This is a genomic window from Ruegeria sp. AN6 (genome assembly GCF_056540425.1).
In genome coordinates this window covers 1-111,448 of record NZ_JBQFWR010000004.1, presented here as the reverse complement: position 1 = coordinate 111,448, position 111,448 = coordinate 1, and the positions used below count along the sequence as shown (strand labels likewise).

The 111,448-nt window shown below is 57.0% G+C and carries 120 protein-coding genes, 2 tRNA genes and 1 pseudogene (1 of these 123 cut by a window edge); 59 read left to right on the top strand and 64 right to left on the bottom strand.

Annotation, left to right across the window (positions count from 1 at the left end; translation table 11 throughout):
• The 3 genes from ACR0MQ_RS09040 to argH form a co-directional block, all read right to left on the bottom strand.
• Window positions 1-149: the 5' portion of a hypothetical protein gene (locus ACR0MQ_RS09040; RefSeq protein ID WP_010443671.1), read on the bottom strand. It extends 1 nt beyond the left edge of the window; the window shows 149 of its 150 coding nt (coding positions 1-149); it begins with the start codon at window positions 147-149; the stop codon is cut by the window's left edge — 2 of its three bases fall inside, at window positions 1-2.
• 81 nt (window positions 150-230) lie between these two features.
• Window positions 231-413 (bottom strand): argininosuccinate lyase, encoded by a 183-nt coding sequence (locus ACR0MQ_RS09035; RefSeq protein WP_170771968.1) that lies wholly within the window; start codon window positions 411-413, stop codon window positions 231-233.
• Window positions 413-1,801, bottom strand: coding sequence for an argininosuccinate lyase (gene argH, locus ACR0MQ_RS09030; protein ID WP_170771970.1), 1,389 nt, complete (start codon window positions 1,799-1,801; stop codon window positions 413-415). The genes ACR0MQ_RS09035 and argH overlap by 1 nt, the downstream gene beginning before the upstream one ends.
• Window positions 1,802-1,822: 21 nt before the next feature.
• On the opposite strand from argH, the gene ACR0MQ_RS09025 reads away from it, so the two are divergent.
• From ACR0MQ_RS09025 to yddG, 10 genes are all read left to right on the top strand, one after another.
• The gene (locus tag ACR0MQ_RS09025) at window positions 1,823-2,389 is read left to right on the top strand and encodes a TlpA disulfide reductase family protein (protein WP_480607471.1); all 567 of its coding nucleotides are present in this window, start codon (window positions 1,823-1,825) and stop codon (window positions 2,387-2,389) included.
• A gap of 82 nt (window positions 2,390-2,471) precedes the next feature.
• Complete coding sequence (locus ACR0MQ_RS09020) at window positions 2,472-2,801, top strand: hypothetical protein (RefSeq protein WP_170474183.1); 330 nt, start codon at window positions 2,472-2,474, stop codon at window positions 2,799-2,801.
• A 59-nt stretch (window positions 2,802-2,860) separates the two neighbouring features.
• Window positions 2,861-3,247 carry a hypothetical protein gene (locus ACR0MQ_RS09015; RefSeq protein WP_170771972.1) on the top strand — a complete coding sequence of 129 codons (387 nt, stop codon included), beginning with the start codon at window positions 2,861-2,863 and terminating at the stop codon, window positions 3,245-3,247.
• Window positions 3,244-4,215, top strand: coding sequence for a sterol desaturase family protein (locus tag ACR0MQ_RS09010; RefSeq protein ID WP_480607467.1), 972 nt, complete (start codon window positions 3,244-3,246; stop codon window positions 4,213-4,215). The genes ACR0MQ_RS09015 and ACR0MQ_RS09010 overlap by 4 nt, the downstream gene beginning before the upstream one ends.
• A 90-nt stretch (window positions 4,216-4,305) precedes the next feature.
• Window positions 4,306-4,494, top strand: a complete 189-nt coding sequence (locus tag ACR0MQ_RS09005) for a hypothetical protein (RefSeq protein ID WP_319546126.1) — start codon at window positions 4,306-4,308, stop codon at window positions 4,492-4,494.
• Between the two features lie 112 nt (window positions 4,495-4,606).
• Window positions 4,607-5,440: an EAL domain-containing protein gene (locus ACR0MQ_RS09000; RefSeq protein WP_480607464.1), complete on the top strand. Its 834-nt coding sequence runs from the start codon at window positions 4,607-4,609 to the stop codon at window positions 5,438-5,440.
• 193 nt (window positions 5,441-5,633) lie between these two features.
• Complete coding sequence (locus ACR0MQ_RS08995; RefSeq protein WP_170771978.1) at window positions 5,634-6,809, top strand: acetyl-CoA C-acetyltransferase; 1,176 nt, start codon at window positions 5,634-5,636, stop codon at window positions 6,807-6,809.
• Between the two features lie 187 nt (window positions 6,810-6,996).
• Window positions 6,997-7,719, top strand: a complete 723-nt coding sequence (phbB, locus tag ACR0MQ_RS08990) for an acetoacetyl-CoA reductase (protein WP_010443651.1) — start codon at window positions 6,997-6,999, stop codon at window positions 7,717-7,719.
• Window positions 7,720-8,022: 303 nt separating this feature from the next.
• Entirely contained in the window at window positions 8,023-8,970 is a 948-nt protein-coding gene (locus ACR0MQ_RS08985; RefSeq protein WP_480607460.1) for a transcriptional regulator GcvA, read from the top strand.
• Entirely contained in the window at window positions 8,967-9,833 is an 867-nt protein-coding gene (yddG, locus tag ACR0MQ_RS08980) for an aromatic amino acid exporter YddG (RefSeq protein ID WP_260024016.1), read from the top strand. The genes ACR0MQ_RS08985 and yddG overlap by 4 nt, the downstream gene beginning before the upstream one ends.
• Here the strand turns inward: yddG and ACR0MQ_RS08975 are convergent.
• The 3 genes from ACR0MQ_RS08975 to ACR0MQ_RS08965 all read right to left on the bottom strand — a co-directional run bounded on the left by ACR0MQ_RS08975 (window position 9,830) and on the right by ACR0MQ_RS08965 (window position 11,101).
• A complete protein-coding gene (locus ACR0MQ_RS08975; protein WP_010443648.1) occupies window positions 9,830-9,994 on the bottom strand; it encodes a YdcH family protein in 165 nt (54 codons plus the stop codon). The genes yddG and ACR0MQ_RS08975 overlap by 4 nt on opposite strands.
• Before the next feature lie 115 nt (window positions 9,995-10,109).
• Entirely contained in the window at window positions 10,110-10,889 is a 780-nt protein-coding gene (locus ACR0MQ_RS08970; RefSeq protein WP_480607457.1) for a tRNA1(Val) (adenine(37)-N6)-methyltransferase, read from the bottom strand.
• Window positions 10,886-11,101 (bottom strand): putative signal transducing protein, encoded by a 216-nt coding sequence (locus ACR0MQ_RS08965; RefSeq protein WP_008755664.1) that lies wholly within the window; start codon window positions 11,099-11,101, stop codon window positions 10,886-10,888. Before ACR0MQ_RS08965 ends, ACR0MQ_RS08970 begins: the two co-directional genes overlap by 4 nt.
• Window positions 11,102-11,157: 56 nt before the next feature.
• Here ACR0MQ_RS08965 and ACR0MQ_RS08960 point away from each other — a divergent pair, with 56 nt between their 5' ends.
• Window positions 11,158-12,156: a polyprenyl synthetase family protein gene (locus ACR0MQ_RS08960; RefSeq protein WP_170781257.1), complete on the top strand. Its 999-nt coding sequence runs from the start codon at window positions 11,158-11,160 to the stop codon at window positions 12,154-12,156.
• Here ACR0MQ_RS08960 and ACR0MQ_RS08955 read toward each other — a convergent pair.
• The 4 genes from ACR0MQ_RS08955 to soxR all read right to left on the bottom strand — a co-directional run bounded on the left by ACR0MQ_RS08955 (window position 12,149) and on the right by soxR (window position 17,015).
• Window positions 12,149-12,970: a 4-(cytidine 5'-diphospho)-2-C-methyl-D-erythritol kinase gene (locus ACR0MQ_RS08955; RefSeq protein WP_480607454.1), complete on the bottom strand. Its 822-nt coding sequence runs from the start codon at window positions 12,968-12,970 to the stop codon at window positions 12,149-12,151. The two genes, ACR0MQ_RS08960 and ACR0MQ_RS08955, sit on opposite strands and share 8 nt — an antisense overlap.
• Window positions 12,960-14,672 carry a tetratricopeptide repeat protein gene (locus ACR0MQ_RS08950; RefSeq protein WP_480607452.1) on the bottom strand — a complete coding sequence of 571 codons (1,713 nt, stop codon included), beginning with the start codon at window positions 14,670-14,672 and terminating at the stop codon, window positions 12,960-12,962. Before ACR0MQ_RS08950 ends, ACR0MQ_RS08955 begins: the two co-directional genes overlap by 11 nt.
• Before the next feature lie 104 nt (window positions 14,673-14,776).
• Window positions 14,777-16,423 carry an electron transfer flavoprotein-ubiquinone oxidoreductase gene (locus ACR0MQ_RS08945; protein ID WP_480607449.1) on the bottom strand — a complete coding sequence of 549 codons (1,647 nt, stop codon included), beginning with the start codon at window positions 16,421-16,423 and terminating at the stop codon, window positions 14,777-14,779.
• Between the two features lie 136 nt (window positions 16,424-16,559).
• Complete coding sequence (soxR, locus tag ACR0MQ_RS08940) at window positions 16,560-17,015, bottom strand: redox-sensitive transcriptional activator SoxR (RefSeq protein ID WP_010443641.1); 456 nt, start codon at window positions 17,013-17,015, stop codon at window positions 16,560-16,562.
• A gap of 87 nt (window positions 17,016-17,102) precedes the next feature.
• Between soxR and ACR0MQ_RS08935 the strand changes: the two genes are divergently transcribed.
• The 3 genes from ACR0MQ_RS08935 (at window position 17,103) to ACR0MQ_RS08925 (ending at window position 19,194) form a co-directional block, all read left to right on the top strand.
• Window positions 17,103-17,483, top strand: coding sequence for a VOC family protein (locus ACR0MQ_RS08935; RefSeq protein WP_170474136.1), 381 nt, complete (start codon window positions 17,103-17,105; stop codon window positions 17,481-17,483).
• A 233-nt stretch (window positions 17,484-17,716) separates the two neighbouring features.
• On the top strand, window positions 17,717-18,187 hold the full coding sequence (greA, locus tag ACR0MQ_RS08930) for a transcription elongation factor GreA (RefSeq protein WP_039540543.1): 471 nt from the start codon (window positions 17,717-17,719) through the stop codon (window positions 18,185-18,187).
• A 14-nt stretch (window positions 18,188-18,201) separates the two neighbouring features.
• Entirely contained in the window at window positions 18,202-19,194 is a 993-nt protein-coding gene (locus tag ACR0MQ_RS08925) for a hypothetical protein (RefSeq protein ID WP_170771998.1), read from the top strand.
• On the opposite strand, the gene ACR0MQ_RS08920 is transcribed toward ACR0MQ_RS08925, so the two are convergent.
• The 4 genes from ACR0MQ_RS08920 to ACR0MQ_RS08905 are packed head-to-tail and all read right to left on the bottom strand — an operon-like array spanning window position 19,195 to window position 22,535.
• Window positions 19,195-20,460, bottom strand: a complete 1,266-nt coding sequence (locus ACR0MQ_RS08920; RefSeq protein WP_170772001.1) for a molybdopterin-binding protein — start codon at window positions 20,458-20,460, stop codon at window positions 19,195-19,197.
• Window positions 20,457-20,948 carry a molybdopterin-guanine dinucleotide biosynthesis protein B gene (gene mobB / locus ACR0MQ_RS08915; RefSeq protein WP_170772003.1) on the bottom strand — a complete coding sequence of 164 codons (492 nt, stop codon included), beginning with the start codon at window positions 20,946-20,948 and terminating at the stop codon, window positions 20,457-20,459. The genes ACR0MQ_RS08920 and mobB overlap by 4 nt, the downstream gene beginning before the upstream one ends.
• On the bottom strand, window positions 20,945-21,601 hold the full coding sequence (gene mobA, locus ACR0MQ_RS08910; RefSeq protein ID WP_480607442.1) for a molybdenum cofactor guanylyltransferase MobA: 657 nt from the start codon (window positions 21,599-21,601) through the stop codon (window positions 20,945-20,947). Before mobA ends, mobB begins: the two co-directional genes overlap by 4 nt.
• Window positions 21,594-22,535: a formate dehydrogenase accessory sulfurtransferase FdhD gene (locus ACR0MQ_RS08905; protein ID WP_480607439.1), complete on the bottom strand. Its 942-nt coding sequence runs from the start codon at window positions 22,533-22,535 to the stop codon at window positions 21,594-21,596. Before ACR0MQ_RS08905 ends, mobA begins: the two co-directional genes overlap by 8 nt.
• Between ACR0MQ_RS08905 and ACR0MQ_RS08900 the strand changes: the two genes are divergently transcribed.
• Entirely contained in the window at window positions 22,534-23,244 is a 711-nt protein-coding gene (locus ACR0MQ_RS08900; protein WP_480607436.1) for an AzlC family ABC transporter permease, read from the top strand. The two genes, ACR0MQ_RS08905 and ACR0MQ_RS08900, sit on opposite strands and share 2 nt — an antisense overlap.
• Entirely contained in the window at window positions 23,241-23,573 is a 333-nt protein-coding gene (locus tag ACR0MQ_RS08895) for an AzlD domain-containing protein (protein ID WP_480607433.1), read from the top strand. The genes ACR0MQ_RS08900 and ACR0MQ_RS08895 overlap by 4 nt, the downstream gene beginning before the upstream one ends.
• On the opposite strand, the gene ACR0MQ_RS08890 is transcribed toward ACR0MQ_RS08895, so the two are convergent.
• The 7 genes from ACR0MQ_RS08890 to ACR0MQ_RS08860 all read right to left on the bottom strand — a co-directional run bounded on the left by ACR0MQ_RS08890 (window position 23,562) and on the right by ACR0MQ_RS08860 (window position 30,068).
• Window positions 23,562-24,194 (bottom strand): hypothetical protein, encoded by a 633-nt coding sequence (locus ACR0MQ_RS08890; RefSeq protein WP_010443631.1) that lies wholly within the window; start codon window positions 24,192-24,194, stop codon window positions 23,562-23,564. The genes ACR0MQ_RS08895 and ACR0MQ_RS08890 overlap by 12 nt on opposite strands.
• A gap of 23 nt (window positions 24,195-24,217) precedes the next feature.
• Window positions 24,218-24,352 (bottom strand): aa3-type cytochrome c oxidase subunit IV, encoded by a 135-nt coding sequence (locus ACR0MQ_RS08885; protein ID WP_010443630.1) that lies wholly within the window; start codon window positions 24,350-24,352, stop codon window positions 24,218-24,220.
• Between the two features lie 68 nt (window positions 24,353-24,420).
• Entirely contained in the window at window positions 24,421-24,975 is a 555-nt protein-coding gene (locus tag ACR0MQ_RS08880; RefSeq protein WP_319546112.1) for a hypothetical protein, read from the bottom strand.
• Complete coding sequence (locus tag ACR0MQ_RS08875; RefSeq protein WP_480607429.1) at window positions 24,962-26,800, bottom strand: glycerophosphodiester phosphodiesterase; 1,839 nt, start codon at window positions 26,798-26,800, stop codon at window positions 24,962-24,964. The genes ACR0MQ_RS08880 and ACR0MQ_RS08875 overlap by 14 nt, the downstream gene beginning before the upstream one ends.
• Window positions 26,801-26,864: 64 nt before the next feature.
• Window positions 26,865-27,314: a DUF6173 family protein gene (locus tag ACR0MQ_RS08870; RefSeq protein ID WP_480607426.1), complete on the bottom strand. Its 450-nt coding sequence runs from the start codon at window positions 27,312-27,314 to the stop codon at window positions 26,865-26,867.
• Between the two features lie 4 nt (window positions 27,315-27,318).
• The gene (locus tag ACR0MQ_RS08865) at window positions 27,319-28,365 is read right to left on the bottom strand and encodes an MBL fold metallo-hydrolase (protein WP_170772017.1); all 1,047 of its coding nucleotides are present in this window, start codon (window positions 28,363-28,365) and stop codon (window positions 27,319-27,321) included.
• The gene (locus tag ACR0MQ_RS08860; RefSeq protein WP_480607423.1) at window positions 28,365-30,068 is read right to left on the bottom strand and encodes an acyl-CoA dehydrogenase family protein; all 1,704 of its coding nucleotides are present in this window, start codon (window positions 30,066-30,068) and stop codon (window positions 28,365-28,367) included. Before ACR0MQ_RS08860 ends, ACR0MQ_RS08865 begins: the two co-directional genes overlap by 1 nt.
• 132 nt (window positions 30,069-30,200) lie before the next feature.
• On the opposite strand from ACR0MQ_RS08860, the gene ACR0MQ_RS08855 reads away from it, so the two are divergent.
• Window positions 30,201-31,148, top strand: a complete 948-nt coding sequence (locus tag ACR0MQ_RS08855; protein ID WP_170772021.1) for an L-threonylcarbamoyladenylate synthase — start codon at window positions 30,201-30,203, stop codon at window positions 31,146-31,148.
• Here ACR0MQ_RS08855 and ACR0MQ_RS08850 read toward each other — a convergent pair.
• Complete coding sequence (locus ACR0MQ_RS08850) at window positions 31,145-31,699, bottom strand: YqgE/AlgH family protein (protein ID WP_170474645.1); 555 nt, start codon at window positions 31,697-31,699, stop codon at window positions 31,145-31,147. The two genes, ACR0MQ_RS08855 and ACR0MQ_RS08850, sit on opposite strands and share 4 nt — an antisense overlap.
• Window positions 31,700-31,847: 148 nt before the next feature.
• Between ACR0MQ_RS08850 and ACR0MQ_RS08845 the strand changes: the two genes are divergently transcribed.
• Together ACR0MQ_RS08845 and ACR0MQ_RS08840 are read left to right on the top strand one after the other, a co-directional pair.
• A complete protein-coding gene (locus ACR0MQ_RS08845; RefSeq protein WP_170772023.1) occupies window positions 31,848-32,660 on the top strand; it encodes a protein-disulfide reductase DsbD domain-containing protein in 813 nt (270 codons plus the stop codon).
• Between the two features lie 4 nt (window positions 32,661-32,664).
• Window positions 32,665-33,099 carry an NUDIX hydrolase gene (locus ACR0MQ_RS08840; RefSeq protein ID WP_170772025.1) on the top strand — a complete coding sequence of 145 codons (435 nt, stop codon included), beginning with the start codon at window positions 32,665-32,667 and terminating at the stop codon, window positions 33,097-33,099.
• On the opposite strand, the gene ACR0MQ_RS08835 is transcribed toward ACR0MQ_RS08840, so the two are convergent.
• From ACR0MQ_RS08835 to ACR0MQ_RS08810, 6 genes are all read right to left on the bottom strand, one after another.
• A complete protein-coding gene (locus ACR0MQ_RS08835) occupies window positions 33,079-36,480 on the bottom strand; it encodes an efflux RND transporter permease subunit (RefSeq protein ID WP_170772027.1) in 3,402 nt (1,133 codons plus the stop codon). The two genes, ACR0MQ_RS08840 and ACR0MQ_RS08835, sit on opposite strands and share 21 nt — an antisense overlap.
• A 5-nt stretch (window positions 36,481-36,485) precedes the next feature.
• Window positions 36,486-37,943 carry an efflux RND transporter periplasmic adaptor subunit gene (locus ACR0MQ_RS08830; protein WP_480607417.1) on the bottom strand — a complete coding sequence of 486 codons (1,458 nt, stop codon included), beginning with the start codon at window positions 37,941-37,943 and terminating at the stop codon, window positions 36,486-36,488.
• A 105-nt stretch (window positions 37,944-38,048) separates the two neighbouring features.
• Window positions 38,049-38,591 (bottom strand): molybdenum cofactor biosynthesis protein B, encoded by a 543-nt coding sequence (gene moaB / locus ACR0MQ_RS08825; protein WP_010443618.1) that lies wholly within the window; start codon window positions 38,589-38,591, stop codon window positions 38,049-38,051.
• A gap of 6 nt (window positions 38,592-38,597) precedes the next feature.
• Complete coding sequence (locus ACR0MQ_RS08820) at window positions 38,598-39,218, bottom strand: LysE family translocator (RefSeq protein WP_170781276.1); 621 nt, start codon at window positions 39,216-39,218, stop codon at window positions 38,598-38,600.
• Complete coding sequence (locus ACR0MQ_RS08815) at window positions 39,215-39,814, bottom strand: metallophosphoesterase family protein (RefSeq protein WP_480607414.1); 600 nt, start codon at window positions 39,812-39,814, stop codon at window positions 39,215-39,217. The genes ACR0MQ_RS08820 and ACR0MQ_RS08815 overlap by 4 nt, the downstream gene beginning before the upstream one ends.
• Window positions 39,811-40,575, bottom strand: a complete 765-nt coding sequence (locus ACR0MQ_RS08810; protein WP_480607744.1) for a uracil-DNA glycosylase — start codon at window positions 40,573-40,575, stop codon at window positions 39,811-39,813. Before ACR0MQ_RS08810 ends, ACR0MQ_RS08815 begins: the two co-directional genes overlap by 4 nt.
• 758 nt (window positions 40,576-41,333) lie before the next feature.
• On the opposite strand from ACR0MQ_RS08810, the gene ACR0MQ_RS08805 reads away from it, so the two are divergent.
• The 8 genes from ACR0MQ_RS08805 to ACR0MQ_RS08770 all read left to right on the top strand — a co-directional run bounded on the left by ACR0MQ_RS08805 (window position 41,334) and on the right by ACR0MQ_RS08770 (window position 46,752).
• Window positions 41,334-42,269, top strand: a complete 936-nt coding sequence (locus ACR0MQ_RS08805; protein ID WP_170772037.1) for an aspartate carbamoyltransferase catalytic subunit — start codon at window positions 41,334-41,336, stop codon at window positions 42,267-42,269.
• Window positions 42,266-42,784, top strand: coding sequence for a hypothetical protein (locus tag ACR0MQ_RS08800; RefSeq protein WP_480607411.1), 519 nt, complete (start codon window positions 42,266-42,268; stop codon window positions 42,782-42,784). Before ACR0MQ_RS08805 ends, ACR0MQ_RS08800 begins: the two co-directional genes overlap by 4 nt.
• A complete protein-coding gene (locus tag ACR0MQ_RS08795) occupies window positions 42,769-43,155 on the top strand; it encodes a hypothetical protein (RefSeq protein ID WP_480607408.1) in 387 nt (128 codons plus the stop codon). Before ACR0MQ_RS08800 ends, ACR0MQ_RS08795 begins: the two co-directional genes overlap by 16 nt.
• On the top strand, window positions 43,152-44,432 hold the full coding sequence (gene pyrC, locus ACR0MQ_RS08790; protein ID WP_170772041.1) for a dihydroorotase: 1,281 nt from the start codon (window positions 43,152-43,154) through the stop codon (window positions 44,430-44,432). The genes ACR0MQ_RS08795 and pyrC overlap by 4 nt, the downstream gene beginning before the upstream one ends.
• Entirely contained in the window at window positions 44,432-45,037 is a 606-nt protein-coding gene (plsY, locus tag ACR0MQ_RS08785) for a glycerol-3-phosphate 1-O-acyltransferase PlsY (RefSeq protein WP_170772043.1), read from the top strand. The genes pyrC and plsY overlap by 1 nt, the downstream gene beginning before the upstream one ends.
• Complete coding sequence (locus ACR0MQ_RS08780) at window positions 45,034-45,309, top strand: hypothetical protein (RefSeq protein WP_170544754.1); 276 nt, start codon at window positions 45,034-45,036, stop codon at window positions 45,307-45,309. Before plsY ends, ACR0MQ_RS08780 begins: the two co-directional genes overlap by 4 nt.
• A 172-nt stretch (window positions 45,310-45,481) precedes the next feature.
• Window positions 45,482-45,955: a YHS domain-containing (seleno)protein gene (locus ACR0MQ_RS08775; RefSeq protein WP_010443607.1), complete on the top strand. Its 474-nt coding sequence runs from the start codon at window positions 45,482-45,484 to the stop codon at window positions 45,953-45,955.
• A gap of 263 nt (window positions 45,956-46,218) precedes the next feature.
• On the top strand, window positions 46,219-46,752 hold the full coding sequence (locus ACR0MQ_RS08770; protein WP_170772044.1) for a porin family protein: 534 nt from the start codon (window positions 46,219-46,221) through the stop codon (window positions 46,750-46,752).
• A gap of 42 nt (window positions 46,753-46,794) precedes the next feature.
• Here the strand turns inward: ACR0MQ_RS08770 and ACR0MQ_RS08765 are convergent, their stop codons facing one another.
• Entirely contained in the window at window positions 46,795-47,778 is a 984-nt protein-coding gene (locus tag ACR0MQ_RS08765) for a quinone oxidoreductase family protein (RefSeq protein WP_170772046.1), read from the bottom strand.
• A 215-nt stretch (window positions 47,779-47,993) separates the two neighbouring features.
• Here ACR0MQ_RS08765 and ACR0MQ_RS08760 point away from each other — a divergent pair, with 215 nt between their 5' ends.
• Window positions 47,994-48,851 carry a DUF2189 domain-containing protein gene (locus tag ACR0MQ_RS08760; protein ID WP_170772274.1) on the top strand — a complete coding sequence of 286 codons (858 nt, stop codon included), beginning with the start codon at window positions 47,994-47,996 and terminating at the stop codon, window positions 48,849-48,851.
• 14 nt (window positions 48,852-48,865) lie between these two features.
• On the opposite strand, the gene ACR0MQ_RS08755 is transcribed toward ACR0MQ_RS08760, so the two are convergent.
• Both ACR0MQ_RS08755 and ACR0MQ_RS08750 read right to left on the bottom strand, forming a co-directional pair.
• Window positions 48,866-49,852 carry an NAD(P)H-quinone oxidoreductase gene (locus tag ACR0MQ_RS08755; RefSeq protein ID WP_170772048.1) on the bottom strand — a complete coding sequence of 329 codons (987 nt, stop codon included), beginning with the start codon at window positions 49,850-49,852 and terminating at the stop codon, window positions 48,866-48,868.
• A 72-nt stretch (window positions 49,853-49,924) separates the two neighbouring features.
• The gene (locus tag ACR0MQ_RS08750; RefSeq protein WP_170772056.1) at window positions 49,925-50,617 is read right to left on the bottom strand and encodes a COQ9 family protein; all 693 of its coding nucleotides are present in this window, start codon (window positions 50,615-50,617) and stop codon (window positions 49,925-49,927) included.
• A 112-nt stretch (window positions 50,618-50,729) separates the two neighbouring features.
• Here ACR0MQ_RS08750 and rpsU point away from each other — a divergent pair, with 112 nt between their 5' ends.
• Together rpsU and ACR0MQ_RS08740 are read left to right on the top strand one after the other, a co-directional pair.
• On the top strand, window positions 50,730-50,936 hold the full coding sequence (gene rpsU / locus ACR0MQ_RS08745; protein WP_005614280.1) for a 30S ribosomal protein S21: 207 nt from the start codon (window positions 50,730-50,732) through the stop codon (window positions 50,934-50,936).
• Between the two features lie 297 nt (window positions 50,937-51,233).
• On the top strand, window positions 51,234-52,421 hold the full coding sequence (locus tag ACR0MQ_RS08740) for a CAP domain-containing protein (RefSeq protein ID WP_480607400.1): 1,188 nt from the start codon (window positions 51,234-51,236) through the stop codon (window positions 52,419-52,421).
• A 52-nt stretch (window positions 52,422-52,473) separates the two neighbouring features.
• On the opposite strand, the gene ppk2 is transcribed toward ACR0MQ_RS08740, so the two are convergent.
• Entirely contained in the window at window positions 52,474-53,391 is a 918-nt protein-coding gene (gene ppk2 / locus ACR0MQ_RS08735; RefSeq protein ID WP_029622264.1) for a polyphosphate kinase 2, read from the bottom strand.
• A 170-nt stretch (window positions 53,392-53,561) separates the two neighbouring features.
• Window positions 53,562-54,020, bottom strand: coding sequence for an Lrp/AsnC family transcriptional regulator (locus ACR0MQ_RS08730; protein WP_170772060.1), 459 nt, complete (start codon window positions 54,018-54,020; stop codon window positions 53,562-53,564).
• Window positions 54,021-54,155: 135 nt separating this feature from the next.
• Here ACR0MQ_RS08730 and ald point away from each other — a divergent pair, with 135 nt between their 5' ends.
• Window positions 54,156-55,271: an alanine dehydrogenase gene (gene ald, locus ACR0MQ_RS08725; protein ID WP_170772062.1), complete on the top strand. Its 1,116-nt coding sequence runs from the start codon at window positions 54,156-54,158 to the stop codon at window positions 55,269-55,271.
• Window positions 55,272-55,460: 189 nt separating this feature from the next.
• Here ald and ACR0MQ_RS08720 read toward each other — a convergent pair whose 3' ends face one another.
• Window positions 55,461-56,267, bottom strand: coding sequence for a mechanosensitive ion channel domain-containing protein (locus ACR0MQ_RS08720; RefSeq protein WP_170772064.1), 807 nt, complete (start codon window positions 56,265-56,267; stop codon window positions 55,461-55,463).
• A 215-nt stretch (window positions 56,268-56,482) separates the two neighbouring features.
• Between ACR0MQ_RS08720 and ACR0MQ_RS08715 the strand changes: the two genes are divergently transcribed.
• Window positions 56,483-57,181 carry a glutathione S-transferase N-terminal domain-containing protein gene (locus tag ACR0MQ_RS08715; RefSeq protein WP_170772066.1) on the top strand — a complete coding sequence of 233 codons (699 nt, stop codon included), beginning with the start codon at window positions 56,483-56,485 and terminating at the stop codon, window positions 57,179-57,181.
• Window positions 57,182-57,230: 49 nt separating this feature from the next.
• Here the strand turns inward: ACR0MQ_RS08715 and ACR0MQ_RS08710 are convergent, their stop codons facing one another.
• From ACR0MQ_RS08710 to ACR0MQ_RS08665, 10 genes are all read right to left on the bottom strand, one after another.
• Window positions 57,231-57,677 (bottom strand): YtoQ family protein, encoded by a 447-nt coding sequence (locus tag ACR0MQ_RS08710; RefSeq protein WP_170544783.1) that lies wholly within the window; start codon window positions 57,675-57,677, stop codon window positions 57,231-57,233.
• A gap of 79 nt (window positions 57,678-57,756) precedes the next feature.
• Entirely contained in the window at window positions 57,757-60,153 is a 2,397-nt protein-coding gene (gene pheT / locus ACR0MQ_RS08705) for a phenylalanine--tRNA ligase subunit beta (RefSeq protein WP_170772068.1), read from the bottom strand.
• Between the two features lie 77 nt (window positions 60,154-60,230).
• Entirely contained in the window at window positions 60,231-60,638 is a 408-nt protein-coding gene (locus ACR0MQ_RS08700; RefSeq protein WP_480607395.1) for a cupin domain-containing protein, read from the bottom strand.
• A gap of 60 nt (window positions 60,639-60,698) precedes the next feature.
• On the bottom strand, window positions 60,699-61,502 hold the full coding sequence (locus ACR0MQ_RS08695; protein WP_170772070.1) for a prolyl oligopeptidase family serine peptidase: 804 nt from the start codon (window positions 61,500-61,502) through the stop codon (window positions 60,699-60,701).
• Window positions 61,503-61,785: 283 nt separating this feature from the next.
• On the bottom strand, window positions 61,786-62,325 hold the full coding sequence (locus ACR0MQ_RS08690) for a hypothetical protein (protein ID WP_480607392.1): 540 nt from the start codon (window positions 62,323-62,325) through the stop codon (window positions 61,786-61,788).
• A 53-nt stretch (window positions 62,326-62,378) separates the two neighbouring features.
• Window positions 62,379-63,452 (bottom strand): phenylalanine--tRNA ligase subunit alpha, encoded by a 1,074-nt coding sequence (gene pheS, locus ACR0MQ_RS08685; RefSeq protein WP_480607389.1) that lies wholly within the window; start codon window positions 63,450-63,452, stop codon window positions 62,379-62,381.
• A gap of 70 nt (window positions 63,453-63,522) precedes the next feature.
• A complete protein-coding gene (locus ACR0MQ_RS08680; RefSeq protein WP_480607386.1) occupies window positions 63,523-64,893 on the bottom strand; it encodes a glutamate--cysteine ligase in 1,371 nt (456 codons plus the stop codon).
• Between the two features lie 67 nt (window positions 64,894-64,960).
• A complete protein-coding gene (locus ACR0MQ_RS08675) occupies window positions 64,961-65,488 on the bottom strand; it encodes a hypothetical protein (RefSeq protein ID WP_480607383.1) in 528 nt (175 codons plus the stop codon).
• Entirely contained in the window at window positions 65,485-66,330 is an 846-nt protein-coding gene (locus ACR0MQ_RS08670) for a GNAT family N-acetyltransferase (protein ID WP_480607380.1), read from the bottom strand. Before ACR0MQ_RS08670 ends, ACR0MQ_RS08675 begins: the two co-directional genes overlap by 4 nt.
• Window positions 66,330-67,055, bottom strand: coding sequence for a 16S rRNA (uracil(1498)-N(3))-methyltransferase (locus tag ACR0MQ_RS08665; protein ID WP_170772079.1), 726 nt, complete (start codon window positions 67,053-67,055; stop codon window positions 66,330-66,332). The genes ACR0MQ_RS08670 and ACR0MQ_RS08665 overlap by 1 nt, the downstream gene beginning before the upstream one ends.
• 12 nt (window positions 67,056-67,067) lie before the next feature.
• Here ACR0MQ_RS08665 and ubiA point away from each other — a divergent pair, with 12 nt between their 5' ends.
• From ubiA to ACR0MQ_RS08645, 4 genes are all read left to right on the top strand, one after another.
• The gene (gene ubiA / locus ACR0MQ_RS08660; protein ID WP_170474024.1) at window positions 67,068-68,030 is read left to right on the top strand and encodes a 4-hydroxybenzoate octaprenyltransferase; all 963 of its coding nucleotides are present in this window, start codon (window positions 67,068-67,070) and stop codon (window positions 68,028-68,030) included.
• A 66-nt stretch (window positions 68,031-68,096) separates the two neighbouring features.
• Complete coding sequence (locus ACR0MQ_RS08655; RefSeq protein WP_480607740.1) at window positions 68,097-69,995, top strand: OmpA family protein; 1,899 nt, start codon at window positions 68,097-68,099, stop codon at window positions 69,993-69,995.
• Between the two features lies 1 nt (window position 69,996).
• Entirely contained in the window at window positions 69,997-70,317 is a 321-nt protein-coding gene (locus tag ACR0MQ_RS08650; protein WP_170544813.1) for a hypothetical protein, read from the top strand.
• A gap of 163 nt (window positions 70,318-70,480) precedes the next feature.
• Window positions 70,481-71,011: a hypothetical protein gene (locus ACR0MQ_RS08645; protein WP_170544816.1), complete on the top strand. Its 531-nt coding sequence runs from the start codon at window positions 70,481-70,483 to the stop codon at window positions 71,009-71,011.
• Between the two features lie 49 nt (window positions 71,012-71,060).
• Here the strand turns inward: ACR0MQ_RS08645 and ACR0MQ_RS08640 are convergent, their stop codons facing one another.
• Genes ACR0MQ_RS08640 through pgsA form a run of 3 tightly spaced genes read right to left on the bottom strand, consistent with a single transcriptional unit; the run spans window position 71,061 to window position 72,423 of the window.
• Window positions 71,061-71,504 (bottom strand): molybdopterin synthase catalytic subunit, encoded by a 444-nt coding sequence (locus ACR0MQ_RS08640; RefSeq protein ID WP_170544819.1) that lies wholly within the window; start codon window positions 71,502-71,504, stop codon window positions 71,061-71,063.
• 1 nt (window position 71,505) lies between these two features.
• On the bottom strand, window positions 71,506-71,751 hold the full coding sequence (moaD, locus tag ACR0MQ_RS08635) for a molybdopterin converting factor subunit 1 (RefSeq protein WP_010443581.1): 246 nt from the start codon (window positions 71,749-71,751) through the stop codon (window positions 71,506-71,508).
• A gap of 3 nt (window positions 71,752-71,754) precedes the next feature.
• The gene (gene pgsA, locus ACR0MQ_RS08630) at window positions 71,755-72,423 is read right to left on the bottom strand and encodes a CDP-diacylglycerol--glycerol-3-phosphate 3-phosphatidyltransferase (protein WP_010443580.1); all 669 of its coding nucleotides are present in this window, start codon (window positions 72,421-72,423) and stop codon (window positions 71,755-71,757) included.
• 190 nt (window positions 72,424-72,613) lie between these two features.
• Between pgsA and ACR0MQ_RS08625 the strand changes: the two genes are divergently transcribed.
• The gene (locus ACR0MQ_RS08625; RefSeq protein WP_480607376.1) at window positions 72,614-73,498 is read left to right on the top strand and encodes a DMT family transporter; all 885 of its coding nucleotides are present in this window, start codon (window positions 72,614-72,616) and stop codon (window positions 73,496-73,498) included.
• Here the strand turns inward: ACR0MQ_RS08625 and uvrC are convergent.
• The 7 genes from uvrC to ACR0MQ_RS08590 form a co-directional block, all read right to left on the bottom strand.
• Window positions 73,495-75,369, bottom strand: a complete 1,875-nt coding sequence (gene uvrC / locus ACR0MQ_RS08620) for an excinuclease ABC subunit UvrC (protein ID WP_480607737.1) — start codon at window positions 75,367-75,369, stop codon at window positions 73,495-73,497. The genes ACR0MQ_RS08625 and uvrC overlap by 4 nt on opposite strands.
• A 290-nt stretch (window positions 75,370-75,659) precedes the next feature.
• On the bottom strand, window positions 75,660-76,439 hold the full coding sequence (locus tag ACR0MQ_RS08615; RefSeq protein ID WP_170772087.1) for an SDR family oxidoreductase: 780 nt from the start codon (window positions 76,437-76,439) through the stop codon (window positions 75,660-75,662).
• Between the two features lie 21 nt (window positions 76,440-76,460).
• Window positions 76,461-77,423: a calcium/sodium antiporter gene (locus ACR0MQ_RS08610; protein ID WP_170772089.1), complete on the bottom strand. Its 963-nt coding sequence runs from the start codon at window positions 77,421-77,423 to the stop codon at window positions 76,461-76,463.
• Between the two features lie 168 nt (window positions 77,424-77,591).
• The gene (locus tag ACR0MQ_RS08605; protein ID WP_170772091.1) at window positions 77,592-78,389 is read right to left on the bottom strand and encodes a S49 family peptidase; all 798 of its coding nucleotides are present in this window, start codon (window positions 78,387-78,389) and stop codon (window positions 77,592-77,594) included.
• 104 nt (window positions 78,390-78,493) lie between these two features.
• Window positions 78,494-79,255: an ABC transporter permease gene (locus tag ACR0MQ_RS08600; RefSeq protein ID WP_010443573.1), complete on the bottom strand. Its 762-nt coding sequence runs from the start codon at window positions 79,253-79,255 to the stop codon at window positions 78,494-78,496.
• Window positions 79,252-80,181 carry an ABC transporter ATP-binding protein gene (locus ACR0MQ_RS08595; protein ID WP_480607372.1) on the bottom strand — a complete coding sequence of 310 codons (930 nt, stop codon included), beginning with the start codon at window positions 80,179-80,181 and terminating at the stop codon, window positions 79,252-79,254. Before ACR0MQ_RS08595 ends, ACR0MQ_RS08600 begins: the two co-directional genes overlap by 4 nt.
• 93 nt (window positions 80,182-80,274) lie before the next feature.
• Window positions 80,275-80,790, bottom strand: coding sequence for an SRPBCC family protein (locus ACR0MQ_RS08590; RefSeq protein WP_170772095.1), 516 nt, complete (start codon window positions 80,788-80,790; stop codon window positions 80,275-80,277).
• Window positions 80,791-80,934: 144 nt separating this feature from the next.
• On the opposite strand from ACR0MQ_RS08590, the gene ACR0MQ_RS08585 reads away from it, so the two are divergent.
• Window positions 80,935-82,029: a CaiB/BaiF CoA transferase family protein gene (locus tag ACR0MQ_RS08585; protein ID WP_480607369.1), complete on the top strand. Its 1,095-nt coding sequence runs from the start codon at window positions 80,935-80,937 to the stop codon at window positions 82,027-82,029.
• Between the two features lie 58 nt (window positions 82,030-82,087).
• Here ACR0MQ_RS08585 and hemE read toward each other — a convergent pair whose 3' ends face one another.
• Window positions 82,088-83,122: a uroporphyrinogen decarboxylase gene (hemE, locus tag ACR0MQ_RS08580; protein ID WP_170772098.1), complete on the bottom strand. Its 1,035-nt coding sequence runs from the start codon at window positions 83,120-83,122 to the stop codon at window positions 82,088-82,090.
• 107 nt (window positions 83,123-83,229) lie between these two features.
• Between hemE and hemC the strand changes: the two genes are divergently transcribed.
• A complete protein-coding gene (hemC, locus tag ACR0MQ_RS08575) occupies window positions 83,230-84,186 on the top strand; it encodes a hydroxymethylbilane synthase (RefSeq protein WP_480607366.1) in 957 nt (318 codons plus the stop codon).
• Window positions 84,187-84,422: 236 nt separating this feature from the next.
• Here hemC and ACR0MQ_RS08570 read toward each other — a convergent pair whose 3' ends face one another.
• From ACR0MQ_RS08570 to ACR0MQ_RS08550, 5 genes are all read right to left on the bottom strand, one after another.
• Entirely contained in the window at window positions 84,423-86,657 is a 2,235-nt protein-coding gene (locus ACR0MQ_RS08570; protein WP_480607363.1) for a CHASE2 domain-containing protein, read from the bottom strand.
• A gap of 48 nt (window positions 86,658-86,705) precedes the next feature.
• Window positions 86,706-87,710: a FecR family protein gene (locus ACR0MQ_RS08565; protein WP_480422540.1), complete on the bottom strand. Its 1,005-nt coding sequence runs from the start codon at window positions 87,708-87,710 to the stop codon at window positions 86,706-86,708.
• A 271-nt stretch (window positions 87,711-87,981) separates the two neighbouring features.
• A complete protein-coding gene (locus ACR0MQ_RS08560) occupies window positions 87,982-88,164 on the bottom strand; it encodes a hypothetical protein (protein ID WP_480607360.1) in 183 nt (60 codons plus the stop codon).
• Window positions 88,165-88,360: 196 nt separating this feature from the next.
• Entirely contained in the window at window positions 88,361-88,519 is a 159-nt protein-coding gene (locus tag ACR0MQ_RS08555; RefSeq protein ID WP_480607357.1) for a hypothetical protein, read from the bottom strand.
• Between the two features lie 372 nt (window positions 88,520-88,891).
• Window positions 88,892-89,572, bottom strand: coding sequence for a GntR family transcriptional regulator (locus tag ACR0MQ_RS08550; RefSeq protein ID WP_170772106.1), 681 nt, complete (start codon window positions 89,570-89,572; stop codon window positions 88,892-88,894).
• Between the two features lie 78 nt (window positions 89,573-89,650).
• Between ACR0MQ_RS08550 and ACR0MQ_RS08545 the strand changes: the two genes are divergently transcribed.
• Window positions 89,651-90,715: an AbrB family transcriptional regulator gene (locus tag ACR0MQ_RS08545; protein WP_170772109.1), complete on the top strand. Its 1,065-nt coding sequence runs from the start codon at window positions 89,651-89,653 to the stop codon at window positions 90,713-90,715.
• Here ACR0MQ_RS08545 and ACR0MQ_RS08540 read toward each other — a convergent pair.
• Window positions 90,684-90,809, bottom strand: a pseudogene (locus ACR0MQ_RS08540) (D-2-hydroxyacid dehydrogenase family protein); the annotation flags it as partial. The gene ACR0MQ_RS08545 and the pseudogene ACR0MQ_RS08540 overlap by 32 nt on opposite strands.
• 664 nt (window positions 90,810-91,473) lie before the next feature.
• Here ACR0MQ_RS08540 and ACR0MQ_RS08535 point away from each other — a divergent pair.
• The 4 genes from ACR0MQ_RS08535 to ACR0MQ_RS08520 all read left to right on the top strand — a co-directional run bounded on the left by ACR0MQ_RS08535 (window position 91,474) and on the right by ACR0MQ_RS08520 (window position 94,099).
• Window positions 91,474-91,563 (top strand) — tRNA-Ser (locus tag ACR0MQ_RS08535).
• 445 nt (window positions 91,564-92,008) lie between these two features.
• Window positions 92,009-93,088, top strand: a complete 1,080-nt coding sequence (locus ACR0MQ_RS08530; RefSeq protein WP_480607355.1) for an MBL fold metallo-hydrolase — start codon at window positions 92,009-92,011, stop codon at window positions 93,086-93,088.
• Window positions 93,089-93,092: 4 nt separating this feature from the next.
• On the top strand, window positions 93,093-93,818 hold the full coding sequence (locus ACR0MQ_RS08525; RefSeq protein WP_480607352.1) for a hypothetical protein: 726 nt from the start codon (window positions 93,093-93,095) through the stop codon (window positions 93,816-93,818).
• Between the two features lie 179 nt (window positions 93,819-93,997).
• Window positions 93,998-94,099 (top strand) — tRNA-Ser (locus tag ACR0MQ_RS08520).
• Window positions 94,100-94,357: 258 nt separating this feature from the next.
• Here the strand turns inward: ACR0MQ_RS08520 and ACR0MQ_RS08515 are convergent.
• The 3 genes from ACR0MQ_RS08515 to ACR0MQ_RS08505 are packed head-to-tail and all read right to left on the bottom strand — an operon-like array spanning window position 94,358 to window position 96,719.
• A complete protein-coding gene (locus ACR0MQ_RS08515; RefSeq protein ID WP_170772111.1) occupies window positions 94,358-94,831 on the bottom strand; it encodes a thioesterase family protein in 474 nt (157 codons plus the stop codon).
• Window positions 94,831-95,721: an amidohydrolase family protein gene (locus ACR0MQ_RS08510; RefSeq protein WP_480607349.1), complete on the bottom strand. Its 891-nt coding sequence runs from the start codon at window positions 95,719-95,721 to the stop codon at window positions 94,831-94,833. Before ACR0MQ_RS08510 ends, ACR0MQ_RS08515 begins: the two co-directional genes overlap by 1 nt.
• Window positions 95,718-96,719, bottom strand: coding sequence for an ester cyclase (locus tag ACR0MQ_RS08505; RefSeq protein WP_170772114.1), 1,002 nt, complete (start codon window positions 96,717-96,719; stop codon window positions 95,718-95,720). Before ACR0MQ_RS08505 ends, ACR0MQ_RS08510 begins: the two co-directional genes overlap by 4 nt.
• Window positions 96,720-96,878: 159 nt before the next feature.
• On the opposite strand from ACR0MQ_RS08505, the gene ACR0MQ_RS08500 reads away from it, so the two are divergent.
• From ACR0MQ_RS08500 to ACR0MQ_RS08430, 15 genes are all read left to right on the top strand, one after another.
• Window positions 96,879-97,928, top strand: a complete 1,050-nt coding sequence (locus ACR0MQ_RS08500; RefSeq protein WP_170772116.1) for an ABC transporter ATP-binding protein — start codon at window positions 96,879-96,881, stop codon at window positions 97,926-97,928.
• Window positions 97,929-98,012: 84 nt separating this feature from the next.
• On the top strand, window positions 98,013-99,239 hold the full coding sequence (locus ACR0MQ_RS08495) for an extracellular solute-binding protein (protein WP_170772118.1): 1,227 nt from the start codon (window positions 98,013-98,015) through the stop codon (window positions 99,237-99,239).
• A gap of 65 nt (window positions 99,240-99,304) precedes the next feature.
• Entirely contained in the window at window positions 99,305-100,333 is a 1,029-nt protein-coding gene (locus tag ACR0MQ_RS08490; RefSeq protein WP_170772120.1) for a carbohydrate ABC transporter permease, read from the top strand.
• A gap of 1 nt (window position 100,334) precedes the next feature.
• Window positions 100,335-101,216, top strand: coding sequence for a carbohydrate ABC transporter permease (locus ACR0MQ_RS08485; RefSeq protein ID WP_170535375.1), 882 nt, complete (start codon window positions 100,335-100,337; stop codon window positions 101,214-101,216).
• A gap of 135 nt (window positions 101,217-101,351) precedes the next feature.
• Entirely contained in the window at window positions 101,352-101,882 is a 531-nt protein-coding gene (locus tag ACR0MQ_RS08480; protein ID WP_480607344.1) for an ester cyclase, read from the top strand.
• A gap of 11 nt (window positions 101,883-101,893) precedes the next feature.
• Complete coding sequence (gene hisD, locus ACR0MQ_RS08475) at window positions 101,894-103,225, top strand: histidinol dehydrogenase (protein WP_480607341.1); 1,332 nt, start codon at window positions 101,894-101,896, stop codon at window positions 103,223-103,225.
• The gene (locus ACR0MQ_RS08470) at window positions 103,222-104,274 is read left to right on the top strand and encodes an ester cyclase (RefSeq protein WP_170772126.1); all 1,053 of its coding nucleotides are present in this window, start codon (window positions 103,222-103,224) and stop codon (window positions 104,272-104,274) included. Before hisD ends, ACR0MQ_RS08470 begins: the two co-directional genes overlap by 4 nt.
• Window position 104,275: 1 nt before the next feature.
• The gene (locus ACR0MQ_RS08465; protein ID WP_170772128.1) at window positions 104,276-105,043 is read left to right on the top strand and encodes an SDR family oxidoreductase; all 768 of its coding nucleotides are present in this window, start codon (window positions 104,276-104,278) and stop codon (window positions 105,041-105,043) included.
• A complete protein-coding gene (locus ACR0MQ_RS08460) occupies window positions 105,043-106,062 on the top strand; it encodes a LacI family DNA-binding transcriptional regulator (protein ID WP_170772130.1) in 1,020 nt (339 codons plus the stop codon). Before ACR0MQ_RS08465 ends, ACR0MQ_RS08460 begins: the two co-directional genes overlap by 1 nt.
• Window positions 106,059-107,033 (top strand): nuclear transport factor 2 family protein, encoded by a 975-nt coding sequence (locus tag ACR0MQ_RS08455; protein ID WP_480607336.1) that lies wholly within the window; start codon window positions 106,059-106,061, stop codon window positions 107,031-107,033. Before ACR0MQ_RS08460 ends, ACR0MQ_RS08455 begins: the two co-directional genes overlap by 4 nt.
• Window positions 107,034-107,185: 152 nt before the next feature.
• The gene (locus ACR0MQ_RS08450; RefSeq protein ID WP_170772134.1) at window positions 107,186-108,145 is read left to right on the top strand and encodes a cupin domain-containing protein; all 960 of its coding nucleotides are present in this window, start codon (window positions 107,186-107,188) and stop codon (window positions 108,143-108,145) included.
• Entirely contained in the window at window positions 108,142-108,744 is a 603-nt protein-coding gene (locus tag ACR0MQ_RS08445; RefSeq protein ID WP_170772136.1) for a class I SAM-dependent methyltransferase, read from the top strand. The genes ACR0MQ_RS08450 and ACR0MQ_RS08445 overlap by 4 nt, the downstream gene beginning before the upstream one ends.
• A gap of 10 nt (window positions 108,745-108,754) precedes the next feature.
• A complete protein-coding gene (locus ACR0MQ_RS08440) occupies window positions 108,755-109,876 on the top strand; it encodes a cobalamin-independent methionine synthase II family protein (protein WP_480607332.1) in 1,122 nt (373 codons plus the stop codon).
• Window positions 109,873-110,568, top strand: a complete 696-nt coding sequence (locus tag ACR0MQ_RS08435; protein WP_170772137.1) for an alpha/beta fold hydrolase — start codon at window positions 109,873-109,875, stop codon at window positions 110,566-110,568. Before ACR0MQ_RS08440 ends, ACR0MQ_RS08435 begins: the two co-directional genes overlap by 4 nt.
• The gene (locus tag ACR0MQ_RS08430; RefSeq protein ID WP_170772139.1) at window positions 110,565-111,260 is read left to right on the top strand and encodes an RraA family protein; all 696 of its coding nucleotides are present in this window, start codon (window positions 110,565-110,567) and stop codon (window positions 111,258-111,260) included. The genes ACR0MQ_RS08435 and ACR0MQ_RS08430 overlap by 4 nt, the downstream gene beginning before the upstream one ends.
• Window positions 111,261-111,448: the final 188 nt, after the last annotated feature.

Genomic DNA, 111,448 nt, shown 5'->3' with positions numbered 1-111,448 from the left:
TAGAAGGTCTTCGATGCACCGATCCGCGCATATCCAGATACCGAAATTCCTGTCGAGCGGGCTTCGGGCTCAGGTTTGGGTTGTGGTTTGTATGCCGGGTCGCAAGCTGCAAGAACAACAAGTGCCAAGATCAGGCCAAAGAATTTCATGTTGCCACCTTACGTCCAGAGGAGCAGCGTGCAGCCGGTTGTTCTGCTCACATGGGAATGACAAATACGAATGGCAATGCCTCAGAGCCCCAGAAATACGCCCAGACCACCGCGACGCACACCAACCCCGACACCGCCATAAGTGCCGCTGCTGCCAACGCCAACACTTGCGCTCATGGTGGGTTGGATGGGTTCGCCATCAGCGCCGCAGCCAGCCAGAGCCGCTGCAACCGAAATCAACAGCACCACGCGTCGTATATGCATTACACCAGCGCCTTCCATCGCTTGATCTGGGCTCGCACCTGATCCGGTGCGGTGCCTCCATAGGACTGGCGCGAGTTTACCGAATTTTCGACCGTAAGAACAGAATAGACATCATCAGTGATGTCAGCATGAACCGACTGCATGTCCTCAAGCGTCAAGTCAGGCAGGTCGCAGCCTTTGCTTTCGGCCATGGCAACCAGCGAACCGGTTACGTGGTGCGCATCGCGGAACGGCAGGCCTAGCACACGGACAAGCCAGTCGGCCAGATCAGTTGCAGTTGAGAAACCGGAGCCTGCAGCAGCTGCAAGGCTGTCGCGGTTGGCGGTCATGTCGTTGACCATCCCTTCCATTGCGGCAAGCGCCAGCATCCAGTTGTCGGCGGCATCAAAGACCTGTTCCTTGTCTTCCTGCATGTCCTTGGAATAGGCCAGCGGCAAGCCCTTCATCACCATCATCAACGCTGTATTGGCGCCGTAAATGCGACCCACTTTGGCGCGGATCAATTCCGCGGCATCGGGGTTCTTTTTCTGCGGCATGATTGACGAGCCGGTCGAGAACCGATCGGACAAAGTGACAAAACGGAATTGGGCCGAAGACCAGATCACCAGTTCCTCGGCGAAGCGCGACAGGTGGACCGCACAGATCGAAGCTGTCGACAGGAACTCCAGCGCGAAATCGCGGTCGCTGACGGCATCCAGCGAGTTGGCTGCGGGGCGATCAAAGCCCAGCGCTTCGGCGGTCATGTGTCGATCAATTGGGAAAGAGGTCCCTGCTAGCGCAGCAGCGCCCAAGGGGGATTCGTTCATCCGTGCACGCGCATCGCGGACGCGGGATAGGTCGCGGCCAAACATCTCGACATAGGCCATCATATGGTGGCCCCAGGTCACTGGCTGCGCGGTTTGAAGATGGGTAAAGCCCGGCATGACCCAATCGGCACCAGCTTCGGCCTGCGCCAAAAGCGCGCGGATCAGGGCCAGCAGGCCAGTTTCCGCTGCGTCCAGTTGGTCACGGACCCACAGTTTGAAATCGGTCGCGACCTGATCATTCCGGCTACGACCCGTGTGTAAACGACCTGCTGGTTCTCCGATCACCTCTTTCAACCGCGCCTCGACATTCATATGAATGTCTTCCAGCGCGGTCGAAAACTGAAACGTACCGTTCTGGATTTCTGACAAAACGGTGAGCAGCCCTTCCCGAATTGCCTGCGCATCACTATCAGTAATAACGCCTGTGGCAGCCAGCATGGCGGCATGGGCGCGCGAGCCTGCGATGTCCTGGGCTGCCATCCGCTGATCGAACCCGATCGAGGCATTGATTGCCTCCATGATCGCGTCTGGACCGGCGGCAAAGCGGCCGCCCCACATCTGGTTCGAGGATTGATCGGTCATGTAAGAAAACCCGGAGTTGATATGCGCCTATTTCGTCTGATCCCCCTTTATATGGCCCTTGCGCTGGGTGCAAACGCCGCTTTGGCAACGGATGCCGAGACTCTGGGCGCGCTGCGCGATGGCACGTTGAAACGGCTGATCCTGCATAAGGAACCAAAACCCGCCAAGACCATCGAGTTTCAGTTGGAAGACGATGGCGGTGTCGGCACGCTGGAAGATTATGCCGGCAAGTACGTGTTGGTGAATTTCTGGGCCACATGGTGTGCCCCCTGCCGCAAGGAAATGCCGCAGATTGCTGAGCTTCAGGAAGAATTTGGCGGCGACAAGTTCCAGGTGCTGACCTTGGCCACTGGCCGTAACACGCCTGCCGGGATCAAGAAGTTCTTTGACGAGAACGGCATCGACAACCTGCCACGCCATCAGGACCCCAACTCTGCCGCCGCACGCGAATTCGGTGTCATCGCTCTGCCGATTACCGTCATTCTGAACCCCGAAGGGCACGAAATTGCGCGCCTGATCGGCGATGCGGAATGGAACTCGGAAAGCGCGAAGTCAATCATATCGACTCTGGTTGAGGCCAATAGCTAAAGCCGGCCGCTTCATTTTGTGTTAGACTGAAACCGGCCCCGTTGGGCCGGTTTTTGTTTGTGATCAGCGAAATGGAGGCCATATGAAGCCAGTAGTATTACTGATCGGCCGTTTGCCGAATGTAATCGGTGACGTTGCACGGCAGTTGGATCATTTGCCTATCCAATGGCTGGGCGCACATGATCAGAATGAGGTCCGGCGACAACTGGACACCGAACCCCGCATCGCCTGCGCCATCATGGGTGCCGGTCTGGACGACAACATACGCGGTGAAATGGTCGGCATCATTGCCGCGCGCCGCCCCGATATCTGCATCCATCTAAAAGATCGCACATCGGGCCCCGAGGGTTTGGTGCCCTTTGTCGAACGGGTGGTGCAACACGAAGTTCTGGACGGCCTGGAGCACGGCTGACGCCACGCCACCTTTGACAGGCAATTCGACCTCTTGCAGTTTGTCAGCAGGAGGATCGAATGCCGCTGGGAATTCTGTTGGGACTTGTCGTCGGCGGCATTGCCGGGATCGCGCTATTGTTGCATCTGACGGGTAGATCTCGTTTGCGCCTACTGACGCCTGAAACCGCACAAATCCAATGGCTTCGACACTTCCCTGATGACACAGTCATTGATGTCACGGTCGCCCATGACGGTCACGCCGCCCTTGTACGAACCGAGACAGGCGCCGGGTTGCTGTGGTCCTTCGGGGCTGACACCGTAGCCCGGCACCTGCTGGATTTCGACAGGATCGACCATCCCGATGGGTTTGAGGTTCAATTTCACGATTTCAGCACTCCGCGCGTACTTATCCATCTCGACGAAACCGAGTGCCGCCACTGGCAACATCTGATGGAACCCGCATGACTGATCACGTAAGCTTTCCCGACGCGGTGCAATGGGCTGTACCGTTCTTCATCGCCGCCATTCTGGCGGAATTTCTATGGATCGCCGTCAAAGGTCGGGGCGGTCGGTATGAGACGCGCGATGCCGTGACTTCGTTGATCATGGGGGCGGGCAACATTGCCTCAGGCTTTTTGCTGGGCTTCATCGCGTATGCGTTTTTCATGTGGCTGTGGCAAATCACGCCGCTTAACCTGGGCACTTCGATCCCGGTCATCATCCTCTGCTTTGTGCTGGATGATCTGCGCTATTATTGGGTGCACCGGTTCGGGCACCGTATCCGCTGGGTCTGGGCCAGCCACGTGAACCACCACAGCTCGCAGCACTATAATTTGACCACTGCGTTGCGTCAGACCTGGACCTATACTTTCACCTTCATGATGGTGGTGCGCGCGCCGCTGATCCTGCTGGGCTTTCATCCCGCAATGGTGCTGTTTGTCGGCGGCCTGAACCTCATCTATCAATTCTGGATTCACACCGAAGCGATTGGCAAATTGCCCCGCTGGTTCGAGGCCGTGATGAACACCCCCAGCCACCACCGCGCCCATCACGGACGCAATGCACGCTATCTGGATTGCAATTATGCCGGTGTGTTCATCATCTGGGATAAGCTGTTCGGCACGTTCGTTCCCGAGCAAGAGGATGACAAGGTCGACTATGGCCTCGTACACAATATCGGCACCTTCAATCCACTGCGCGTGGCGTTTCATGAATGGATCGAAATTTGGAAGGATGCGACCCAGCCTGGGCTGACATTGCGCCAACGATTAGCCTATTGTTTTGCGCCTCCGGGCTACAGCCATGATGGTAGCCGAGACAATTCCGAGCAGATCAAGGCCAAACATCTTGTCCGCCATCCGGAAGATTGCGGAACACCGGGGTTTGAGCAATTCGACCAGCAGGCGTCCGCCACCGCGCCAAAGCGGGCTTAAGTCTCAAAAAGACCTTTTCTCTGCTTGATTTTTGGCACAGGTGCTCCATATCCGAGAGGTGATTTAAGTAAGTATTCTCCGGAGACCCGCATGTCAAAATTGCTGAGAATTTCTACCGTTACTGGTTTGCTGGGTCTTGTCATAACCATGGCCGCTGCGCTCAACGGAGCTGTCCCGACAATTTTGGGTCTCGGGTTTGTTATGGCTGCGCTTGGACTGTTCGGAGCACTGGTTGGCGCGGCGGCTTCGCTGCGGCACGCCCGGCAGTCCACAAACTGATCACCGGCCCAACACCTTCAGATAAATACACGCTCGTTAACTCCGGTTTTACCTGTCTTACCTGAAACTGTTGTCCGGACCGTAATCGTCGGGATCAGAGGAATGGTAGAACATGGGAAACAGGAAGCGCGCGGACCTGCCTGAAGGGTCGGACAACCCGTTGAGCGCCGCCGTCACCTCTCGGGACCAATCCGTCGTTCAGATGGCCACTGAAGCGGTAAAGCACAAGCAATGCAGGCTGGCGTTTCAACCCGTTATTCAGGCTAACCCCCCGCAAGGGATCGCCTTTTACGAAGGGTTCATCCGCGTATTAGATGAAACCGGTCGCGTCATACCCGCACGCGAGTTCATGCCACAGGTTGAAAACACGCCCATCGGTCGTGATCTGGATTGCATAGCGCTCGAGATGGGATTGCGCACCCTGATCCGAAATCCCGGCATTCGCTTGTCCATCAACATGTCCGCCCGATCCATCGGTTATTCCAACTGGTCGCGTGTACTGGATAGGTTCCTGAAAAAAGACGCAAGCCTGGGCGAGAGGTTGATTCTGGAAATCTCCGAAGCGTCAGCCATGCAGGTGCCCGAGCTGGTGGTTGACTTCATGGATCAGCAACAAGCCCGCGGGATCGCCTTCGCGCTGGATGACTTCGGAGCCAGCAACTTCAGCTTTCGCCATTTTCGCGAGTTTCTGTTCGACGCCGCCAAGATCGACGGGCAGTTCATACGTGGCGTCAGTAAGAACTCTGACAATCAGGCGCTGGTGCGCGCGCTGATCGCCGTGGCACGTGAATTTGAAATTCTCGTGACCGCCGAATCGGTCGAGATCGCTGAAGATGCTGCTTTTCTGATCGAAAATGGGGTCGATTGCCTGCAGGGCTTCTTGTACGGCGCACCTTCGGTCACTCCACCTTGGGTCAAAGAAAAATCCTCAAAAACAGGCAGTTGATAGAAAGAAGCCGCGCAAAGATACACCGCAGTCAACTCTGAGACAAGCTGCCCGTTGCTGCAGATGCAGCATTGCGGTATTGCAGAAGGTGCTGGAGCGGGGAACCCGAGGCGCTCTTGTATCCGGAGAAAGCCTCTCCACGACCTGCGCCGTCAGATTTCCCACAAGACCATGACGGTAAAGGATTGACTGTATGACCAACGTAGTAATCGCATCCGCCGCACGTACGGGCGTCGGTAGCTTTAGCGGTTCGTTTGCGAACACCCCCGCACATGATTTGGGCGCTGCCGTCCTGGAGGCCGTTGTCGAGCGCGCCGGGGTCGACAAGGGTGAGGTAAGCGAAACCATCATGGGTCAGGTCCTGACCGCCGCACAAGGGCAGAACCCCGCCCGTCAGGCGCATATCAATGCAGGTCTGCCGCAAGAAAGCGCGGCATGGGGCATCAATCAGGTTTGCGGTTCGGGTCTGCGCGCTGTCGCTCTGGGCGCTCAGCACATCCAGTTGGGCGACGCCGAGATCGTGGCTGCAGGTGGACAAGAGAACATGACCCTATCACCTCACGCCGCCGCCCTACGCGCCGGTCACAAGATGGGTGACATGAAATACATCGACACTATGATCCGCGATGGTTTGTGGGATGCCTTCAACGGCTATCACATGGGTCAGACCGCCGAAAACGTGGCCGAGAAATGGCAGATTAGCCGCGACATGCAGGATGAATTCGCTGTTGCTTCGCAGAACAAGGCCGAAGCAGCCCAAAACGCTGGAAAATTCGCCGACGAGATCGTGCCCTTCACCATCAAGACCCGCAAGGGCGACATCGTGATGGACAAGGACGAATACATCCGCCATGGCGCCACCATGGAGGCGATGGCCAAACTGCGCCCAGCTTTCACCAAAGATGGCTCGGTCACGGCGGCAAATGCTTCGGGCCTGAACGATGGTGCCGCAGCCACCCTGCTGATGTCGGCCGAGAACGCCGAAAAGCGCGGAATTGAGCCTCTGGCCCGTATCGCCTCATACGCGACCGCCGGGCTGGACCCGTCAATCATGGGTGTCGGCCCGATCTACGCTTCGCGCAAAGCGCTGGAAAAAGCGGGCTGGTCGGTTGACGATCTGGATCTGGTCGAGGCCAACGAAGCATTTGCTGCACAGGCCTGCGCCGTGAACAAAGACATGGGCTGGGATCCGTCGATTGTGAACGTCAACGGCGGTGCAATTGCTATCGGTCACCCGATTGGTGCCTCGGGCTGTCGGGTTCTGAACACCCTGCTATTCGAAATGAAACGCCGCGACGCGAAGAAGGGTCTTGCGACCCTTTGCATTGGTGGTGGCATGGGTGTCGCATTGTGCGTGGAGCGCGACTAATTGCGCTGAAAACTAATTATAAAAGGGCGTCCACAGGGCGCCCTTTTTTGTTACAATCGGATCATATCCCTTAGATGCGACAATATCGCCGGACAGAAAGATTAATTCGATCACGAAACGATATTGCGCACCCGCAACTCTCAGAGTAACAGAATTACCAAGACGACTAAATTTGGAGGAGTCCTAAATGGCACGTACAGCACTCGTAACCGGCGGTTCCCGCGGCATCGGCGCAGCAATTTCCAAGGCGTTGAAGGCCGAAGGATATAATGTTGCCGCCACTTATGCAGGCAATGACGAAGCCGCCGCAAAGTTCACCGAAGAAACCGGTATCAACACCTATAAATGGAATGTTGCGGATTACGACGAATCCAAAGCGGGCATCGAAAAAGTCGAGGCCGAGGTCGGCCCGATCGACATTGTGGTCGCCAACGCAGGTATCACCCGCGATGCGCCGTTCCACAAGATGACGCCTGAGCAATGGCATCAGGTGATCGACACGAACCTGACGGGTGTCTTCAACACCGTTCACCCGGTATGGCCGGGCATGCGCGAGCGTAAGTTCGGCCGGATCATCGTGATCAGCTCAATCAACGGCCAGAAAGGTCAGTTCGCCCAGGTGAATTATGCCGCAACAAAAGCAGGCGATCTGGGTATTGTAAAATCGCTGGCACAGGAAGGCGCGCGGGCCGGTATTACAGCCAATGCAATCTGCCCCGGCTATATCGCGACCGAAATGGTCATGGCAGTGCCGGAAAAAGTGCGCGAATCGATCATTGGCCAGATCCCCGCGGGTCGCCTGGGTGAGCCGGAAGAGATTGCGCGTTGCGTCGCCTTTCTTGCCTCGGACGATTCGCAGTTCATCAACGGCTCGACCATTTCGGCCAACGGTGCACAGTTCTTCGTCTGAACCATCGGCATTGGAACGAAAACGGGCCGGTCCATCAAGGACCGGCCCTTCTTTTATCCCGTAAGTCCGCGCGCGCTGCGGTCAGCGGGAACCAAAAATCATTCGCCAGATGCTCCTGACCGCTTTACCGCGCTCGCAATGCGCCTTTTGAAAGGCACGCTGAACCGAAGGATGGGTTGTCATCTCAATCATGTTTGCCTCTTTTTCAGATCAGATTCATTTGACATACCCCGATAATGGGGCATATTTCTCTGGCCTACAAACGAGCTTTTTCGTATAGTCAGTTAAGGAAATTTTAACTGAATGAGCGACCGCCTGCCACCATTGACCGCATTGCGTGCATTTGATGCCGCCGCGCGGCACATGTCTTTTGCCAAGGCCGCGGAAGAGCTACACGTCACCCCCGCTGCACTGTCCTTTCAGATCAAATCGCTTGAGGAGCACCTCGGGCAACCGCTGTTTCGCCGCCTGAACCGCGCCGTTGAACTAACCGAGGCCGGTCGCACATTAGCACCCGGCGCAGCAGAGGGATTTACGACTCTACAGACAGCATGGACTGCAACACGAAGGTTGCAAAGCAGCGGGACGCTGACTCTCACTGCCGGACCAGCTTTGACCGCGAAGTGGTTGGCCCCCCGCTTGTTCGAGTTTGCACGATTACATCCGGACATTGAACTGCGGCTATCCGCATCACTAAAGGTTGTCGATTTGCGGCGGGATGATGTGGATGCGGCGATCCGATTTGGAATATCTGACGACGCTGACCTAGCTTCCTACGCCGCCAGACCAGATTGGGTGACGCCCATTATGACACCTGAATTGCATGAGAGGTTCCAGACACCGGAATCGCTCAGTGACGCACCGCTGATATTTGATGATTCCCTCTTCAAGGTCGCCCCTGGTTGCGATTGGCCGTCCTGGTTCCGCGCCGTTGGTATGTCATATTCACCTGCAACGGGCACCCATTTTTCTCAACCTGATCACGCGATAGATGCAGCCTGCGCCGGGTTGGGAGTTGCACTGGGGCGGCGGCCTTTAATCATCAAGGATGTGAGCGAGGGCCGACTTGTCGCCCCGTTCAAAGTGGCGGTGCAGACCGAAGCGCGGTTCCGATTCATTTGCCTGCCCGAAGCCAAAGACCGCCCACAAATAGCAGCTTTCCGAGAATGGTTCTTTGCAGAGATCGAAAAAACCGCGCATATGTGGGACGACTTTGAGATCATCCCAGAAAAGGAACTTGGACGCCCATGACTCGTTCCCGTGCGACCGCAATCGGCTTTGTCGCCGTCTTGCTGTGGTCTCTGCTGGCCTTGTTTACCGTGGGCTCAGCCCCCACACCACCTCTGTTGCTGAACGCAATTTGTTTTACGATCGGTGGAACTTTGGGCCTGATCTGGACTATAGCAAATGGAGGCCTGAGGCAGTTGGGGCAGATCGCATGGACCACGTATCTGTTCGGTGCAATTGGGCTTTTCGGATATCACGCTCTGTATTTCTCAGCCCTGCGCATGGCACCCGCCGCTGAGGCAGGGCTGATTGCTTATCTCTGGCCTTTGCTCATTGTTTTGCTGTCCGGCTTGCTCCCCGGCGAACACCTGAAACCTGGCCACCTGATCGGCGCTAGCCTTGGCTTTGCCGGGGCTGCAGTGATCATTACTGGTGGCAGCAGTGCAGGGTTTCAGGCGCAACATCTGCCCGGTTATGGGTTGGCCCTTTTGTGTGCGCTGACTTGGTCAAGCTATTCGGTTCTGTCGCGAAGGTTGGGCGATGTACCAACAAGTTCGGTTGCGGTGTTCTGCATCATCACAGCAATAGCCTCTTGGACGCTGCATTTTGCAATTGAAGAAACAGTCTGGCCGAAGGGCGCAATAGGCTGGGCCTCAACCCTCGCCTTGGGTTTGGGCCCGGTCGGGCTGGCGTTCTATGTTTGGGATATCGGAGTTAAACGCGGGGACATTCAAATCCTCGGCACCGCCTCATACGCGGCACCTTTGCTATCGACGCTTGTATTGGTTCTGGCCGGGATCGCCGCCCTGTCGTGGGGATTGGCGATCGCGGCCTTGCTTGTCACCGGTGGCGCTGCAATCGCTGCCCGCGCCAGCCTGAAGGCTTAGGCCGACAGGCGCTCGATCTCTTCTTTCAGCTTCAGTTTCTGCTTCTTGAGCTGTGCAATATGGAGATCGTCAATACCAGGTGAGCGTTGAGCTTCTTCTACTTCAAGACCGAGAATTTCGTGTTTTTTCTTCAACTCCGTCAGATGCGCGCTCACGCTCATGGCGGTCCTCCTTCTCTGGTTTGGTAAGTATGACGTAAGAAGTTGATCACATCATTTCCAGACTGTCACGCTGCAGACGCACAGAATCTGTAATAAATCCGACAAATTCGGCTGGTCATTGCCGATCTGAAGCGAATCCGGCCAGTGCGGCGCCATCGCGCAGCACCGCCGAAACCTCGGGAGTATAACTTTCACCATCTTTAAGGTGCCGATCCCCCTGATGCATTATCAGCGGAGATTGTAACCGAAAGCTGGCACGACCTCCCTTACGAGCTCGTAGAATCACCAACTCGGCCGGGCGGCCCACGCGTGCAGAAAGCGGCAACACTTCGGCCGACCCCAAGCGGCCACTGCAGGCAGCCAGTATGTCTGGCAAGCGATCCGCTTTCTGGATCATGTGCAAGTATCCTCGTGGTGCTAACCGCCGGGCCGCGACATCTATCCACTCTGTTAGTGGGGTGTTTTCACCTAAAGCAATCTGCCGTCCCGGATCGGTCGATGGGCTATGTGCACCCGGCATGTAATAAGGCGGATTAGCGATGACATGATCAAACTGTGCTTGTTTCAGGTCTCTGGGTAGCGCGCTCAGATCAGCCTCGACCACCGACAGGTACATAGCGTTCTGAGTGGCATTTCGACGCGCCAGTTCCGCATAAGCGGATTGCAATTCGACCCCTGTCGCCTGCAATTGCGGAACACGTGCCAACAAACACAAAATAGCGGCTCCCGCGCCACATCCGAGCTCTAACACTGACTGACCCTTGAGGGCAGGAACCGAAGCCGCCAGCAAGACAGGATCAACGCCCGCGCGATACCCAGTCTTTGGTTGCCATAATCGCACACGACCACCCAGAAATTCATTCAGCGTCAACTCATTGTCGGAAAACAAGCTCATCGCCCCAGCGGTATCTCGTTATCACGCATAACGCGCTCGGCGCGGGTCAGATCATCAGCGCGCACCATCAAGCGACGAGGGAAAATTCCTATGCCCCCTTCGAGGATGCTCATATTTACGTCCATCTGAAAGCAGTCTATATCCTCGCCCTCAAGGAGAGCCGTTGCAAAAGCCAGGATTGTCGGATCGGTGCTGCGCAATAGTTCTTTCATGGGGATGGATGTAAGGGCAAGGTGACTGGGATGTCGAGCCTTGTATCAGGAGTGTGATGAGCGTCAGCACGATCTCGAAACCGCATGAGCGTCTGGCTGAGATGTTGGCGGGTGAAATGGCAGCGGTGAATACGCTGATTCGGACCCGAATGGCGTCGGAACATGCCCCACGCATCCCCGAAGTGACTGCACATCTGGTTGAGGCAGGTGGCAAACGCCTGCGCCCAATGCTGACGCTGGCTGCTGCACAGTTATTTGGCTATTCCGGCGACCATCACGTTAAGCTGGCCGCGACTGTCGAATTCATCCACACCGCGACCCTTTTGCACGACGACGTCGTGGACGAAAGCGGACAGCGGCGTGGGCGGCCCACCGCAAACTTGCTATGGGACAATAAATCCAGCGTTCTGGTTGGCGACTATCTGTTTTCCCGCAGTTTCCAGCTGATGGTTGAAACGGGCTCGCTACGGGTTCTGGATATTCTGGCTAACGCGTCGGCCACGATCGCGGAAGGTGAAGTGCTGCAGATGACAGCAGCCACCGATCTGGGCACGGATGAGGGTGTCTATCTGCAAGTTGTACGCGGGAAGACTGCTGCGCTTTTCTCGGCTGCAACCGAAGTTGGTGGTGTCATTGCCGGCGCAAACGATGCTCAAGTCAAAGCGCTTTATGATTATGGTGATGCGCTTGGGGTTGCCTTCCAGATCGCTGATGATCTTTTGGATTATCAAGGTGATAGCGCGGTCACCGGCAAGAATGTCGGTGATGACTTCCGCGAGCGAAAGCTAACACTGCCCGTCATCAAAGCTGTGGCGCAAGCCACAGCGGATGAACATGCTTTCTGGGAACGCACGATAGGGCGCGGACGTCAGGAAGAAGGCGATCTGGACTACGCCCTATCGCTGATGGCCAAATACCGCACGCTGGAAGCTACCCGCGCAGATGCGTTCGGCTGGGCAGCCAAGGCAAAGGCGTCATTGGAAGACGTTCCTGATCACGAAATCCGCACATTGCTAGGCGATCTGGCGGACTATGTTGTTTCGCGCCTCAACTAAGCATTGTCGCGCGGCACCACCAGTTGGGTTGCGCGGCTCCGATCTCGTAGGCGGCGAAATGGGCCGCTTTCAGGGTTGGATAGAGCGCGATACAGGTAGAGCCTGAACCTGACATGCGGGTCAGTAACACGCCGCGCGTATCGCTCAGTGCATCAAGGACAGCTGCAATTCCCGGCGCTACCGTCATCGCGGGCGCTTCAAGGTCATTGCGCTGATTCCGTAGCCACGCCGCGCAATCTTCTGGCGTTTTGAACGTAGGAATTCTCGCTGGCATCAGCGCGTTCTCTCGACTTTGAAGCGCAGAAAACACAGGTCCGGTTGGAACTGCGATCCCCGGATTAACAAGAAGAGCTGGCAATGGCGGCAAATTAATCGGTTCGATCTGCTCACCTATACCTCGCATTCGCGCCGCAGCAGCGTATAGGCATGCCGGGACATCTGCCCCCAGCGACAAGGCAATATCATTGGCGTTTATGGACCCCTGAGTCGTCGCCGTGCGCAGGACCGCGGCTGCGTCCGAAGACCCGCCTCCGATACCGCCGCCATGGGGCAGTTGCTTGTCTAGAAGAATGCTGCCGGTCCAGCCAGCCGCCTCGGCAGCCTGCCAGACCAGATTGCTATGGTCGATTGGCACACCGCTCGAGAACTCGCCCGCTACCGACAATGCCAGGTTGGGTCCCGAAGAAAAGGTAAGTCGATCCCCGACATCTGCGAAGGCAACCAATGAATCCAGCATATGATAGCCATCGTCTCGCTGGCCGGTTACATGTAGGGTCAGGTTGATTTTGGCGGGGGCGAATGCCTCAGCCTTCATTGGCGACTTTCAATGGCTCAGCGCCCTCTTCGTGCAAGACAGTATCCAGCCCTACCTCAATCTTACGACGAATACGCTCAGGATCGGCCTCTCCATCGGTGTCTTCGGGGTCGATGAAGGACAGGGCACGTTTCCACTGAAACTCCGCCTCGCGAGCACGACCTACAGCCCAATAAACATCGCCCAGATGATCATTCACCACCGGATCGACAGGCATCAGCTCAACAGCCCGCTCCATATGATCAACCGCCTCGTCATAGCGGCCAAGGCGGAATAGCACCCACCCAAGACTGTCGACAATATAGCCGCTGTCCGGTCGCGCAGCGACCGCGCGTTCTATCATCTCAAGCGCTTCATCCAGCTTCTCTTTTCGTTCAACCAACGAATACCCCAAGTAATTCAGCACCTGCGGTTGATCCGGATTTAACTCAAGCGCGCGTCGGAAATCGGCCTCGGCCCTCTCCCAGTTCTTGAGACGTTCATGGGATATCCCGCGTGCATAGTGCAGGAACCAGTTGCTGCCCGCGCCTTCTTCGGTCAGAGCAATGGCCTTGTCATATGACGTGACTGCTGCTGTATAATTTTCCTGCTGACGCCGGAGATCTGCCAAAGCCACATGTACGCCCGGCAAATCGGGGCTCTGCGCTGCGAGGTTTTGCAACACTTCAGCGGCCGCATCTTTGCGATCGGAACGGCTGAGCACTTCGGCGCGCCCCAACTCGGCAGCGTGATAGTCGCTGCTTGTCGGTGGTACCTGCCGATAGACATCAACGGCAAGATCATATTGCTCCAGACCGTCCAAAAGCTCTGCGCTCAACAGGATCGCGTCGATGTGGTCTGAGCGCAGGAACGTCGCGGCCCTAATATAGAGGAGTACATAGTCGGGCGCGGCCTCTGCGCTCAGTGCTGCACCCACTGAATAGAACACTTCGGCCATGCCGTCCTGTGCAGATCGCACATGTGTAAACGGCAACGTTTCGCCGTTAGTCAGGCGACTTACATACCCTTCAATGGTCGGGTCACTTCCTGCAGCGAACACATCATCAAGGAATTGAAGCGCATCTTCGTTGCGGTCGAGTTGCGACAAAACTTCGGTTCGCGACAACGCCGCGCGGCGCGAGAAGCGGGCAACAGCACCGTTATCGGCCTCAAAAATCGCTTCGGACCCTTCGAAATCCCCGACTGATGCCAAGGCCATAGCCTTATGGTAGAGCGCAAATTCTTTAAGCCCTTCCTGCGTAGAAACCGCATCAAATTCTTCCATCGCCTTGGACATGGCACCCTGCGCCATGTGTGTCCATGCGATCAACAGACCATCGACCAAAGGACCAACCCCCTGTGTCTCAGGGTCACGGGCCAGAAATTCATCCAGCTCTCCGCTTGCAAGCAAATTCGCCGAGATCACCATCCGGGCAGCCTGGCTGGGTAAATCCTGTTCTTCGATGGCATTCGCAACCGGCAAGGCACGCTCGATTTCACCCAGAGCCAACCGCGCTACAACAACGTTTTCTAACAGTTTTGCGTTTTTAGGATCTGCTTGAAGCGCCTGCGAATAATACCGCTCGGCGGCTGGATAGTCGCTTTGATAAATCGCCTGCCGCCCCGCCAGATACGACCCCGACCCGGTATCGGCTGCCGCCGGGAGCGTTATTGCTGAGATGAGAATGACGGCCAATGCCGTACGTCTTACCAGGGAAACCACCGATTGCCTGCCTTACTGTCGTTGACTGAAGAATAAGCTAGGGCTTTGGTGGGCGAAGGGCAATGGCAGAGCCTTCACGACCCTGCCAACGCCCATGTTCTTGCCTACATATTGGGGTAGTTCGGTCCGTCGCCGCCTTGCGGCGTTGTCCAAGTGATGTTCTGGCTGGGATCCTTGATGTCGCAGGTCTTACAGTGAACACAGTTCTGGAAATTGATGACGAATCGCGGACCGTTTTCATCCTCGACCATTTCATAGACGCCTGCGGGGCAATAACGCTGCGCCGGTTCATCAAATTTAGGCAGGTTGACCTTCACCGGTATTTCCGGGTCGGCCAGTTTCAGATGGCAAGGCTGGCTTTCCTCGTGATTGGTGGCCGCAAACGATACATTCGTCAGGCGATCAAAGGAAAGTGTACCGTCTGGTTTCGGATAATCGATCGGTTGATGCTTGCTGGCATCTTCCGTCGATTCCGCGTCGTTCTTACCGTGGCCCAGCGTGCCCAGCAGCGAAAAGCCCAGCGTGTTGGTCCACATGTCCATGCCACCCAGCACCAGGCTGGCGGTCAGGCCGTATTTCGACCACAACGGCTTGACGTTCCGCACCTTCTTCAGGTCAGCGCCAATTGCGCCTTCACGAACGTCAGCCTCATAGGCGGTCAGCTCATCGCCCGAACGCTCGGCCTTGATGGCGTCATAAGCGGCCTCAGCCGCAGCTTTACCCGACAGCATGGCGTTGTGGTTGCCCTTGATGCGAGGCACGTTGACCATGCCCGCCGAGCAACCCAGCAGCGCGACACCCGGAGCCACCAGTTTCGGCATCGACTGATAGCCGCCTTCGGTGATCGCGCGCGCGCCGTAAGCAACACGCTTGCCGCCTTTCAGCAGCTCAGCCACCATCGGGTGATGCTTGAAGCGTTGGAATTCCATATAGGGGTACAGGTGCGGGTTTTTGTAGTTCAGGTGAACCACGAAACCGACATAGACCTGATTGTTTTCAAGGTGATAGATGAACGACCCGCCACCCGCGTTGCTGCCCAGTGGCCAGCCCATGGTGTGCGTGACGCTGCCTTCTTTGTGCTTGGCTGGGTCAATCTCCCAGATCTCTTTCATGCCAACGCCGTATTTCTGCGGCTCTTTACCGGCAGACAGGTCGTATTTGGCAATGACTTCCTTGGACAGTGAACCGCGCACGCCTTCCGACAGGAAGACGTATTTGCCGTGCAGCTCCATGCCCGGCTCAGTGTTAGGACCGTAAGAACCGTCGGCCTCTAGGCCAAAAACACCGGCCACGACGCCTTTGACTTCACCGTTTTCACCGTAGACCAGCTCGGAACAGGCCATGCCGGGGAAGATTTCCACGCCCAGCTCTTCGGCCTGTTCCGCCATCCAGCGGCAGACATTGCCCATCGAGACGATGTAGTTGCCGTGGTTGTTCATCAGCGGCGGCATCGGGAAGTTGGGGATACGGATCTGACCCGCCTCACCCAGCATGTAGAAGTTGTCTTCATGCACAGGCACGTTCAACGGCGCGCCTTTTTCTTTCCAGTCCGGGATCAGCGTATCCAGACCACAAGGGTCCAGCACAGCACCCGAAAGGATATGTGCACCCACTTCCGAGCCCTTCTCCAGAACCACGACATTCAGGTCGGCATCCAGCTGTTTAAGACGGATGGCCGCCGACAGGCCCGCGGGGCCTGCACCCACGATCACCACGTCGTATTCCATCGCTTCGCGTTCAATCTCGGCCATCGCGGGCTCCTTAGCTAACTTTCCGAATTGGCGCTTTCACCGCTTGGTCGGCGCAATATTGTTTCACGGCTGATTACATGGTCGGAAAGACTTTGGTCAATCGAAACACGGCGTAACAATGACGCTATTCGACACATCAAGCCTCTGGCGCATCGCCCATCAGGTATCTGGGACCGCTACCATGGGATTTTGCCCTGTCATCGGGGTTGTAAAGCTTACATTTAGGCAAGCTGAGACAGCCGCAGCCGATACAGCCGTCCAGATTGTCGCGCAACCGCATCAGCGTATCGATTCGCTGATCCAGCCGGGTGCGCAGCCCTTCGCTGATGTTTTTCCAGTCCTGCGGCGTCGGTGTTCGATTACCGGGCAGTTCCAAAAGCACTTCTCGTATTTCTGGCAGGGTCAGGCCGAACTGCTGTGCGATCATCACAAAACTTAGCCGTCGAATATCGGCACGCTGATACCGTCGCTGCCCACCCGCGTTTCGCCACGGAGATATCAAACCCTGCGCCTCATAGTACCGGATCGCCGACACAGCTAACCCCGTCCGTCGAGCCAAAGCACCAATCGCCAATCCTTCGGAAACAGCCATAACATTCTCCAAAAAATCCCTTGACCTAAAGTTAGGTTTAGAAATTACGGTGAGTCGGGACAAGCCTTAAATCAGGAAGGAGATCCTATGATGGCGACTCTGGAACATACCAACTTCACGGTCCGCGACCCAAAGGCATCTGCAGCGTGGATGCAGAAAGTCTTTGACTGGAAAACACGCTGGGAAGGCCCGGCCATTGCCGGTGGCTACACAGTGCACGTGGGCAGCGCTCACACCTATCTGGCACTCTACGCCCCCGATGATCCTAAGCCATTAAGTGAAAGCAGCTATGATATCGTGGGTGGTTTGAACCATGTGGGCGTGCTGGTCGAAGATATCGAAGCCACCGAAGAAAAGGTTCGCAAAGCAGGGTTCAAACCTCACAACCACGCTGATTATGAGCCCGGGCGGCGCTTCTATTTCCGCGACGACAACGGCATCGAATTCGAGGTGGTTCAGTATGATTGAGATGTTGTGGCTTGGGCACGATGCCAGCCGTTGGCGACGCGGGGAGCTGTTGGGGCAGCGCCACCGGCGCAATCAACCTCCTAAACGGCGGCGCTAAGTTGCGAGTTTACTGACAACCCGCGCCTCCCCTCTTGCAATTCACGCTCCATTTGGGTCAGGTAATTGCCAACCCATCCTTCGCCCCGACGCTTTTGTGCGGCGGGGCGTAACATTTATGCGTGGACGACAAGACTATGGAAAAGATCCCCATGACGCCTTCGGGCAATGCCGCGCTCGAGGCAGAGCTGAAAAACCTGAAATCCGTCGAGCGCCCGGCGATCATCGAGGCGATTGCCTCAGCCCGCGAACTCGGTGACCTGAAAGAGAACGCGGAATACCATTCCGCTCGTGAAAAGCAGGGCTTTATCGAGGGCCGCATCAAAGAGCTTGAGGGCATCCTGTCGCTTGCCGACGTCATCGATCCCGCCAAGCTGTCGGGTGCGATCAAGTTTGGCGCCAAGGTGACATTGGTTGATGAAGATACCGACGAAGAAAAGACCTGGCAGATCGTCGGTGAGTATGAAGCCAATATTGAAAATGGCCTCCTGAATATCAAATCCCCGATCGCCCGCGCCCTGATCGGCAAAGAAGAAGGCGACAGTGTCGAGGTTCGCACCCCCGGCGGTGTACGCTCTTACGAAGTTCTGAGTATCGAATACGCCTGACCGGAGCATTTATCATGTCAGGGTCTGAGCCCGAGCAAGAACCCGAGAAACCGACCTCGCTGGGAATCTACGATCGGCCCGCGCATCCCTCGATTACCGAGATCGAGATCGCGGCTGTTGTGCTCAGCCTGATCTGGCTGGTGGTGTCAGTAGTATTTCTGGTGCTACCCGGGGCACAGGAAGGCGGATTTATCGTCACATTTCTGGCTGTGTTTATGCCGGTGGCGATGATCTGGGTTGCAGCGTTGGCGATGCGCGCCAGTCGCGTTATGCGCGAAGAAAGTGCGCGTCTGCAAACCGCTATCGACGCAATCCGCAACAGCTATGTGGTGCAACAACAGCGCGCGACCAGCACCTATGAACCGATGGTCGGCAAGAAACTGGATGAAATCGCCGAAAGTGCCAAAAAGACCGAGAGCGCATTAGCGACATTCTCAACCAATCGCAGCGAACCTGCGCGCGCCAGCAAGCCTGCATCCGAACCTGCAAATCAAACCACCTTGGAACTTGGCACGCCTGCGGAAGAGATTGCGGCCCCGTTGCCAACCAACATCTTCATCCGCGCCCTGAACTTCCCCGAAACGCAGAGCGATGAGGCGGGTTTCGACGCGCTGCGTCTTGCGTTGAAGGATCGCAAGGCATCGCAACTTGTTCAGGCCTCACAGGATGTTCTGACCCTGCTTAGTCAGGAAGGCATCTATATGGATGACCTGCGCCCCGATATGGCCCGGCCCGAGATCTGGCGGCAGTTTGCGCAAGGCGCCCGCGGGCGTTCGGTGGCTGCGTTGGGCGGTATCCGGGACCGGTCTTCGCTGGCGCTGACGGCGGCGCGGATGAAACAGGATCCGATCTTTCGCGATGCGGCACACCATTTCCTGCGGCGCTTCGATCACATGATCGTTGAGTTCGAACCCGACGCCAGCGACGCCGAACTGAACGCATTGGGTGAGACGCGTACCGCGCGCGCTTTTATGCTGCTGGGACGGGTTGCAGGGACGTTCGACTGATTAGAGCCCAAAGCTTTCGTAGGGGATAAATCGTACTGGATCACCCGGCTGAATATCACGCGCACCGTCCTCGATTTCAACCAGCCCTTCGGCCCAGCTCAGCCCGCTTATCCGGCCGGACCCTTCTGAATGAAACACCTCGGCCCGTCCTTCACGGATGCGGGCGCGCAGATATTCGCGGCGACCCGGTTTCTTGCGCTTTTCAAATGCGGCAGGCACGTCGAACCCTTGCGGTTCCTGCCAACCTGCTCCGGCCATCAAGCTCAGCGCGGGGCGGGCGAATACCAACGTGCAGACCATTGCGGCCACCGGATTGCCGGGCAGGCCGAACACCGGCGTTTGATCCCACATGCCCAACGCCAAAGGCCGTCCGGGTTTCAGCGCGATGCGCCATTCCTGCATCGCCCCGGCCTCTTGCAACAGGGCTGAGACGTGATCTTCATCCCCGGCAGAGGCCCCACCGCTGGTCAGGATCACATCCACCCGCCGAGCGGCTTGATCCAGATGATCCTCCAACGCCTCCCGGCTGTCCTCGGCGCCGCCAAGATCAACCGGTTCAAACCCCATTCGTTCGACCAGCGATAACAGCATCGGACGGTTGGCGTCGTAGATTTGCCCTGGTGCGGCAATGTCACCGGGCTCGACCAATTCGTCCCCGGTCGACAGCACCCCGACGCGCAGCACTTTGTACACCGACACTTCGGCCAACCCTATTGCCGACAAAAGTGCCAAATCCGCGGGTGTCAGCCGTCGCCCTGCAGGCAAGGCCAGCGCACCTTCGACCACGTCTTCGCCAGCCTTTCGTGCGTTTGCACCTTTTTTTAATGGACCTCGGAACGCAATGTGACCCTGATCGAGGGTCACATCCTCTTCCAGAATAACCGTATCAACACCCTCCGGAAGCGCCGCCCCGGTCAACACGCGTACGGCATGGCCCGAGGGAACCCTACCGCCAAACGGAACACCGGCCGCTGCGCGACCTTCAACCAAGGGCAAAACACAAGGGCCATCCGCCACTGGTCCAGCAAATCCGTATCCATCAACAGCGGTGTTGGGCTGTGGTGGGTTTGACCGTTTGGCCTGCACATCTTCTGCCAGAATGCGACCGGCGGCCTGCATCAGCGGCGCGCTTTCGACCCCTGTTACGACGGCCAATCTGTCCCGTAGCAATGCCAGTGCGTCGTCGACCGGCGTCCAGTTCACCCCGGCGGGCAAGGCAAAGCAATCATTGCGCAGGGGTGGAGGCGATATGTCCGGCTTGCTCATAGTCCGACCTCCCCAAGAATGAAATCAGCAATTGCCGCCGTATCGTTCAAATCAAAAACAGGGCGATCCAGCTTCAATGGCGTATCACTGGCAACCGCACGGATCGAGTCATCTTCCGTCGCGATCAGCGGGTTTCCAGGCGCTGTACGAAATGCCTCCACTTTGGGGTGGTGTTCACGCTTGAACCCTTCAATCAGCACCAGATCAACCGGAGACAAGCGTGCCAACAAGATATCCAGTTTTGGCTCTGGTGCCCCGCGCAATTCCTGCATCAGAGCAACACGCTGACCCGATGCCAAAAGCACTTCGGACGCCCCAGCCACGCGATGCCGGTGGCTGTCGGTTCCCGGCTGGTCGACATCGACACTGTGGTGGGCATGTTTAACAGTAGAGACGGTGAAACCACGTCCAGTGATTTCGACCACCAGTCGCTCCACCAGCCCGGTTTTGCCCGCGTTTTTCCAACCGATGACGCCGTAGAGTCTCATGCCAGCTCCAACAGAGTTTCAGCGCGGGCCAGATCATCGGGTGTGTTGACGTTGAAGAAGGGATCAAACGGCTGGGCCGAAAACAGCGCTTCTCGCCCGTCATGCTGGTCAGTCCAAAGGACAACCTTGCGCAAACCACCCTCAAGTGCCGCCCGCAGATCATCGCGCAACGCAACAGGCCAGAGAGCAAATGTCGGGTGTCTGTTAACTCGCCTGGACCCGCCAGATTTCAAGGCCTCTTCGCCAGTTCGCGGAGTGGTTGCCAGAACAAGAGGGTGCTTTTGCCCTTCGGAAGCCCGCACCAGTTGCGCCACCAGATCTCGCGGAAAGAACGGTGTATCAGCGGCGACTGTCACAATGGACTGGGCACCCTGTTCTGCAGCCCAATCAAGTCCAGCGAGTACACCGGCAAGTGGTCCCGCAAAGCCATCGATCGAATCCGCAATCACAGGCAATCCCAGTTCATTGAATCGCAATGCATCCCCGTTGGCATTCAGAGCCAGAGCCTCGACCTGAGGCGAGAACCTATTGATCACACGATCAAGCAGGCTAACCCCGCCGATCTGCAACAACCCCTTGTCGCCTCCCCCCATGCGGGTCGCCAGGCCACCTGCCAAAATAACGCCCAACAGTTTTGGTGTCCGTTCAGCCATTGGCACTTTTCCTACGATGTTTCTTGTCCTCGACAGCCACGGATGTCGGATCAACGTCACGTACCAAACGGTCTTCGCCAGACAAACATACAAACCGCTGCCCGCGCATGCGACCGATCAGCGTCAGGCCGACCTCGCGCGCGATTTCAACGCCCCAGGCGGTGAAACCCGACCGCGAAGCGAGAACCGGGATCCCCATCATTGCCGTTTTGATCACCATCTCCGAGGTCAGGCGACCGGTTGTATAGAGGATCTTGTCTGCGGCGCCCTCTCCCTCGGACAACATCCAACCCGCGATCTTGTCGACGGCGTTGTGACGGCCCACATCCTCCATATAGACCAGCGGGCGGCTCTCACGGCACAGCACGGTGCCATGGATCGCCCCGGCCTCAAGATACAGCGACGGCGTGCGATTGATCTTGGATGCCAGATCATAGAGCCACGAGGTGCGCACCGAGACCTGCGGCAAAAGCACGTCCTCCAACCCCTCCATCATGTCGCCAAAAACGGTACCCACTGCGCAGCCACTTGTCCGCGTCTTCTTCTTTAGTTTGTCCTCATACGAAGTCTCACGCGCTGTGCGCACGACAACGGTTTCCAGATCATCGTCGTAGTCGACCCGCGTGATCTGATCATCGGCCAGCAGCATGCCCTGATTACGCAGAAACCCCAGTGCGAGATATTCAGGGTAGTCACCGATGGTCATCGCGGTCACGATTTCCTGCGAATTTAAAAAGATCGTCAACGGGCGCTCCTCGACTACCGAGATCTGGCTGACCTCTCCATTCTGATCTACGCCTTCCACCGCACGGGTCAGTCGCGCCGCGCCCGGATCAGGGGCAATAAGGTAGTCTGACAGGTCGAATTCCTTGGCCAATTGCAACCCCTTCCCAAGACGGCTACTGCTGCTCGCAACACCATAGGATTTAGCCATGGCCTCTGCCACACCCAAGTCATACTTCTGGAAAGGTTTTCGCGACGGGGCACCATTCGTCTTCGTCGCCATGCCGTTCGGCCTGCTGTTCGGAGTCTTTGCAACCGAGGCGGGGTTGAACATCATTCAGACCATGGCCTTTTCCGCCACCGTGTTTGCGGGTGCTGCGCAATTCACCGCACTGCAATTGCTGCAGGACAATACGCCCACCGTGATCGTCCTGATTTCTGCACTGGCGGTGAATTTGAGGGTTGCAATGTATTCGGCCTCGCTAACGCCCTATCTGGGCGCAGCGCCACTGTGGCAGCGCGCCTGCGCGGCCTATCTGATCGTCGATCAATCCTATGCCTGCTCGATGATCCGATTTGAAAAAGAACCCGATATGATCGTGCCACAGCGCATGATCTATTTCTTTGGCTCGGTCACACCGATTACGCCGCTTTGGGTCTTGGGAACGTATCTGGGCGCGGTTCTGGGAACGCAGATACCAGATAGTTGGGCCTTGGATTTCGCTTTGCCAATCACCTTTCTGGCCATGATCGGACCAATGATGCGCACGTTGGCCCATGTGGTTGCGGCATTGGTTGCGATCGTGGTGGCCTTGCTGACGGTTGCTGTGCCCTTCAATCTAGGCCTTCTAATCGCAGGTGCCGCAGGAATGGCCGCCGGTGCACAGGTCGAACTGATGCTGGAACGGAATAAGTCATGACGCAGATCGATAGCACCACCATCTGGATCATAATCATCGGCCTTGCGATTGGCAGCTACCTTCTAAGATTCACATTTATCGGTCTGGTTGGGGATCGCCCGATGCCGCCCTGGCTGCTGCGCCACCTGCGCTATACGGCGGTGGCGATTATTCCTGCCCTGATCGCGCCACTTGTGGTCTGGCCATCCGCCACTGACGGCCAGCCTGATTTGCCGCGCATGTCAGCTGCTGCTGTTGCGTTAACAGTTGGGTACGTCACAAAGAACGTTCTGGCGGCGATTTTTACGGGCGCCGCCACGCTTTATGGTTCGCTCTACCTAGTTGCTTGAGGCTGCTTCAATCTGGTTCAGGCGCGCGTTATTTTCGGCTAGACCCTGCTGCAGATCGGCCGAGTCATTTTCGCGATACTCCGTCGTGACAACACCCGGTATCTGGCCAAACTGGTCGGACAGTTTCACCGGGTAGAATGTGGTGCTTATCTGCTCGAACCCTGGAACCTGCTGCAAAAGCTGTGCCGTTGAATTCGCGCAGAATGCCCCGGCAACTGGGCCCATCTGTTTGGCCAGTTGAAGCGCGATTTCCGCCTGTTGTGGCGTCACTTGGATAGTTTGGATACGGGCATAATGCGTCTCGCGCGCGTGACTGCTGCGATATGCACGCTCGACATTTGGCGTAATGCCGTAAAGCACATCATTCTTAATCGGTACTACGTCGGCACGGAAGGATCCCGCAGGATCAAAAATCACCCTCTCGCTACCACTGATCATCAGCGACGTATGCGCCCCCGACCCGGTGCGCGTGCTGATCATTGTATAGAGCGTCAGTGTCGATGGCCCCGGATCACGATAAGACCGGGATACGATTTCAAAGGACTCTGCCTGCGGGCGCTGTGAACCAGCGCACCCAGCAACTGTCACCGCAAGCAGACAGGCTATCAAAATCCTGAACATGGGTGGTACGCCGCAGAAAATGATCAGGCCGCAAATACCGCCAGGAAAATACAAAGGAAGATACATGCCACCACAAACCAGGTGGTGAATTTGATGAACCCGTCGAAGGTTTTGGTTTGAACGGTGATGTCCATCTCGCCGTGCTTATGTTCAGCCATGTTTCAAAGAATCCCAATTCGCGTGTTTGGAATGCTGAATAATGCAAAAATCGGGGCCTGTCACGACGTCATTCGCGCGCAGTTGGACCAAAGATCGTGCAGCCGGGATAACCAAATCCCCAGCGCCAGGGCAGACCGCTGCACGGACCACCACCAAAGCGTACTGCAAGGAACATTGCCTCGGACGTAATCGAATGGACCGAGCGAATCTGATCCGGCGTCATATCATAGCGCTCAGCATAGTCCTCGGCATGGGTATCACCGTGGGCTTCGACACAAAGGCGCAGTCCTTCATCAGCAGCAAGACGCGCATCAAAACTGACTTCGGCCTGTGATGCACCACCCGCGTTGTGATAGGCGCGATCATGTGTGACGCAGCAATACTCCCACGGAGGATGCTCTTCGTACAGCAAGCTGAACTTGGGGAAGGTCTCAGCGACTAGTCGCCAACTTGATGATAATCCACCCGAGCAGCCATCGGTTTCAAACGGGGTCAACTCAGCGCCTTCCATCGACTCGACTAACGCCCTGTGCGCGGGCATTTCAACGCTGCGCATCAAGTCCTGCGCATTGGCGGGAAGTACGCAGCAGGCCAAAAGGGCGGCGAGTCTATGGGTTTGCATCGCGCATCTCAGAGGTTTCGATCGAAAGGCCAAAGGCCGTTGCCAGCCACAACATCAACCGCTCCCCCGGCCCCATTTCAGCGCGGACGCGCAACACTTCGCGGGCCATCGCGGGACGGTCGGTAATCAGCCCGTCGACCCCCATCGAGGCCATGGCCGACATTTGCAATGGGTCGTTCACCGTCCAGACATAGATATCCTTGCCCGCATCGTGGACCGATCGGATCAGACCCGGCGAAACCGTTGCTGCGTTCACAGCTACAAAATCGCCCTCAAGCCCCGACAAATTGCCAATCGCGGTGGCGGCCAATACTCCTGCGCGCCAATCCGGGCGCAGCGCTTTCATTTTCTGCACCGCAGGATACTTCAGGGACATGGTGGCGATATCGTCTTGCATCTCAAGTTCTTCGACAATCGCAGCGACGCGGTTTTCCAGATCGACGTCATGGCCGTAGTATTTCAGCTCGATAATGACTTTGGACTTACCTTTGGCAGCCTCAAGCACATCATACAGCGTCGGCGTCCGTTCCGAGGCGTATTCCGGGCCGAACCAACTGCCGATATCGATCTCGGCCACATCCTCCATCGTCGCATCCCAGACCTTGAGCGGCACACCGGCCAATTTCATGAAATCACTGTCATGCGCGATGATAACCACACCGTCTGCTGTTTCCTGAACATCGATCTCGACCCAGTCGGCGCCATCTTCGATCGCCTTCAACACCGCAGCCATGGTGTTTTCCGGCCGTATCGCCGCCGCGCCCCGATGCCCGATGACATCGGCATGGTCGGGCGCTTGAATACGCTCGAGCAATTCCTGCCCGGACCATAGGCCGATCAGCAAAGCAATAGTTGCGCCACCCACAACCGCATAGAGCGGCGCGCGTAGGTTGCCCGGCTCCGGGTGGGGAACCTCGTTGGCTTGCGTTTCGAAGAACCCATCCAACAATACCGCCAGTGCACCCAGTGCTATTGCAGCGAGCACGAGCCCTGCTAATGACCACAAGCCCGCGACAATGAAGCTGAAAATCAGCGCAAAACGCAGGTTCGCGCTTTCTTGCAACGGCACGAGATCGAACAGCACCCCGGCGGCACCCGCGATGAGCGCGGCAATGACCAGACGGATCGCAAGCCAAAGGGCCAGTTCGATTTTAAGGCGGCCGCGTTTGCCCTCCATCCGATCGGTACTAGTAGCGAAGGCTTCGGCAGGTTTGCAATCTTCAAACAACACCAGATGCAGAGCCAGCGCCCAAGCAGAAAGCCTGCGGATCAGAACCCAGGCCAGGCAGAGCACCACAAAGCCGATCAGCACCACTGCAACCCAGAATGAGGGCGGATGGAAGGTGAGGTAATAGTTGATGTCGTATTCCGTCAGCGTCCACCACGCGATCACGCCTGCCACAGCGACGAAGGGCAGCGCCAGAACCAGCACACGCAGAATGAACCGCGCAGCAAATCCGAAAAGCGCAGGTACGCGCGTCAAAATCAGGCGAATCGAAGCGCTGCCCGCGCGCCACGGGTCGTTCTCACCCATTCGCAGCGATCCTGCCATGACAGAGAAAACAAAGACTTCAGCAAGCAGGAACAGGCTGAGCACCGCAACCGCCGCGATGAACCCTGCAGGCGACAGCAAAAACATAGCAATGTCCTGGTCTGTCAATGCGGATTGATCCGACAGTGAAACGGCCAGATTGACGGCAATGGCAACGCCGGGGGCGATCAATGCAACCAGCAACAACCGCACAGCAACATAGACAGGCACAAAAACACGCCGCTGGGCCCAAGCGCCGCGATAGGCGGTTGTTACGGCTGAGAAATTGGTCACGCGGCGCCCTCCTGAATGGTGAACTCATTCAAGGCTGCGAAAGCGTGAATTGCAAGGGTGCGCGTTAGCTTTCTTCCAGATCAGCCGCCAGCCGGAATCCGATGCGATTGGCCGGTTTGTCTTCGACCGTCTTGGGCAATGCGCGCAGCATCACATTCAACTGGCTGACATGCTGAACCAGCTGGGTTTTGGCCCCGCCGCCGTCCGAGCCATAAAAGGTGATGATATCGGGATCAAAGTAGCCCATGCCCTCGATCCGCATGACACCCGCGTCGCCCCCGGTAAAGCCCATGGCAACCTCGTGATCGCCATCCAACGTCTTTTCGAAATTCTGGATATACATGATCAGCCGCTCATAGGCCCATTGAGCAGGGCTCTTGGTTTCGACCGGCTTTTGCAACGGCTTTGGCAAATCTTTGTTACCCGATGCCGCATCGGGGTTGGCGTGTACCTCATAGCAACGGGGTAATGCTGCGGATTCGGCGGCTTCCGCCGATGTTTCGATCTTGTCCATTGCTTTACCCTTTGCGCTGATACTCCCACGCCCCGTCCGCGCGGCGCGTCCGGGTGACCGCTCCAATGTGGTAGAGATGGTTTACATGTGCAACCGCCTCGACCAGCGCGAGGCCGTATTCGCCGCCTTTAATCTGACGTTTGAACAGCGGGGCAAAGCACTCGGCTGCGGTCTTGGGCTGATCTAGATCGCTTAGCAAACGTTCGAGCGCGCCGTGATGGTTGTCGATAAGTTGACGCATCCGGATCGGCAACCCGGTGAAGGGTAGCTTGTGCCCGCCCAGAACCAGATGATCGGGTCGGGCCAGAGGCTGCAGGCGTTCGCAGGCTTCCAGCCAATCAGCAACCGGGTCTGCCATCGGCTCAGTCGCATAGACACCCAGATTCGAGCTAATCGAGCTGAGAATCTGATCTCCGGTCAACACCAGATTGTCGTCGCGGCTCCAAAAGGTACAGTGTTCAGGTGCGTGGCCGTTGCCCATGTGGACGTCCCAGTCGCGCCCGCCCATGCGGATCACGTCGCCTTGATTGACACGGGTAAAGCCCAGCGGCATGGGGTAGACGGTGTCGGCAAAGTTGAAGGGACGTTCAGCCATCCGGCCCGCCAGCACATCCGCATCCATCCCGGCGCTGCGGTAGTAATCGAGCGTTTCCTTCGGCCAGTTCTCCTGCACATCCAGCGTCAGCATTCGGGCGAACAACCAAGCGGTGCGGCTGGTCACAAGCTCGGCCCCGTGTTCGGTCTGGAACCAGCCTGCATTGCCGACGTGGTCGGGGTGATGATGGGTGACCACAACCCGGCGTACTGGCTTTCCGGCCAGAGGCCCTTCCATCAGGGTCTGCCAGATGGCACGTGTTTTCTTCGACGAAAGCCCGGTGTCGACAATCGTCCAGCCATCGCCATCATCCAGCGCATATACATTCACATGATCCAGCGCCATGGGCAAAGGCAGCCTGATCCACAGAACACCTTCTGCAACCTCGACCCATTCGCCGGGTGCAGGCGGTTCAACCCACGGATAACGCATCACCTGAGGCCCCTCGCCATCCATCAAACCGCCAACTCCTCAGCGCTGAGCGCATAAAGGTCATCAGCCCCGTTCTGCGCCTGTGCCAGCAAGCCTGTATGCTCGGGCAGCAGCGCGTTGATGTAGTAGCGCGCCAGTTTTGCGCGCGGTCCATCGGGATCGGCCAGAGCCGCCGACAGGTGGTAATGCCCGCCCAGCACCCGCGCAAAGGCCTTGAGATAGGCTGACGCCCCGGCAAAGCGGTTATTCATGTCTGATTGCGCAACGATCCACTCTGTGGCTTCACGCAGTGACTCAGATGCCTCCCACACTGGGCCGGCAAGCTCGGGCATTGTGGCGCGGGCTTTTTCGGCCTGATCCTCGATCTCATCCAGCAGGTTCGAAGCCGCCTCACCCCCATCCATCATCTTGCGTGCCACAAGATCCATGGCTTGAATGCCGTTTGTGCCCTCATAGATCGCAGTCACGCGAACATCGCGGTAATACTGCGCAGCGCCGGTTTCTTCGATGAAACCCATGCCGCCATGCACTTGAACGCCTGTCTCGGACACGCGCATACCTGTCTCGGTGCCAAAAGCCTTACAGATCGGCGTCAGCAGCGCTGCTCGTGCCGACCAATCGGCCTCACCTGTGGCCTGCGCCATGTCGATCGCAGCGGCATTGGCCAGCATGATCGCCCGCGCGGCAAATACATCCGCACGCATCGACATCAGCATCCGCCGTACATCCGCGTGGTCGATGATCGTGCCCGAGGGCGTCCTGCCTTGCTTGCGTTCCAACGCATAGGCAAGCGCGTGCTGATAGGCCCCTTCGGCCACACCGACGCCCTCACCACCAACGCCCAGACGTGCGTTGTTCATCATGGTGAACATCGCGGCCATCCCGCCATTTTCTTTGCCGACCAGCCAGCCTCTGGCACCGTCATACTGCATCACGCAGGTTGGGGACCCGTGCAGGCCCATCTTGTGTTCCAGCGAGACGACTTTCAAATCGTTGGCAACGCCAGGATTGCCATTTTCATCGGGGATGTATTTCGGCACCAGAAACAGCGAAATCCCCTTGGTCCCCGGCACACCATCGGGCAGACGCGCCAGTACCAGATGGCAGACATTCTCGGCAAAGTCGTTATCGCCCCATGAGATATAGATCTTCTGGCCCGTCACCGAATATGTGCCATCGCCATTATCTTCGGCCTTCGAAGTCAGCGCTCCGACATCCGAGCCAGCCTGTGGCTCGGTCAGGTTCATGGTGCCCGACCATTCACCCGCCATCATCTTCGGCAGATAGAGCGCCTTCAACGCATCGCTTGCGTGATGCTCCAGCGCCTCGATCTGGCCTTGGGTCATCAGCGGGGCCAGTTGCAGCGACAGGCAGGCGGCGCTCATCATCTCATTCACGGCGGTGGTCATGGTCATGGGCAGGCCCATGCCACCATATTCGGGATCGCCGCTCATCCCGATCCATCCGCCTTCGGCAATCGCTTTCCACCCTTCTGCGTAACCCGGAGGCGTACGCAAAACGCCGTTCTCCAACCGCGCGGGTTCCAGATCGCCCGGACGTTGAAGCGGGGCCATGATCTCTTCGCACATTCTCCCGGCCTCGGTCAGAATGGCGCTGACCACGTCATCGCTGGCCTCCGAGAATTTCTCGGTCGCGGCGATCTGGTCAAAACCGATCACGTTGCGAAACAGGAATTCATAGTCTGAGATCGGGGCACGATAGGGCATGGTTTCCCTCTGAGTCTGGCAGTTTGTCAGCGTGGGGTTGGAATCCCGGCCCCACGCCGGTATTCATCTGGGCTGGCACGATTACCTACCGTGACCTGAACTGCAAGCAACCAAAACGCGGCGTCACGACCTATGACCATTCTCGGCACTCAAGACTTATCAGCAGATGCCGACGGCATCGCTAAGGCCGCCGACCTGTTGCGGCAAGGGCTGCTGGTCGCCTTCCCGACCGAGACTGTCTATGGTCTGGGCGGCGATGCGCGGAATGGCGAGGCTGTGGCTGCGATCTATGAGGCCAAGGGGCGGCCCAGCTTCAACCCGCTGATCGCCCATGTAGCCTCAACCGAAACAGCAAAAAGGTTTGTTGAATGGACCGATCAGGCCGAGCAATTGGCACAAGCCTTCTGGCCCGGTCCACTTACAATGGTTCTCCCCTTGCAGGATGATCACGGGATTTCATCACTCGTCACGGCGGGGCTGGATACTTTGGCTGTTCGGGTGCCCGCCCATCCCACCGCACGCGCCTTGTTGGCCTCATTTGATGGCCCAGTGGCGGCCCCCTCGGCTAACCCGTCTGGGCAGATCAGCCCAACCACAGCGGCCCATGTCCGAACCGGGCTGGAGGGGCGCATCGCTGCCATTCTGGACGATGGGCCCTGCGGGGTTGGGCTTGAATCCACCATTGTCGGTCTGGCCGGAGCCCCTGCTCTGCTGCGGCCAGGTGGTGTGGCGCTGGAACGAATCGAAGAGGTTTTGCAAACGGAGTTGCATCATCACCAGCCGGGTGATCTGCTGACTGCGCCGGGGCAATTGCAATCCCACTACGCGCCGGATGCGCCCGTTCGCCTGAACGCACAAGCCACACAAGGCGCCGAAGTATTGCTGGGATTCGGAGATGTCACCTGTGATCTGAACCTTTCAGATAGCAGCGATCTTGCCGAAGCCGCCGCCAACCTGTTCGCGGCGCTACACAAGCTGAATGCAACAGGCCGACCGATTGCTGTTTCACCGATCCCAGATCATGGGTTGGGTGCAGCCATCAACGACCGCCTTCGCCGCGCGGCGGCCCCCCGCGATTAGGCGCGGCCTGCGCTGGCAGAGAGCGTCAGAGGATCAACCCCCAGCGTGGCCAAAGCGGCCTCCCATTTCTCGTCATCCGGAACATCGAAAACAAGTTTTGAGGACGCTTCGGTCGTCAACCAGCCATTCATGGCGATCTCATCCTCAAGCTGATCCGGCCCCCAACCAGAATAGCCCAGAGTCAGCATCGAATTCAGCGGTCCCTTGCCTGATGCCAGATCTTCCAGCACATCGAGCGTTGCGGTCATGCTGAAATCTTCCGCAATTTGCATCGAATGCAGATTCGCATCGTAGTCCGCGCTGTGCAGCACAAAGCCACGCGACATCTCGACCGGACCGCCGAATTGAACCAGACGCTCCCCAACAACCGGAATGCGGCACGGGATGTTGAGCTGTTCCAGCAAGGTCTTGATCCGCAGATCTGAAGGCTTGTTGACAATCAAACCCATCGCGCCATCTTCGCCGTGGCTGCAGATATAGACGACCGAATGTTCGAATCGTGGGTCGCCCATGCCGGGCATAGCAATCAGCAGTTTTCCCGTAAGGTCCATCAGCAAACTTCTCTTGCGCCATAGGATGACACCAGAATGAACCCGCATGCCGGGGAATGGCAAGGGACCAGCCGGGATTTCTGGGCATTTCACCTAAGTGACCGGAACGTGACTTGGCATTTACGCTCAGAATGCGCATGTTCTGCACATGAAACTGTTTTCGAAATCCGCCGCAGCCGGTCTGACGGCCACTCTTTGCTTTGGCTTACCTGCGATTGCTCAAGGGGTTGGTAACCTGGTGCAGCTTGAGGTTCTTGACGGTGGCCAGACCGCCAAGGGCACCTATCAAGGCGCTTTGCATCTGACGCTGAAGGAAGGCTGGAAAACCTATTGGCGTGCGCCGGGTGATGCGGGCATTCCGCCGCAGTTCAATTGGACAGGCTCTGGCAACATAGCGGATATCGCGATCACGTGGCCCGCACCGCATGTGTTCGATCAAAATGGGCTGCGCTCGGTCGGGTATGAGGATCAAGTGGTACTTCCCGTTGAGATCACACCCAAGAACCCTGCAAAACCCGTTCGTTTGCGCGGTGAGATGGATTTGGGCGTCTGCAAAGATGTCTGTGTACCGGGTAAGCTGGATTTTGACCACACACTGGACGCAAAAGCCGGTCGCCATGCGGCTATCGCAGCAGCCCTTGCCCAGCGCCCGTTTTCCGAGCGTGAGGCCGGCGTGGCGAACGCAACCTGCCACCTGACGCCCACTTCGGACGGGATGCGGATCGAAGCGCATATCACCATGCCCTCTGCAGGCGGGTCCGAATTCGCCATAATCGAACCGGGCAACCCGACGCTCTGGGCTTCGCAACCCGAAACACATCGTCAGGGCAAAACCTTAATCACAAGTTCAGAGATCATCAGCGCCTCGGGTGGGCCGTTTGCGCTGGATCGGTCTGAGGTGAGGATCACGGTGCTTGGGGCAAACCACGCTGTAGACATACAGGGATGCAGCGCAGGTTGATCGGATGAGTCAAACTCCCAAGATTGGCGCGTTGGCCGTAGTTGTTCATGAAAATCAGGTGCTTTTGGTTCAGCGCAACAAGCAACCCGACGCAGGGTTGTGGGGTTTTCCCGGTGGCCATGTGGAATGGGGTGAAACTGTTTTGGCCGCCGCTGCCCGTGAGCTGCGGGAAGAGACGAGTGTGATTGCCGAACCGATGGAATATCTCGATAATCTGGATTTGCTTCTGCGCGACGGCGAAGGGCTGATCCGGGCGCATTATCTGTTGGTTGGTGTCGCGTGTCGATACACTTCGGGTACGCCGGTTGCTGCAGATGACGCGCGGGACGCGCAGTGGTTCCCCGTCGATCAGATCAAAGCCCGTGACCTTCCCATGAGTAGCCGCGTACCCGACCTGCTGCAGCTTGCGATCTTGCGATCAAGCCTCGGCGCGACCTGACAATCGTGCGTATAACAAGCTCGACAGCAGCACTCCCAACAACAGGATCACCGTCGCTCCGGCGGCAAAGACGCCAAAGCCCAATTGCAACACAATTGGCCCATCCGGGGTTGGGTAGAAGTCTGAAAGCAGCACCATCGGTTCACCCGTAACGGCAGGCCAGATCATTGATACCCCTAACCAAACCGCCAGCGCTGCGCCTGTTGCGCGAACGGCTATGCGCACCACTCGATCCGGCGCTCGTAGGGCGCGCCGCATCGCAGTCATCGGACGCGAGACATCGTTCAAGATCGCCAGCAGCGCGGGAACCAGCAACAGGATCAGCACCATCCCGAAGCCCAGCCCGTAGACCAGCGTGATCACGGTTGGCTTCAAAAACTGCGCCTGCTGCGAGCTTTCGTACATCAAAGGCGTCAAACCCAGCACAGTGGTCAAGGTGGTCAGCATCACCGGTCGCAGCCGGTCTGCGGTGCCTTCAACAATCGACGGTACCAGCCCTCGTTCCTGTTGATAGCCATCGATTGTGGTCACCAATACGATCGAGTCGTTGATGATGATCCCGGTCATGCCCAACAAGCCAACAACGGTGAACATGCTCAGCGGCACATCCCAAAGGTAATGCCCCCAAATCGCGCCCACGAGGCCGAAGGGTATGATCGCCATGACCACCAATGGCCGCGTCCAGCTGGCAAAGACCCATGCCAGAACCAGATAAATCCCGGTCAGACACAGGATTAGCCCGGTGCGCGCCTCCGAGAGGAACTCATCCTCCTGCTCGCTCAGACCTGCCATGCGCCATTCAACCTGACGTTCGGAGGCAATATTGGGCAGGATTTCCTCCTGCATCGCCCGAGCAATCTCGGCGGCTTGCGCCGGATCATCCTCGGAAATGTCGCCGTTCACCGAGATCACGCGCAGGCCATTTTCGCGCCGGACCGTCGAGAATCCCGACTTTCGCTCGACCGAGACAATATCGGCCAGCGGAACGTAGACACCATCGGGCGTCCGCATCAGCGTGCGTTCCAAAAAATCAGCTGTCAGTTCGCCCTCGGGCAGTTCGATCCGAATCTCGGTGCTGCGCGGTCCATCCGGGAAAGTAGCGGCCTCGATCCCGTTCAGTCGGTTTCGCAATACGCGGCCAAGTGTTTCGATGCGGAAACCCAGCGCCTGGCCCTGTGCCGTCAGATCCAGAATGAACTCTTCCTTGTCATACGCCAGATTATCCTCAAGCGCCGAAACTTCAGTGTATTTCGACAGCGCGGCCTGCAAATCTTCGGACGCGGATTTCAACGTGTTCACATCGGCGCCGTAGAATTGCACGTCAATTGCATCGCCACCGGGGCCCGAGCGCCAGCCGCGGAAACTGAGCAATTCGACCTTCGGATGGCGGGGGACAAAGTCCTGTAGCTCACCCACAAACTCAAAACTGGAATAGGGGCGCAAGTCGGCATCAATCAACTCAATCGAGATACCGCCCAGCAGATCGCTGTCCTTCCCATCCGCCGCACGCAACCCCCATCCGGCCGATCCACCTACTTCTGCCAGAACATAATCGATGGGATTGCGGCCATGACGCTCTTCGTAGATCTGGCCCAGTTCTTCGGTGGCCCGCTGGACCATGTGCATCATTTCAAGCGTCTCGGCACGTGTGGCACCTTCAACCATGATAAAATTGCCGGTGACCGAGCCGCGTTCCGGCGCATTGAAGAAACGCCAGTTCACATCCCCCCGTATGAACAGAGCGATCTGGCTGGCCAGAACGACAACCATCAACGCAACCACAACGTAGCGCGCCCAGATCACCCACGCGACCAGTGGGCGGAACAAATGATCCCGCACCCAGCGGAATCCTCTATTCACGACCCGGTTTGGCCAGTCATACCAATGTTCCTTTGCCGAATGTGCGATGGCATGCGCCATGTGGTTCGGCAGGATCAAAAAACACTCGATCAATGAGGCAATCAGGACCGCAATAACGGTGAACGGGATGTCGCGGATCAACTCTCCGAACCGGCCACCGATCGCGGTTAGTCCAAAGAATGCGATGACGGTTGTGACGGTTGCGGCAAACACCGGCATCGCCATGCGCCGGGCTGCGCGTTCGGCAGCGACCATCGGCGCTTCGCCCAGCCGGCGAGCACGAAAATCGGCATGTTCGCCCACCACAATGGCGTCATCGACCACGATGCCCAGCGTGATGATGAGACCAAACAGAGACACCATGTTCAGTGACAGCCCGCCCAGATACATCAGAGCAATAGCCGCTGACATCGCAACCGGAATACCGGCGGCCACCCAAAAAGCGATCCTCGCGTTGAGAAACAGGAAGAGCAGGCACACCACCAGTCCCAGGCCCAACAGACCGTTGTCCACCAGAATATCCAGACGGTCGGTGATGGCTTGCGCCCGTGTGCGGATCAGCTCAATCGTGATGCCTTCGGGCAGGCTCGCCTGCATCTGGGCCACTACATCCTCAACATCGCGCTGGATGCCAATGGCGTCGCCAAGATTGGAACGATCTACGCGGATCGACATTGCAGGATTTTCACCCACAAAATAGCTGCGATTGCGCGTAACGCCCTCGACCCTGATTTCAGCCACATCCCCTACAACAAGCTTCGAGCCGTCTGCAAAATTGCGCAGGGCGATGCCCTCAATTTCTTCCGGGGTGCGTTTTTCTACCCCCGTTCGGATGCGCGCATTGGCGCCCGAGACATCGCCTGCAGGGTTAGCCGTGACCTCGGCAGCGATGGCCGCCGCGATATCCGAGAGTGAAATGTCATTGGCGATCAGCTGCACTGTGGGCACCTCGACCACCACGCGCGGTGCGGCCAAGCCGCGGATTGTAGTGCGCGTGACCCCGGCGGCAAAGAGGCGGCTGATCAGCTCATCGGTGAACTTAGCCAATTGCTCGGCCTCAATGGGGCCAGTGATGACCACATCCGTGACACGATCACGCCAGGCCCCGCGCCGAATTGTCGGCTCCTCGGCGTCTTCGGGCAGGTTGGTGACACTGTCGACGGCCGTCCGAACCTCTTCGACTGCGCGGGACATATCCCAGTTTGGTTCAAATTCCAGCCGGACCTGTGCCGATCCTTCGCGCGAGGTTGATTCGGTACTGGCCACACCCTCGACAGCCAATAGCGCAGGTTCGAGCAGTTGGATTATGCCATTGTCGACATCCTCGGGGCCGGCGCCCTCCCATTCGACATTCACATCGACGCGTTCAAGGATCACATCAGGAAAGAACTGCGCCCGCATGTTGGGGATCGCCGCGAAGCCCAACACCAACATGACCAGCAGCAACAGATTGGCCGCTGTCCGATGCCTGGTAAAATAACTCAGGATACCGCCTGCCGCGCTGGGAATTTCGCGGATCATGGCGCCTAACCCCCGGCCCGATTGTCATCAAGACGGCGTACAAGAGCGGCAGGTACCTTTGCCTCGCTCAGTTGACCCAATACCTGGTCCTTATCCGCCTGTGACATCCCATCGCTGGCCTCGACCTGTGCGACAAGTTGAGCCCGCTTTTCGTCGGAGAGTTCGACCATGCCGGGATCAACTTCGGTGCTGGCTTCAACCCGCAGAGGCCGGACGCGAACGCCCGAACCCAACAGAGGCGTCCGTCCGATCACTACTTCTCGACCCTCCAGACCTTCACCGCGCAGCAATACTTCATCTCCTTGACGACGGATCAGTTGTACCGCCAAAGGCTCCAACCGATCGTCCGGACCAAGCACCAGCACGTTGCCCGCCGCATCCAGAACAGAGGACGGCAGACGCACAACATTCTCCAGCGGTTGTTCCTCAACCGAAACGGTGACGAAATCCCCTGGTTTGAAACCTGGCGCATCATCGAGGCGGGCATAGATCAGACGCCCGGTCTGCCCTTCACCCGCAGCACCGCTGTCGCGGCTGATTTGGCCCTTCGCGATCAGATCGGTCCCAGTGACCTCTAGCGACACGGTGACTGGTGCGGAAATCAAGCCGCCTTGCGCGTCCAACAATCGCACATATTGCGCGGTCGAGACCCGGAACGCGACCTCAAGCGCGTTGGGATCCACTAGTTCAGCCAGCTTTTCATTGGCCGCGACCAACCGGCCTTCAACCAAAGTGACCTCAGTCAACGTCCCGTCAAAGCCGGCGTGGATCGTCATGTCTTCCAAATCACGCTCGGCCCCTTCCAGCGCGATGCGGGCGCGGGCAAACAGTGTGGTGGCCTGATCGACCCGAGACTCAGCCTGTGCCAACGCAATCCTGCGCGCCAGAACTGCCTGATGAGCAGATGTTGCAGCCAGTTCCGCCTCTTCAACACTGGCAGCCGCGCCAACGCCTCGTGTCTGTAGGTCTTGTTGACGCTGAAGAGCCCGGTCGCGTAGCTCGGCCTGCGCTTCGGCTGATTTCAATTCATCCTGCGCCAGCAGCAGCGAGCGTTCCGCGTCTCGTTCTTCAAACTGGGCATCCAGAAGATCGGATTTGGCGCGGTCTAACGCTGACTGCATATCAGCTGGATCCAACTCAACCAGCAACTCACCAGCGGTCACGGTGCCACCATCTTCGAAATCATCCGCCAGCGACACAACGCGCCCGCCCAAGGCTGCGCGCAGCTCTAGCCGACGGCGACTTTGGATCTGACCAAATGCCTCCAGATAGGGCGTAACAGTTTCTGGTTCGGCGGCGCGGACACTGACGGCGAAAATGCGTTCCCGCGCCTCGGGGGTCTGATTTTCCCGCGTCAGCACATCCTGCACCGCGCCCGAGATCATCTGTACAGCCACGATCAAAAGGCCCAGCGTCAGAAACGCCAGGAACACACCTACAAGGCTTTGCCGCAGAAATCGCATCGGTCACTCACCTTTGGTCGCACATGCTGCCTTCCGCAAAGGTAGCCGGGTCGCAAAAAATGCCAAGCCACAAAGCGGTTATGATGCGTTAAACGCAGAACCAGTCTACTTCCGTCGCAGATGTTCGTCCAATCTGGGCATTATTTCCACGAAATTGCAGGGGCGGTGGCGATAATCGAACTGTTTCTCCAAAATCGCATCCCACGCGTCTTTACACGCGCCCGGGCTGCCCGGCAGCGCAAACAGATAGGTTCCGCCCGCCACACCGCCCGTGGCGCGGGATTGCACGGCGGAAGTACCTATCTTTTCCATAGACACGATGGTGAACACGGTGCCAAACGCCTCGATCTCTTTTTCATAAACATCCCGATGTGCCTCGACTGTAACATCGCGACCCGTCAGACCTGTGCCGCCGGTCGAGATCACAACGTCGATCTCAGGATCAGCGATCCAAGCACGCAATTGTTTTGCTATCTCAGCGCGCTCATCTTGTATAATCCTGCGATCCGCCACTGAGTGGCCCGCTTTTTCGATCCGATCCACCAACGTCTGGCCCGAGCGATCCTCGTCCAGAGACCGCGTGTCAGAAACAGTCAGGACAGCGATCCGGACGGGAATGAACTTCTTGCTTTCGTCAATGCGTGACATGCGGTGTCAGGCCCTTTCCATAATAGCAAGCCGGAGGGCCAAAGCGGTGAAGATCCCCCCTGACACCCAACCAAGAATACGCGAGGCACGCGGATTGCCGATTAGCATCCGACCTGCGCCGCCAGCGAAAATGCCGACCAGCCCATTCACAACAAACCCGCCGACACCAAGAATTGCGCCATAGATCAGGAACTGCGCCAATACCGAACCCTTCCCTGGATCGATAAATTGCGGGATGAAAGCGAGCACGAACAGAATGACTTTGGGATTGGTCAGGTTGACTAGCATCCCGTCCCGAAAAGCGTAACGGGTGGGTCTGTTCGGTGCGTCAGCGGCGACTGCACCATTCCTGATCGCACCCCATGCGAGATAAAGCAGATAACCCACCCCGACCCAGCGGATCACATCGAACAGCCACGGCAGGGTAGCGACCGCCGCGCCAAGGCCGAGACCGGCAATCAGAACGTGCACCATACCGCCTGCAGAGACCCCGGCACTTGCGGCAATCGCAGGGCGCGGACCTGCGCGCAAGCCTTGACCAAAACAGAACATCATATCCGCGCCGGGTGTGAAATTCAGCGCCAGCGCTGCCGGGATAAAAGCCAGCAGCGTTACCGTGTCGATCATAAACTCACCTCGAACCAATGCACTTTGGGCCCCAGATTGGCTATCTGTGTACGGCCGATGGTGCCTCGGTAATCCCAGCTGTCATGGATATGCCCGCAAAAGACGAATTTGGGCTGAAGCCGTTCGACTGCGTCTCGAACGGCGACTGAGCCAACCGATTGGCCTTGCGAGGTAGTATCGCCATGCCCTTTGGGTGGAGAATGCACGATCAGGATATCTGTGGCCTCGCACCGATCCAGCAGTTCTGCGGCCTCAGGCTCGGTCAGGTCGCAGGACCAATCGCCAAAAGGCGTGACCGGCACGCCATAGCCCAGCCCAAACAGGCGCAGACCATCAAGTGTCATGCCTGTCCCGTGCAGAACATGCACACCATCAGGCGCGGCTTCTGTCAGTTCCTCGGCGCTTTCCGCATTGCCCGGCACCAGAACCAGCGGAGCCGCAATGCCCGAAAGCATCTGCATCGCTTCATCTAATCCCCGCCGCGCGTTGCAAAAGTCTCCGGCCCCAATGACCAGATCAGCCTCGGCACTGGCGGCCACCAAGTCGGAGGCGCGGTTGCGCGCCATGTGCAGGTCAGAGAACGCCAGCACCCTCATGCCCCGCCCCTCAGCCGCGCTTGCAGGTCCAGCAGATCGGCCCAGGCCTGTCGCTTCATCTGCGGTTGACGCAGCAGGTAGGCCGGGTGGAACATCGGGATAACTGGCAGGTTCAGCGCCTGATCCCATTTCCCGCGCAGCCGTGTGATACCGCGTTTGCCCAGCACGGCCTGACAGCTGATATTGCCCATCACCACCAGAACCTCGGGTTTGGCCAAGGCCACATGCCGTTCCAGAAACGGCTTCATCATGCCAATCTCTTCCGGCTTGGGATCGCGGTTTTGCGGAGGGCGCCACGGAAGCACGTTGGTAATGTAGACATTCTCGCGACGATCCAGATCAATCGCGGCCAGCATCCGGTCCAGCAATTGCCCAGCGCGCCCGACAAAGGGCTTGCCTTCGCGATCCTCATCACGGCCTGGCGCTTCGCCGATGATCATTACCCGTGCGCCGGGGGTGCCGTCGGCAAACACCAACTGCCGCGCGCCGCGTTTGAGATCGCAAAGATCAAACGCTTCCATCGCCGCACGCAAATCGACGAGCGATCCGGCGGTCTTTGCCGCCTGTTGCGCAACTGCTGCGGCGTCGACCGGTTCTGGTTTTTTCGCAGTTTCAACCGCAGCGGTTTTCTTCGCCTTGGATGCTTTGTCCGGCAACGCATAGCGATCCACCGGCGCATCGCCGATCGCCTCGGTTGCGCCCAGCTCGATCTGCCATTCCAGCAGCGCCCGCGCGGTATGATGGTCCAAGCCCGATTCCATAACCCTCAATCTAACCAGCTTTTGACCGAGGGAAAGCGAATAGACCTTGCCATGGCACAGGGTCGCACTGACCATGGCGGGGTCATGGTGTCATTTCTGCGATTCCTTCTGATTGCTCTATTGCTGGCAACCTCTGGCGGTTCGGCGAGTGCGCAGCTGTTTGACCGGAATACTCAATGCCGCCCCGGACAGTTGCAATGCGGGCGCGGTTGCTGCCCCGCAGGCCAGCGCTGCAGCTTTGATGGCCGCTGTATCCCGCCCGGGCACACCTACTGTGGAGGCGGGCGCACCTGCGGCCCGTTCGAGCGCTGCGTGGCAGGAGGAACGCGTTGCGCCCCTGCGGGGGTGAACAAGTGCACCTCGCGTCTTGATTGCCCGGGTGGCAGCTTCTGCAACGGGCGCGGGGAATGCGAGCGCAGCAGACCGGATTTGGTCCCGGCTCCATCCACAAGCTGCGCGGATGGCCGGACCTGCGGAGCCGGTTCATCCTGCTTGCCGGGCGGCGGATGCTCACGCCCCGGCTGGTTTCTGTGTGAGGAAACCGGCTCGCAATGCCGACCCGGCTTCAAATGCTCGGCTCATCAGGGCTGCGTGCCGATCAAGGCTATCGATTGCGGCTATGGCAAGTGGTGCAAACCCGACGAACAATGCCTGCCCGAAGGTGGATGCGAGAAACTGCTTGAAGGGTCGGAACCTTAGGTTGCCTTGGCCTGCATGGCTTCCTATAAGCGGTCCGATTGTCAGACAGGAGCCCGCCCATGCGTTTCGCCCATCGTCACCTTCTTGGCATCGAGCATCTGTCGCAATCCGATATCACCGCTATCCTTGATCTGGCCGAAACCTATGTCGAACTGAACCGGCAATCGACTAAGCATTCGGACGTGCTGTCGGGCCTGACACAGATCAACATGTTCTTTGAAAACTCAACCCGCACGCAGGCCAGTTTTGAACTGGCGGGCAAGCGGTTGGGGGCTGACGTGATGAACATGGCAATGCAGGCCAGTTCGATCAAAAAGGGTGAGACACTGATCGATACGGCGATGACGTTGAACGCGATGCATCCCGATCTGCTTGTAGTACGGCATCCTCATTCCGGCGCGGTGGACCTGCTGGCGCAGAAGGTAAACTGCGCCGTGCTGAACGCGGGCGACGGGCGGCATGAGCACCCGACACAAGCCCTTCTGGACGCGCTGACCATCCGCCGGGCCAAGGGCCGTCTGCACCGGCTGAACATTGCGATCTGCGGAGACGTGGCGCATTCGCGCGTCGCGCGGTCGAACCTGATCCTGCTGGGCAAGATGGAAAACCGTATCCGCCTGATCGGCCCGCCGACGCTGGTACCGTCTCAGTTCGCCGAATTCGGGGCCGAAATCTATGACGACATGAACGAAGGCCTGAAAGACGTCGACGTAGTCATGATGCTGCGCCTTCAGAAAGAACGCATGGACGGCGGTTTCATCCCCTCAGAGCGCGAATACTACCACCGCTATGGGCTGGATGCCGCGAAACTCGCGCTGGCAAAGTCCGACGCCATCGTCATGCACCCCGGCCCCATGAACCGAGGGGTCGAGATCGACGGCACTCTGGCCGATGACATCAACCGGTCCGTCATTCAGGAACAGGTCGAGATGGGCGTTGCCGTCCGCATGGCCGCCATGGACCTGCTGGCGCGCAACGTGCGAGAAGCCGCATGAACGATCTGATCATCGCCCCCCATGAGCGTGGCGTGATCCGCCTGTTCTCGCTGGATATGCGCCCGGAAGAGGCGAAATTCCTGCACGAACCGGGGGCTGTTGATCAGGTACTTGGTGTCGAAGGGCTGGACCCCGAACAGATGGACATTTTTCCAGTATCCGACCTCGAAGACCTTGGGCTTTATGGCTATCTCAGCGAAGGCTGCGGTGTCTCGGTAGACCAGTTAGACCGCACGAAATTGGAGGCCATCGAAGGCTGGGTGATGGTCCTGCGCAGCGCGGCTTTCGGCGATCGATCAGTAACCCTTTCACCCGATCCACGCCTGCATCTGATTGGCCTATTCACGGAAGAGGCCACGAACTGGACCGGCGACGTGATCGAGACGGAAAGCGCAAAGCCATACTCGGCCCCGCAAAGCCCGCCAGCGGATACCAAACCAAGCCGCATCGGATCAGCGGTCATTGCCTTGCTGATTCTGATCGCCATCGGAGGTACCTTGTGGCTGATCCTGTGACATTCTCCTCGGACAAGGGCGCTTATGTCCGCACCAATGCATGGCTCGCCGCCTTTGCAATGGCGGTCGCGATGGTCGTGCTATGGTTGATCGGCAATCCCTACGTCTGGACCGGCGCGCCTGCCGGGTTGGCTGCCATCGGGATCCGCGCGTGGTATTTGGCCTCAGAAGAACTGGTCGCCACGTGGGAAATGACAGACTCCACACTCACCGGGCCCGGTTCGCGCAAGGTGGCGCTGAACCAGATTCAGGCGGTCAACACGATTGGCAGCTTTGTCCAGATCGTCACCAAAGGCGGCGACAAACACCTTATCAAATACCAGGCGGACCCCGCCGCTACCAAAGCCGCAATCGAAAGGGCCATGGCATGAGCAATCTGATTTTCACCAATGCCCGCCTGATCAACCCCGAAGCGGACACAGATAGCATCGGCTGGCTGAAGGTTGCCGACGGTCGGATCGCGGCGCTTGGTGAAGGCGCGGCCCCAGACGCTGACACGCAGGTGGTCGATTGCGGTGGGCAATGCCTTGCCCCCGGCATTGTCGACATTGGCGTCAAGGTGTGCGAGCCCGGTGAACGGCACAAGGAAAGCTATAAATCTGCAGGTCTTGCAGCAGCCGCAGGGGGTGTGACAACCATCGTCACGCGCCCTGATACCCTACCTGCCGTCGACACACCCGAGACGCTGGAGTTTGCCACCCGCCGCGCGCAAGCGGACGCTCCGGTCAACGTCCTGCCGATGGCCGCCCTGACCAAAGGACGCGAAGGGCGTGAGATGACCGAGATCGGGTTCCTGCAGGACGCAGGCGCCGTGGCGTTTACCGATTGCGATCATGTCGTGACCAACACCAAGGTGTTTTCTCGTGCTCTGACTTACACTAAATCCTGCGGCGCACTGGTCCTTGCGCATCCGCAGGAGCCGGGGCTCAGCGCTGGGGCTGCAGCCACCAGCGGCAAGTTCGCCGCTCTGCGAGGCTTGCCCGCCGTATCGCCTATGGCTGAGCGGATGGGACTGGATCGTGACATCGCCTTGCTTGAAATGACCGGAGCCGCCTATCACGCCGATCAGATCACCACGGCCCGCGCCCTGCCCGCACTGGAACGCGCCAAGCGCAACGGGCTGGACATCACGGCAGGCACTTCGATCCACCATTTGACACTGAACGAATTGGACGTGTCCGATTATCGCACCTTCTTCAAAATCAAGCCCCCACTGCGATCCGAAGATGACCGGCAAGCCGTGATCGAAGCAGTGCGAACCGGTCTGATAGACACGATCAGCTCCATGCACACCCCGCAGGATGAGGAAAGCAAGCGCCTGCCGTTTGAAGAGGCGGCCTCGGGCGCGGTGGCGCTGGAAACGCTGCTGCCTGCTGCGCTGCGCCTATACCATTCCGAACAGCTGGACTTGCCGACCCTGTTCCGCGCCATGGCCCTGAACCCGGCCAAACGGCTGAGCTTAGAGAGTGGTCGCCTGTCCCAAGGCGCGCCCGCTGATCTGGTCCTGTTCGACCCGGATGTTCCCTTTGTTCTGGACCGCTTTACGCTGAAATCGAAATCGCAGAACACACCGTTTGACGGCCAGCGGATGCAGGGTAAGGTCACCGCAACCTATGTCGCTGGACAAGAAGTGTACCGGAGAGCCTGATGCCCTTGATCGATAGCACAATAACTCAGCTCATCCTGTGGGCCGCGTTAGGATACCTGCTTGGGTCAATCCCGTTTGGTATGATCGTCGCGCGCGTGATGGGTCTGGGAAACCTGCGGCAAATCGGGTCGGGTAATATCGGGGCAACCAACGTCCTGCGCACCGGCAACAAAGGAGCGGCGGCGCTGACATTGCTGTTTGATGCGGCCAAAGGCGCCGCTGCCGTTTTGTTGGCGCGCGCATTGGCCGGTGAAGACGCTGCGCAAATCGCAGCGCTTGCCGCATTTCTTGGTCATTGCTTCCCGGTCTGGCTGGGCTTCAAAGGCGGCAAAGGCGTAGCAACCTTTCTGGGCCTTTGGCTCGCGCTTGACTGGCGCGTGGGTGTCGCCTGTTGTTTGACATGGCTGGTTGCAGTGCTGATCTGGCGTATTTCATCTGTTGGGGCGCTGGCCGCCGCCGCTCTGTCCACAACTTGGATTATGGTTTTGACAGATGGCAGTACGTTTTTCCTCGGGATTGCTTTGACCTTACTGGTCTACTGGCGGCACAGCGCCAACCTCGCGCGTATCAAGGCAGGAACCGAGCCAAAAATCGGAAAATCGTGACGGCGTCCAGCGCTTTCCTGAAGGCGATCGATGATCTGCCCATCGGCACATTCACGGGGGCCGCTGGCCCGCGCAGATATTTGGTTTCGCATCAGATCATGGCAGGTGGGAAATCGCACAAGCTCGTGGCCTATCAACTGGGCGGACCGGACTATATCAGCTTAAACCTTTATCTCACCCGCAAGAGCGGTGCGCTGCTGCGCCCCTGTGAGATGCCCGCTGAGAAAGTGGTTGCCTTTGTTCTGGCGCTCGTGCCTGACGTGCAGGAATGAACAACAGGTCTTTGTGACCGCACAATCACAATTGATTGCTTTGAACGTGAACAGGCCATTCCCCAACTGGGATTTTGTGACGGCCAATTACCGGCGTCGCGACAATCAAATCCGGTTCGCCCGGGCAAAATTACCGTGCTCTTAAGCGAGCCTATTCACGAAAGGTGAAGTCATGAACAAGTTCAAATCCATAATCAGCGGAGTCGCGCTGTCTGTTGCCATTGCAAGCTCGGCCATGGCCGCAGGTGTTGAAATCAACGCAAGCTCAACCGGCTTGGCAATGCAGGGCTATGACCCGGTTGCCTATTTCACCGTTGGTGAAGCCACCAAAGGCGACTACCGCATTTCCACCCTGCACAACGACGCGCTGTACCGTTTCGCGTCGGAAGAAAACAAAGCCGCCTTTGAAGCCAACCCTGAGGCATACCTGCCCGCTTACGGTGGCTACTGCGCATTTGGCACCGCAATGGGCTTCAAGTTCGATGGTGACCCGAACTACTGGAAAATCGTCGACAACAAGCTGTACCTGAACCTGTCGCAGGACATTCAGGAGCGTTGGGAAGGCGACATTCCGGGCTTTGTCGAGCAAGCCAGCGCAAACTGGGAAGACATCGCCGACAAAGACCCGGCTGAACTGCAGCAATAATTCGCTGACAAGACCTTTGTATATCGGCGGCAGATCGTATCTGCCGCCGATCTTCGTTTGAAGGCGTCGTGCCGCGGCCTATTTAGAATCTAAGACAAGTGCCCAGATCAAATGGGCCCGCGCCGGGGACACCGGCTAGCCACCAGGATGGTCCGGAATAGACAAAGCATCACTGATCCGGCTTTTGGGCTGGTTTGTAGCGCCAGGCATAAGGCTGCTAGCCGACTACCGGTCAGCGGATCTCGAGCGAAAGGAAACAGAAGATGACGGGTAAACTTGCACTTTTCAGCTCTGTCGTGACGCTAGCGGCGGGTTCAGCGATGGCACAATCTTCGGGCAGCTGGACCGGCTTTTACGGCGGTGCACAGATCGGCTATGCTGATATCGATACCAACATCTCAGGCGTAGACGGGGATGGCGCCATTGGCGGTATCATCCTGGGATATGACTATGATCTGGGCGACTGGGTTGTTGGCGGTGGTTTTGACTATGACTGGAGCGACATCGACCTGGGCAGCGCCGCCACAGTCGAGAAGGTCTGGCGCATCAAAGCACGCGCTGGCTACGAGGTGAACCCACAGGGTCTGCTGTACGGAACCGCTGGTTATGCCGACGCGGACACAAACAATCTAGGCAGCGACAATGGCTGGTTTATTGGTGCTGGCTATGAACAGATCGTCGCCCCCAACATCAGCGTAGGCGGCGAACTTTTGTATCATGAGTTTGATGATTTCAATTCATCGGGCGTCGATGTTGATGCCACGACGCTCCAGTTGCGTGTCGCGTACCGGTTCTAAGCAAATACAACAGGCCCGGTAGTCATTACCGGGCCTCTCCTGTTAGGGCACCAAGATTGTACTGCCGGTGGTCTGACGTGCTTCCAATGCGCGATGTGCATCGGCAACCTGATCCAGCGGAAACTCCTGATCGACGTGGATCTTAACCTCGCGCCCGTCCACTTTGCCAAACAGACGCCGCGCCATTGCCTGACAAGTAGCGTGATCCGAGATATGGGTGAACAGGGTTGGGCGGGTGATCTTCAAAGATCCCCGCTGCGCCAACATTCCCAGATCGACAGGTGGCACTGGCCCCGACGCGTTTCCGAATGAAATCATCATGCCCAAGGGTTTCAGGCAATCCAGCGATCCCTCAAACGTGTCCGCGCCGATGGAGTCCATCACCACATCGACCCCCTTGCCGTCGGTGATCTCAGCGACACGCTCGACAAAGTTTTCTGTTCGGTAGTTGATGCAATGCGACGCGCCATTGAACTGCGCCAGGCTGCATTTTTCATCCGTTCCCGCTGTTCCGATCAGTTTGATGCCTTCGGATTTGGCCCATTGGCAGGCGATCAGACCAACCCCGCCTGCAGCGGCGTGAAACAAAACGGTGTCCCCGCGCCGCAAAGGCGTTGTGCGGTGAAACAGGTATTCGACCGTCATGCCCTTCAGCATCATGGCCGCAGCGGTACGGAACGAGATACTTTCGGGCAGCGGACATACCTGTGCGGCGGGCATCACACGCGCCTCGGAATAGGCCCCAGACGGGCCTGCAGCGTAGGCCGCACGTTGGCCAGTGGAAAGGTGCGTGACACCTTCGCCCACAGCCTCAATCACACCGGCTGCCTCCATCCCTAATGCGTGAGGCAATTCAAGCGGATAGAGACCGGTGCGCTGATAAACATCAATGAAATTCAATCCGCAGGCATGGTGGCGAATGCGTACTTCTCCCGGCCCCGGATCCCCAAGCGGACGATCCTCAATCCGCAGGGCCTCCGGCCCGCCGTGTTCGTGAATGACGACAGTGCGCGCTGTTTGCTGCATGATACCCTCCGTTGCCTGTTGAAACAAAGCTAACATGCCTGTTCGACAGGGCAATCTTTGTTATCCCTCAAGCATGTTCGGGCAAAATTTTGCAACATGTGCTATAATGCGGGTGGACGTTGTAAATGGGCAGACGTTGCCGGCTGATCCGGTCACACGAATTTGCCGTACCGGATGCATCCCGCGGCGCACCCACGCCAGAGAAGGGGATGAACATGGACAAGACAATCGGTAACCCAATTACCTGGGTCGCCCGTAATCTGCGGGCGACCAGCGATCATGTGTCGGAATCAGTATCCGAAATCGGCAGCGCGGATGTCCGCACCCTGCCAACAGTGCACACGCTGACCCTGCAGGATCTGCGCGAATGCCTGAAAGCCGGATATAACGATTTTCTCGAAACTCGGGCCGATGCGATCTTTATCGTTCTGATCTACCCGATCGCAGGCCTTCTGATGTTCGGTATTGGGCTCAACAAAGACATGGTGCCTTTGCTGGCCCCGCTCGTCATGGGCTTTGCCCTGATCGGGCCTGTCGCCGCCGTTGGGCTTTATGAGATCAGTCGCAAGCGGGAACAGGGCGGAGACGTACATTGGCTGGATGCGTTTGGCGTGTTCCGCTCGCCTTCCTTCGGCGCGATATTGGCACTGGGCTTTTATCTGGTCATGCTGTTGTTGATCTGGCTGATGGTAGCGCAAGGAATCTACGCGCAGACACTTGGGCCAGAGGCCCCAGCCTCGGCAACAGCCTTTATCACCGAGGTATTCACCACCGGAGCTGGCTGGAGCATGATCATCATCGGCACGGCCATCGGCTTCCTGTTCGCACTGGTCGCGTTGGCGCTGAGCGTGGTCAGCTTTCCATTATTGCTTGATCGCAAAGTGGGCGTTCCAGTGGCCGTGGTGACCTCGGTTCGGGTCTTGCGTCAAAACCCGGGCGTGATCCTGACTTGGGGTGCGATAGTGGCGACGCTTCTGATATTGGGCGCCATACCGATTCTGCTGGGCTTGATCGTAGTGATGCCCATTCTGGGTCACGCCACTTGGCATCTGTATCGCCGGGCGGTCGCCTGACCGTACTGTGCAGCTTAACCAGCGACCTTGAGTACGATCTTGCCGATGTGGCCCGATCCTTCCATCCGCGCATGCGCAGCGGCGGCATCAGCCAAATCGAACTCGGAATCCATCACAGGCGCAACCTTCCCGGCCTCAAGCAAAGGCCAGACGGCTTCACGCAAGTCTTGCGCAATGCGTGCCTTCGCCAGATCGCTTTGCGGACGCAGAGTACTGCCGGTCAGGGTCAGACGCTTGACCATCATCAGCGCAAAGTTCAGTTCGACCACCGGACCTTGCAGGAATGCGATTTGAACCAAACGACCATCTTCGGCCAGCGCTTTGACGTTGCGTGGGATGTAATCGCCGCCCACCATATCGAGGATTAGGTTTGCGCCACCCTCCGCACGCATCGCAGCCACGAAGTCTTCATCGCGATAATTGATCGCCTTCTCAGCACCCAATTCGACACAAGCCGCACATTTCTCAGCCGATCCGGCCGTGGCAAAAACCCGAGCGCCAAATGCATTGGCCAACTGGATCGCGGTCGTGCCAATCCCGCTTGAACCACCATGGACCAGAAAACGTTCCCCCGCTTTCAGGCCACCCCGCGTAAATACATTGGACCAGACGGTAAAGAAGGTCTCTGGCAAGCAGGCAGCTTCTTTCAAACCCATGCCCGTAGGAACAGGCAAGCAATGCGCGGCGGGAGTGGCTACATATTCGGCGTAACCGCCGCCTGGCAGCAGGGCGCAGACCTGATCGCCAATCGCCAGCCCCTCAACACCCGTGCCAATCGCGACAACCTCTCCTGAGGCTTCCAAACCCGGCAGATCGCTCGCACCCGGAGGCGGATCATACGCCCCCGCCCGTTGCAGCGCATCAGGACGGTTCACCCCGGCATAGGCTACTTTCAGAACCACCTGACCCTCCGCCGGTTCCGGTATCGGGCGTTCGGTCAATTGCAGAACGTCCGGGCCACCCGCTTCGGTAATCTCAACAGCGCGCATCGTCTGGGTCATGGGCATATCTCCTTTGCCTCTTGCCTAGCAGTCAGTAGCGCAGAGGCCCAGCAACAAGTGGAAACGTTGCGACTATTTCCCCGATGACAGCGAACCGGGCAAGTTGTCTGACATCTTCACCGGAGCCTTCACCTGACCCGCAAGCCAGTTGGGCACAGCCAGAAACGGCTTCAGCAGCGGATTGTCATTCACCTGCGCCTTGAGCTTTTCGAACTGCATCACGCCCTCGATCCGGCGATCGAGGAATTCCCATGTCGCCTGATAATCCGGACTGTCATCGCCCAGCCAATACAACAGTGTTGAAGAATAGACTCCCGACAAAGTGGCACGTTTGGTGTACCAGTTCACGTCATCCGAAGTATCGCCAAGCGCTGTCCAGATCTGGTCACAGGTGCCCCAGACCGCCTTGGCCCCATCTGCGGCATAGATCGGCAACGCGAACAGAGTCACACCCCGGCGCACGGCCTCTTTGTCTTCGACCGCCTGTAAACGAAAGCGGACAGCAGCGGCGATCTTGTCACGAAACTTCAGCCCGCTTAGATCCTCAGTATTGATACGATCCAGCATTGCCGCATCACCGCGCGCATGGAAGGCCAGTGCCAGATCGACAGCGCCGCGCGGGCAGATGGCGCGGGCCAGTCCGGCATCCAGACCGCAATCGGAAATCGCTGCGCGAAAGCTTGTTTCCGACCAACCGTCAAAAGGCACATGGTCGAGAATCGCGTTCAGAAGCTGTTCTTTAGTATCTTCATAGGTAGCGGTCATTTCGGCTCTCCGAGGCTGCGGGTCCAGTACTAGACAAGTTAGGCGCGCTTTGCTATACGGCCACCTCCTGCAATTTCCTTGCAACTCTATCTAGAAAGGTGGTGACAACCACATGCAGGTTAGTGTTCGCGACAATAACGTCGATCAGGCGCTTCGTGCCCTGAAGAAAAAGCTGCAGCGCGAAGGCGTGTTCCGTGAAATGAAGCTGAAGCAACATTTCGAGAAACCGTCCGAGAAAAAAGCGCGCGAGAAAGCTGAAGCGATCCGCCGTGCCCGTAAACTGGCACGTAAGAAAGCACAGCGCGAAGGTTTGCTCTAAGAGCCTACCGCGACTCGTCCAGCTTTGGATGACACTATTTGACGACCCCCGAGGCCCCGCCCGGGGGTTTGTCGTTTTTTAGGGCGGATATTCTCGCCCATTCCCGGCTTTACCCTCGCGGCAACCTGCCGATTTTGATGCAATCGCCTATGTCGGCATTTTACAGCGCAGCGAATCGCCGCTCGGTTGCATTCTGCCGCCGAAAATCGCCCGCCCCCGTACCTACCCTGTTCAGCGTTCTTTGATCGTCTGTAAGTGAGGCCGTCCACTCAGACATAACCAAAAACGGAGGCACTGATGTCGACAGCAAGTACGGTTGAGCGCGAAATGCTGGCGCTGATCAACCAAGAGCGCACATCCCGCGGTCTTGATCCCCTGGAACTTGAACGCAACCTGAATGAATCATCCGAGGACCACAGCACCTGGATGCTGGACACCGACCGGTTCAGCCACACCGGGCAGGGCGGCTCATCTGCAACTCAACGGATGCAAGCCGCAGGATTTGACCTGTCCGGCAGCTGGCGCACCGGAGAAAACATCGCCTGGCAATCCGAGCGCGGCGCACCAGGCATCAGCGATGATGTCGCGCAATTGCACCAGAACCTGATGAACAGCCCCGGCCACCGAGCCAACATTCTGAACCCCGAATTTAAGTATATCGGCATCGGGATCGAAGAAGGCGACATGCAGGGGTTCGATGCAGTCATGGTGACGCAAAACTTTGCTGCGACACAAGGTGAGATCGACCTTGATAACGGCGGCACCACCCCGCCCGTGACCCCTCCGGTTGAAGAGGTTGCGGAACCGGAAGAGGAGGTTACCACTCCGACCGAACCTGAAGTGCCGGATACCGACGTCACCGAGACTGACGAACCGGTTGACGAAACACCGGTTGCGGAAGTTCCGGAAACCGAGGAACCGGCTGAGGAGACCCCGGACGAGGACGTTACTGAAACCGAAGAACCAACGGACGAAACTCCGGGCACCGATGTGACAGAGACCGAGGGACCTGCGGACGAAACGCCGGACACTGACGTCACTGAGACCGACGACCCAGTCGAGGAGACACCGGAAACTGATGTCACCGAAACTGAAGAGCCGGAAACGCCTGATACCGATGTGACTGAAGTTGAAGACCCGGAACCTGAAGTGCCGGATACCGACGTCACCGAGGTCGAAGAGCCAGAATTACCTGAGGTTGTCGTTGACAATGGTGCACCAGGCGCGGACTGCTTTGACGTTCAGGCCTTCCTTGCCGGGATCGAAGCGTTTGTTAACGCACTGCAGGCCCATTTTGACCAGTTCGATTGGTCTCCGGTGCAGCAGGCCGATACGACCCCGGAAATGGATGATTTCGATCTTGTGTTCGACACCGACGTCGCTGACGACATGATTGAAACCGTTGAAACCACAGTCGAAGACATGAATGACGATATGTGCGGCATGTTTGTTTTCGAAATGAACTGCGGATTTGATTGGGGCTAATCAAACCGTTCAGGTGCGGGGGATCACTCTCCCGCATCACATGCCAGCCAAATCAATAAATCTTTGGCACGTGCAGCTCATCCGGCAGAATACGCCGTTCGTATTCGGGATTATAGCGCCGATCCGGCAAATTGACCTTTTCTTGCGGCACATCCTCGTAGGGGATCTTGGTCAGCAGATGCTCGATACAATTGAGCCGTTCGCGCTTTTTGTCATTGCCTTCAACGATATACCATGGCGCCTCAGAAATGTTGGTGCGAAAGAACATATCCTCTTTGGCCTTGGTGTATGCCTCCCACCGGATGCGGGATTCAAGATCCATGGGCGACAGCTTCCACTGCTTCATTGGATCGTGAATGCGCATTAGGAATCGCAGTTGCTGTTCTTCGTCTGTGATCGAGAACCAGTACTTAAGCAGAATAATTCCCGACCGCACCAGCATCCGCTCGAATTCGGGAACGTCCTGAAAAAACTGTTCAACCTGATCTTCGTTGGCAAACCCCATCACGCGTTCAACACCTGCTCGGTTGTACCAGGACCGGTCAAAGAACACGATTTCGCCCGCTGCGGGCAGATGCGGCACATAACGCTGAAAATACCACTGGCTTTGCTCGCGACGGCTGGGTGCTGGCAGCGCCACCACGCGTGCAACCCGCGGGTTCAAGCGCTGTGTTATGCGTTTGATCACCCCACCCTTGCCAGCACTGTCGCGGCCTTCGAACAGGATGCAAACCTTGGCCCCGGTGTGAACCACCCAATCCTGTACCCTGATAAGTTCGGCCTGCAGACGCAAAAGGTTACGAAAATAGACCTTGCGATCCAGCATATCAGGATGCTGATCCTTGTAGATCTTACGCACCTCAACCGAAAGCATTGGTTCGCTGAATTCGATCTCGAAATCTTCATCCAGCGAATCTTCCAGTTCGGCTTCCAGCCAATCTTTAGGGGTGCTGTCATGTTCGTAAACCAAAGTCTGCTCCTTATCGTCTTCGGGTTCGGACCATACAGGGCCAGTGTAACCATCGGATGTCAGCGCGCATTGCCAATGTTTCACTTATGGTCGGAACTATAGATTTTGAACCGGTCTGAAGGCAGATACAAGCGGTCAGGATGAAACGCGGCCATCGGGTGCGGAAGAGTTCAAACTGGCAGGGCCGTCGTTTTGAAAACCGTGCGCAAAGCAAAAGAGCTTTGCATCTGCGCCACGCCGGGCAAGCGAGACAGGTACTGCCGATGTATGCGCGCGAAATCTTCGGTATTTTCAGCAACCACCTTCAGAATATAATCCGCTGTTCCGGCCATCAGATGACATTCTAGTACATCTGGAATTCGGGCTACTGCCTTTTCGAAGGATCCAAGCACCTCTTCCGCTTGTCCCTGCAAAGTAATCTCGACAAACACAGTTGTTGGCACATTCATTTTACGTGCATCCAGCAATGCAACGTAATCTTTGATATAACCTTCTGCCTCAAGCCGTTGAACACGGCGGTGGCACGCCGATGGTGACAGGTTGGCCTGTTCGGATAGCTCTGAATTAGACATCCGGCCTTTGCGCTGAAGGGCTGCCAGAATCTTTCGATCGGTCGCATCTATCATCATCGGCGCACATCCATTGCGTAGTATTTAACCATCTTCGGATAATTTCCTACAATTCTACCATTTGGCAAGCAGGGTTTCACAAAAATTGCACAGCATAATGCCCATAATTTAGGCAGTTTATGAATGGAGTCTCACATGAAAATCGGCTGCCCCAAGGAAATCAAACCCCAGGAGTTCCGCGTCGGGATGACCCCGAACGCGGCTGGCGAGGCTGTGGCCCGTGGTCACGAAGTCATCATTGAAACAGGTGCCGGGATGGGCTCGGGCTTTGACAATGATGCCTACGTCGCGGCAGGAGCTCGAATCGTCGACACTGCAGAAGAGGTGTTCGCCACCGCCGACATGATCGTCAAGGTCAAGGAACCTCAGGCGGTCGAGCGTAAAATGCTGCGCGAAGGTCAGTTGCTGTTCACCTATCTGCACCTGGCACCCGACCCAGACCAGACCCATGACCTGCTGGCATCCGGTTGTACCGCGATTGCGTATGAAACTGTCACCGACGCGAACGGCGGCCTGCCTCTGCTGGCCCCGATGTCGGAAGTTGCCGGTCGTTTGGCACCGCAAGTCGGGTCCTGGACTTTGCAGAAGGCCAACGGTGGCCGCGGCGTTCTGATGGGCGGCGTTCCGGGTGTTGGCCCTGCCAAAGTGATCGTCATTGGTGGCGGTGTGGTTGGTACCCACGCCGCCAAGATCGCAGCGGGCATGGGCGCAGATGTCACCGTGCTGGACCGCTCGTTGCCGCGTCTTCGGTATCTGGACGATGTGTTCGGCGGAACGTTCAAGAACCAATATTCGACAGCTGGTGCCACCGCTGAACTGATCCAGGATGCCGATCTGGTTATCGGTGCGGTTCTGATCCCGGGTGCAGCTGCTCCCAAACTGATCTCGCGCGAACAGCTGTCGACCATGAAGCCCGGCGCGGCTCTGGTAGACGTTGCGATCGATCAGGGCGGCTGTTTTGAGACCTCGAAAGCCACCACCCACGCCGATCCGGTTTACGAAGTTGACGGCATCATGCACTACTGCGTCGCCAACATGCCCGGCGCGGTTGCCCGGACCTCTACCATCGCACTGGGCAACGCGACCATGCCGTTCATGCTTTCGCTGGCAAGCAAGGGCTGGAAGCAGGCCTGTAAGGACGACGCACACCTGCTGGCAGGTCTGAACGTCCACGCCGGCAAGCTGACTTACGAAGCGGTAGGTACTGCCCTCAACATCGACTCTGTCGATCCGGCAACTCTGCTGAACTAAGAGTACTCCCGCCTCTGAAAGCGTCCCTTTACAAAGGACGCTTTACGGACTTGGGCCTAGCGCCGCGCCAAAAGCGCGGCGCTGTTGTTTTCTGGATCAACGGTCGCGCAAAAAAGGCACCGCGCTTTGGCGCGGTGCCCGGCCCAATCGGAGGAGGGCAATTCAATGCCCGAGCGACGGGCGGGAGGCTTACGCCTCCTTGTGAATCTCCACTGAATGCGGATACGGGATGGATACGCCCTTGGCGTCAAACGCTTCCTTGATCGTTTTGGTAAGTTCGAACTTAACATCCCAATAGTCAGCCGCCGCACACCACAGGCGCGCTGTCAGATCAACCGAGCTATCCCCAAGGTTTGTCACGCGCACCCAAGCCTCAGGATCAGCCATGATCCGACTATCGGCTTTGGCCACATCCAGAATAATGTTCATCGCCTCATCCGCGCTGTCGCCATAGTCGATGCCGAACACCAGATCGACCCGGCGCGTGTCATGGGCGGAGTAGTTTGTGATCACCGAACCCCAAGCCTGACCGTTTGGCACGATGATCTGTACGTTATCAGGCGTCACCAGCTCAGTCGTGAACAGGTTCAGGTCTTTCACCGTACCTGCAGTGCCACCAATATCGACATACTGCCCCAACTTATAAGGCCGGAACACGACCAGCATCACGCCTGCGGCTAAATCACTGAGTGTTCCCTGCAGCGCCAAACCGATGGCCAAGGATGCGGCACCCAGAATGGCCACGATGCTGGTCGCCTCGATACCGAAGATGCCCAGCACGGCGACAAAGACTATCGCCAGCAGCACCCATTTCACCAGGCTCGCAACAAAATTCCCCAAAGTCGGGTCGATATGCGGTGTCGCGTTGATCCGCCGCCGCACCAGACCACTTATGGCTCCGGCGACGATCCAACCCAATACCAGAACGATCAGCGCTTTGATCGCGCTCATGATCAGCGGACCAAATGCGCCCACCTGTGTTACGACGTCTTCCACGTGCTTCTCCTTTGCACCAACAGCAAACCCGCGCTGTTGGCGCGGGATCACTGAAAGTTTGGGACATATTTACGCTCAGGTCTAGGTGCACGATTTCCGAGTTTTCCCCCTGCTGTTCCCCAGCAAACAGTCACTGTCCGGTCCTGCACACTCAAACACCTGACAATCTGCGCTCATGCCACCACATTGAGACCTATAACTCGCAGGAGCATATCATGCTGGACACCACCTCATTCCCGATCATGGCCAAATGGCCGCCGCAATTTCCTGATCGCATCCAACTTTATTCCTATGCAACGCCCAACGGGGTCAAAGCGTCGATCATGCTGGAGGAAACCGGACTGCCCTACGAGGCACATCTGGTTACGCTGGCAGATGCGGATGTCCAAAGTCCCGAATTTCTGTCGCTAAATCCCAATAACAAGATCCCGGCTCTCATTGATCCGAACGGGCCCGATGGGGTCCCGATGGGGCTTTTCGAAAGCGGAGCGATCCTGCTGTATCTGGGCGAGAAAAGCGGCATGCTGCTGGGGCAGAGCAAGGCGGACAAACATTTAGTCACCCAATGGCTGATGTTCCAGATGGGCGGCGTTGGGCCGATGTTCGGTCAGTTGGGGTATTTCCACAAGTTCGCTGGCAGCGAGATCGAAGACCCCCGTCCCCGCGAACGCTATGTGAACGAGGGCAAACGCTTGTTGAATGTTTTGGAAACACAGCTGAACGGCCGGGATTGGATCGCCGGAGACTATTCGATCGCGGACATAGCCATCGCACCCTGGCTACGTGGTCTCGACTATTATGGCGTCAAAGAAGTTCTCGGTTGGGACAACTACAGCAATGTAGCGGCCTATCTCGACCGTTTTCTGGAAAGGCCTGCAGTTCAGAAGGGCCTGACCATCCCGCCTCGGGATTAACTTGAACCACAGGGCGGCGGCGCCAAAGTGCCGCACGCCCTTGGGCCATTCAGCCTGGCAATCGGCCTGTCTCGACGTAACGCAGAATCTCGACAACCTGCGCGGGCTCTTCCGCCACCGCAAGCGCGGCCGCGTCCACCTCTTTCAAAGCGTGTTGATGATCGGCTCCATGTAACACGATGATCGATTTGCCCAAGGCCGCCGCGTAGCCGGCATCAAAGGCTGCATTCCATTGCTTGTATTTGTCCCCGAAGCGTACAACGACCACATCAGCGTCTGAAATCCCCTTGCGGGTTCGGATCGCGTTCACCATCGCACCCTTGTGGTCATGCCAATACTTGTTTGGCTCTGCCCCCAAAATCGCGACGCCACAATCATCCGACGCATCATGATCTGTCACTGGGCTGCTAAACTCTATGTCCAGCCCCTCGGCACCTGCGATAATCTGTTCCCGCCAATCCGTGTGAATCTCACCCGAAAGATAAACTTTTAACATGACCTATTCCTCCCGCAAAAAAGGGGCGCGCCCGCCCCTTCGTGATATCATATATGTCCCACCCTGGGTGGAAACATCCTCAGCCGCGCAGCACGCCACCAGTCGCTTTCGCCACTTTCTCGACGATCTTTGCACTGACCTCTTCGATGTCCTTTTCCTTGAGGGTCGAGTCAGATGGCTGCAGCCGAACGGTAATGGCCAGGGATTTCTTCCCTTCACCAAGGCTACCCCCGATGAACTCGTCAAACACCCGAACGTCTTCAATCAGTGCCTTGTCGGCCCCTGCAGCTGCATTCACCAGCGTTAACGCCTCGATATTGGCATCAACGACAAACGCAAAGTCACGCTCAACCGCCTGCAGGTCACGCAGTTCCAAGGCGGAACGGGTTGCTCCGGATTTACGCGGCATCGGAACCTGATCTGGCCAAATGGTGAACGCCATTGCCGGACCCTTGATGTCCATGGCCTGCAAGACGCGAGGGTGCAACTCACCAAAAACACCCAGAACCTTTTTCGGGCCAAGGCAAATCTTGCCGTGACGACCCGGGTGCCACCAGGCATCGCCACCACGCAGAATTTGTACCTTAGCTGGCGCGCCAATTGCGGCCAGCACCGCCTCGGCGTCAGCCTTCGCATCAAACAGGTCAACCGGGCGGGACGCACCGTGCACATCCTTGGGGCCGCTGCGCCCAACCAACAGGCCGGTGATTTGCGTCTGCTGATCCCCCGGCTCGCCATCGTGGAACACCGGACCGACCTCGAACAGAGCCAGATCTGCGTAACCCCGCGCCTGATTACGCGCCGCCGCCTGCAGCAGACCAGGCAGCAGATCAGGGCGCATATGGCTCATCTCGGACGAGATTGGGTTTTCCAGCATGGTTGCAGCGTCGCCACCGCCAAACAGCGCAGCCGAGGCCTGATCTATGAAGGTGTAGGATACACATTCATTATACCCCAGTGCGGCACAAGTCCGTCGCGCCATCGACTGGCGGCGCTGCGTCGGCGTCATGACCGGTTTGGGGATACCCGCCGTGGTGCGTGGCAGAGGAATACCCTGCAGCTTGGTCAGTGAAGCAATCCGCGCAACCTCTTCCACCAGATCAGCTTCCCCCATGATGTCTGGTCGCCAGCTGGGCACGTGCGCCATCTCTCCATCCAGACGGAAGCCCAAACGGGTCAGGGTTTGCCGCTGCTCGCTTTCCGGGATTTCCATCCCGACCAGAGACTGCACTCGCGCCGCATCCAGCTTGTAGGCCCGCGCGTGGTTCGGCGCATTGCCCGCCTCAACCACGTTCGAGGCTTCACCGCCGCAGATATCCAGGATCATCTGCGTCGCGTGCTCCAACCCTTCGCGGGTGTATTCCGGGTCGACCCCACGTTCGAAGCGATAGCGCGCATCCGAATTGATTTTCAGCGCACGGCCCGTCAGGGCGATCTGCACATGATCCCAGAACGCGCTTTCAAGGAAGACGTTCACCGTCTCCTCGGTGCAGCCGGTTTCCTCACCGCCCATGATACCGGCGATTGATTCCGGGCCTTTGTCGTCCGAAATCACCATCATGCCGGGCTGTAGTGTGTATTCCTTCTCATCCAGAGCAACCAACTTCTCACCACCGTTGGCACGGTGAACGCGTAGGTTACCCTGCACCTTGTCGGCATCGAATACGTGCAGCGGGCGGTTGTGATCGAAGGTCATATAGTTGGTGATATCCACCAGAGCCGAGATCGGACGCAGACCAATCGCCTTTAGCTGATCCTGCAGCCATTGCGGGCTAGGACCGTTCTTAACACCCTTGATAAGCCGACCGGTGAAATGCGGTGCGCCGTCCAGCGTATCCTCGTCGATCGACACCTTGATCGGGCTTTCGAAATCACCTGGCACCGGCACATAGTCGCGCACCTTCAGCGTGCCCAAACCACGAGCAGCCAGATCGCGCGCAATCCCCTCAACACCCAGCGCATCCGGGCGGTTTGGCGTGATCGCAATCTCGATCATCGGGTCAACCTTCGACGGCTCGTTCTCGGCCAGCCAGTCGATAAACTTGTCACCGACCTCGCCCGAAGGCAGCTCGATAATTCCGTCATGCTCGTCCGACAGCTCCAGCTCGCGTTCGGACGCCATCATGCCAAAGCTTTCGACACCTCGAATCTTGCCAACGCTGATGGTGATATCCAGACCAGGGATATACATGCCCGGCTTACACACAACGACGGTGATGCCTTCGCGCGCGTTGGGTGCGCCGCAAATGATCTGCAGGTCGCCCTCGTCGGTCTCAACCGTACAAACTCGAAGCTTGTCGGCGTCGGGGTGTTTCTCGGCATGTTTCACATGGCCCAGCGTAAAGCCCGCCAGGCGGTCCGCCGGGTTGACGATCTCTTCGACCTCAAGCCCGAGGTCGGTCAGCGCCTCGGCAATCTCATCCACCGAAGCGTCAGTATCGAGGTGGTCTTTCAGCCAGGAAAGAGTGAATTTCATCGGTCGTCATCCGCCAGTAAATCTCGGGTCAGACCGCATGTAGCGGATATTGTACACAGGGGAAAGAGGCCGTTGGCCTAGTCTTCGGCAACCGTGTTCGAAACAGCGTCCGACCCGGCAAATACAGCCAGAATACGCGCGATCCCGCTACCCGTATTCACCCCGGCATGGGTCGAGCGGAAGGCTTCGACAAAGGCATCCCCGGTTCTGTAGACACGCGTACCAGCTTCGCCATAGTCAACGGTGATCTCACCCTCAAGAACATAGGCCGCCAACGGTGCATCATGACGGTGATCGCCTGTCTGCTGTCCCGGTTGCATGGTGACGATCGCCATAGTGATTTCAGCCTGCCCTGCCGGATATTCCAGTGGCTCGCCGATGATCGAGGTATCGGTCTGCAACAGCAATTCAACCGGCGGGTATGTGTCCTTTGCCTGAGCGGAAGTGGCGGCAAGGATCAATGCGCCCAGCAGAAGCGGTTTCACGGGTCATCTCCTGTTTAATTGTCCGGGCAAGTGATCGCGCTGCGGCAGCGAAGTCAACGGTTATGGATAAGTTGGCGTTCGGCCCAAAAGCTCGTCCAACTGCCAGCCGATCCAGCCGTGAGGAATGAAATGCCCGCCCGGATGCGTATCCAGCGTGACCTGCCCCTGCGCGCAATCGGTCCACTCTATCCGGCTGAGCGTCAGAAACGGCTTCACGCTCCAATCCCCGCGCGGGGTCGCGCCGTTGCAGTCGAACTTGGCCTTCCACAGCGCCACCGGATAGGTCGTATCCCCGTCTGGCCCAAGCGGGAAATCCATCACCGAATCGTCCAGCCCATGTACATGGCGCACCTCGCGCGGGGCTTCCGGGCAGTCCTCGGTTTGGCGGATTGATCCCGCAACAGCCAGCAGAGCGGCGATGTCATTGCCCGACTGGCACACAAAGCGCCATGCCATCGCGCCGCCATAGGAATAGCCCGAGACATAGATGCGTTCAGGATCAATGGGATAGTGCTTGACAACATCCTCTAACACCCGATCAGCGAACGGCACGTCTGCGGTATCAGCGGTCCAGAAATTCCAGCTTTTGCCCAGCCCGTTCGGAGCCACCAGCAGCACATCGCGCAGCTTGGTTGCCCCGGCGATGCGTTCATGGTTCACCACCACATCGCCCTGCCGCGCCCAGCCATGGAAATGCAACAGCACTGGCAGAGGCGTTTCGCCATCCCAGCCATCGGGTTCCAGCACATGGTATGAGCGGTCGCCGATCTCACAGGCGGTATCGCCGTGGCAGTCAGATTTCCACGGGCCCATCGCAAAGGCCGGAGTCGCGGTCAGCAGAAGAAAAAGCAGTCGATAGATCATAAGCGGGAGCCTAGCGACGTCTGCCGCACTGTCACATAACATATTGGTGTAGGGTGGGGTTTCACCCCACCAACCGCCCCACGGTGGGGTAAAACCCCACCCTACAACGGATCAAATCACAAAGCCGCGCTATCGCCAGACCCCGGGATGGCGATCAAAGGGTTGTGGTGGGCACTTTATGCCAGCCAAATCCGCGAAACGTTCAAACGGAGCGCTAACGGAGACAAATCGCCAGCCCGTGGTCTGGCGATAGCGCGGCGGCCTATCGGCCTTTGCTCCGCGCCTATTTTGGTGAAATCTCGCTGCTCAACAAACGCTTTAGTTCATTCAAGGCTTCTAGCTGCTGCATACCGAGCGGATCATACTTTTCTGAATATGTGCCGTGAACCTTCCACTGCAATTCTTGCTCAAATGATCTATCTCGCGAAGCAACTGAAGCAGATCGCGCAATAGCTATGAGCTCATCAATTGCGATTAGCACTTCGTTTCTAACTCGGAATAAAACGTCGATGTTCTTTCCGACTTCATCGTTACCCAAGATGGCGTCCGCCTGAACTTGAGCCTCGCGAAGGTTTTGGAACAAGTCATACTTTTCTATGAAACGGTTTTGCCGCCGCTCAAGCGCGGAGGCATTGACCTCATCCAAATCTTTCGGTTGTGGATCGATAGGCGAGCGCAACGCCCTTAATTCATCCGAAACGAAGATGGCTTTCGAAAGCAGGTTTTCAGCTGTTCCTGAACGCTTCTGAAATGCGGCTTGATCTTTCCACGAATGCAATTGTCGATACGCAACCCAGACTCCAAGCCCCACCACCACAGCCATTCCGAGCTGCGCAACAGCATTAACCCCTTCGAAAATCTCCGAAGAGGTTATAGTCACCGCGACAAACCACCATGCAAGTTCGGCAAATCCAACGCCGCAAACCCATAGTGCCGCAGCCAGCGCAGGTCGCTATCAAAGAACGCCCGCAGATCCGGGATGCCATATTTTAGCATCGCCAGACGGTCGATCCCGATGCCAAAGGCAAAGCCTTGATAAACCTCGGGGTCGATGCCACCGGCGGCGATCACCTTGGGGTGGACCATGCCGGAGCCCAGAATCTCCATCCAGTCGTCGCCCTCACCGATCTTCAACTGGCCGTTATCCCAGGAACAGCGGATATCGACCTCGGCCGATGGCTCGGTGAATGGGAAGTGCGAGGCGCGGAAGCGCAGCTCGACATCGTCGACCTCGAAGAACGCTTTAACGAACTCTTCCAGAACCCATTTCAGGTTCGCCATCGAGATGTCCTTGTCGATGGCAAGCCCTTCGACCTGATGGAACATCGGCGTATGGGTCTGGTCATAATCGGCGCGGTAGACGCCGCCCGGACAGATGACGCGGATCGGTGCGCCCTGCAGCTCCATCGAGCGGATCTGCACTGGCGAAGTATGGGTGCGCAGCACATGCGGCGGGCGATTGTCGCCCTCGGCACGGTGCATGTAGAACGTGTCCATCTCGGCCCGCGCGGGGTGGTGGCCGGGGATGTTCAGGGCGTCGAAGTTATGCCAGTCGGTCTCGATCCGCGGCCCTTCGGCCACCGAGAAACCCAGTTCGGCAAAGATCGCGGTCAATTCCTCGGTCGCCTGGCTGACCGGGTGGATCGAACCATGGCGGCGCGTGCGAGTCGGCAGGGTGACGTCCAGCCATTCAGTGCGCAGACGCTCATCCAGCGCAGCATCGGCAAGCGCAGCCTTCTTGGCGGAAAGCGCCGAATTGATTTCATCCTTCAGGGCGTTCAGCGCGGGTCCTGCGACCTGACGCTCTTCGGGGGTCATCTTGCCCAACTCGCGCATCTTCAGCGCAACCTCGCCCTTTTTGCCCACAGCAGCGACGCGGATCGCCTCAAGCGCGTTTTCATCGCCTGCTTCGGCGATTTGGCCCAGATATTTTGCCTTAAGATCGTCCATGACGCCCTCTGAATTTGGTCGCCAACCTGCTATCGGCCCCGCCCCGCGAATGCAAGCGGGACGGTGGGGATCAATAGCTGTATTCGGGATAAATCCGGGTCAGGTCGCCATTCCAGTCGCCATTGTAGTGATCCAGCAACTCATCAGCCGGAACCTTGCCCGTATCGATGCTGTCCTTGAGCGCGTTGAGGAAATGCGTCTCGTCCTGCACCAGACCACCCGCACCAGGGCGCGCGCGGGACGCAAGTCCGGCTTCGGCAATCGAGACCACTTCGCGCGCCAGATCATGCATATTGATGTTGCCAACCTGCGCTTGCAGACCATCCTTGGCAGCCTCGACCCGCAGGGCTTCGCGCGTCTCGGCGTCCCAACCTTTGACCAGATCCCATGCCGCATCTAATGCGGTTTGATCATAGGTCAGACCAACCCAGAAAGCCGGCAGCGCACAGAGCCTGCGCCATGGGCCACCATCGGCACCGCGCATCTCCATGAATTTCTTGATCCGCGCCTCGGGAAAGGCCGTGGTCAGGTGATCGGCCCAATCGGACAGAGTCGGTGTCTCGCCGGGCAATGCAGGCAATTTGCCCTGCAGGAAGTCGCGGAATGACATGCCCAGCGCGTTGATATATTGCCCGTCGCGATAGACGAAATACATCGGTACATCGAGCGCATATTGTACATAGCGTTCGAACCCGAAGCCCTCTTCGAATACAAAGGGCAGCATGCCCGTCCGTGCATCATCCAGATGTCGCCAAATATAGCTGCGCCAACTTTTCTGGCCGTTCACCTTGCCCTCAAAAAACGGAGAGTTCGCGAACAGCGCAGTGGCTACCGGCTGCAATGCCAGCGCGACACGCAGTTTCTGCACCATGTCTGCCTCGGACCCAAAGTCGATATTGACCTGAACCGTGCAAGTGCGCCGCATCATCGCGCGGCCCATGGTGCCGACCTTTTCCATGTAATCGTTCATCAGCCGGTAACGGCCCTTGGGCATCAACGGCATCTCGTCATGAGTCCAGATCGGGGCGGCGCCCAGACCGATGAAACCCACTCCGATCTCATCGGCTATATCCTTCACCTCACGCAGGTGAATATTCACCTCATCGCAGGTCTCATGGATCGTCTCAAGCGGGGCACCCGACAGCTCCAACGCGCCACCCGGCTCCAAGCTGACGTTCGCACCATCCTTCTCAAGCCCTATCAGATGCCCGGCTTCGCGCAACTCGGCCCAACCATGACGGTCGCGCAGGCCTTCCAGCACAGCCACGATGGACCGTTTACCTTCAAACGGCAGCGGTTTCAGCGTGTCTTTACAATAGCCGAACTTCTCATGCTCGGTGCCAATGCGCCAATCATCCTTGGGCTTGCAGCCCGATTCCAGATATTCGGCCAGTTGCTCATGGCGTTCGATCGGTCCGCCGCCGGACTGGGGGATGGACATGTTACCCGTGCTCCGATCCTGATATGTCTGTCTTGAAGGTCAGTCCTGAGCGCAAACCGCGCCAGTGTCAATGCAGCCTGAGATGAGCCGGGCGCGAGGGCGTCCGTTCCCAAATCACGACAGGATGCGCTGATCCACCGTTGAGTTCCGACAGCATTTGTTCAGTTTTCAACCCTGGCAGGTTCGAAAACACATCAAACAGAGCCTCAGCCCCTTCGGCGTTCACCGGAATGTGAAGAGTCGGTTGCCCCGGCTGATCCAGAACCCAAAGAGCTGGGCGCGCGGTTGGATCCAGCGCAAGTCGTTCGATTTCGCGCGCAGCAACGATCCCGCCATCTAAAGGGCCAAGATAAGTGATCTGACCTTCATCGATGGTCACAACGCCCGGACCACCTGCACCGGTGCGAAAGCGCGCACGCTGTAATCCGATTACGGCAAGAGCAATCGAAACGACCACCAGAATCCAACCCAACCAGCCCAGCAATCCACCCGGTCCGTTGATCCAACTCAGGCCCAGCAGCAGGACAAATCCAGCAACCAGCACTTCGCGCCAGCGCCACATGACCAGTTTGGCTTCTGGTCGGATGAAACTCATACTGTGTCCTCCGGGTTTGTGAACAAGATCAGCGAGAAATAGCCCGCTGGTTGGAACCCAATAGCCATATAAGCACGCGCGGCGGAATCGGAAGCGGCAAACAGAACTGAACGGGAAACTCCAGCGCCCCGCGCCTGGGTCAAATGCAATGCGATAGCGAGACGCGCATAACCTCGGCCACGCAATTCGGGGGGCGTGTAGACCCCTCCGATCTGTACGATCTCGGGCAGGCGCGCATTGAAGCCTGTCATGGCGACGGGCCGATCGTTGATCAGAAGAACCCGGTGGGAATCGCGCGTGCAATAAGCTTCGAAATCTTCGCCTGCCTGTGTTTTCGCCCTGTCAGGAGCAAAATCCATAGCCTCGATCAGATAGTCGCGCCGCCAGTTCTCGGTGATTGCCCTGTCGACTTCATCCAGAGGAACCAGACGGGCGCCCGAAACGTCTGGCATGCGAAGCTGATCCAGCTCCAGCGAAAACCCCGGCTCATCACTGTTAAGCGTCGCGGGTCGGTCTTCCCAGCCGCCAAGTTTCATGAGCCGCCGCGCCTGCGTGGCTTCCGAGGCTATGCCAAACAGAGCGTGCCCTCGGATCAGGCTTATGGCCTCAGCAAGCTCATCATCCGAACAGTTCGGGCATTGTGACAGGATCATACCTTCGTTTGTGATGGCAAAGACAGCGCGAAACGGATCGCCAAGCACCCAGGCTTTCAACGACCGGGGATGCAATTTACGCAGACCGAAATCTCGTAGATTAGCCAACGGAAACATGGATGTCTGGATGTGCTGGGACAGAAATGCGTCAATATCCGGCAGGTCCGTTTCCTGTGCCGGCCGCCACATCAAGACCAATCCCCCAGTGCCTGCTGCCACATGGTCATCGCAGCAACAGCGGCCGTATCGGCACGCAGGATACGGGGCCCGAGGCTGACCACATGAGCATAGGGCAACGCCTTCAGTCGCTTACGTTCTTGGTCGGAAAAACCACCCTCTGGGCCAATGAGGATGGCCCATGGCTGACCTGGTTCGTTTTCGGCCAATCGCAGGGCCGAGCCAACCTCGGCCTCGTCACAGAACATCAACTGACGACCTTCAGGCCATGTATCAAGCACGCGATCCAGTCGCTGCAATTCAGTGACCTCTGGCACGAAGGTCCCGCCACATTGTTCCGCTGCTTCCACCGCATGCGCTTGCAGCCGATCCTGCCGAATACGCTCGGAATTGGTGAACTCTGTCTGCACCGGCATAATCCGCGCAGCGCCCATTTCAGCTGCTTTTTCAACGATAAAATCGGTCCTCGCCTTTTTAATCGGCGCAAAGAGCAGCCACAGATCGGGCGGCAGTTGCAGCGGCTTCGTTTGCTCTGCACAGGACAGTAGGCCGCCACGTTTGCTCGCCTCGGCGACATCGGCCAGCCACTCTCCATCCTGCCCGTTGAACAAGGCAACCTGCCCGCCAACCGACAAGCGCATGACACCGAACAGGTAATGGGCCTGTTCGCGCGTCAAAGGAACCGATTGCCCCGGACCTAAAGGGTGCTCTACATACAGTCTGATCTTCGCAGTCATGAGACCCTACATATGCAAGGCAATGCCCCAACACCAGACGGTCAGGTCGCTGATGCCGCGACCGGCAACTGGGTCGACACGTACGCACCCACCTTTGCGCGCCCTTACCTGCGGCTCAGCCGGGCTGATCGGCCTATTGGCACATGGTTGTTGCTGATTCCCTGCTGGTGGGGTCTGGCACTGGCCATCCTTAGCGACGGGCAACCACGATGGGAGGATCTTTGGATCGCCATCGGTTGCGCCATCGGAGCTTTCCTGATGCGCGGCGCGGGCTGTACGTGGAATGACATCACCGATCGGGAGTTCGACGGAAAGGTCGAGCGCACCCGCTCGCGCCCAATACCATCGGGTCAGGTCAGTGTGCGTCAGGCGGTGTTCTGGATGGTGTTGCAATGCTTGTTGGCACTGGCGATTCTGCTGACTTTCAACCAAGCCGCCATAGCCATGGGTGTTTTATCGTTGCTTCCCGTCACGATCTATCCATTTGCGAAGCGGTTTACTTGGTGGCCACAGATTTTTCTGGGGCTGGCCTTTAACTGGGGCGCATTGCTGGCATGGGCAGCGCATACTGGCACCGTGGGCTGGCCCGCCATCATGCTCTATCTGTCAGGCATTGCCTGGACCCTGTTTTATGACACGATCTATGCCCATCAGGATGCCGAGGACGACGAACTGATCGGAATCAAATCCACTGCGCGGCTGTTCGGAACCGATACCGCGCGTTGGCTCAAATATTTTCTGATAGGAACGGTCAGTCTGATGGGACTTGCGATTATCGATGCGGCATTGCCGGTGGCGTCGGTCCTTGCATTGGTCGTTGCGCTTGGCGGGCCTTGGGCGATGGGATGGCACCTTGCCTGGCAATTGAGGGGGTTGGACACGGAAGACAACGCCAAATTGCTGCAACTGTTTCGGGCCAATCGCGACACCGGCTTGATTCCGCTGATCTTCCTGTGCGTCGCCCTTTTGCTCTGATTGCACCTCTGTGATGGGCTCTGTATGAGTCCGGAACCAACCGCCCGAGGAGTTTCGATCCCACCTATGCGCATGCCTTACGCTCTTGCCGTTGCGTTGATCTTTGCGGTGACCGCCGTGCTGTCTCTGGTGGCGGCGAGCTATGCAGTGACAAAGATAGAAGATTCATCGGAGTTTGCAGTACGTCGGGTTTTGAATCTCAAGGGCCATGACTGGGCCGAGGTCCAATCCGATGGGTTGCGTGTTGTATTGACTGGTACTGCCCCGGATGAAGCTACCCGGTTCAACGCACTGACCGCCGCCGGAACCGAAGTTGATACCTCGCGTGTAATCGATGAGATGGAGGTCGCGCCCACCGCCGACCTGACCCCACCCCGTTTTTCAGCCGAGATATTGCGCAATGACAGCGGCATAACAATCATCGGCCTCGTGCCCGCGAGCTTGGATCGCGACGACCTGATCGACAGGTTGCAGCGACTTGATCAGAACTCATCCGTTTCTGATCTGATGGAAAGCGCAGACTACGCCGAACCCAAGGGATGGGATCAAGCCATAGATTATGCGATCGAGGCACTTTCTGGCCTGCCCCGTGCCAAGATTTCCGCCAGCCCTGGATTGGTACGTATCACCGCCATCGCCGATAGCCAGCAGGAGAAAGACAGGCTGGAACAAGACCTGAGCCGTGCCGCACCGCCCGGACTGCGAATCGGCCTTTCCATCTCGGCGCCCCGCCCCGTTATCACGCCGTTTACGCTCCGCTATCTGATAGATGAAAACGGCGGACAGTTTGATGCCTGCTCTGCTCAGAGTGAAGACGCGCGGGAGCTGATCGTCGCCACCGCGCGCGAGGCTGGTTTGACCGGGCCATATTCCTGTACAATCGGGCTGGGGGTTCCTTCGCCTCGCTGGTCTAATGCTGCACAGCTAAGCATCTTGGCACTGGCCGAGATTGGACAGGGGTCGGTCACCATGTCGGATGCCGACATCACGTTGGTAGCGGCCCAAGATACCAGCCCCATCTTGTTTGATCGTGTTGTGGGGGAATTGGAAAACGCGCTTCCCGACGTATTCGCCCTTCATGCAGTACTGCCTGAACCCGAGCCCGACGATCCCGCTGGACCGATTGAATTCAACGCCACCCTCAGCCCTGAAGGTCTGGTGCAGTTGCGTGGCCGTGTCAGTGACGAGACCTTACGCGACATGACCGACAGTTTCGCCCGCGCCGCCTTTGGATCAACGCAGGTTTACACCGCCACCCGTGTGGTTCAGGACCTGCCAACCGATTGGCCCGTTCGGGTTCTGGCCGGGCTCGATGCCTTGTCGCATCTACACAACGGAGCATTGACTGTAACGCCAGACGACGTTTCGCTGACAGGGGTCAGCCACGATCCCGATGCAAAGGCGCGGATCGCTGGATTGCTATCGGACAAGCTGGGCGATGCTCAGGATTTCAACCTGTCGATCACCTATGTTGAACCGCCAGCGCCTCAAGATGCGCTGCCAGATCCGGAGGTTTGCGAAGAACAGATCGCCGAGGTTCAAAGCAATAGTAAAATCGCCTTCGAACCAGGGTCGGCGACAGTCGCCTCCGACTCGCGCGATGCGTTGAATCAGATCGCGGACATCCTGCGCGAATGCGGCCCGATACGATTGGAAATACAGGGCCATACCGACAGTCAGGGTCGCGAGGAAATGAACCAGCAACTCAGCCAGGCGCGTGCGCAATCTATCCTGAACGAACTACGTGGTCGGCGTGTCCCGACTTCAAGCTTTTCAGCGGTCGGATATGGCGAGACGCAGCCAATTGCGGACAATGACACCGAAGAAGGCCGTGAAATAAACCGCCGCATCAAGTTTCATCTGATCCGGCCTGAACCTGTGCCAGATACTGAGACCGGGCTTGAAGCCGTAGAAGCAGAATCACCGGACGCCGAAGCCCAGGATGCAGGCTCAGAGGACCAATAAAGTGAACAGAATCGAATTCGTTATCGCCACCGCTATCATCCTGTTTGCTGCCTTCTGCATGGGCTGGTTTGCGAACTGGCTGGCACATCGACTGTCGCGCGTCCGTCAAAGCGACGTGGCTGATCTGGACCGCATGAGCCAGGAGTTGCACGAGGCCGAGGAAACGCGCGATCAGGCGATCACATACCTGCAACAGCGCGAGGCCGAATTGACCAACCAACTGACCCAGGCCGAGGCCGAACTGGCCGCCGCCATGGACGGATTGCGCGCCGCAAGGCAAGAGGCTGAAGAGCTGCGTGGTAGGATCAACAACGCAGACTGATCTTGGCAACCTAGAAAGCTAATCCTGTTTCTACGCTTAGATCGGCGTATTTTGGCCGATAGGCGAGCACTGTCTTCATTTCCACAACTTATTCAATAATATGAATTGGTGTGTTTTTGCCTGCGCACTGAACTGTTCACGATCCAAGAAACTGGAGTGTACTATGTTTTTCAATCCAACTTTTAAGACCGCCGCAATCCTTGGGATGTTTGTGACGACCGCTGCAGTCGCCTCAAGCGATGTGATCCCGTCAGAGAATGACACCTTTACAAAATGGGGCGAAGAGTCCGGTTGGACCATCTATGTGGATGAAACCCGTGGGTCCTGCCTGATCGAGCGTGTCGACGGTAACAGCAACGTCGTTCAGATGGGACTGACAAAAGATCAGGAGATGGGTTATCTCGGCGTCTTCACACAAAACGACATCGGCTTGAAAGGCAAAAAGGAGGAAATCATCCTATCGCTGGACGGCAACGTTTACTCGGCCGAAGCGCGCAAGAAGACAAAGCACCTCGCTGAAGGATACACAGGGGGCTACATTCTGGCCAACAATCCGCAATTTGTCGAAGACGTCATGAAGAAATATGAGATGACTGTTTTCCCGGAAAAAGAAACCGGATTCACCGTAAGCCTTGATGGCACTCTGAAAGCGATCGAAGCTGCTCGGACCTGCAACACGGAACAAAGCAGTTAAGTCGATCAACCCAATCTCGGCATCCGGCAACGGGTGCCGGACCCAGTCTTTACCACCGAGTCAGCGCGTCCTCGTCCTCATCCTTGGCCGCGACCCATTCGGCCCCGCCCGAGGTGATTTCCTTTTTCCAGAATGGAGCGCGGGATTTCAGGTAGTCCATCAGGTATTCCGCCGCCTCGAACGCATCCTTGCGGTGCCGTGCAGCGGTGGCCACCATCATGATCCGGTCGCCCGGCGCAAGCCGCCCATGGCGGTGGATCACCAGCACATCCCCCAAAGACCAGCGTTTCTGCGCCTCTTCGGCGATCTTGGTCAAGGCGCGCTCGGTCATTCCGGGGTAGTGCTCGATCTCCATCACGTCCAGATCGCCCGAAGCAAGATCACGGACGACGCCTGTGAAGGTCACGATGGCCCCATTGGCGTCATCTCCGGCGGCAAAAGCACTGGCCTCGGCACCCAGATCGAACTCTTCTTCCTGAACCGAGATGCGCAATTTAACCACCGGTCATGGGTGGGAAAAACGCGACCTCGCGCACTCCCGCCAGTGACGCGTCAAAATCTGACAATTCCTGATCCAGAGCCACCCGCAGCGCGGACAGATCGGCAAAGGCCGCCGCATAGCGGTCCTCTCGCGCGCTAAGCTCGGCGACCAGATCAGACACCGTTGCGGCCTGCGTCTCAACCTTTTCTTTAGGCAGACCGATGCGTTCACGCACCCAGGCGAAATACAGCACGTCCATTGCTTAGCTCTCCTTCAGGTGGGGCATGGCTTTACGTAGGTAGTCATAGCCGGTGATCAATGTCAGCGTCGCAGCGATCCACAGCAGCCACAGACCAATACGGCCAGACCAGAACATGCCTTCAAGATGCCAGCGCATATGGCCCAGATCCTCTACCTGCCCGGTCAGCACTTGATCTATGGTCGTAGCGTCCATTCCGAACGTGGCCATCACGAAGTGGTGTTCGAATATGCCCTGCGAAAACAGGATCGCGATTGCCACCATCTGCGCCGTCGTTTTCCACTTGGCCAGTTTCGTGACCTTCAACGTCCCAGCCACGTCACCCAGATACTCCCGCAGACCTGAAACAAAGACTTCACGAAACAGGATGACCGTTGCGGGCAGCACCAGCCATGGCGTCCAGTGCTCGGTCGAGTAGCCCACCAGGATCATCAACGCGATCACAACCATCGCCTTATCAGCGATTGGGTCCAGCATGGCCCCGATTTTGGTTTCCTGTTTCCAAGCCCGCGCAAGATAGCCGTCGAACCAATCAGTGATGGCCGCAGTCAGGAACAGGATCAGCGCAAACCAATCCGCATAGGGGCGCGTGAAATACAGAAACATCACGGCAAGACCCGGCGCGGCCACGAGGCGCAGGACGGTCAGAATATTCGGCAGGTTCCATTTCATGGCTTGGACCCTACATCGCCGGCCCGGGACATAAAAGATGAGGTCGCGAAAAACTCACAGTACACAAGCGTTTGGCACGAGGCACGTCACAGAGTCGCAACAGTAGAGAAGTCTTCAGATTCATCTTGGCACCGCAAGACATTGAAGTCAGATTGGCGGATGGTCCCACCTGAAAGTACCTGAACCCCACATGACACCGCATATCCAAACCGACCCCCGGTCGAACCTGATCGGTAGCGCCTGGATGATCGCCGCCATGGCTTTGTTCGCGATCGAAGACGCGCTGCTAAAAGGCGCATCGGCTGACTTGCCGATCTGGCAGGTTTTGCTTCTGTTTGGCACGGGCGGATCAATGATTTTTGCATGCGTCACAACCTTACGCGGCGGGCGGTTATTCCATCCCGATGTCTTGTCTCGGCCCATGAAAATTCGCGTCTTTTTCGAGATCCTAGGACGGATGTTCTATTTGCTGGCAATCGCTCTGACGCCACTCTCATCCGCGACAGTGATATTGCAGGCCACGCCGCTGGTCGTGGTTGCTGGTGCGGCGCTGTTCTTTGGGGAAACCGTCGGCTGGCGACGCTGGAGCGCGATTGCAATTGGTCTGGTCGGTGTCGTCATCATCATCCGACCAACAGGCGATAGTTTTACGATGCTGTCACTTCTGGCGGTGTTCGGGATGTTGGGATTTGCGGGTCGCGATCTGGCGAGCCGCGCCGCGCCCGCGACACTGGGTGCAGACGTGCTGGGGTTCTACGGGTTCCTCTCTGTCGTGGTTGCTGGGATCGCCTATAGATTCTACGAGGGCGCGCCGATGGTAGCCTTGACGGGCAGTACTGGTGCCTACATTGCGACCGCAGTAGTGATTGGGACGATGGCCTATGCGTCGCTCATGAAAGCAATGCGGACGGGCGAAGTTTCAGCTGTAACACCCTTTCGGTACTCCCGACTACTGTTCGGGATCGGGCTGGGTGTATTCTTGTTCAAAGAGAAATTGGATCAAACAATGTGGATTGGCAGCGCCCTGATCGTGGCCTCCGGTCTTTATATTCTCTGGCGCGGGCGAAAAGCCTAACCCTTGTCGTGGAAGAAATCATAGACTTTCTGCGCCAGCCCGGCTGAGATACCTTCGACAGCTTTTAGGTCTGCCAAATTGGCTCGGCTTACAGCTTTGGCGCTGCCAAAATGAGCCAACAGAGCACGTTTGCGAGCGGCTCCGACACCGGGAATTTCATCCAAGGGCGTAGCACCAACCGCTTTGGCCCGTTTCGCACGGTGCGTCCCGATGGCAAAGCGGTGGGCCTCGTCCCTCAGGCGCTGGACGAAGTACAATACGGGGTCATTGCGTTTCAAGGCAAAGGGGCGTTGGCCGATGCGATGAAACTCTTCTTTACCATGGTCGCGATCCACGCCTTTGGCGACACCGATCATTGGAATATCTTCGACCCCATGCGCCTGCATGATCTCGTGCACAGCACTCACCTGTCCGGCTCCGCCATCTATCAACAGCAGGTCAGGCCATAGCCCCTTTTCGCGATCCGGGTCTTCTTTTTGCAGGCGAGTGAAACGGCGGGTCAGGACCTCTTTCATCATGCCGAAATCATCACCCGGGGTCAGATCGTCGCCACGAATGTTGAACTTGCGATAGGCGTTCTTCATGAACCCTTCAGAACCTGCGACGATCATGCCCCCCACTGCGTTAGTTCCTTGTATGTGAGAGTTATCGTAAACCTCAATCCGGTTCGGCGGTGCGTCCAGATCAAATGCCTCGGCCATACCCCGCAGCAATTTGGCCTGCGTGGCACTTTCTGACATCCGTCGGGCCAGTGATTCACGCGCATTGCGTAAGGCGCCGGCCACCAATTCCTGTTTCTCGCCACGCTGGGGCACATTGATTTCAACCTTACGGCCGGCTTTTTCGGTTAGCGCCTGTTGCATCAGATCGGCGTTTTCGATTGCATCAGACAGGATCAACTGACGCGGCGGTTCCTTATTGTCGTAGAATTGCCCCAGGAACGCCTCCATCACCTCTGCCGGAGACACGTCCGCACCAACGCGCGGATAGAAGTCCTTATTGCCCCAGTTTTGATTGGCGCGGATAAAGAACACCTGTACGCAGGCATGCCCGCCGTCCATATACAGGCCGATCACATCCGCCTCAGCCACACCGCGCGGGTTGATGCCCTGGCTGGTCTGCACCTGCGTCAATGCCCGGATTCGGTCGCGCAGACCAGCGGCGCGCTCGAATTCCATCGCCTCGGACGCGGCCATCATCTGATCGGCCAAATCTTCCTGCACCTTGGTGGATCTGCCAGATAGAAACCGTTCGGCGTCCTTTACGCTTTCACGATAGTCCGCATCGGAAATCAGCCCAACACATGGCCCAGAACAACGCTTGATCTGGTAGAGCAAGCAAGGCCGCGTGCGGCTATCAAACATTGAGTCAGAGCAATTCCGCAGCAGGAATGCTTTCTGCAACTGGTTCAGCGTCCGGTTTACGGCTCCAGCACTGGCGAATGGTCCGAAATAGGCGCCTTTTTCCTTCTTGGCCCCGCGATGCTTCTTGATCTGCGGAAATGCGTGATCCTTTGCGACCAAAATATTCGGAAAGCTTTTGTCGTCCCGCAGCAGCACATTGTATTTTGGCTTGAGCTGCTTGATCAGGTTTTGTTCCAGCAGCAGTGCCTCGGTCTCTGTCCGCGTAGTCAGGAACATCATCGAGGCAGTCGCTGCAATCATCTTCTCGATCCGGCCCGAATGCCCGGGTCGCGTATAGTTCGACACCCGTGCCTTCAGGTTGCGCGCTTTGCCCACGTACAGAACACGACTGTCCGCATCCAGCATCCGGTAAACACCCGGCGAGCTGTCTAGCGTTTTCACATAGCGCTGAATGCAGGCATAGCCGGTGGCTTGTGTTGATGAATCTGGGTCGGTGCTGGCTGTCATGGCTCTGAGATATGATTCTCTGACCATGGCTGCAATCTTGAGCCCATTAGATCAAGAGAAAACAAATCCACGACTTCTGTGGATAAGTATGCAGATAACTTTTGGGGCATCGTGATTTTTCCTTGAATCATTGCCTATTCGTTGATCTGCACAAAAAATAGGCAGTATTTTAACTATTTGTTTTCAAACGATACTTTTTCTGATGTGAGACAAGTGTATGAAAATTAAGACATTTTTGTAACGTGCATGTAACGTAAATGAGAGCGGTGCAAAACTTACCGCAGTTTTACCTATTCTACGCCCAGTACATCCGGCGTCTGCCAGCCCAGATGCTGCCCGCCATCCACGCACAAAAGCTGACCGGTGACCGAATGCGCATCCAGAAAATAGCCAAGCGCGGCAGTGATATCTGAAGGATTCGCGCCGCGTTTAAGAATCGTGTTCCGGCGTTGAGCGTTAAAGTGCTTTTCGCTTTGTCGATGACCCTGCATCGTCGGTCCCGGGCCGATTGCGTTTACGCGGATCGCAGGTGTCAATGCCTGAGCTGCGGTTCGGGTCAGGGTCCATAGACCCATCTTGGCGATCGTATACGACATGAACTCGGGCGTCAGTTTGCGTACGCGCATGTCCACCATGTTCACGATCAGACCCACTGCCTGGGGCTCACCCTGTTCATCCAATGTCGGCTGCAATCCCTGTGCGGCCATGGCCTGCGTCAGAACAAATGGCGCGCGCAGGTTGCTGTCGAGGTGGCGATCCCAGCTGTTGCGCGTAGCGGAATGAATATTGTCATATTCAAAGATCGAGGCATTGTTGACGAGGCAAGTTATCGGCCCGCCAAGCGCCTCGACCGAGCGGGGCAGCAACGAGCTGACCTGAGCTTCGTCAAGCAGATCTGCCCGCAGAGCGACTGACTTTCGCCCCAGCGCTTGCACTTCATTCACTGTTTCAAGCGCTTCCCGTTCCGAGCTTGCGTAATGCACAGCCACATCCATCCCGCGCCGCGCCAGGTATAGTGCCATGGCGCGGCCAAGACGTTTTCCCGCTCCGGTCACCAGTGCTTGGGTCATGGGCTCTCTCCCCAGGTCTGATCAGGCCAGAAGGCTAACCACATAGATCACATAAAGTAGCGTCAGGGCCAAACCCCAGACCCGCGTGATATCCTTTTTGAAGAAAACAAACGGGACCAGCAAAAGCGATGCACCCAGCATCACCCAGAGATCAAAGCGTAGAAACTCAGGATCAACCGGGATACGCCCAAACAGAGTTGCGATACCGACAATGGCCAGCAGATTAAACATGTTCGATCCGATAACATTGCCCAGCGCCACATCTGCCTGCCGACGCAATGCCGCCATGACCGTAGTCGCCAGTTCCGGCAAGGATGTGCCAACCGCGATCAAGGTCAGGCCGATCACAGTTTCGCTCACGCCATAGCTCTGGGCGATGATGGTTGCATTGTCGACCAGCAAATGGGCACCCATTGGCAGACCGATCAGGCCCAGGATCAAATAAACTGCTACCTTCCAATAAGGCATGTCGGGGTCTGCTTCCTCCAGACCGTCCAGTTCGTCGTCTTCAGCACAGGCTTCACCACAGGCTTTGCGGTGGGCATGCGCCTCGCGAAAGGCATTGGCGAGAACCAGAGCTAAAGCTGCCAGCAAGATCGCCCCACTGAGCAGATTAAAGACCCCGCAAAATGCCAACCCGATAAACAGAACCGAAGCGAGCAACATGAAGATATAGTTTTTTCTGCTGTCACATTCGCTTGTGTGCAACGTCGCCAAAAGCGCCGGAAGCCCTAGGACCAACAGAATATTCGCCGTGTTCGACCCCACCACATTGCCCAGCGCTATCCCCGGAGCATTTTCTTTGATCGCACTGATCGCGATCAACAATTCAGGTGCCGAGGTGCCAAAGGCAACAATCGTAAGGCTGACTATCAGCGCAGGCACACCCAATCGCAGGCTGAGGTTCACGGCCCCGCGGACCAGCGCATCACCTGCCAACAGCAGGATTAGCAATCCAAGGCCAGAGAACAGCCACGCGCTCATCCACGGCCTCCTGTTTCACAAGGACAGGGGCCTTTACCGATCCGAAACCGCCCACAACGTGGACATTTTGCAGAACTCAACCGTTTCTGACCCGGAAAGCGGAGCTTTCCGAACATCGCCAGAACACCCATGGCAACCAGAAACAGTGTGACTATTTTGATGATCACGTCACAACCCGAAACGCGCGTATGCAGCACGCTCCTCAAGCCCGGCAAAGGCATCCTGCGCAATCGTCGCCCCAAAACGGGACCAGATCGGTTTGCGCAGGCCGTAACGGCGGAATTTGACCTTTTCGCCAAACTTCTCCTGCATTTTGGGCTTCAGATGTGCAATCCCGTCGATCAATCCCAACTCTTGCGCACGCCGCGCTAGCCAAACCTCGCCATTGAACAGATCAGCACTGGTATCCAGCTTGCCGTCTCGGCGAGACTTTACGTGATCAATGAAATTCTCGTGGATATCGCCCAGCAGCACTTTGAGCCGTGCAACGTCGTCTTTCTTTTCGGGGGCAAACGGATCGAGCATCGATTTCGACTGACCCGCTGTGTGCACACGTCTTTCAAAGCCCTGGCGTGCCAGAAAAACATGCGCGCCGAAGCCAGAAGAGATCACGCCTATTGATCCCAGAACCGAACTGTCATCGGCCCAAATCTCATCTGCCGACGCTGCCAGCCAGTATCCGCCTGAGGCGGCCACATCTTCGACGAAGGCATAGACCGGAATATCAAGCTCTTCCGCCAGCCGCCGGATACGCGCACCAATTAATGAGCTTTGAACAGGCGACCCGCCCGGCGAATTGACCTCAAGCGCGACTGCGGCAGGCTTTCCTTTGCGAAAAGCTTTTTCCAGTACCGGCGCTAGGGAGGTGGCATTCATCGACCCGCGCCCAGCCATTCCGATGGCACCGGACAGACGAACAACGGCCACCATGGGCTGCTTTTTCAGGAAGGGCAGGCTGAGTTTCATGGAAGCCGATGTAGAGGGCGCCGAGGCTGTAAACAAGAGACCCGAAGCGCCATAAACGCGACGTGAACCAATTTCACACACTTGATGGGCAAAAATGCAACGCCCTAGCTACGGATGCGCCAGCCGGTTTTGAAGATCCAGCCAATGATTGCAAGGCAGATTCCGGTGAACGCAAGGATAGCCAGAAGGCTCCAAAAAATGGGTACATCGGCGATTCCGTAGAATGACCAGCGAAAACCTGAAATCAGATAGACCACGGGGTTGAACAGCGTGATCGTTTGCCAGAGGGGCGGCAGCATTGAGATCGAGTAGAACGTGCCGCCCAGAAAGATCAGGGGCGTCACGACAAGTTGAGGGACCAACGACATCTGCTCAAAATTCCCAGCCCAGATACCCACGATAAAGCCCAGCAACGAAAAGCTGAGACAGGACAGGATCAGGAAAGCCGCCATGGCAAAGGGGTGTTCTATGCGTATATCGACGAAGAACGTCGCAGTGGCCAGTATGACAAGGCCGACGAAAAGCGCCTTTGTTGCCGCGGCACCCACATATCCGATCACAATCTCAATGAAATTGATCGGCGCCGACAACAGCTCATAAATCGTGCCCAGAAACTTCGGAAAATATATGCCGAAAGATGCGTTCGAGATCGACAGCATCACCACAGATAGCATGATGAGACCCGGTACGATAAACGCGCCATAGGACACGCCCTCAATCTCTTGAATGCGACTGCCGATCGCGGTGCCAAACACCACGAAGTAAAGCGAGGTCGACAGCACTGGCGACAAAAAGCTCTGTGCGAGCGTACGGAAGAACCGGGCCATTTCGAACCGGTAGATTGCGGCAATTGCAGACCAGTTCATGCGGGCTCTCCGGATACGAGGTTAACGAATATCTCTTCAAGGCTCGACTGACGGGTCTGAACGTCGCGCAATACCAGACCAGCCTGCGCCACATCATTGAGAAGAGTGGTGATCCCGGTACGATCGGCATGGGTGTCGTAAGTGTAGATCAGCGAGTCTCCGGCCCCATTCAAAGTCAGGTTATGCTCGGACAAGCTTTCGGGAATGGTCGATACAGGCTCGGTCAGCATGACCTCGATCTGTTTTTTACCCATCTGCGCCATCAATGTGCCCTTATCCTGGACCAGCAAAAGCTCACCCTTATCGATGACGCCGACACGGTCGGCGATTGCCTCGGCTTCTTCGATATAGTGGGTGGTCAGGATGATGGTGACACCGGCCAGTTTCAACTCGGCCACGATCTCCCACATGTCCTTACGCAGTTCGACATCGACGCCAGCGGTGGGTTCATCCAGAAACAGCACCCGTGGCTCATGCGCCAGAGCCTTGGCAATCAATACGCGGCGCTTCATGCCGCCAGATAACTCCTTGATTGAATTGCGGCGCTTGTCCCAAAGGGACAGCTTGCGCAAAATCTCTTCGATCCGGGCATTGTCAGACCCGTGGCCGAACAGCCCTCGTGAGAAGCGAACAGTATTCCAAACCTTCTCGAACGGCTCCAGCGCGATCTCCTGCGGCACCAGTCCTATCATCTTTCGCGCCGCGCGAAACTCGGTCTGGATGTCATGCCCCCCCACGGTAACCGATCCTGATGTCGGAGTAGTAATGCCGCAAACGGTGGAAATCAGCGTTGTTTTACCAGCACCATTCGGACCCAACAGCGCAAGAATCTCACCTTCTTCAATGTCCAGAGACACGCCTTTCAGCGCCTCAAAACCATCGGCATAGGATTTCCGCAAATCGCGGATGGACAAAATGGTGGTCATGCGTTCCCTCGTTCTGGCCCTGCAACCTATCGCGGAGGACCATCATGGAACAGTCCAATTCCGCACAGGCTCATGCGCATGTATGCAGGGGGCTTAATCTCGCCCTGTCAAACGGCCTAGCCAACCCTTTTTGTTTTCTTCCTCGGCGTCATCGTCTTCCGGCGGTGGCCCTTCAAAGTGCTCTTGCAGATTGGCAAAAAACTGATCCGCCATCTTCTTGGCAAATCCATCAATCAGGCGGCTTCCCAACTGCGCTAGCTTGCCCCCCACTTTGGCATCAACGTCGTAGGTCAGAAGAGTGCCACCAGACTCACTTGGCTCTAAACTTACATTCGCACTGCCCTTGGCAAAGCCTGCGGCCCCACCCTTGCCCTCACCCGCGATGGTCAGACGTTCCGGTTCAACCATGTCAGACATGGTAACGGTGCCTTTGAAAGTCGCCTTCACGGGGCCGACCTTTTGCACCACGGTCGCATGGTATCCTTCAGTCGGATCGCCCGTGATCTCTTGTGCACCACTGATGCAGGCTTTCAGCACTTCAGGATCCAGCAGGGCAGAATAAACTTCGGCGGGTGACGCCTGAATTTCGCGTGTATCGCTTAGCTGCATCTGAGAACCTCTTTCATACCTACGGCAGACCGACATAGACCTAGCCCTGAATTGTCGATGCAAGCAACCCAATTGCAGGGGCAAAACAAACTCTTCGCTTGCATTCGCTGCGCCACGCAGAAACCCTGCGTCGCAGGAGGGACCATGCTGAACAGTATTCGTATCATCGAAGTCGAAGGGCTTGGCCCGGGCCCTTTCGCTGCCATGCTGCTGGCGGATATGGGTGCGGACGTCATCACTATTCACCGCAAAGGATCTGCGATCACACCGGGAATGCCTGAGCGTTCCCTTCTGGACCGAGGCAAGCGTTCCATTGCGCTGGATCTCAAGGACCCACAGGAATTAGAGATAGCGAAACGTCTGATCGCAACCGCTGATGCGCTGATCGAAGGCTTTCGCCCCGGCGTGATGGAAAAGCTTGGGCTGGGCCCTGAGGATTGTCATCAGATCAACCCGAAACTGGTCTATGGCCGAATGACTGGTTGGGGCCAGCAAAGCCCTTTGTCCAACACCGCAGGCCATGATCTTAACTATATCGCGCTTTCGGGGGCGTTGTCTTACGCGTCCCCACCTGGCCAACCACCGTTAACACCTGCAACGCTCGTCGGAGATATCGGCGGTGGCGCACTGTATCTGGCCGCAGGTCTGCTAGCCGGGCTTCTGAATGCCCAAAGCACAGGAAAAGGCACGGTGGTGGACGCTGCCATCTACGATGGTTCAGCCCATATGATGAATCTGCTGATGAGCCTGCGCCAGACTGGCAACCTGTCCGACACTCGGGGTGAAAGCCTGCTGGACGGCCCGCATTGGAGCCGCACTTACACCTGCGCAGACGGTGGCTTCATCTCAGTTCAATGTCTGGAGCCAAAGTTTTACGGCTGCTTTCTGGATATCCTCGGGCTTGGCGATGATGCTGAATTCGCTCGGCAATATGACCAAGCTGCGTGGCCGGGCCTGACGGTACGCCTGAGCAAAATATTTGCCGAGAAACCTCGCGATGAATGGGCGGCGCTGTTCCAAGATACAGACGCCTGCGTTGCCCCGGTCCTAAGCCCGCAAGAAGCGCTAGATCACCGAATGAACACGGCTCGCCAAACATGGATCGACCACGAAGAAACACGTCAAGCCGCAGCCGCACCAAGATTCTCAACCTACGATTGGCACCCTCGATCCAGCCCAAAACGCGGAGAGCACACAGATGAAATTCTGAACGATCTCCCGCCCGCTTCATCTGGCTGAAAATATCTCGGGGGTGAATTGGCCGAAGGCCAAGAGGGGACTGGCCCCTTAGCCCGGCTTACCGCCCGCGCACCGTATCGATCATCAGTTGAACATTCTCCGGGTCCGCATCCGGTGTGATCCCATGTCCCAGATTAAAAATATGCGGCCCTTTCGAGAAGGCCTTAACAATTCGACGTGTCTCATCAACCAGCGCCTGACCACCCGTGACCATATGCAATGAGGCCAGATTGCCCTGTACACACCCATCGACTTGTACATTCGCAGCAGCCCATTCGGGCGACACAGAATTGTCCAGTGCGACGCAATCCACTCCGGTGGCTTTGGCGAACCCGATGTAGCCCTGATCCGCTTCGCGAGGAAATCCGATGACGGGAATGCCCGGATGCCGGGCCTTTATGGCTGCGGTAATCACGCGGCAGGGTTCAACAGCGTATTTCTGAAACGCTTCGCCCTTCAATGATCCTGCCCAGCTATCAAAGATTTTGACAACCTCGGCCCCGGCCTCGATCTGAGCTGACAGGTATTCAATTGTCGCAGCAGTGATCCGATCCAGAAGCGCCTCGAACAGCGCAGTATTTTCTTCGCGCAGCGCATGGGCTGGCCCCTGATCCGGGGTGCCCCGTCCGGCGATCATATAGGTCGCCACTGTCCAGGGCGCGCCTGCAAATCCGATCAATGTAGTTTCAGAAGGAAGCTCACGCGAAAGAATACGCACGGTCTCATAAACCGGAGACAGAGTTTCATGGATCGCATCAATCGGCTTCAGCGCATCGAATTCCGATTGCTGCGTGATCGTGGACAGACGCGGCCCCTCACCAGTGACAAACCATAAATCCGCGCCCAGCGCCTGTGGCACCAGCAAGATATCGGCAAACAGGATCGCAGCATCAAATCCGTAACGGCGGATGGGTTGAAGGGTAACCTCGGCGGCCAGCTCGGGATTATAGCACAAGGACAGGAAATCCCCCGCCTGCGCCCGTGTGGCGCGATATTCGGGCAGATACCGCCCGGCCTGCCGCATCATCCAGATCGGTGGAACGTCCTGAACTTCACCCGCCAGCGCCCGCAGTATTTTCTTTGTCTCGGCCATTCGTGCCCCCAGTGTTCCGGTTTGGTGCAACGGGTCGGCCCTCAGTGGCAATTTGTCAAGCTCTGCCCCCATTGTCAGGGCAATGTGACGCGACTAAAGCTGTGCACATGAGTCTGATATTGCCTACCCCCGCATCGCCTCTGAAAATCGGTACCCGTGGATCCCCGCTGGCGCTGGCGCAGGCCTATGAAACCCGTCAGAGGCTTGGTGCCGCTTTCGACCTGCCTGAGGACGCGTTCGAGATCGTTGTGATTAAGACGACCGGTGACAACCGTGCCATGATCGACGCAGACCGACCGCTGAAAGAGATTGGCAACAAGGGTCTGTTCACCAAGGAAATCGAAGAGGCGATGCTGAAAGGCGAGATCGACATCGCTGTGCATTCGACCAAGGACATGCCGGTGGAACAGCCTGACGGGCTGGTGCTGGATACATTCCTGCCACGCGAGGATGTGCGCGATGCGTTTATCTCGCCGTCATTGAGCTCGATTCACGATCTGCCCGAAGGCGCTGTTGTCGGGACGTCTTCGCTGCGTCGCCGTGCGCAATTGCTGAACCGTCGGCCCGATCTGAACGTGGTTGAGTTTCGCGGCAATGTTCAAACCCGGTTGAAGAAACTGGCCGATGGCGTGGCCGATTGTACGTTTCTGGCCATGGCCGGTTTGCGCCGGTTGGATATGAAAGACGTCCCAGCGACCGCCATTTCCACGGTCGACATGCTACCCGCTATTGCTCAGGGCACGATCGGCATTGAAAGACGCAGCGATGACACGCGCGCTGCAGAAATGCTGGCCGCAATTCATCACGTTGAAACCAGCCAGCGACTCGCCGCCGAGCGCAGCTTGCTGGCCGGGCTGGACGGTTCATGTGAAACTCCGATCGCTGGATTGGCTGAAATCCGAGATGGCCGGTTGCATCTGCGCGGCGAAGTTCTGCGCCCGGACGGGTCCGAGGCCATCAACGATGAGGTAACCGCATCGGTCGATGACGGGATCGAACTGGGCCAGTCCATGGCAGCATCTCTTCTGAAACAAGCTGGTCCAGGTTTCTTCGATTGGCGATAAGAAAAAAATTTATACAACTTCAAGGTAATGTGAACTTCTTCACTGTATCTTCTGTTGGATTGTCTAAATATGAGTTTATTCCAATGAGGATGGAAGGTCGGTCTCGAATATATCGAAAGTTTTAGCCCGTTTTTGTTTTAGATAGTATTCGAGGGGGCGAGATTGATCTTTCTGGCGGGGCGCAGTTGAAAATCAGCTGCGCCTCGTTCTTTCTCCAAAGTAATCGGGTGATGATACTATGTCGCGTTTTCGCGCAGGCCATTATGATGACTGAATACCGGTTGGGCATGCACCATCTCTGACCGAAAATCCGCAGCACGGCCGGGTAATGTGCCATAGAATGATGCCAGACCCGGCTCGACTGTCGCAGCGAGCGCTGCGCATTCTTTGCTTAGGTTCGCAACGTCAAACTGTGACGCCCGCGATCGAACGGCTTCCAATAGCCTAAAATGCGCAGCCTCCAACGCTTTAAACTCAGCGCTGCCCGCTAGATTCCTGTCACCGACAAGAAGGTAAACTGGTTCTGGTTCACTCTTGCCCTTCAGATCAACAAATCCCGCCTCGAGCAGTGCCAGATCAGATTTTGTGGCCTGCTGTATCGAGTGTGAGACAAGTATGTCGTAATCCACATGTCGGCAATTCTGCTCGATCCGCGCCGCCACATTCACCACATCCCCGATAACCGTATAGTTGAAACGACGCCGCGAACCGATATTGCCGACACAGGCGGCTCCGGTCGCGCACCCGGTGGCGAGGGCAATCGGAGGACGATCGCGCATAATGGAGGAAGAGTTAAAATTCTCTAACGCCACCCGCATTTTCAATGCGGCCAATGCAGCGCGACACGGATGATCATCGACCGGCAGTGGCGCATTCCAGAAGGCCATGACCGCATCGCCGATAAACTTATCGATGGTTCCGCGTTCGACAAGAATCTGGTCCCCGATTTCAGAAAAAAGCGCGTTTAGCAAAGCCACCAAATCTGTGGCGGATACCGACTCAGACAAGGGGGTAAATCCTCGAATATCCGAGAACATCACTGTGATCTCCTGAGATTCTCCACCCAATTGCAGTTGATGCCCATTGGCCTCCATCTCATCAAGAATCTCGGGCGCTACGTAATGCGAAAAGGTTTGACGGATCACCCGCTTTTCCCGTTCGGTTGAGATAAACAGGTAGCCTGCCAACAACCCGAAATTTGCCATTCCTCCGGCCAAAGGGAAGGTCGCATCAAACAAAACCGATTGATTCTGAAATGAAAGCCAGCTGATAAGGATCACCACCATTGCCGCTACGCCGCCTGTGACAAATGATGCAACCGCTCCAAAGTTGGACATCACCACGGTGACAACAATGCCAAGAATCACAAATGCCACCAGTTCCAGCGCGGCGGTCACATCAGATCTGCTGAGCAAATCACCAACTAAAATCTGTTCGATAATCTGCGCGTGAATCGAAACGCCTGGTACGGACTCACCCAACGCTGTCTGGTGCATATCGAACAAACCGGCCGCAGACGTGCCCACCAGTATGATATGGCCCTCGATTTCTGATCGAAGCGCCGGATCATCAGGGTTTTGCATGATTGCATCTGCCGACAGATATAAATCTGGCTGATCTTTTCGATACCTGACCCAAACCTCGCCATCTTCAGTTGTTGGCAGTCGAAAATCTCCGATTTCGACCGCAAGTACGATCCCTTCTTCCTCAGAAGAGCCCTCGACCAGAATGTAAGGCGCATCCAAAGCAACTCTCAAAGCTTCGATGCCCAACCCCGGCAGCGCCCCGTCTGGTCCACCCCACAAGGCTGGAACACGTCGTACGACGCCCATCCCCCCAATCGGTGAGACATTAACGCCGCCAATTCCCGCGGCGCTGCGGTCAAGAGGTGGTGCAATTGGTGTCCAGTAAGGCACCGAGACCAACCCCGCGGTCGGGTTTTCTCCGATCTCGACGATGCCGGCCTTGGAGCTGATCTGACTTCCTTCCTGGGATGTTCGGGCGGCGGTGCCCAGTACGACTGGCCAACGAGCAGCCTCTAGCCCAAACACGACATCGTAGTCGGTTTTTTGCGCATTACTCTCAACGGTCAGAACCCCTGCAAGCGACGGGTCTTTGAGCAATCGCGCGGGGGAATATCTGTCAGGCTCGGCAAACAGCATATCAAATGCTATGGCCGCCGCGCCGTTTTCACCTAGATTTTGAACCATCTGCGCCAATAGTGTGCGCGGCCAGGGCCATTGACCCCAGTTAGCCAATGACTGCTCGTCTATATCCAGAACCTTAACCGGTAATTCGGGGTTGTATTCCCTTGGCGAGATGCGCTGAAGCACGTCGAAGTAGATCAGGCGAGACATACGTACGGGGTAGGGGTCTAGAATTCTTATGAAGCAACCCAACAAGATCAGCGCCAAACCAGCCAGGCGAAAACCCAGTCGTCGACTAATTCTGGCTTTGATCTTACCCGCCACATTCGCCTCCTTGGCGCTGGGGGAAAAATAGGCTTGCGATGTCTTCACCTACCTGTTTGCGGCTGCGGACGCGTTGCCTCTATCACCCGGGCTACCACTATTCCCCTTGCCATGCCCGGGACCTTTACCTTTGCCAGGGTTCCCTGTTCCGCCTGAAGGTCCGGTTCGACCAGCAGGATTTGAACCGTCCCCTTGGCCAGAACGATTTGAGCTGACATCTGGTTCAGGTTCTGGCGCTGGGGGTTCCGGTGTCGGAGGTTCAGGCTCAGGTTCCGGTTCAGAAGTTTCAGCTCTGGACACCCTCACAACTTGGGTCTGAATGACCCTTTGAGGTGCCGCGCTTCGTTGAACCGGAATGTCTGATTGCCGAACCGCAAGAGGAACAGATTCCCTAGCGCATCCGCCAAAATCGACCTGAAGCGGACTCAGCAGATCCCTTTGCGACTGAACGAATGGAAAGCCATTCTTAAGGGCCAACTCATATTGTTCCTGGTCGACGGGGCGACCAACATTCCCACCCAGTGAAGTCGCGAACAGGCTGCACTGGCGCCCGGTCGAGCGGCACCTACCCGATCGACTGCACATGCGGACCTTACCTTCCAATACCAGCATGGCACTTTGCTTACCCGGTACAACCCACATGTCGAAGGTTGTGCCACGTACAGCCATGGTCGCTGTGGGGGTTTGTATGGAATAGGCTCTTTTCTTACTTTTACCCGAAATGAATCGAAAACTGCCACCCAAGGCCTGAACCGCGAAAGATTTTGCTTTCTTTTTTCCGCGCAACATTGAGACATCCAGCACCATTTGTGCATTCGGGCCGATTGCGATCTTGGTATCATCTACGAACAACAACTGTACGACGCCGGATCGGTCGGTAGAAATGGTATCTCCGGAAACAACCTCCATCCCTTCACGCAGACGTATCTTTTTGCCAGCGCGAACTACATCGGCGCCCTGCTTGGCACTCAATACTTTTCCGATAGAGGCCGTGACCGATGCCGGTAATGCAGCCAGAACCATGAAAACAAAAAACAATCTTAACCAGGCCAAACCCAAGTCCCCTTCCCCAAAAAGGTACCCACTGGGATGTTAAATCACCCCTCGCCCGATATCTGTCGCCTCAGAAAGCTAAATCTGATTAGTTATTCAACCCATTAAATCTAGACAAATATGCGCTCAAACCGGTGCATTTGGCAAGTATCGGGATATTTGCCTGCGTTTCCCGCGTTTTGAAATCTCTTATCCAAGGCTCGGTACAGCCACATCATTGGATTTGATCAACAGTTCTCGGAACAACTTTTCAGGCGCAAAATGTGCGGGGTCACGTCTGCGCGCCGGCGAGACATCCCCAGATCGCACAATGCTTGGGCCAGACATCCTCGTCCTCGTCATAGAACCGCTGGGCGTGCTTGTTTGCGACGATGGAAATCGGCACGCAGTCCAGGCGGTGACGATGCCCCCGGCGAATTTTGGCGTGCGACGCTCGATGGCTAAAGCGTGTCATTGGGCTGGGTCTCCTACACTTTCCACGCCCTGACCCGTAAGGTCGGCAATACCACGCCGCAGTTATTAGGCGTTCCTTTGATCAGAAAGCTCTTTGCAGGCTCACCCCATACGCGGATCAACCAGTAGGTATACGCCTGAAAACCGCCCAAAACAGCGATCACTGCTTTTGGCGAAATCCGGCAGGATTCACCTACTTAGGTGTAATCCACCCATTGGACTTTATCGTCAGTCAGCTCCAAATGCGTGACAGCGGCTTTACACAGAATATCTACCGTCAGACCAACCGCGGTCCGGTAATCTGCATTCTCCAGAGACTTTCCGCCCCCCATGAAGAGCGTGTTGCTCCGGGACAATGATAAGGCTCCAGAGAGCGAAGGTAAGAACCGGACAACCCGCTCCTCCACCCACGACAGGCATTCCTCGGACGCGCGGATCGCCGGGCGGGCCAGATGCTCGTTATTTTTCCCGTCAGCGAACTTGAAAAGATCAAACAGAAATTCGTGCTGTTGTATCCCTCGGTCAGAGGCCTCAGCGGTCCTGAGTGCATGCCGAGAAATTAGAATGTGTAGCGCGTATTGCCACCACGATAGCGTTTCGCTGCTGTCTCGAGGATCAAATTCCCGCCCTTGCCTCGGCGACAGTCATCGCATCGCAGAGAGCTACGTTCCCGCTCTCGACCAAAGCGAAACCGCAAGCTTCGTTTTGAGCGGCCATATCGAGATTACCTACTGGGTTTCGTCTCTCCTGCGGTCGCGTTCCTGCAATGCACGGATGCGCATCCGTTGTGCGGCCTGAATATGCGCACGCATCTCCGTCTCAGCAGCTGCACCGTCGCGAGCATTCAAAGCCGCCATAATGCGCCGATGCTCGGCCACCGCAGCCTCGGCCCTGTCACCCTCCAACAGTTGAGATGGCCCAAGGACCAGCAGAGCCTTTTGCAAGGATAACATCGACTTTGCCAGAAACCGGTTCTTGGCTGCATCCAGCAGTGTCGCATGAAAAATCCGGTTGATCCGCACAGCGTCCGGGCCCGTGCCTGCCTCCGCCAGTCGATCATTCAGAACCTCAAGCTCATCCAGTTCGACACCGGACGCAGCGCGGGCGGCCAAACGGGCAGCTGTCCCCTCAAGTACCGCGCGCATTTCATAGAGCTCCATCACCTCTGCATAATCCAGACTGCGCACGGTTGCGCCCTGCCGTGGAACATGGATCACCAATCCGTCAGTCTCCAACTGCCGGATCGCCTCGCGCACCGGGGTACGGCTGACGCCCAATCGTTCAGACAGCTCTATTTCTCGCAGGCGTTCACCGGGCAGAAGAGTGCCTTCGCGAATATCGTCCAAAAGACGTTGGTACGCGGAATAGCCTTGCGGGCCGGGCTGTAAGGGGTCGTCCTGTATGGTCACATTAGGCTCACTTGTGTTCTTGCATCCTCTTGTATACAGTTGAATACACAACGAGTCAATAACGCTGGAAAACGTTCCTTGCCCACGCTGACCAACACACTGCCTCTTCTGACAAAGCGGGCCGTAACACTCGGCCTTGCACTTCTTGGCACCGGAGCTTTCTGGACGTTGAATCTGCCGCTGCCCTTTCTGTTTGGTCCGATGAGCGCCTGTCTGATTGCGGCCCTCGCGCATGCGCCGATGGAAGGGTTCGGGCAGGTGTCAGTGGCAGCGCGCACCATTCTGGGTGTGGCGGTGGGCGCATCAATTACACCTGCCCTATTTGCTGAATTGCCTAAAATGGCCGCGTCGATTGCACTGGTCCCATTTTTCATCCTGTTGATCGCGCTGATCGGCGTACCATTCTTCCGCCGGGTCTGGGGTTTCGATACGACAACCGCATTCTATGCCGCCATGCCCGGCGGCTTGCAGGACATGATCATTTTTGGGACCGAAGCTGGAGCCAACCCGCGCACTTTGTCGCTGATCCATGGCACGCGCGTGCTGATCATCGTGACGCTGGCCCCGCTGTTTCTGACCATGTTTTACGGCGCCGAACTGACAAACCCGATCGGAGAACCCGCACGCGACCTGCCGCTGCACGAGCTGGCCCTGATGGTGCTGGCTGCCTTTATCGGCTGGAAGGGCGGCGAGCGTATCGGCCTGTTCGGCGCATCGATCCTGGGGCCGATGATCCTGACGGCTGCTTTGTCTCTCTGGGACTTCATCCATACACGACCACCGCGCGAGGCCATCCTGGCCGCACAATTCTTCATAGGTTGCGGAATTGGCGTGAAGTTTGTCGGTGTTACCTGGGTAGAGTTGCGCAAGGTCGTGGCCGCGGGCTGCGCTTACGTGGTTGTGCTGGCCGTGCTGGCAGCGGCATTCACAGCTGTTGTCACCACGTTGGGGTTTGGCAAACCGGTCGAGGCGTTTCTGGCCTTCGCACCCGGCGGGCAGGCCGAAATGACGGTTCTGGCCATCGTCTCAGGCGCGGATCTGGGCTTTGTGATCACTCACCATTTGACAAGGATCGTGCTGGTGATCATCGGCGCACCTATCGCCGCAAATCTCATTCTGCGCTGGTCCAAACCTCGGGGTTGATCATATGGATCGGCGCGCCTTCGGTATAAGCGTTTACCTGATCGAAGATGTCTGCAAATTGCAGGTTGAACTCGCCCTCGGTCACAAAACCGATATCGTTGGCCAAGCGACCGCAGGTCCTTGATTGCCAGAAGTGGTACAAGAAGGACTGTGCGACCTTTACTTCCGCCAATCACCCATATCAGGATGGAATCGCCGACTTCTTCATGCCGTAGTACATTGAGCAGGTTGAAGCAGGGGCACTCACTCGGAAAAGAAACTGGCGTCAGGCGATGAAGTTTTCGAAGCAGTTCAACCGAAGATCGGCTTCAACGCCAGCGCTAAACTAGGTAGCGAATGGTCAAGAACGGGTAAGTTTCTGCTTAATGGCGATCGCAAAATAGTGCGCATCAATTTCAACTGTCGTATCTGCACACTTCTAACCTTTTTCCGTTTGTTTTGACATACGCAACCTCCACTGCCCGGAGGAGATGGGTTCGAACTGAAACCGAAGAAATTCTTCGTCGGCAGATAATGATCTTTCAATCGGTCCGGCGATACTGAACGGGGATTCGAAGAGTTGTGGTGTTTCGAACCTGGTGGTTGGGTGGTGTGTCGCTGGGAATTGGTTCAGAAAATAAATCCAATTCTTGCCCATAATCCACGTAAATCGGTGTGTTTTACCGTGATTTCAACGGGTTCACCAATTTTGTCGGAGTGAGGCACAACTGGAAATTTCGCCTTGTATTCCCGCCGCTTGCAAGGATATACCCGTCGGCGGAGACGTGGCCGAGTGGTCGAAGGCGCTCCCCTGCTAAGGGAGTAGGCGGGAAACCGTCTCGAGGGTTCGAATCCCTTCGTCTCCGCCATAAATCATTGATAAGTAACGAATATTTTTTCTTGCTGCACCGCAGAAATTCTGGGGCGCCGCTCCCTCTTTTACCAAAATCTGCAAAAAGCGGAGAAAAATAATTTCCTATAAACAAGTAGTTACATCCAGTCCGATTCACGGTCTAAAAAAATTGGCACAAAATCGGCACAGCTTTGAGACTTCGTTTCCGTCAATGCTGCGACGCAGAATAACCCCGCATTATGGTTCCTCGAGAACCGCAATCAATGGCCTAAGACTTCAGGGTGAACCCACTGGGACCCACAACAAATAGAAACGCTACTCTCTTTGGCAGCTGTATGTTGTATCAGAGCATACAAATGATAAGTGTCTCACCGTGAGACACGGTGTGGTCGAATCAATTTTAAGGAGAAGGCGGTGGCTCGGTACACGCTAAAGCCATTTCCGCGACTAAGGAAACTAAAATGCCATTTGAAATTGAATTTTTGCCCGTAGGGGAAGGTAACGGAGACGCCATCTGCGTGCGTTACTCTACCAATGGATCGGATTTTGTTATTCATGTCGTCGACGCGGGTTACGTCAATACAGGTCAGACCGTCGTGGACCATATCAAAAAGTACTATGATGAACCCGATTTCATTGACCACCTAGTTGTCACTCACCCTGATCGAGATCACTTGGGTGGAGTCAAAACAGTCCTGGAAAACTTTGATGTTGGTTCGCTTCGCATGAACCGTCCGTGGCTATACGCGGAGCAGGTATTAGATAACTTCCATGGGCGCTACACAGTGCAAGGATTGGAAAATGCCCTTCGCGAAGCTTTTCCTGTGCTCGCAGAACTGGAAAGAACAGCACTACAGCGCGGTGTCAAAATTGATGAAGCATTTGCTGGGCATGACATCGGAGCGTTCAAAGTGCTGGCTCCGCTAAAAGATCGCTATTTGGCTTCCATTTCCGAATTCGATCAGACGCCGACTTCCTATCAAGACGTCCAATCTCAAGGAATTCTAGCGATGGCATCTCAAGCCGGTCGCCGGTTCGTAGAAAAAGCTAAACAATTCTTTAGTGAAACATGGAACGAAGAGAAGCTGGAAGAAAACCCAGATCCTACCTCCACGCTCAACGAAACAAGCATCGTACAGTATGCGATAATTGACGATCGAGCAGTCTTATTGACCGCGGACTCTGGTCCAATTGGACTAAACGAGGCAGCAGGTGTGGCCGAATACTTAAACATCAAGCGCCCATTGAATTTCATCCAAATTCCCCATCACGGAAGTCGAAGAAATGTAACTCCATCGGTATTGGATCAATGGTTGGGTGAGATGGTCGAGCAAGGCACGCATAGAGGAAGCTCGTTCTGCAGCGTAGGAAGCAACAAACCTGAATACCCGAGGAAGAGAGTAAAAAACGCCTTTCTTCGTCGCGGCTACAAGGTCCACTCAAGTAGGGGCAAGGTTATTAGGCACTATCACTCGATGCCCGAAAGAGCGGGATGGGTTACAGCGACGAGCGAAGCTTTTGAGACCGCGTACGAGGAGTGACAAGATGAATGCTCTTGATGTTTACAACATTCGTTCAAGGCTTGTCCCGGCGATCATGGCGTGTGGATCGCTTATATTTTTGGGCTGCGTTCTTCTACCTTCAAGCGCTTATCCAATGGTAAAGATTGCTTCGACCGTTTCATCGCTTCTGGTGGTATTTGCGCTTGCAGACATAGCTCGTAGAAACGGAAAGAGAGTTGAAGCTAAGATTTTTTGCAGCGTTGATGGAAAACCGAAACACTCGTTGCTGAGCTATAAAAGTACTGGGATCGATGATGCAACCAAAGCGAGGTACCTAAACTTTCTCAGCAATAAACTTGGTGAGGAAGAAATAGACATAACCTATGAAAATTCGCATCCAGACAAAGCAGACGCATTCTACCAGAGGTGTGGGGCTTGGCTGCGCGAACAAACAAGAGACAAAGACAAGTTCAACGTGTTGTTTGAAGAGAATAAGACCTACGGATTTCGTCGAAACCTATATGGCTTGCGGCCCGCTGCGTTAACTTTAGACTTTCTAATTTCAGCTGCCGCAGTTCTTGTTTTAACGATTGAAAGTTTGTCTTGGTTGGAAAGCCTTGGTGGTACGTATGTTCTACTTTCAGTGATCGTCATTTGCGCGCTGCATGCCGCATACTTTCTGCTGTTTGTGACGAAGAAATCAGTCGAAGAAGCGTCTGAACTATATGAACGCCAACTCTTGCTCAGTATAGAGCAATTGATGGACTAGAGTTTCATACGCCGTGCAATTCAAGTTTTAACGTGCAAATGGACCGCTACCTATAACCTTTGAAAATCAAACGATATTCAGCTTCAAGTGTCTGAAAGCTCGCACGAAAAAAATGGCGGGAAGTGGTTTTTCTGTGCAAATTTGGCACAAAATTGGCACAACAACCAACATAATTTCCGGTAAGATGTTGTTTTTGTTTGTGAAAATGGAAACGGATTCTGCCCTGCTAAGGGAGTAGGCCCGGAAGGGTCTCGAGGGTTCGAATCCCTTCGTCTCCGCCATATACCATTGAATTTAAACGGCATTTTCGGCCTTAGTGGCGATACCCGCCAAAAAACCCGCCATCTCAAATGCGCTTGGTTGCCACTCTATGCGACGGTTGAATCAGTTAAGGCCCTTCGCGGTTGCCCTCGTTCCGTGCTTATTCCACAGGGTCTCACCAGGACCGTCGCTTGTTCGCTATGTGGTTCCTGCGTTTTCTTAGCCATTGCGGCGGACCACTTCAGCGAAGGAGTGTCGTTCTTTCATGTGTTTAGTTATCAAGTTGAGCGTGAGTTGCGTGCGAGCGTCATCAAACGCGAACGGTGCTTTAGTTGTGCCGCATCGACAGACGACAGCGTTGCTGACTGCAAACGTAGCAAAATCTCGTCCGGGATCGGGGCGGCTTGAGGGTTTGGTTTTTGCCGGACGTGAAGCTCCATAAATTCGCCAACAGCTACCAGACCACTACCGTTCAGCATCTGCATGTGCAGATGGAAGCGCTTTTCATCACAACTCAGAATACGCGTCTCAATTCGAAGATAGTCAGCTTCCTTGACTTCCCGCAGATAAAACTTGTGGTCCTCAAGCAAATAGATCGTGCACCCGGTGCGCGCGCGATACTCAGCATCGAACCCGACCTCATCCTGCATTGCATCGACGGCGTAGCTGAACACCAGCCCGTAATAGGCATCTTGCATGTGGCCGTTGTAGTCGATCCATTCAGGTTTCACCGTGGTTTCAAAAGTGAACATCAATCCCGGGGCACCTCAAGATCATAGAAACGCGCTGCGGTCTGACTGAACACCGCCGAATGCGCCTCAGCGGGGACCAGATCACGGTAAGCCTGAGCTAGGAATGCGTAATCACCATAAAGTTTGTCGACCGGGAAGTTTGAGCCGAACATGGCTCGATCCGCTCCGAACTGGGCAAGGCACTCATCCACAATTGGGCGTACGCTTTCCACGGTCCATTTGTGGTCGAACATGCCCAGGCCAGACAATTTGCATGAGACATGCGGCAGATCGGACAGGTGCCGAAGGCGTTTGGCCCAGTCTTTCAATCCTTTAGGACTGCGGTCGTACGGTGAGGCTGCGTGGCACAGCGCAACCTTTGTATCCGGAGCCTGCGCCATTACCCCAGCCGTTTTCTCCATTAACTCGGGAATAAGTTGAAGATCAAAACTGAAACCCCGCCGTCCGGCCTCCTTCAGTCCGTCCAGAAATCGCGGATCGTCCAGTAGGGTATTGGTGCCTGTCTGCGCGTCCTCTCCGGGTGCGCGGCCAACGATTTGGCGCACGCCGCGCACAGTTGGAAGGGCCTGAAACGTGTCAAGCTGGGCGGGTAGGTCGACTGAGGTCAGATCACAGAACACAACCTGCGCCATCGGCCAGTCTGGATTGGCATCGGCGACGGATTGAACCCACCTGGCTTCGTCCAGACCGTTTTTGGCCCCCACCTGGATATGGATAGACGCGCGGATTCCGCAGGGTGTGGCTTCGGACCGGAACTCGCGCAGCTGGTAATTTCTTTGAATCGGCGTCGGGTCGCCAAAGAACCTTTCCACCCCGCGTGCCATTAGCCAGGGGTAGTTTACTGCCTCAAGGTCCCAAAGGTGGTGATGCGCGTCGATCCAGCCGGTCATGTCCGCGGTACCTTCGCCATGCGTCCCAGGATATCAACACCCTGCTGCTTCCAGAAATGCAGCAGGTCTATGAAAATCCAGTTCTCGGCCAGCTTGTCACCCTCGCGTCGATAGATGTCGATCACACGGAATTCACCGGCCTTGTCGGTGGCGGGCATGCCCATGAAACCGCCGGTGGGCCGCGCCGTGAAATTCGGCCAGCCGAAAAAGCCGCCATAGCGCCCCTCAGCCATGCGGCAAATGTGTTTGGTCTTTGAGCGGTCCGTGAAGGATGCGCGGAACGGGCCTGAGTGCTGCTTTGCATAGCGCTCGATCGTATAGGTCGCACCGATCCCTGCAGGCCCCCACCAGATCATGCCTTCGCACCATGTTTGGCGCAGTTCGTCTTCAAGGCTCAGACCACTGTTCCATTGGCCGAGATCGGAAATCATGGCATTAATCGTGCCGAGGGTTTTCTCGCCTTCTTCGGCGGATTGCGGGCTGAACATTAACCCGTCATGCGTCATCGGTCCCGGTTGAACCAGATGGGCCGCAGTCTGGGGCGGGAAGGGCTGCAACCCGGCCTGCATCATGAAATGTGGGATGTCAAAATACATCGCCGTCTCGGTGATTTTGCCATTCTCGACCTTGTTGAATTCGCAATAGCGCAGAAACGCCATCTTGCCTGTTGGGGCGATGCCCAGCCACTCATTGTCGAACAGGCCCATGAGGTTTCCCATCGAAACAACCCAGACCGAGGTGAACCCGTCCATCTCGTTTTTACCGGCCATGAACACGTCCATCCGACGTTGCAGGTGCTGTAGGCTGTGCCTCAGAGGAAGCCAGAATTTCTGCGCCACATCATCAGTGCCGTGCAGTTCATCAAATGGATGGAATCCGCGCCACAGGTAGTCTTCCGCGCAGTGCTCAGACATCGTGTCAGTGACATCCGATTCTTCAGCGTTGCCTAACTCCTCGTAGTACTCAAGAACGACTGTTTTTTCGGCATCATAGGACATTATCAATTTCTTTCAGTGCTTTAACTGTTGCAATGGCGCGGTTTTCAGAGCGGTAAGGCTTGTTTTTGCATGCGCATGCAAAAAAAGCTTGCCAGATGTTTCTTTTGTTGTCTATGCTTTTTGCAAACGTATGCACGGCGACCCGCAGGGAGGGACTCAATGGCCGAAATTCAACTTCGCAACGTTGGAAAGCGTTGGGGTTCGTTTGTCGGGGTCGACAATTTCGACCTTACGATTTCCGACAAAGAGTTTCTGGTTCTTCTCGGCCCGTCAGGCTGTGGCAAAACGACGACCATGCGCATGATCGCCGGTCTGGAAGACGCCAGCGAAGGTGACATTCTGATCGACGGTACCCGCGTCAACGATATGGAGCCCAAGGATCGTGACGTCGCGATGGTGTTCCAGTCTTACGCTCTGTATCCGAACATGAATGTTTACGAGAACATTCGCTTCCCGTTGAAAGTTCGCGGGACCGACCCGTCCACGCATGACGAGAAGGTGCGCCGCGCATCCGCCATGGTCGAGTTGGATGACTTCCTGCACCGCAAGCCTGCGGAATTGTCGGGCGGTCAGCGTCAGCGCGTCGCCTTGGCACGCGCCATCGTGCGCGAGCCGAATGTGTTCCTGATGGACGAACCTCTGTCGAACCTTGATGCCAAGCTGCGCGTCTCGACCCGTGCTCAGATCAAGAACCTCAGCCATGAACTGGCAGTGACCACGATATACGTGACCCACGACCAGATTGAGGCGATGACTTTGGCCGATCGCGTGGTGATCATGAAACAGGGCGTGGTGCAGCAGGTTGGATCTCCGACCGATATTTACGACGAACCTGCAAACACATTTGTGGCCAGTTTTATCGGCAACCCGGCGATGAACCTTGTCGAGGGCGAGGTGAAGGGCGGCGTGTTCCGCGCGCAAAGCACCGAACTGCACGGGCTGAACGCGCCGGATGGCCCCATCACGCTGGGCTTTCGCGCCGAAGACGCCAATGTGGTGGAAAGCGGCGGCGAGATCAACGCGCCGATCTATACACAAGAGCTGTTGGGCGACAGCACCATGGTTTCTGTCCGGATCGGCAGTGCGCTGGTCTCGGTCAAAGCTGACAAAACCTATCGGGCCGAAATCGACGATCAGGTTTCGATCCATATCCACACCGATCACTGCCACTTGTTTGACGCGCAAACAGGCGCCCGCCTGAGCCGTTAGACAGTGAAAACCAAACCCTAAAAAACGGGTCAATCACGGGTGCAGACTTCGAAGATGCACCCATCTACCTAGGGAGGAACACTTATGTTTCTGAAGAGAATTGCGTTGGCCAGCTCGGTGGCCGCCTTTGCCGCAAGCGCAGGATATGCCTGCGAAATCGGCGGTCGGGTCAACATTGTTGGCAATGAATTTGCCGCGATTCAGGCCGTCGCAGCCGGTGCCAAGGAATGCACCGGGGCGACAGTTGAATCCAACCTGACATCCGAGCACCAGACCATCAATGTGGCTGGTCTGTCCGGGAACCCGTCGGAATACACAAGTGCGATCATCGCCAACAGTTCGATTGTGGCGCTGATGAACGAAGACGTCATCCGCCCGCTGAACGATCTGGTGGAACAGCATGGTCAGGATCTGCAGCCAGGACAGCTGATCAAGATCGGCGATGACATCATGGCGGTTGCCTTCATGGCCAACGCACAGCACCTGATGTACCGCAAGGATGTGCTGGAGCAGGCTGGCGTCGAAGTCCCCACGACCTATGAGGAAATGCTCGAAGCGGCAAAAGCCATTCGCGAGCAGGGCATTATGCAAAACCCGGTAGGCGGGGCCTATGCTTCGGGTTGGAACCTGGCGCAGGAATTCAACAACATGTTCCTTGGGTACGGCGGCAGCCACTTTAAGCCCGGCACGGCCGAGCCGAACGTGAATTCCGAGGCCGGTGTAAACGCGCTGAACATGATGAAAGAACTGTCGGAATACATGAACCCCGACTTCCTGACCCATGACTCGAACGCCACCAACGCCGAATATCGCGCGGGCAACGTTGCCATCATGAACATGTGGGGTTCGCGCGCATCGCAGCAGACCACCACCGAAGGTGTGCTGCAAGAGGTGATCGATGGTCACGCAATTGGCGCGCCGCTGACAGTTGGCGGGGGCGATACCCCGGCGTCAACGCTGTGGTGGGACGGTTGGACCGTCGGCAAGAACATTTCGGACGAAGAAGCCGAGGCCACATTCATCGCCATGAAACACGGTATCCGCCCGGGCATGCTGAATGATGAAACCACGCCGCTGGCGGTCTGGCTGATCGAAGGCTACGAGCCCGCGGCAGATGCCGAAGGCGTGTTTGCGGCGGCCAAAATGGGCACACCGGCATATCCGATGCTGCCTTACATGGGTCTGATGCACAGCGCGCTGGGCAACGAACTTGCTGACTTCATGCAAGGCAAGGAAAGCGCGGAGCAGGCACTGGCCGATGTCGAGGCCGCCTATCGCGCTGCCGCCATCGAGCAAGGCTACCTGCAGTAAGACGCAGCTTGTGCGGGCGACCCTGACAGCCGCCCGCACAAACACGCCGACGCGAGGATTGCGACATGCGCCATAAGACATTCCTTTGGTTCTTCCTGCCCACAGGACTAGCGATGTTGCTGTTCATCGCCATGCCCATTGTGTCGGTCGTGATCCAATCGATTTTCGCACCCCATCCGGCCGTTCTTTTGGAGGTTGAAAACTGCACCCCTCTGATCGGCTGCACGACAGAAACAACCATCGACCAAGAGGCCACCGCGGCCCTGCGCGAGGCACAGCCCTTGGGCCGGTTCGTGGGCCTGGGTATCTATTTTGACCGTGGCCACCTGGCGATTCAGGAACTCAGCCAGATGTGGGCGGCCAACGAGAGCTGGGGTGGTTTTTTCTCGGATCTGGGCAACCTGCCGTTCTATCGCGCGATGGCGTTCACGCTGACATTCACCTTCATTGTGACGCCTCTTACGATCCTTCTGGGGCTGGTCATCGCGCTGGCCGTTAACTCGCTGCATCGGCATCTCAAGGGGCTGATGATCTTCTTTTCACTCCTGCCCATGATCGTGACCCCGCTTATCGGGTCTCTCATCCTGTTCTGGATGATCGACAGTCGCGGCGTCATCGGAAACGCACTCGTGTACTTGGCTGGCGACCCAAGTTTCAGCCTCAAAGCCTCGACTGGGATGATGTGGGTTGCCCTGATGGTCTATGGTGTCTGGAGCTCGGCGCCGTTTGCGTTCGTTGTTTTCTATGCGGGGCTTCAAACGCTGCCGCAGGACCAGATCGAAGCGGCGCAAATTGACGGCGCGACCCGCTGGCAGCAGGTCAAGTTCGTGGTTGTCCCGCATCTCATGCCGCTTGTGACTTTTGTGGCGCTCATCCAACTGATGGACAACTTCAAGGTGTTCGAGCCGATCATCGGGTTTAGCGCCCAGGCGCATGCACAATCCCTCAGCACATTCATATTCGACGACCTCGGCGGTGAAACCCGACAACTGTCGTCGGCAGCCGCCACCTCGGTGATGACAATTATCGGGGTCGCCATTCTTCTGTCGCCCGTGCTTGTCCGCACATGGCGCGACTTTAAAGGAGCAAGATAACATGGCCAGCCGCGCACAAAGAATGCCCACAAGCCTTCGGGTTGCCTCGTCCCTGTTCGTGCTCCTTTGGTTTGTCTTGGCCGCTTTCCCTTTTCTGTGGACGGTGTGGGGATCGTTCAAGGTCGAGCTCGATTTCTTCTCGATTGCTGACTGGACCAACGCCCTGACAGGTGCCCGAACCGAAGCGGTCTATGGCTCACCATTCACCACCACCGGGTATGAGGGTGCGTGGATTCAGGAAGAGTTCTGGCGTAATGTTCTGAACACCGGGATCGTGTGTTTCTTTGTGGTTACCATCTCGCTGACCATTGGCACGCTGGGGGGGTATGCCCTGTCGCGGTCGTCCTACAATTACACGTTTTGGCTGTTGATCACGGCGCTGATCTTCCGTGCGATGCCGCCGATCACTCTGGTCTCGGGTTATCTGCTGCCGTTCTTTGAATGGAACATCTGGGGCATTCTGCCGACAACGATCATCGTGCTGGTGGCGATCAACCAGCCGTTCACTCTGTGGATGCTGCATTCCTTCTTCAAGAACATCCCCAGCGAGCTGGATGAAAGCGCCAAGGTCGATGGCTGCAACCAGTTTCAAGCCTTCCGCCGCGTGATCATTCCGGTGATGTGGCCGGGCGTGATCACCACCGGGCTGTTTTCATTCCTGCTGGCCTATAACGACTTTGCCGTGGGCGCGATGCTGCTGTCCGAAAGCAATCGCACCATGGTGCCTGCCATCGCGGCCTTCCTCGGCACCACTCAAACCGAAGGCAATGTGATGTTCGCCGTTGCTGCCGTGGTTTCTGCCACCGTGCCGCTGTTCATCCTGGTCATGTTCTTCCAGCGCCAGATTGTTGGTGGTTTGACGGCTGGGGCGGTCAAGGGCTGATGAGTGCTGCTGCAAGACATAACGCAATTGGACGCCATCCGGCGCTCAACCGGATGCCAAGGGATTTTCTGACGGCCGACTAACCCTCCTTGTCGACACAGAAAACCCTTTGGCACCCATAAAAGGAAGAGACACATGAAGGGCTCCCGCCCAGAACAGGCCGTGCTGACACGCGACACGGACATGAGCAAAACCAACGAAACCCGCGCCGTGATCGAGGCGATGGTTGATGGTTTGAACGATCACCGCATCGACGATATCGGCGAGTTTTTCTCGCAAGGGTTCCGCTGGCTGGGCAATCAGGGCTGCGGCACCAAGACCGGGCTGAAAGAATTTCAGGAAAACTGGCAGCGCCCATTCCAGGCTGCGTTTTCCGACAAGACCTGTATCGACGAAGCGCGCCTCTACATGGGTGAGTGGGCTGCGGCCTTTGGCCGACAAGAGGCAACCCATTCCGGTGAATTCCTGAGTATCGCTCCAACCGGAAAGCGGGTCGAGATCCGATATATGGATTTCTGGAAAGTCGTCGACGGCAAGATCGTCGACAACTGGGTGAACGTCGACTTCGCCCATGTCGCCGCGCAGCTTGGCGTTGATCTTTTCAATGGCGAAGGCTGGGAAACATTCGACCGGGGAGAGAAAACTCCGCCCCGGCCCGACAATTGAGGATAAAAACAATGGCAATTGAATATCTGAAACGCGGTAAACCCGAAGCTGACCGGGCAGAAGATGACGCAAAGACCCGCGCCGTTGTCGAGGCGACGCTGAAGGATATCGAAACCCGCGGTGACGCGGCAGTGCGCGAGTTGTCGGAGAAATTCGACAACTATTCGCCTGAGAGTTTCCGCCTGAGCCAACAGCAGATCGACGACCTGATCGCGTCGCTGACCGAACGCGAGCTGGCCGATATCAAATTCGCCCAGAAACAGGTGATGAACTTCGCGCAGGCGCAGCGAGACTCGATGCTGGATATCGAAGTTGAAACGATGCCCGGTGTGATTTTGGGTCACAAGAACATCCCGGTGCAGTCGGTTGGTTGCTATGTGCCGGGCGGTAAATTCCCGATGGTGGCTTCGGCTCATATGTCGGTGGCAACGGCCAAGGTTGCGGGTGTTCCCCGCATCATCGCCTGCACCCCGCCATTTCAGGGCAAGCCGAATGCTGCGGTAATCGCGGCCATGCATTTGGGCGGCGCGCATGAAATCTACGTCATGGGCGGCATTCAGGCGATTGGTGCCATGGCGATTGGTACGGAAACCATCGATCCGGTTCACATGCTGGTGGGACCGGGCAATGCCTTTGTGGCCGAAGCCAAGCGCCAGCTATTTGGTCGCGTCGGTATCGACCTTTTCGCGGGTCCGACCGAGACCATGGTCATCGCCGATGAAACCACCGCCGATGCCGAGCTCTGTGCGACCGATCTGCTGGGTCAGGCCGAACATGGTTATAACAGCCCCTGCGTACTGGTCACCAACTCACGCAAATTGGCCGAAGACACACTGAGCGAGATTGACCGTATCCTCGGCATCCTACCCACTGCCGGCACCGCGAAGGTCAGCTGGGAGGAATATGGCGAGATCATCGTCTGCGATACCTATGACGAGATGCTGAAAGTGGCGGATGACATAGCGTCCGAGCACGTTCAGGTCATGACCAACCGCGACGATTGGTTCTTGGAAAACATGACCTGCTACGGCGCGTTGTTCCTTGGGCCACGCACAAATGTGGCAAACGGCGATAAGGTGATTGGGACAAACCACACCCTGCCGACCAAGAAGGCCGGTCGCTATACAGGCGGTCTCTGGGTGGGTAAGTTCATGAAAACCCACAGCTATCAGAAGGTCGTCACCGACGAGGCTGCGACGCTGATCGGCGAACACGGCTCGCGCCTGTGCATGCTGGAAGGCTTTGTCGGCCATGCCGAGCAATGCAATATCCGCGTCCGCCGCTATGGTGGGATCAACGTTCCTTACGGTGAGGGCGCCCCTTACCGAGAGGCTGCGGAATGACCGACGTCCATTCAGCGAACAAGGCGCAGATTGCCCCGTTGCGGGCGGCAATGTACGGTTTTGACGAAGCAGGGGTGCGCGCCGCTCTGGATGCGCTGATCGCACCGGGCGCGGTTGTGCATATGCCGCATCCTTTCGGTGATCTGATCGGTCCGCAGGACCTCTACGACACCTGCTATGCGCCGCTGCTGAAAGCCATGCCCGATCTGGAACGCCGGGACTGGATCGTGATGGGCGGGCCAACGGAACATGGCGATGATTGGGTCGGTTGTGGCGGGCATTACATTGGCACTTTCGTCGCCCCGTGGTTGGATATCCCGCCAACCGGGCACCTGACCCATATGCGATTCCACGAGTTCTACCGCATCGCCGATGGCAAGGTTGTAGAGATTCAGACTCTGTGGGACCTCCCCGAGGTGATGATGCAGGCCAAGGCCTGGCCCATGGCCCCGTCGCTGGGGCTGGAATTTTGCATTCCCGGCCCGGCAACGCTGGACGGCATCGTGTCCGGACCGTGGGATGAGGCGATGTCGCAGGCCTCGTGCACTCACATTGTCTCAATGCTCGAACACCTTGAGAAACACCCCAGCCAGGGCGGCCCTGAAGTGATGGAGATGGAGAAGTTCTGGCATCCGCGCATGAACTGGTACGGTCCTGCAGGGATCGGCACGGGTCGCGGTATCGCGGGGTTCCGCAACTGGCACCAGATTCCGTTCCTGAACGGCATGCCCGATCGTGGCCAGTATGTTGAGGATATCACCTATCACTTCTTCGGTGACGGCGACTATGCCGCCGTTACCGGCTGGCCCGACATGATCCAGACCGTCACGCATGATGGCTGGATGGGTATCGCGCCGTCCGGCAAGCGGATTACCATGCGCAGCCTCGATTTCTGGCGGCTCGAAGATGGTCTGATCCGCGAGAACTGGGTCATGGTCGATCTGCTGGACGCCTACCGCCAACTGGGCGTAGATGTCTTTGCCCGCTTGCGCGAGTTTAATAAGGCACGCGTTCCGGGCAAAATTCCGTTCCCGGTCGGCGAGGTCTGATATGCCCCAATTCCCCAGCACCCCCAGTTTCAGCCTCAGCGGCAAGCGCGCACTTGTCGCCGGAGCTTCCTCGGGCATCGGCATGGCCTGCGCGGTTGCGCTGGCCGAACAGGGTGCCGAGGTCACATTGGCTGCGCGCCGCGCAGATGCGCTGCGCGATATCGCCGAGGAAATGAGCGCCCGGGGCTGGGCTGCCCATGTGCTTGAACTGGATGTCTCGGACGTGGCGGCAACGGCCGAGGCTGTGGCGCAGAACGGACCGTTTGATGTATTGCTGAATTCGGCAGGGCTGGCCCGGCACGGTAAGGCTGTGGACACGCGACCGGATGATTTTGATGCCGTGATGGGGGTGAATGTCCGAGGGGCCTATTTCCTGACGCAAGCTGTTGCCAAAGGCCTGCTTGACGCTGGGCGCCCCGGGTCGCTGATTAACATCTCAAGCCAGATGGGTCATGTCGGTGGCAGAGAACGCGCCGTTTACTGCGCGTCGAAATTCGCAGTCGAAGGGTTCACCAAGGCGATGGCGCTGGAGTTCGGACCCGAAAAGATCCGCGTCAACACGATATGCCCCACATTCATCTTGACCGACCTGACTAGATCGACCTTCGATGACCCGGACAAACGCGCCTGGATCCTGGACAAGATCAAACTTGGCCGACCGGGTGAGATTGAGGATATCATGGGGGCTGTGGTCTATTTGGCCTCGGACGCGTCGGCATTGGTGACCGGTACGGCATTGATGGTGGACGGAGGTTGGACGGCGGACTGATGGCCACACACAAGGTTACATCCATGGAAGTCGCCCGCCTTGCAGGGGTCAGCCAATCTGCGGTCAGCCGGGTTTTCACACCGGGCGCATCGGCGTCCAAGAAAACCATAGAAAAGGTGCGCAAGGCCGCCAAAGAACTGGGATATCGCCCGAACGTTCTGGCCCGTGCAGTGGTGTCCGGCAAAAGCCAGATCATCGGGCTGGTCGTTGCGTATCTGAACAACCAGTTTTACCCCGAAGCGCTGGAACGGTTGACAAACACGCTGCAGGAACGTGGCTATCACGTGCTGATATTCATGGCCTCACATCAGGCTGGCAATATAGACAACGTGGTCGAGGAAATACTCGACTTTCAGGTCGACGGGATCATCGCGGCTTCGGTTGCCTTGTCGTCGGACCTGTCCGACCGCTGCCGGACCGCGGGCGTGCCGATGGTGCTGTTCAATCGGGCACAAGACGACACGTCGATGTCGGCGGTCACATCCGACAATGTTGCCGGGGGACGAAAGGCCGCTGAATTCCTGTTGGCCGGAGGACACAAAAAGATCGGATATATTGCCGGATGGGAAGGCGCTTCGACCCAGCGTGACCGCGAAACTGGCTTCGTTGCGGCCTTGCAGGAGGCCGGTGTTACCCTGCACGCCCGCGAGGTCGGAAATTTTGTGGCCGAAGAAGCGCGGCAAGCGACGCTAAAGATGTTCAAAGCCGATCCGCCTGATGCCGTGTTCGTCGCCAATGATCACATGGCCATTTCCGTGATGGATACTTTGCGGTTCGAGTTGGGGTTGAGTGTCCCAAGCGACGTTTCAGTCATCGGGTATGACGACGTGACTGTTGCTTCATGGCCAGCCTACAACCTGACCACAATTCGACAGCCCGCCAACCGCATGGTCGCGGAAACGGTGGATATTCTGCTCAGCAAGATTGAGGATTCTGATGCTCGCCCACGCAGGGTTGAGATTGACGGACCGCTTATTGTTCGCGGCTCGGCCCGCATACCTGAAGGATGGAAGACATGAAGGGATTTGATCCCAAATTCAAAGATTTCCCCGATTACATCATCGGGATCACCAAGGAGATTTGGGAGGACCGTGGCATTGCTACATTGCACCACTATTATGCGCCGGATATCGTGGTGCGTTCGCCCGGTTCGGTTGTGGTTGGCAATCAGGGGGTTATCGCCGCCACGATGGCGACCCTTGCCGAGTTTCCGGATCGTACATTACTTGGCGAGGATGTGATCTGGTCGGGCACACCGGAAGAGGGCATGCTGTCGTCGCACCGCCTGCTGTCTACGGCAACGCATTTGGGCGACGGCGTTTATGGCAAGGCGACCGGCAAAAAGCTGGTTTATCGCATCCTGGCCGACTGCCACGCCATCAATAACCAGATCAACGACGAGTGGCTGATCCGCGACCAGAGTGCGATTGTCCAACAGATGGGGTGGGATCCCAAGGAATACGCCCGCGACCTGATAGCGCGAGAGGGCGGGCCTGACGCCTGTGTTCAGCCCTATACGCCAGCAAATGATCAACCCGGCCCCTACAAAGGCCGTGGCAATGACAATGAATGGGGCCAAAAATACGCCGACATCCTGACCCGGATCATGAATGCCGATATGGGGGTGATCGAGGCAGAGTATGATCGCGCCGTCCTGTCGGAATATCCCGGCGGCACCACAGGGCATAGCTGGGGGCCGGTGGATCGGTTCTGGATGGGGCTGCGCGCGTCTTTCCCGAATTCAGAATTCAAAATCCAGCACCAGATTGGCCGCGACGATCCGATGATGCCACCGCGCGCGGCGATCCGCTGGACACTGCACGGCAAGCATGACGGCTGGGGCGTTTTCGGCGTTCCGACCGGGGCCGAGGTCTTTGTGCTGGGCATCAGTCAGGCCGAGTTCGGCCCCTGGGGTCTGCGTAAGGAATACACCCTGTTTGACGAAACCTCGATCTGGAAACAGATTCTGCTGAAAACCGGCGATCTCTAGAATGTCGCCCCGTATCTCAAATCTGGATGCCGGGCAGGTGTTGCGGCGGTTCCACGCCCACCGCGCCAGTCTGCGCGCCCGGTGGCTGAACAATCGCCCTCCGGGCCTTGGGGATTGATCCGATCAAACCTCAAAGCAAAAGGAAGAAAGAAATGAGCACAATTCAAAGCCGCATCGTTCGTTATGGCGAGCTAAAGCCCTGCAAAACCGCGTTCATCGACGCGCACACACCGGGGTCTGACCAGAAAGAGAACTTTACCATCATTGGTGGCGGCGTTAGCGAAAGCCCCGATCAGCACGTCCACATCACCGACAAGATCGGGTTCAACATCGGCGCAGCGGGACAACCGCCGAAATGCCGCAACTCGCTGCACAGCCACACCACGGCCGAGGTGTTCTTTGTTGCTAAAGGCCGCTGGCGGTTCTTTTGGGGTCGTTACGGGACCGCAGGTGAGTTCATCGCCGAAGAGGGCGACATCTTCAACATCCCGACCGGCATCTTCCGCGGGTTCGAAAATGTAGGCCAGGACTACGGCATGATCATGTCGATGCTGGGTGGCGATGACGCTGGTGGCGGTGTGACCTGGGCTCCGCAAGTCATTCAGGACGCGCAGGCCCATGGCCTGGTTCTGGGCAATAACGGCGTGCTCTATGACAGCAAAAAGGGCGAGGAATTGCCGCACAACGTGCAGCCCATGCCGTTGCTGACCGAGGAAGAGCTGAAAGCGTATCCCGAGGTTCCCGTTGATGCGGTGATCGGAAAATATGTCGCCCGGTACTGGGATCTGATGGCGCTGTCGGTGGACAAGCCGACAATGGTGATCGGTGAGAATGGCCTGATCAAGGACAAGCCCGGTTTCGAGGTGGATTTCCTGACACGCGGCTCGGCCGTGACTGATCAGATCAAGGCGGACAAGCCTGTGGTTCTGATGCCGGCCAGCGGCCATTGGCGTATCAGGATTAATGAGGTCGAAGTTACCCTGTCCAACGGCGACACCGCACTGGTTCTGCAGGGTGAAAGCTATTGTGTTGAACCATCAATGACCGGGTTCGCCGGACTCTATAGGATCACGGCCACAGATGACCCAGCAGGAGCAACCTGGACAGAATGAACGCGGACCCCAAAGACACCCATGCTGTCTACGAACGGCAAGCTACAGAGTATGACAGGCTCCGTTCAAAGGCTCTCTTCGAAGCGCGTTGGCTGGCGCGCTTCACCGCGAGCCTCAAGCCTGGCGAGCATGTATTGGATTTGGGATGTGGCACCGGCGACCCCATAGCGCGCTGGTTCCTGGCCGAGGGTTTTAACGTAACGGGTGTCGATTTCTCAAAGGCAATGTTGGCCATCGCCCAAGATCGCTGGCCTGATGGTGATTGGCGGCATGCCGATATGCGGGAATTCGATCTGGGCCAGACATTCGACGGCATCATTGCCTGGAACAGTTTTTTCCATCTCACGGCGGAAGAGCAAAGGGGATGTATCGCGCGCATAGCTCGACATTTGCGATCTGGCGGAATGCTTATGCTGACGGTCGGACCGCGCGCTGGTGAAGACAGCGGCACAGTGGGGACAGAACCAGTATATCATGCTTCGCTTTCGCCTGCGGAATATGCCCTGTGCTTAGAAGAAAACGGGCTGCGGATGACCGGCTTTCTTGCCGAAGACCCCGAAACCCAAAGCCATACAGTCTTGATGGCGCGCAAAACCTGAGGAGGTCCTGATGAGCATAAAAACCACCCATGTTGGGTCACTGCCCCGGACGCAGATGGTCGTGGACTTCATCTTCGCGCGCGAGCGGGAGGAACCGTTCGATCAGGCCGCGTTCGATGCCTGCATGACCGCTGCGGTGTCCGAGACGGTGCGCAAACAAGCCGAGGCCGGGGTTGATATTGTCTCGGATGGTGAGACCTCAAAAATCTCTTATGCCACTTATGTGAAGGATCGCTATACGGGCTTTGATGGGGACAGCCCACGCAACGCGCCGGCGGACCTCAAAATGTTTCCGGGCTTTCTGCAACGATTGGCCGATGACGGCGGAACGCCGCAATATGCGCGGCCCATGTGTGTGGGTGAGGTGCGCTCGAAAGGGCAGGGTGAGCTGCAGAAAGACATAAACAATCTCAAGGCTGCGATGGCCGAACACACGGTCGAGCGCGGTTTTATGAACGCCGCTAGCCCCGGAGTGATTTCCCTGTTTCTGCAAAATGATTTCTACCCAACGCGCGAAGCCTATCTGGCCGCGCTGGCCGATGCGATGAAAGAAGAATATGAAACCATCGTTGGTGCGGGTCTGGATTTGCAGCTGGATTGCCCGGATCTCGCCCTGTCGCGCCATATGCTGTTCACCGATCTGTCCGACGATGAATTCGTGAAAATTGCAGACATGCACGTTGAGGCGTTGAACCACGCGCTGCAAAACGTCCCATCCGAAAAAGTGCGCGTCCATATCTGCTGGGGCAATTACGAGGGCCCGCATTGCTGTGACATCGCCATGGACAAGGTGTTCAAAACGTTGATGTCCACCAAATCTCGCTATGTTCTGTTCGAAACTTCGAACCCGCGCCATGCGCATGAATGGACGGTGTTCCGTGACCGCAAGGATGAGATTCCGGATGACAAGGTTCTGGTGCCCGGTGTGGTCGACACCACGACCAATTTTGTCGAACACCCCGAGGTGGTCGCCCAACGCACCCAACGCTTTGTCGATATTGTCGGTGCTGAACGCGTGGTTGCCGGATCGGATTGCGGCTTTGGCACCTTTGCAGGCTTTGGCGCGGTCGACCCGGATATCGCCTATGCCAAGCTGGGCGCGCTGGCCGAAGGGGCTGCCTTGGTCAAATGACGCCGCTTATCCTCCTGCCCGGAATGATGTGCAATGCGCGGTTGTTCACCCCGCAGATTGACGCCTTGTCAGGCAAATACCCGATCCTGACTGCACCGATCGGCGGACAGGACACAATGCAGGCGCTGGCCGCCGAGGTGTTGGTCAATGCGCCTCAACGTTTCGCTATGGCGGGGCTCTCCATGGGTGGCATCGTGGCGATGGAAATCCTGCGGCAGGCTCCGGACCGTGTGGCCGGTCTGGCGTTAATGGACACGAATCCATTTGCTGAATCGGACGAAGTAAAAGCCAGGCGCGGCCCTCAGATCAATGCCGTCGAACTCGGCAACCTGCGCAAGGTGATGGCCGAAGAGATGAAGCCGAACTACCTGACCGACGGCCCGCACCGCGCCGCCATTCTGGACTTGTGCATGGATATGGCCATGGATCTAGGGTCTGACGTTTTCATCAATCAATCCAAAGCTCTGCGTGATCGCCCAGATCAGAGTAATACCCTGCGTGAATTCACGGGTGCAGCGTTGGTTCTGTGTGGGCGCGACGATACCCTTTGCCCTGTCGTACGGCACGAATTGATGCACGGCATGATGCCGCAAAGCGGGTTGGAAATCATCGAAAACGCCGGCCATTTGCCGACTCTGGAACAACCGCAACAAACCACGGCGGCTCTGATCCGCTGGCTGGAGGCAATATGAACCAATCTCTGTTGGACCTGTTGAAAAAGGTCGACACGCCAACTGTTTGCAACGCCATCGAAGTGGCGCAGGGCAAGCGCGGTTTCAATGATTTTACTCGGGGCACGATGCAGTGCTCTGACCCTGATGCGGGTGCGATGGTAGGATATGCCCGGACCGCAAAGATTGCCGCCGTAAACCCGCCAACCGAGGCCTCCGACGTGATCCGCGCGCGTCGTATGGATTACTACCGGCACATGGCCGCAGGCGCCGGTCCCGCCGTGACCGTGGTGGAAGACTTGGATTACCCCGACTGCATTGGCGCTTACTGGGGTGAAATCAATACGACTGTTCACAAGGGTTTTGGCATCAGCGGTGCGCTGACCAACGGCGTGATGCGGGACCTTGGCGACCTGCCGGATGGATTCCCGGTGGTTGCCGGGTATGTCGGGCCAAGCCACGGGTTCGTGCACGTGAAAGAGGTTGGAACTCCGGTGACAATCTTCGGCCTGTCCATCAATGAAGGAGACCTTGTGCATGCCGACCGGCATGGCGCTCTGGTGATCCCGCCCGAGGTGGTGGACGAGCTTGAACAGGCGATCATCAAGCTGCTTGAAACCGAGAAACTGATCCTGGATCCCGCCCGAGCATCGGGGTTCGACTTCGACGCCTTCGAAAAAGCATGGGCGGCGTTCGAAGCCTCGCGGACTTAGGAGCACGAGGCCGCTGAACGGAAAAAGGAGACCGGTCGAGCCGCGATATCCTGGAGGTGGTTACACGAATATCGGCACTTTTTGATCGGCCCGAAGTTAGGTTCTGGACCCATTAATTTGGTTGCCGTCATCTCGGCTGCATGATTCAAGCCCCTGAGTTTCAGGGGTATAACATGAGTAATCTATTC

Coding starts and splice junctions, on each gene's coding strand:
- ACR0MQ_RS08935 (WP_170474136.1), top strand. CDS start 17,103: ATGATGGCGACTCTGGAACATACCAACTTCACGGTCCGCGACCCAAAG.
- plsY (WP_170772043.1), top strand. CDS start 44,432: ATGCCCTTGATCGATAGCACAATAACTCAGCTCATCCTGTGGGCCGCG.
- phbB (WP_010443651.1), top strand. CDS start 6,997: ATGGCACGTACAGCACTCGTAACCGGCGGTTCCCGCGGCATCGGCGCA.
- ald (WP_170772062.1), top strand. CDS start 54,156: ATGAAAATCGGCTGCCCCAAGGAAATCAAACCCCAGGAGTTCCGCGTC.
- mobB (WP_170772003.1), bottom strand. CDS start 20,948: ATGAGACTCTACGGCGTCATCGGTTGGAAAAACGCGGGCAAAACCGGG.
- ACR0MQ_RS08890 (WP_010443631.1), bottom strand. CDS start 24,194: ATGTTCAGGATTTTGATAGCCTGTCTGCTTGCGGTGACAGTTGCTGGG.
- hisD (WP_480607341.1), top strand. CDS start 101,894: ATGGCAATTGAATATCTGAAACGCGGTAAACCCGAAGCTGACCGGGCA.
- ACR0MQ_RS08690 (WP_480607392.1), bottom strand. CDS start 62,325: ATGGCTGTGGTGGTGGGGCTTGGAGTCTGGGTTGCGTATCGACAATTG.
- ACR0MQ_RS08495 (WP_170772118.1), top strand. CDS start 98,013: ATGTTTCTGAAGAGAATTGCGTTGGCCAGCTCGGTGGCCGCCTTTGCC.
- ACR0MQ_RS08810 (WP_480607744.1), bottom strand. CDS start 40,575: ATGGAATCGGGCTTGGACCATCATACCGCGCGGGCGCTGCTGGAATGG.
- ACR0MQ_RS08460 (WP_170772130.1), top strand. CDS start 105,043: ATGGCCACACACAAGGTTACATCCATGGAAGTCGCCCGCCTTGCAGGG.
- ACR0MQ_RS08800 (WP_480607411.1), top strand. CDS start 42,266: ATGAACGATCTGATCATCGCCCCCCATGAGCGTGGCGTGATCCGCCTG.
- ACR0MQ_RS08680 (WP_480607386.1), bottom strand. CDS start 64,893: ATGTCCATCCCCCAGTCCGGCGGCGGACCGATCGAACGCCATGAGCAA.
- ACR0MQ_RS08975 (WP_010443648.1), bottom strand. CDS start 9,994: ATGAGCGTGAGCGCGCATCTGACGGAGTTGAAGAAAAAACACGAAATT.
- ACR0MQ_RS08625 (WP_480607376.1), top strand. CDS start 72,614: ATGACACCGCATATCCAAACCGACCCCCGGTCGAACCTGATCGGTAGC.
- ACR0MQ_RS08955 (WP_480607454.1), bottom strand. CDS start 12,970: ATGAAGGCTGAGGCATTCGCCCCCGCCAAAATCAACCTGACCCTACAT.
- ACR0MQ_RS08435 (WP_170772137.1), top strand. CDS start 109,873: ATGACGCCGCTTATCCTCCTGCCCGGAATGATGTGCAATGCGCGGTTG.
- ACR0MQ_RS08920 (WP_170772001.1), bottom strand. CDS start 20,460: ATGAGCAAGCCGGACATATCGCCTCCACCCCTGCGCAATGATTGCTTT.
- ACR0MQ_RS08850 (WP_170474645.1), bottom strand. CDS start 31,699: ATGGACCTTACGGGAAAACTGCTGATTGCTATGCCCGGCATGGGCGAC.
- rpsU (WP_005614280.1), top strand. CDS start 50,730: ATGCAGGTTAGTGTTCGCGACAATAACGTCGATCAGGCGCTTCGTGCC.
- uvrC (WP_480607737.1), bottom strand. CDS start 75,369: ATGACAGCCAGCACCGACCCAGATTCATCAACACAAGCCACCGGCTAT.
- ACR0MQ_RS09015 (WP_170771972.1), top strand. CDS start 2,861: ATGCCGCTGGGAATTCTGTTGGGACTTGTCGTCGGCGGCATTGCCGGG.
- ACR0MQ_RS08525 (WP_480607352.1), top strand. CDS start 93,093: ATGAATGCTCTTGATGTTTACAACATTCGTTCAAGGCTTGTCCCGGCG.
- ACR0MQ_RS08820 (WP_170781276.1), bottom strand. CDS start 39,218: ATGATCGACACGGTAACGCTGCTGGCTTTTATCCCGGCAGCGCTGGCG.
- pheT (WP_170772068.1), bottom strand. CDS start 60,153: ATGAAATTCACTCTTTCCTGGCTGAAAGACCACCTCGATACTGACGCT.
- ACR0MQ_RS08480 (WP_480607344.1), top strand. CDS start 101,352: ATGAAGGGCTCCCGCCCAGAACAGGCCGTGCTGACACGCGACACGGAC.
- ACR0MQ_RS08740 (WP_480607400.1), top strand. CDS start 51,234: ATGTCGACAGCAAGTACGGTTGAGCGCGAAATGCTGGCGCTGATCAAC.
- ACR0MQ_RS08765 (WP_170772046.1), bottom strand. CDS start 47,778: ATGCAGCAAACAGCGCGCACTGTCGTCATTCACGAACACGGCGGGCCG.
- ACR0MQ_RS08900 (WP_480607436.1), top strand. CDS start 22,534: ATGGCCTCTGCCACACCCAAGTCATACTTCTGGAAAGGTTTTCGCGAC.
- ACR0MQ_RS08880 (WP_319546112.1), bottom strand. CDS start 24,975: ATGCAAACCCATAGACTCGCCGCCCTTTTGGCCTGCTGCGTACTTCCC.
- ACR0MQ_RS08470 (WP_170772126.1), top strand. CDS start 103,222: ATGACCGACGTCCATTCAGCGAACAAGGCGCAGATTGCCCCGTTGCGG.
- ACR0MQ_RS08595 (WP_480607372.1), bottom strand. CDS start 80,181: ATGACCACCATTTTGTCCATCCGCGATTTGCGGAAATCCTATGCCGAT.
- ACR0MQ_RS08530 (WP_480607355.1), top strand. CDS start 92,009: ATGCCATTTGAAATTGAATTTTTGCCCGTAGGGGAAGGTAACGGAGAC.
- ACR0MQ_RS08815 (WP_480607414.1), bottom strand. CDS start 39,814: ATGAGGGTGCTGGCGTTCTCTGACCTGCACATGGCGCGCAACCGCGCC.
- moaB (WP_010443618.1), bottom strand. CDS start 38,591: ATGTCACGCATTGACGAAAGCAAGAAGTTCATTCCCGTCCGGATCGCT.
- ACR0MQ_RS08645 (WP_170544816.1), top strand. CDS start 70,481: ATGTTTTTCAATCCAACTTTTAAGACCGCCGCAATCCTTGGGATGTTT.
- ACR0MQ_RS08830 (WP_480607417.1), bottom strand. CDS start 37,943: ATGCGATTTCTGCGGCAAAGCCTTGTAGGTGTGTTCCTGGCGTTTCTG.
- ACR0MQ_RS08445 (WP_170772136.1), top strand. CDS start 108,142: ATGAACGCGGACCCCAAAGACACCCATGCTGTCTACGAACGGCAAGCT.
- ACR0MQ_RS08960 (WP_170781257.1), top strand. CDS start 11,158: ATGAGCGTCAGCACGATCTCGAAACCGCATGAGCGTCTGGCTGAGATG.
- ACR0MQ_RS08585 (WP_480607369.1), top strand. CDS start 80,935: ATGCTGAACAGTATTCGTATCATCGAAGTCGAAGGGCTTGGCCCGGGC.
- ACR0MQ_RS08985 (WP_480607460.1), top strand. CDS start 8,023: ATGAGCGACCGCCTGCCACCATTGACCGCATTGCGTGCATTTGATGCC.
- pheS (WP_480607389.1), bottom strand. CDS start 63,452: ATGGACGATCTTAAGGCAAAATATCTGGGCCAAATCGCCGAAGCAGGC.
- ACR0MQ_RS08500 (WP_170772116.1), top strand. CDS start 96,879: ATGGCCGAAATTCAACTTCGCAACGTTGGAAAGCGTTGGGGTTCGTTT.
- ACR0MQ_RS08610 (WP_170772089.1), bottom strand. CDS start 77,423: ATGAGCGCGTGGCTGTTCTCTGGCCTTGGATTGCTAATCCTGCTGTTG.
- ACR0MQ_RS08895 (WP_480607433.1), top strand. CDS start 23,241: ATGACGCAGATCGATAGCACCACCATCTGGATCATAATCATCGGCCTT.
- ACR0MQ_RS08505 (WP_170772114.1), bottom strand. CDS start 96,719: ATGTCCTATGATGCCGAAAAAACAGTCGTTCTTGAGTACTACGAGGAG.
- ACR0MQ_RS08710 (WP_170544783.1), bottom strand. CDS start 57,677: ATGTTAAAAGTTTATCTTTCGGGTGAGATTCACACGGATTGGCGGGAA.
- ubiA (WP_170474024.1), top strand. CDS start 67,068: ATGCAAGGCAATGCCCCAACACCAGACGGTCAGGTCGCTGATGCCGCG.
- pgsA (WP_010443580.1), bottom strand. CDS start 72,423: ATGAAATGGAACCTGCCGAATATTCTGACCGTCCTGCGCCTCGTGGCC.
- mobA (WP_480607442.1), bottom strand. CDS start 21,601: ATGGCTGAACGGACACCAAAACTGTTGGGCGTTATTTTGGCAGGTGGC.
- ACR0MQ_RS08970 (WP_480607457.1), bottom strand. CDS start 10,889: ATGAGCTTGTTTTCCGACAATGAGTTGACGCTGAATGAATTTCTGGGT.
- ACR0MQ_RS08510 (WP_480607349.1), bottom strand. CDS start 95,721: ATGACCGGCTGGATCGACGCGCATCACCACCTTTGGGACCTTGAGGCA.
- yddG (WP_260024016.1), top strand. CDS start 8,967: ATGACTCGTTCCCGTGCGACCGCAATCGGCTTTGTCGCCGTCTTGCTG.
- ACR0MQ_RS08905 (WP_480607439.1), bottom strand. CDS start 22,535: ATGGCTAAATCCTATGGTGTTGCGAGCAGCAGTAGCCGTCTTGGGAAG.
- ACR0MQ_RS08865 (WP_170772017.1), bottom strand. CDS start 28,365: ATGGATGGCGAGGGGCCTCAGGTGATGCGTTATCCGTGGGTTGAACCG.
- ACR0MQ_RS08835 (WP_170772027.1), bottom strand. CDS start 36,480: ATGATCCGCGAAATTCCCAGCGCGGCAGGCGGTATCCTGAGTTATTTT.
- argH (WP_170771970.1), bottom strand. CDS start 1,801: ATGACCGATCAATCCTCGAACCAGATGTGGGGCGGCCGCTTTGCCGCC.
- ACR0MQ_RS08845 (WP_170772023.1), top strand. CDS start 31,848: ATGAAACTGTTTTCGAAATCCGCCGCAGCCGGTCTGACGGCCACTCTT.
- ACR0MQ_RS09000 (WP_480607464.1), top strand. CDS start 4,607: ATGGGAAACAGGAAGCGCGCGGACCTGCCTGAAGGGTCGGACAACCCG.
- pyrC (WP_170772041.1), top strand. CDS start 43,152: ATGAGCAATCTGATTTTCACCAATGCCCGCCTGATCAACCCCGAAGCG.
- ACR0MQ_RS08590 (WP_170772095.1), bottom strand. CDS start 80,790: ATGCAGCTAAGCGATACACGCGAAATTCAGGCGTCACCCGCCGAAGTT.
- ACR0MQ_RS08465 (WP_170772128.1), top strand. CDS start 104,276: ATGCCCCAATTCCCCAGCACCCCCAGTTTCAGCCTCAGCGGCAAGCGC.
- ACR0MQ_RS08615 (WP_170772087.1), bottom strand. CDS start 76,439: ATGACCCAAGCACTGGTGACCGGAGCGGGAAAACGTCTTGGCCGCGCC.
- moaD (WP_010443581.1), bottom strand. CDS start 71,751: ATGGACGTGCTGTATTTCGCCTGGGTGCGTGAACGCATCGGTCTGCCT.
- ACR0MQ_RS08455 (WP_480607336.1), top strand. CDS start 106,059: ATGAAGGGATTTGATCCCAAATTCAAAGATTTCCCCGATTACATCATC.
- ACR0MQ_RS08775 (WP_010443607.1), top strand. CDS start 45,482: ATGAACAAGTTCAAATCCATAATCAGCGGAGTCGCGCTGTCTGTTGCC.
- soxR (WP_010443641.1), bottom strand. CDS start 17,015: ATGGCTGTTTCCGAAGGATTGGCGATTGGTGCTTTGGCTCGACGGACG.
- ACR0MQ_RS08490 (WP_170772120.1), top strand. CDS start 99,305: ATGCGCCATAAGACATTCCTTTGGTTCTTCCTGCCCACAGGACTAGCG.
- ACR0MQ_RS08485 (WP_170535375.1), top strand. CDS start 100,335: ATGGCCAGCCGCGCACAAAGAATGCCCACAAGCCTTCGGGTTGCCTCG.
- ACR0MQ_RS08665 (WP_170772079.1), bottom strand. CDS start 67,055: ATGACTGCGAAGATCAGACTGTATGTAGAGCACCCTTTAGGTCCGGGG.
- ACR0MQ_RS08605 (WP_170772091.1), bottom strand. CDS start 78,389: ATGAAACTCAGCCTGCCCTTCCTGAAAAAGCAGCCCATGGTGGCCGTT.
- ACR0MQ_RS08515 (WP_170772111.1), bottom strand. CDS start 94,831: ATGTTCACTTTTGAAACCACGGTGAAACCTGAATGGATCGACTACAAC.
- ACR0MQ_RS08450 (WP_170772134.1), top strand. CDS start 107,186: ATGAGCACAATTCAAAGCCGCATCGTTCGTTATGGCGAGCTAAAGCCC.
- ACR0MQ_RS08760 (WP_170772274.1), top strand. CDS start 47,994: ATGGACAAGACAATCGGTAACCCAATTACCTGGGTCGCCCGTAATCTG.
- ACR0MQ_RS08965 (WP_008755664.1), bottom strand. CDS start 11,101: ATGAAAGAACTATTGCGCAGCACCGATCCGACAATCCTGGCTTTTGCA.
- hemC (WP_480607366.1), top strand. CDS start 83,230: ATGAGTCTGATATTGCCTACCCCCGCATCGCCTCTGAAAATCGGTACC.
- ACR0MQ_RS08870 (WP_480607426.1), bottom strand. CDS start 27,314: ATGGACAAGATCGAAACATCGGCGGAAGCCGCCGAATCCGCAGCATTA.
- greA (WP_039540543.1), top strand. CDS start 17,717: ATGGAAAAGATCCCCATGACGCCTTCGGGCAATGCCGCGCTCGAGGCA.
- ACR0MQ_RS08600 (WP_010443573.1), bottom strand. CDS start 79,255: ATGAACTGGTCTGCAATTGCCGCAATCTACCGGTTCGAAATGGCCCGG.
- ACR0MQ_RS08750 (WP_170772056.1), bottom strand. CDS start 50,617: ATGACCGCTACCTATGAAGATACTAAAGAACAGCTTCTGAACGCGATT.
- ACR0MQ_RS08430 (WP_170772139.1), top strand. CDS start 110,565: ATGAACCAATCTCTGTTGGACCTGTTGAAAAAGGTCGACACGCCAACT.
- ACR0MQ_RS08560 (WP_480607360.1), bottom strand. CDS start 88,164: ATGACACGCTTTAGCCATCGAGCGTCGCACGCCAAAATTCGCCGGGGG.
- ACR0MQ_RS08995 (WP_170771978.1), top strand. CDS start 5,634: ATGACCAACGTAGTAATCGCATCCGCCGCACGTACGGGCGTCGGTAGC.
- ACR0MQ_RS08840 (WP_170772025.1), top strand. CDS start 32,665: ATGAGTCAAACTCCCAAGATTGGCGCGTTGGCCGTAGTTGTTCATGAA.
- ACR0MQ_RS08440 (WP_480607332.1), top strand. CDS start 108,755: ATGAGCATAAAAACCACCCATGTTGGGTCACTGCCCCGGACGCAGATG.
- ACR0MQ_RS08675 (WP_480607383.1), bottom strand. CDS start 65,488: ATGAGTTTCATCCGACCAGAAGCCAAACTGGTCATGTGGCGCTGGCGC.
- ACR0MQ_RS08670 (WP_480607380.1), bottom strand. CDS start 66,330: ATGTGGCGGCCGGCACAGGAAACGGACCTGCCGGATATTGACGCATTT.
- ACR0MQ_RS09005 (WP_319546126.1), top strand. CDS start 4,306: ATGTCAAAATTGCTGAGAATTTCTACCGTTACTGGTTTGCTGGGTCTT.
- hemE (WP_170772098.1), bottom strand. CDS start 83,122: ATGGCCGAGACAAAGAAAATACTGCGGGCGCTGGCGGGTGAAGTTCAG.
- ACR0MQ_RS08945 (WP_480607449.1), bottom strand. CDS start 16,423: ATGGCCGAGATTGAACGCGAAGCGATGGAATACGACGTGGTGATCGTG.
- ACR0MQ_RS08925 (WP_170771998.1), top strand. CDS start 18,202: ATGTCAGGGTCTGAGCCCGAGCAAGAACCCGAGAAACCGACCTCGCTG.
- ACR0MQ_RS08860 (WP_480607423.1), bottom strand. CDS start 30,068: ATGCCCTATCGTGCCCCGATCTCAGACTATGAATTCCTGTTTCGCAAC.
- ACR0MQ_RS08885 (WP_010443630.1), bottom strand. CDS start 24,352: ATGGCTGAACATAAGCACGGCGAGATGGACATCACCGTTCAAACCAAA.
- ACR0MQ_RS09025 (WP_480607471.1), top strand. CDS start 1,823: ATGCGCCTATTTCGTCTGATCCCCCTTTATATGGCCCTTGCGCTGGGT.
- ACR0MQ_RS08695 (WP_170772070.1), bottom strand. CDS start 61,502: ATGATCTATCGACTGCTTTTTCTTCTGCTGACCGCGACTCCGGCCTTT.
- ACR0MQ_RS08755 (WP_170772048.1), bottom strand. CDS start 49,852: ATGACCCAGACGATGCGCGCTGTTGAGATTACCGAAGCGGGTGGCCCG.
- ACR0MQ_RS08730 (WP_170772060.1), bottom strand. CDS start 54,020: ATGATGATAGATGCGACCGATCGAAAGATTCTGGCAGCCCTTCAGCGC.
- ACR0MQ_RS08855 (WP_170772021.1), top strand. CDS start 30,201: ATGACCATTCTCGGCACTCAAGACTTATCAGCAGATGCCGACGGCATC.
- ACR0MQ_RS08770 (WP_170772044.1), top strand. CDS start 46,219: ATGACGGGTAAACTTGCACTTTTCAGCTCTGTCGTGACGCTAGCGGCG.
- ACR0MQ_RS08655 (WP_480607740.1), top strand. CDS start 68,097: ATGCGCATGCCTTACGCTCTTGCCGTTGCGTTGATCTTTGCGGTGACC.
- ACR0MQ_RS08805 (WP_170772037.1), top strand. CDS start 41,334: ATGCGTTTCGCCCATCGTCACCTTCTTGGCATCGAGCATCTGTCGCAA.
- ACR0MQ_RS09010 (WP_480607467.1), top strand. CDS start 3,244: ATGACTGATCACGTAAGCTTTCCCGACGCGGTGCAATGGGCTGTACCG.
- ACR0MQ_RS08715 (WP_170772066.1), top strand. CDS start 56,483: ATGCTGGACACCACCTCATTCCCGATCATGGCCAAATGGCCGCCGCAA.
- ACR0MQ_RS09035 (WP_170771968.1), bottom strand. CDS start 413: ATGCATATACGACGCGTGGTGCTGTTGATTTCGGTTGCAGCGGCTCTG.
- ACR0MQ_RS09020 (WP_170474183.1), top strand. CDS start 2,472: ATGAAGCCAGTAGTATTACTGATCGGCCGTTTGCCGAATGTAATCGGT.